This is a genomic window from Mesorhizobium sp. M0816 (genome assembly GCF_040320005.1).
GTDB lineage: Bacteria > Pseudomonadota > Alphaproteobacteria > Rhizobiales > Rhizobiaceae > Mesorhizobium.
This window is the reverse complement of record NZ_JAMYOT010000003.1, coordinates 112,546-218,974: the sequence shown is the minus strand read 5'-3', so window position 1 is coordinate 218,974 and position 106,429 is coordinate 112,546. Positions and strand designations below refer to the sequence as shown.

Annotated in this window: 124 protein-coding genes, 1 tRNA gene and 1 pseudogene (2 of these 126 running past the window's edge); 60 read left to right on the top strand and 66 right to left on the bottom strand. The window is 62.6% G+C overall.

The annotated features are described in order from the left end of the window. A protein-coding gene (locus tag NKI17_RS05460) for an ABC transporter substrate-binding protein (protein WP_352905507.1) crosses the window boundary here: on the bottom strand, positions 1–505 show its start. It extends 806 nt beyond the left edge of the window; only the first 505 of its 1,311 coding nucleotides appear in the window; the start codon lies at positions 503–505; the stop codon falls past the left edge of the window. Positions 506–717: 212 nt separating this feature from the next. After that, on the bottom strand, positions 718–1,629 hold the full coding sequence (gene gcvA / locus NKI17_RS05455) for a transcriptional regulator GcvA (RefSeq protein ID WP_352578172.1): 912 nt from the start codon (positions 1,627–1,629) through the stop codon (positions 718–720). 110 nt (positions 1,630–1,739) lie between these two features. Here gcvA and NKI17_RS05450 point away from each other — a divergent pair, with 110 nt between their 5' ends. Beyond that, complete coding sequence (locus NKI17_RS05450; protein ID WP_254815832.1) at positions 1,740–1,925, top strand: hypothetical protein; 186 nt, start codon at positions 1,740–1,742, stop codon at positions 1,923–1,925. Positions 1,926–2,000: 75 nt separating this feature from the next. On the opposite strand, the gene NKI17_RS05445 is transcribed toward NKI17_RS05450, so the two are convergent. After that, positions 2,001–2,960 carry a sugar-binding transcriptional regulator gene (locus NKI17_RS05445; protein ID WP_352588659.1) on the bottom strand — a complete coding sequence of 320 codons (960 nt, stop codon included), beginning with the start codon at positions 2,958–2,960 and terminating at the stop codon, positions 2,001–2,003. 360 nt (positions 2,961–3,320) lie between these two features. Between NKI17_RS05445 and NKI17_RS05440 the strand changes: the two genes are divergently transcribed. After that, on the top strand, positions 3,321–3,953 hold the full coding sequence (locus tag NKI17_RS05440) for an HAD family hydrolase (protein ID WP_352701862.1): 633 nt from the start codon (positions 3,321–3,323) through the stop codon (positions 3,951–3,953). Positions 3,954–3,975: 22 nt separating this feature from the next. Here the strand turns inward: NKI17_RS05440 and NKI17_RS05435 are convergent, their stop codons facing one another. From NKI17_RS05435 to ureC, 7 genes are all read right to left on the bottom strand, one after another. Continuing rightward, positions 3,976–4,743, bottom strand: a complete 768-nt coding sequence (locus tag NKI17_RS05435; protein ID WP_352905506.1) for a class II aldolase and adducin N-terminal domain-containing protein — start codon at positions 4,741–4,743, stop codon at positions 3,976–3,978. Between the two features lie 80 nt (positions 4,744–4,823). Further along, entirely contained in the window at positions 4,824–5,465 is a 642-nt protein-coding gene (gene ureG / locus NKI17_RS05430; protein WP_352577615.1) for an urease accessory protein UreG, read from the bottom strand. Further along, on the bottom strand, positions 5,462–5,902 hold the full coding sequence (locus NKI17_RS05425; RefSeq protein ID WP_352577616.1) for a DUF3995 domain-containing protein: 441 nt from the start codon (positions 5,900–5,902) through the stop codon (positions 5,462–5,464). The genes ureG and NKI17_RS05425 overlap by 4 nt, the downstream gene beginning before the upstream one ends. Continuing rightward, positions 5,899–6,588, bottom strand: a complete 690-nt coding sequence (locus NKI17_RS05420; RefSeq protein ID WP_352905505.1) for an urease accessory protein UreF — start codon at positions 6,586–6,588, stop codon at positions 5,899–5,901. Before NKI17_RS05420 ends, NKI17_RS05425 begins: the two co-directional genes overlap by 4 nt. Further along, on the bottom strand, positions 6,581–7,189 hold the full coding sequence (locus NKI17_RS05415) for an urease accessory protein UreE (protein ID WP_352905504.1): 609 nt from the start codon (positions 7,187–7,189) through the stop codon (positions 6,581–6,583). Before NKI17_RS05415 ends, NKI17_RS05420 begins: the two co-directional genes overlap by 8 nt. A 57-nt stretch (positions 7,190–7,246) precedes the next feature. Continuing rightward, a complete protein-coding gene (locus NKI17_RS05410; protein WP_023677004.1) occupies positions 7,247–7,840 on the bottom strand; it encodes a hypothetical protein in 594 nt (197 codons plus the stop codon). Positions 7,841–7,887: 47 nt separating this feature from the next. After that, on the bottom strand, positions 7,888–9,600 hold the full coding sequence (gene ureC, locus NKI17_RS05405; protein WP_502894430.1) for an urease subunit alpha: 1,713 nt from the start codon (positions 9,598–9,600) through the stop codon (positions 7,888–7,890). 179 nt (positions 9,601–9,779) lie between these two features. Here ureC and NKI17_RS05400 point away from each other — a divergent pair, with 179 nt between their 5' ends. Both NKI17_RS05400 and NKI17_RS05395 read left to right on the top strand, forming a co-directional pair. Further along, positions 9,780–10,163, top strand: coding sequence for a hypothetical protein (locus tag NKI17_RS05400; RefSeq protein ID WP_023677006.1), 384 nt, complete (start codon positions 9,780–9,782; stop codon positions 10,161–10,163). A gap of 126 nt (positions 10,164–10,289) precedes the next feature. After that, positions 10,290–10,784 (top strand): hypothetical protein, encoded by a 495-nt coding sequence (locus NKI17_RS05395; RefSeq protein ID WP_023677007.1) that lies wholly within the window; start codon positions 10,290–10,292, stop codon positions 10,782–10,784. 26 nt (positions 10,785–10,810) lie between these two features. Here the strand turns inward: NKI17_RS05395 and NKI17_RS05390 are convergent, their stop codons facing one another. Genes NKI17_RS05390 through NKI17_RS05370 form a run of 5 tightly spaced genes read right to left on the bottom strand, consistent with a single transcriptional unit; the run spans position 10,811 to position 13,196 of the window. After that, positions 10,811–11,116, bottom strand: coding sequence for an urease subunit beta (locus NKI17_RS05390; protein WP_023677008.1), 306 nt, complete (start codon positions 11,114–11,116; stop codon positions 10,811–10,813). Between the two features lie 7 nt (positions 11,117–11,123). Beyond that, on the bottom strand, positions 11,124–11,717 hold the full coding sequence (locus NKI17_RS05385; protein ID WP_023677009.1) for a HupE/UreJ family protein: 594 nt from the start codon (positions 11,715–11,717) through the stop codon (positions 11,124–11,126). Between the two features lie 28 nt (positions 11,718–11,745). After that, positions 11,746–12,003 (bottom strand): DUF1272 domain-containing protein, encoded by a 258-nt coding sequence (locus NKI17_RS05380; protein ID WP_023677010.1) that lies wholly within the window; start codon positions 12,001–12,003, stop codon positions 11,746–11,748. Positions 12,004–12,022: 19 nt separating this feature from the next. Continuing rightward, a complete protein-coding gene (locus NKI17_RS05375) occupies positions 12,023–12,325 on the bottom strand; it encodes an urease subunit gamma (protein ID WP_023677011.1) in 303 nt (100 codons plus the stop codon). A gap of 28 nt (positions 12,326–12,353) precedes the next feature. Next, on the bottom strand, positions 12,354–13,196 hold the full coding sequence (locus NKI17_RS05370) for an urease accessory protein UreD (RefSeq protein ID WP_023677012.1): 843 nt from the start codon (positions 13,194–13,196) through the stop codon (positions 12,354–12,356). Between the two features lie 202 nt (positions 13,197–13,398). On the opposite strand from NKI17_RS05370, the gene NKI17_RS05365 reads away from it, so the two are divergent. From NKI17_RS05365 to NKI17_RS05355, 3 genes are all read left to right on the top strand, one after another. Next, on the top strand, positions 13,399–13,653 hold the full coding sequence (locus NKI17_RS05365) for an acyl carrier protein (RefSeq protein ID WP_023677013.1): 255 nt from the start codon (positions 13,399–13,401) through the stop codon (positions 13,651–13,653). 4 nt (positions 13,654–13,657) lie between these two features. After that, positions 13,658–14,866, top strand: a complete 1,209-nt coding sequence (locus tag NKI17_RS05360; RefSeq protein WP_352905503.1) for a beta-ketoacyl-[acyl-carrier-protein] synthase family protein — start codon at positions 13,658–13,660, stop codon at positions 14,864–14,866. Between the two features lie 136 nt (positions 14,867–15,002). Next, positions 15,003–15,707: a glutathione S-transferase family protein gene (locus tag NKI17_RS05355; RefSeq protein ID WP_023677015.1), complete on the top strand. Its 705-nt coding sequence runs from the start codon at positions 15,003–15,005 to the stop codon at positions 15,705–15,707. A gap of 21 nt (positions 15,708–15,728) precedes the next feature. Here the strand turns inward: NKI17_RS05355 and NKI17_RS05350 are convergent, their stop codons facing one another. From NKI17_RS05350 to NKI17_RS05335, 4 genes are all read right to left on the bottom strand, one after another. Further along, positions 15,729–15,857: a hypothetical protein gene (locus tag NKI17_RS05350; protein WP_302893450.1), complete on the bottom strand. Its 129-nt coding sequence runs from the start codon at positions 15,855–15,857 to the stop codon at positions 15,729–15,731. Next, the gene (locus tag NKI17_RS05345) at positions 15,844–16,104 is read right to left on the bottom strand and encodes a hypothetical protein (RefSeq protein WP_352905502.1); all 261 of its coding nucleotides are present in this window, start codon (positions 16,102–16,104) and stop codon (positions 15,844–15,846) included. The genes NKI17_RS05350 and NKI17_RS05345 overlap by 14 nt, the downstream gene beginning before the upstream one ends. Before the next feature lie 70 nt (positions 16,105–16,174). Then, positions 16,175–16,795, bottom strand: a complete 621-nt coding sequence (locus NKI17_RS05340) for a nucleoside triphosphate hydrolase (RefSeq protein ID WP_352905501.1) — start codon at positions 16,793–16,795, stop codon at positions 16,175–16,177. 76 nt (positions 16,796–16,871) lie between these two features. Beyond that, complete coding sequence (locus NKI17_RS05335) at positions 16,872–17,978, bottom strand: hypothetical protein (RefSeq protein WP_352905500.1); 1,107 nt, start codon at positions 17,976–17,978, stop codon at positions 16,872–16,874. Between the two features lie 237 nt (positions 17,979–18,215). Here NKI17_RS05335 and NKI17_RS05330 point away from each other — a divergent pair, with 237 nt between their 5' ends. Then, positions 18,216–19,106, top strand: coding sequence for a D-alanyl-D-alanine carboxypeptidase family protein (locus NKI17_RS05330; RefSeq protein WP_352905498.1), 891 nt, complete (start codon positions 18,216–18,218; stop codon positions 19,104–19,106). A 33-nt stretch (positions 19,107–19,139) separates the two neighbouring features. On the opposite strand, the gene NKI17_RS05325 is transcribed toward NKI17_RS05330, so the two are convergent. Continuing rightward, positions 19,140–19,946 (bottom strand): AraC family transcriptional regulator, encoded by an 807-nt coding sequence (locus tag NKI17_RS05325; protein ID WP_352905497.1) that lies wholly within the window; start codon positions 19,944–19,946, stop codon positions 19,140–19,142. A 202-nt stretch (positions 19,947–20,148) separates the two neighbouring features. On the opposite strand from NKI17_RS05325, the gene NKI17_RS05320 reads away from it, so the two are divergent. Together NKI17_RS05320 and NKI17_RS05315 are read left to right on the top strand one after the other, a co-directional pair. Further along, positions 20,149–21,069: a zinc-binding dehydrogenase gene (locus NKI17_RS05320; RefSeq protein ID WP_352568556.1), complete on the top strand. Its 921-nt coding sequence runs from the start codon at positions 20,149–20,151 to the stop codon at positions 21,067–21,069. Positions 21,070–21,232: 163 nt separating this feature from the next. After that, positions 21,233–21,309, top strand: a tRNA-Arg gene (locus tag NKI17_RS05315). Between the two features lie 200 nt (positions 21,310–21,509). Here the strand turns inward: NKI17_RS05315 and NKI17_RS05310 are convergent. After that, the gene (locus tag NKI17_RS05310) at positions 21,510–21,689 is read right to left on the bottom strand and encodes a hypothetical protein (protein WP_352571819.1); all 180 of its coding nucleotides are present in this window, start codon (positions 21,687–21,689) and stop codon (positions 21,510–21,512) included. Between the two features lie 417 nt (positions 21,690–22,106). Between NKI17_RS05310 and NKI17_RS05305 the strand changes: the two genes are divergently transcribed. From NKI17_RS05305 to NKI17_RS05275, 7 genes are all read left to right on the top strand, one after another. Further along, entirely contained in the window at positions 22,107–22,331 is a 225-nt protein-coding gene (locus NKI17_RS05305; protein WP_236393201.1) for a hypothetical protein, read from the top strand. Between the two features lie 6 nt (positions 22,332–22,337). After that, positions 22,338–22,805: a very short patch repair endonuclease gene (locus NKI17_RS05300; RefSeq protein ID WP_352571820.1), complete on the top strand. Its 468-nt coding sequence runs from the start codon at positions 22,338–22,340 to the stop codon at positions 22,803–22,805. Continuing rightward, complete coding sequence (locus NKI17_RS05295; RefSeq protein WP_352571821.1) at positions 22,771–24,570, top strand: hypothetical protein; 1,800 nt, start codon at positions 22,771–22,773, stop codon at positions 24,568–24,570. Before NKI17_RS05300 ends, NKI17_RS05295 begins: the two co-directional genes overlap by 35 nt. A gap of 1 nt (position 24,571) precedes the next feature. Beyond that, complete coding sequence (locus tag NKI17_RS05290; protein WP_352905495.1) at positions 24,572–25,486, top strand: hypothetical protein; 915 nt, start codon at positions 24,572–24,574, stop codon at positions 25,484–25,486. Between the two features lie 86 nt (positions 25,487–25,572). Continuing rightward, a complete protein-coding gene (locus NKI17_RS05285) occupies positions 25,573–26,214 on the top strand; it encodes a DUF6339 family protein (RefSeq protein ID WP_352571823.1) in 642 nt (213 codons plus the stop codon). Next, the gene (locus tag NKI17_RS05280) at positions 26,184–27,521 is read left to right on the top strand and encodes a DNA cytosine methyltransferase (RefSeq protein WP_352755685.1); all 1,338 of its coding nucleotides are present in this window, start codon (positions 26,184–26,186) and stop codon (positions 27,519–27,521) included. The genes NKI17_RS05285 and NKI17_RS05280 overlap by 31 nt, the downstream gene beginning before the upstream one ends. A gap of 310 nt (positions 27,522–27,831) precedes the next feature. Next, positions 27,832–28,065: a hypothetical protein gene (locus NKI17_RS05275; protein WP_352620554.1), complete on the top strand. Its 234-nt coding sequence runs from the start codon at positions 27,832–27,834 to the stop codon at positions 28,063–28,065. 106 nt (positions 28,066–28,171) lie between these two features. On the opposite strand, the gene NKI17_RS05270 is transcribed toward NKI17_RS05275, so the two are convergent. The 3 genes from NKI17_RS05270 to NKI17_RS05260 all read right to left on the bottom strand — a co-directional run bounded on the left by NKI17_RS05270 (position 28,172) and on the right by NKI17_RS05260 (position 30,433). Beyond that, positions 28,172–28,486 carry a hypothetical protein gene (locus NKI17_RS05270; RefSeq protein ID WP_352905544.1) on the bottom strand — a complete coding sequence of 105 codons (315 nt, stop codon included), beginning with the start codon at positions 28,484–28,486 and terminating at the stop codon, positions 28,172–28,174. A 73-nt stretch (positions 28,487–28,559) separates the two neighbouring features. After that, positions 28,560–29,855 (bottom strand): cytochrome P450, encoded by a 1,296-nt coding sequence (locus tag NKI17_RS05265; RefSeq protein ID WP_352905494.1) that lies wholly within the window; start codon positions 29,853–29,855, stop codon positions 28,560–28,562. Between the two features lie 50 nt (positions 29,856–29,905). After that, a complete protein-coding gene (locus NKI17_RS05260; protein WP_352449516.1) occupies positions 29,906–30,433 on the bottom strand; it encodes a metallophosphoesterase in 528 nt (175 codons plus the stop codon). Between the two features lie 236 nt (positions 30,434–30,669). On the opposite strand from NKI17_RS05260, the gene NKI17_RS05255 reads away from it, so the two are divergent. Further along, positions 30,670–30,999, top strand: a complete 330-nt coding sequence (locus NKI17_RS05255; RefSeq protein WP_023677029.1) for a hypothetical protein — start codon at positions 30,670–30,672, stop codon at positions 30,997–30,999. 103 nt (positions 31,000–31,102) lie between these two features. Continuing rightward, entirely contained in the window at positions 31,103–31,651 is a 549-nt protein-coding gene (locus NKI17_RS05250; protein ID WP_023677030.1) for a DNA-3-methyladenine glycosylase, read from the top strand. 36 nt (positions 31,652–31,687) lie between these two features. Here the strand turns inward: NKI17_RS05250 and NKI17_RS05245 are convergent, their stop codons facing one another. Next, entirely contained in the window at positions 31,688–31,954 is a 267-nt protein-coding gene (locus NKI17_RS05245) for a DUF3606 domain-containing protein (protein ID WP_352468265.1), read from the bottom strand. A 169-nt stretch (positions 31,955–32,123) separates the two neighbouring features. Between NKI17_RS05245 and NKI17_RS05240 the strand changes: the two genes are divergently transcribed. Then, positions 32,124–32,642: an EF-hand domain-containing protein gene (locus NKI17_RS05240; protein WP_352905493.1), complete on the top strand. Its 519-nt coding sequence runs from the start codon at positions 32,124–32,126 to the stop codon at positions 32,640–32,642. Positions 32,643–32,788: 146 nt separating this feature from the next. After that, a complete protein-coding gene (locus NKI17_RS05235) occupies positions 32,789–33,118 on the top strand; it encodes an antibiotic biosynthesis monooxygenase family protein (RefSeq protein WP_352468263.1) in 330 nt (109 codons plus the stop codon). A 26-nt stretch (positions 33,119–33,144) separates the two neighbouring features. Here the strand turns inward: NKI17_RS05235 and NKI17_RS05230 are convergent, their stop codons facing one another. The 11 genes from NKI17_RS05230 to NKI17_RS05180 form a co-directional block, all read right to left on the bottom strand. Then, positions 33,145–33,978, bottom strand: a complete 834-nt coding sequence (locus tag NKI17_RS05230; protein ID WP_352905492.1) for an SMP-30/gluconolactonase/LRE family protein — start codon at positions 33,976–33,978, stop codon at positions 33,145–33,147. A gap of 11 nt (positions 33,979–33,989) precedes the next feature. Next, a complete protein-coding gene (locus tag NKI17_RS05225; RefSeq protein ID WP_352905491.1) occupies positions 33,990–35,765 on the bottom strand; it encodes a CoA-transferase in 1,776 nt (591 codons plus the stop codon). Beyond that, the gene (locus NKI17_RS05220) at positions 35,762–36,547 is read right to left on the bottom strand and encodes an enoyl-CoA hydratase/isomerase family protein (protein WP_352468260.1); all 786 of its coding nucleotides are present in this window, start codon (positions 36,545–36,547) and stop codon (positions 35,762–35,764) included. The genes NKI17_RS05225 and NKI17_RS05220 overlap by 4 nt, the downstream gene beginning before the upstream one ends. A 2-nt stretch (positions 36,548–36,549) precedes the next feature. Then, entirely contained in the window at positions 36,550–37,755 is a 1,206-nt protein-coding gene (locus tag NKI17_RS05215) for a CaiB/BaiF CoA transferase family protein (RefSeq protein WP_352571834.1), read from the bottom strand. A gap of 18 nt (positions 37,756–37,773) precedes the next feature. Then, positions 37,774–38,559 carry an SDR family NAD(P)-dependent oxidoreductase gene (locus NKI17_RS05210; RefSeq protein WP_352620545.1) on the bottom strand — a complete coding sequence of 262 codons (786 nt, stop codon included), beginning with the start codon at positions 38,557–38,559 and terminating at the stop codon, positions 37,774–37,776. 1 nt (position 38,560) lies between these two features. Next, positions 38,561–39,556, bottom strand: coding sequence for an ABC transporter permease (locus NKI17_RS05205; protein ID WP_352571836.1), 996 nt, complete (start codon positions 39,554–39,556; stop codon positions 38,561–38,563). A 30-nt stretch (positions 39,557–39,586) separates the two neighbouring features. After that, positions 39,587–41,119 carry a sugar ABC transporter ATP-binding protein gene (locus tag NKI17_RS05200; protein ID WP_352571837.1) on the bottom strand — a complete coding sequence of 511 codons (1,533 nt, stop codon included), beginning with the start codon at positions 41,117–41,119 and terminating at the stop codon, positions 39,587–39,589. Beyond that, positions 41,109–42,092 carry an ABC transporter permease gene (locus NKI17_RS05195; protein ID WP_352571838.1) on the bottom strand — a complete coding sequence of 328 codons (984 nt, stop codon included), beginning with the start codon at positions 42,090–42,092 and terminating at the stop codon, positions 41,109–41,111. Before NKI17_RS05195 ends, NKI17_RS05200 begins: the two co-directional genes overlap by 11 nt. 139 nt (positions 42,093–42,231) lie before the next feature. Beyond that, positions 42,232–43,263 carry a sugar ABC transporter substrate-binding protein gene (locus NKI17_RS05190; RefSeq protein ID WP_023677042.1) on the bottom strand — a complete coding sequence of 344 codons (1,032 nt, stop codon included), beginning with the start codon at positions 43,261–43,263 and terminating at the stop codon, positions 42,232–42,234. Between the two features lie 23 nt (positions 43,264–43,286). Further along, on the bottom strand, positions 43,287–44,138 hold the full coding sequence (locus NKI17_RS05185) for an IclR family transcriptional regulator (protein ID WP_023677043.1): 852 nt from the start codon (positions 44,136–44,138) through the stop codon (positions 43,287–43,289). Beyond that, complete coding sequence (locus NKI17_RS05180) at positions 44,138–45,280, bottom strand: ABC transporter substrate-binding protein (protein ID WP_352571839.1); 1,143 nt, start codon at positions 45,278–45,280, stop codon at positions 44,138–44,140. The genes NKI17_RS05185 and NKI17_RS05180 overlap by 1 nt, the downstream gene beginning before the upstream one ends. Positions 45,281–45,902: 622 nt before the next feature. On the opposite strand from NKI17_RS05180, the gene cyoA reads away from it, so the two are divergent. The 4 genes from cyoA to cyoD are packed head-to-tail and all read left to right on the top strand — an operon-like array spanning position 45,903 to position 49,898. Continuing rightward, positions 45,903–46,826 carry a ubiquinol oxidase subunit II gene (gene cyoA, locus NKI17_RS05175; protein WP_352620540.1) on the top strand — a complete coding sequence of 308 codons (924 nt, stop codon included), beginning with the start codon at positions 45,903–45,905 and terminating at the stop codon, positions 46,824–46,826. A 2-nt stretch (positions 46,827–46,828) separates the two neighbouring features. Beyond that, positions 46,829–48,835 (top strand): cytochrome o ubiquinol oxidase subunit I, encoded by a 2,007-nt coding sequence (cyoB, locus tag NKI17_RS05170; protein ID WP_352905490.1) that lies wholly within the window; start codon positions 46,829–46,831, stop codon positions 48,833–48,835. Continuing rightward, a complete protein-coding gene (gene cyoC / locus NKI17_RS05165; RefSeq protein WP_352637323.1) occupies positions 48,832–49,482 on the top strand; it encodes a cytochrome o ubiquinol oxidase subunit III in 651 nt (216 codons plus the stop codon). Before cyoB ends, cyoC begins: the two co-directional genes overlap by 4 nt. Continuing rightward, positions 49,479–49,898, top strand: a complete 420-nt coding sequence (gene cyoD, locus NKI17_RS05160; RefSeq protein ID WP_352905489.1) for a cytochrome o ubiquinol oxidase subunit IV — start codon at positions 49,479–49,481, stop codon at positions 49,896–49,898. Before cyoC ends, cyoD begins: the two co-directional genes overlap by 4 nt. A gap of 153 nt (positions 49,899–50,051) precedes the next feature. On the opposite strand, the gene NKI17_RS05155 is transcribed toward cyoD, so the two are convergent. Further along, a complete protein-coding gene (locus NKI17_RS05155; RefSeq protein ID WP_352905488.1) occupies positions 50,052–50,519 on the bottom strand; it encodes a YbhB/YbcL family Raf kinase inhibitor-like protein in 468 nt (155 codons plus the stop codon). 154 nt (positions 50,520–50,673) lie between these two features. On the opposite strand from NKI17_RS05155, the gene NKI17_RS05150 reads away from it, so the two are divergent. The 3 genes from NKI17_RS05150 (at position 50,674) to NKI17_RS05140 (ending at position 52,562) form a co-directional block, all read left to right on the top strand. Next, positions 50,674–51,867, top strand: coding sequence for a DUF3182 family protein (locus tag NKI17_RS05150; RefSeq protein ID WP_352905487.1), 1,194 nt, complete (start codon positions 50,674–50,676; stop codon positions 51,865–51,867). Between the two features lie 90 nt (positions 51,868–51,957). Beyond that, positions 51,958–52,329, top strand: coding sequence for a SpoIIAA family protein (locus NKI17_RS05145; RefSeq protein WP_023677052.1), 372 nt, complete (start codon positions 51,958–51,960; stop codon positions 52,327–52,329). Between the two features lie 17 nt (positions 52,330–52,346). Next, entirely contained in the window at positions 52,347–52,562 is a 216-nt protein-coding gene (locus NKI17_RS05140; protein ID WP_352905486.1) for a hypothetical protein, read from the top strand. Positions 52,563–52,603: 41 nt separating this feature from the next. Here NKI17_RS05140 and NKI17_RS05135 read toward each other — a convergent pair whose 3' ends face one another. Beyond that, entirely contained in the window at positions 52,604–52,927 is a 324-nt protein-coding gene (locus tag NKI17_RS05135) for a hypothetical protein (protein WP_352588770.1), read from the bottom strand. 208 nt (positions 52,928–53,135) lie between these two features. Continuing rightward, the gene (locus NKI17_RS05130) at positions 53,136–53,573 is read right to left on the bottom strand and encodes an Lrp/AsnC family transcriptional regulator (protein ID WP_352588773.1); all 438 of its coding nucleotides are present in this window, start codon (positions 53,571–53,573) and stop codon (positions 53,136–53,138) included. 130 nt (positions 53,574–53,703) lie between these two features. Between NKI17_RS05130 and rocF the strand changes: the two genes are divergently transcribed. Next, positions 53,704–54,624, top strand: coding sequence for an arginase (gene rocF / locus NKI17_RS05125; protein ID WP_352588776.1), 921 nt, complete (start codon positions 53,704–53,706; stop codon positions 54,622–54,624). A gap of 3 nt (positions 54,625–54,627) precedes the next feature. After that, the gene (gene ocd, locus NKI17_RS05120) at positions 54,628–55,695 is read left to right on the top strand and encodes an ornithine cyclodeaminase (protein WP_352571844.1); all 1,068 of its coding nucleotides are present in this window, start codon (positions 54,628–54,630) and stop codon (positions 55,693–55,695) included. 16 nt (positions 55,696–55,711) lie between these two features. Here ocd and NKI17_RS05115 read toward each other — a convergent pair whose 3' ends face one another. Beyond that, the gene (locus NKI17_RS05115) at positions 55,712–55,873 is read right to left on the bottom strand and encodes a hypothetical protein (protein ID WP_023677058.1); all 162 of its coding nucleotides are present in this window, start codon (positions 55,871–55,873) and stop codon (positions 55,712–55,714) included. Between the two features lie 271 nt (positions 55,874–56,144). Between NKI17_RS05115 and NKI17_RS05110 the strand changes: the two genes are divergently transcribed. From NKI17_RS05110 to NKI17_RS05095, 4 genes are all read left to right on the top strand, one after another. Then, positions 56,145–58,094, top strand: coding sequence for a PrkA family serine protein kinase (locus NKI17_RS05110; protein WP_023677059.1), 1,950 nt, complete (start codon positions 56,145–56,147; stop codon positions 58,092–58,094). 19 nt (positions 58,095–58,113) lie between these two features. Further along, positions 58,114–59,436, top strand: coding sequence for a YeaH/YhbH family protein (locus NKI17_RS05105; RefSeq protein ID WP_023677060.1), 1,323 nt, complete (start codon positions 58,114–58,116; stop codon positions 59,434–59,436). Continuing rightward, the gene (locus tag NKI17_RS05100) at positions 59,436–60,974 is read left to right on the top strand and encodes a SpoVR family protein (protein WP_023677061.1); all 1,539 of its coding nucleotides are present in this window, start codon (positions 59,436–59,438) and stop codon (positions 60,972–60,974) included. Before NKI17_RS05105 ends, NKI17_RS05100 begins: the two co-directional genes overlap by 1 nt. Positions 60,975–61,078: 104 nt before the next feature. Beyond that, positions 61,079–61,570: a DUF1772 domain-containing protein gene (locus NKI17_RS05095; protein WP_352905485.1), complete on the top strand. Its 492-nt coding sequence runs from the start codon at positions 61,079–61,081 to the stop codon at positions 61,568–61,570. Between the two features lie 110 nt (positions 61,571–61,680). Here NKI17_RS05095 and NKI17_RS05090 read toward each other — a convergent pair whose 3' ends face one another. Both NKI17_RS05090 and NKI17_RS05085 read right to left on the bottom strand, forming a co-directional pair. Next, entirely contained in the window at positions 61,681–61,926 is a 246-nt protein-coding gene (locus tag NKI17_RS05090) for a hypothetical protein (RefSeq protein WP_352571849.1), read from the bottom strand. 48 nt (positions 61,927–61,974) lie between these two features. Further along, entirely contained in the window at positions 61,975–63,975 is a 2,001-nt protein-coding gene (locus NKI17_RS05085) for a protein-L-isoaspartate(D-aspartate) O-methyltransferase (protein WP_352620756.1), read from the bottom strand. A gap of 302 nt (positions 63,976–64,277) precedes the next feature. On the opposite strand from NKI17_RS05085, the gene NKI17_RS05080 reads away from it, so the two are divergent. Together NKI17_RS05080 and NKI17_RS05075 are read left to right on the top strand one after the other, a co-directional pair. Continuing rightward, the gene (locus NKI17_RS05080) at positions 64,278–66,689 is read left to right on the top strand and encodes a phosphoketolase family protein (RefSeq protein WP_352905484.1); all 2,412 of its coding nucleotides are present in this window, start codon (positions 64,278–64,280) and stop codon (positions 66,687–66,689) included. Next, positions 66,689–67,870: an acetate/propionate family kinase gene (locus NKI17_RS05075; RefSeq protein WP_352905482.1), complete on the top strand. Its 1,182-nt coding sequence runs from the start codon at positions 66,689–66,691 to the stop codon at positions 67,868–67,870. The genes NKI17_RS05080 and NKI17_RS05075 overlap by 1 nt, the downstream gene beginning before the upstream one ends. Before the next feature lie 37 nt (positions 67,871–67,907). Here NKI17_RS05075 and NKI17_RS05070 read toward each other — a convergent pair. Continuing rightward, a pseudogene (locus NKI17_RS05070) lies at positions 67,908–68,063 on the bottom strand (histidine kinase); the annotation flags it as partial. A 161-nt stretch (positions 68,064–68,224) separates the two neighbouring features. Beyond that, the gene (locus tag NKI17_RS05065; RefSeq protein WP_023677068.1) at positions 68,225–68,440 is read right to left on the bottom strand and encodes a KTSC domain-containing protein; all 216 of its coding nucleotides are present in this window, start codon (positions 68,438–68,440) and stop codon (positions 68,225–68,227) included. Positions 68,441–68,569: 129 nt separating this feature from the next. On the opposite strand from NKI17_RS05065, the gene NKI17_RS05060 reads away from it, so the two are divergent. After that, on the top strand, positions 68,570–69,172 hold the full coding sequence (locus tag NKI17_RS05060; protein ID WP_023677069.1) for an alpha-ketoglutarate-dependent dioxygenase AlkB: 603 nt from the start codon (positions 68,570–68,572) through the stop codon (positions 69,170–69,172). A gap of 54 nt (positions 69,173–69,226) precedes the next feature. On the opposite strand, the gene NKI17_RS05055 is transcribed toward NKI17_RS05060, so the two are convergent. Continuing rightward, positions 69,227–69,691, bottom strand: coding sequence for an NUDIX hydrolase (locus tag NKI17_RS05055; protein WP_023677070.1), 465 nt, complete (start codon positions 69,689–69,691; stop codon positions 69,227–69,229). A 110-nt stretch (positions 69,692–69,801) separates the two neighbouring features. On the opposite strand from NKI17_RS05055, the gene ku reads away from it, so the two are divergent. The 4 genes from ku (at position 69,802) to NKI17_RS05035 (ending at position 73,121) form a co-directional block, all read left to right on the top strand. Further along, a complete protein-coding gene (gene ku, locus NKI17_RS05050) occupies positions 69,802–70,635 on the top strand; it encodes a non-homologous end joining protein Ku (protein ID WP_023677071.1) in 834 nt (277 codons plus the stop codon). A gap of 93 nt (positions 70,636–70,728) precedes the next feature. Continuing rightward, positions 70,729–72,129 (top strand): PAS domain-containing HWE histidine kinase family protein, encoded by a 1,401-nt coding sequence (locus tag NKI17_RS05045; RefSeq protein WP_352782486.1) that lies wholly within the window; start codon positions 70,729–70,731, stop codon positions 72,127–72,129. Between the two features lie 75 nt (positions 72,130–72,204). Continuing rightward, positions 72,205–72,576: an avidin/streptavidin family protein gene (locus NKI17_RS05040; RefSeq protein WP_352571855.1), complete on the top strand. Its 372-nt coding sequence runs from the start codon at positions 72,205–72,207 to the stop codon at positions 72,574–72,576. 128 nt (positions 72,577–72,704) lie between these two features. After that, positions 72,705–73,121 (top strand): HD domain-containing protein, encoded by a 417-nt coding sequence (locus NKI17_RS05035; RefSeq protein WP_352571856.1) that lies wholly within the window; start codon positions 72,705–72,707, stop codon positions 73,119–73,121. 32 nt (positions 73,122–73,153) lie between these two features. On the opposite strand, the gene NKI17_RS05030 is transcribed toward NKI17_RS05035, so the two are convergent. Then, positions 73,154–73,564: a DUF427 domain-containing protein gene (locus tag NKI17_RS05030; protein ID WP_502894425.1), complete on the bottom strand. Its 411-nt coding sequence runs from the start codon at positions 73,562–73,564 to the stop codon at positions 73,154–73,156. A gap of 182 nt (positions 73,565–73,746) precedes the next feature. On the opposite strand from NKI17_RS05030, the gene NKI17_RS05025 reads away from it, so the two are divergent. The 3 genes from NKI17_RS05025 to NKI17_RS05015 all read left to right on the top strand — a co-directional run bounded on the left by NKI17_RS05025 (position 73,747) and on the right by NKI17_RS05015 (position 76,792). Next, positions 73,747–74,562: an endonuclease/exonuclease/phosphatase family protein gene (locus NKI17_RS05025; RefSeq protein ID WP_023677076.1), complete on the top strand. Its 816-nt coding sequence runs from the start codon at positions 73,747–73,749 to the stop codon at positions 74,560–74,562. 63 nt (positions 74,563–74,625) lie between these two features. Next, on the top strand, positions 74,626–76,026 hold the full coding sequence (locus tag NKI17_RS05020) for a phospholipase D family protein (protein WP_023677077.1): 1,401 nt from the start codon (positions 74,626–74,628) through the stop codon (positions 76,024–76,026). 478 nt (positions 76,027–76,504) lie between these two features. Then, positions 76,505–76,792: a DUF768 domain-containing protein gene (locus NKI17_RS05015; protein ID WP_023677080.1), complete on the top strand. Its 288-nt coding sequence runs from the start codon at positions 76,505–76,507 to the stop codon at positions 76,790–76,792. 47 nt (positions 76,793–76,839) lie between these two features. Here the strand turns inward: NKI17_RS05015 and NKI17_RS05010 are convergent, their stop codons facing one another. From NKI17_RS05010 to NKI17_RS04950, 13 genes are read right to left on the bottom strand one after another with little or no spacing between them, the layout of a single operon-like run. Beyond that, the gene (locus NKI17_RS05010) at positions 76,840–77,094 is read right to left on the bottom strand and encodes a cytochrome C oxidase subunit IV family protein (RefSeq protein ID WP_023677081.1); all 255 of its coding nucleotides are present in this window, start codon (positions 77,092–77,094) and stop codon (positions 76,840–76,842) included. Further along, on the bottom strand, positions 77,091–77,729 hold the full coding sequence (locus NKI17_RS05005; RefSeq protein ID WP_023677082.1) for a cytochrome c oxidase subunit 3: 639 nt from the start codon (positions 77,727–77,729) through the stop codon (positions 77,091–77,093). Before NKI17_RS05005 ends, NKI17_RS05010 begins: the two co-directional genes overlap by 4 nt. Next, positions 77,726–79,363, bottom strand: a complete 1,638-nt coding sequence (gene ctaD / locus NKI17_RS05000; protein WP_352905481.1) for a cytochrome c oxidase subunit I — start codon at positions 79,361–79,363, stop codon at positions 77,726–77,728. The genes NKI17_RS05005 and ctaD overlap by 4 nt, the downstream gene beginning before the upstream one ends. After that, the gene (coxB, locus tag NKI17_RS04995) at positions 79,360–80,331 is read right to left on the bottom strand and encodes a cytochrome c oxidase subunit II (protein ID WP_352691334.1); all 972 of its coding nucleotides are present in this window, start codon (positions 80,329–80,331) and stop codon (positions 79,360–79,362) included. Before coxB ends, ctaD begins: the two co-directional genes overlap by 4 nt. Further along, positions 80,328–81,077 (bottom strand): SCO family protein, encoded by a 750-nt coding sequence (locus NKI17_RS04990; RefSeq protein ID WP_352905480.1) that lies wholly within the window; start codon positions 81,075–81,077, stop codon positions 80,328–80,330. Before NKI17_RS04990 ends, coxB begins: the two co-directional genes overlap by 4 nt. After that, the gene (locus NKI17_RS04985; protein WP_023677086.1) at positions 81,074–81,526 is read right to left on the bottom strand and encodes a hypothetical protein; all 453 of its coding nucleotides are present in this window, start codon (positions 81,524–81,526) and stop codon (positions 81,074–81,076) included. Before NKI17_RS04985 ends, NKI17_RS04990 begins: the two co-directional genes overlap by 4 nt. Beyond that, positions 81,519–82,667, bottom strand: coding sequence for a hypothetical protein (locus tag NKI17_RS04980; protein WP_352571865.1), 1,149 nt, complete (start codon positions 82,665–82,667; stop codon positions 81,519–81,521). Before NKI17_RS04980 ends, NKI17_RS04985 begins: the two co-directional genes overlap by 8 nt. Beyond that, entirely contained in the window at positions 82,664–83,197 is a 534-nt protein-coding gene (locus tag NKI17_RS04975; protein WP_352457837.1) for a c-type cytochrome, read from the bottom strand. Before NKI17_RS04975 ends, NKI17_RS04980 begins: the two co-directional genes overlap by 4 nt. 2 nt (positions 83,198–83,199) lie before the next feature. Beyond that, entirely contained in the window at positions 83,200–83,727 is a 528-nt protein-coding gene (locus NKI17_RS04970) for a DUF3341 domain-containing protein (protein ID WP_352457813.1), read from the bottom strand. Next, positions 83,724–85,091 carry an NrfD/PsrC family molybdoenzyme membrane anchor subunit gene (gene nrfD / locus NKI17_RS04965; RefSeq protein WP_352571866.1) on the bottom strand — a complete coding sequence of 456 codons (1,368 nt, stop codon included), beginning with the start codon at positions 85,089–85,091 and terminating at the stop codon, positions 83,724–83,726. Before nrfD ends, NKI17_RS04970 begins: the two co-directional genes overlap by 4 nt. Continuing rightward, a complete protein-coding gene (locus NKI17_RS04960; RefSeq protein ID WP_352905479.1) occupies positions 85,084–87,207 on the bottom strand; it encodes a 4Fe-4S dicluster domain-containing protein in 2,124 nt (707 codons plus the stop codon). Before NKI17_RS04960 ends, nrfD begins: the two co-directional genes overlap by 8 nt. A 40-nt stretch (positions 87,208–87,247) precedes the next feature. After that, positions 87,248–88,069, bottom strand: a complete 822-nt coding sequence (locus NKI17_RS04955) for a TAT-variant-translocated molybdopterin oxidoreductase (protein ID WP_352905477.1) — start codon at positions 88,067–88,069, stop codon at positions 87,248–87,250. Then, a complete protein-coding gene (locus NKI17_RS04950) occupies positions 88,053–88,709 on the bottom strand; it encodes a cytochrome c3 family protein (RefSeq protein WP_502894424.1) in 657 nt (218 codons plus the stop codon). Before NKI17_RS04950 ends, NKI17_RS04955 begins: the two co-directional genes overlap by 17 nt. Before the next feature lie 202 nt (positions 88,710–88,911). Between NKI17_RS04950 and NKI17_RS04945 the strand changes: the two genes are divergently transcribed. The 6 genes from NKI17_RS04945 to NKI17_RS04920 all read left to right on the top strand — a co-directional run bounded on the left by NKI17_RS04945 (position 88,912) and on the right by NKI17_RS04920 (position 93,918). Continuing rightward, positions 88,912–89,235 (top strand): hypothetical protein, encoded by a 324-nt coding sequence (locus tag NKI17_RS04945; protein ID WP_352691323.1) that lies wholly within the window; start codon positions 88,912–88,914, stop codon positions 89,233–89,235. 9 nt (positions 89,236–89,244) lie between these two features. Further along, positions 89,245–90,342, top strand: a complete 1,098-nt coding sequence (locus tag NKI17_RS04940; RefSeq protein WP_352905475.1) for an FAD-dependent oxidoreductase — start codon at positions 89,245–89,247, stop codon at positions 90,340–90,342. A gap of 62 nt (positions 90,343–90,404) precedes the next feature. Beyond that, positions 90,405–91,376: an SDR family oxidoreductase gene (locus NKI17_RS04935; protein ID WP_352905474.1), complete on the top strand. Its 972-nt coding sequence runs from the start codon at positions 90,405–90,407 to the stop codon at positions 91,374–91,376. A gap of 4 nt (positions 91,377–91,380) precedes the next feature. After that, on the top strand, positions 91,381–93,096 hold the full coding sequence (locus NKI17_RS04930) for an HAD family hydrolase (RefSeq protein WP_023677097.1): 1,716 nt from the start codon (positions 91,381–91,383) through the stop codon (positions 93,094–93,096). Positions 93,097–93,297: 201 nt separating this feature from the next. Next, positions 93,298–93,450 (top strand): peptide ABC transporter permease, encoded by a 153-nt coding sequence (locus NKI17_RS04925; protein ID WP_352457805.1) that lies wholly within the window; start codon positions 93,298–93,300, stop codon positions 93,448–93,450. 24 nt (positions 93,451–93,474) lie between these two features. Continuing rightward, on the top strand, positions 93,475–93,918 hold the full coding sequence (locus tag NKI17_RS04920; RefSeq protein ID WP_352905472.1) for a PPC domain-containing DNA-binding protein: 444 nt from the start codon (positions 93,475–93,477) through the stop codon (positions 93,916–93,918). 10 nt (positions 93,919–93,928) lie between these two features. On the opposite strand, the gene NKI17_RS04915 is transcribed toward NKI17_RS04920, so the two are convergent. After that, the gene (locus NKI17_RS04915; RefSeq protein ID WP_352449581.1) at positions 93,929–95,191 is read right to left on the bottom strand and encodes a DUF763 domain-containing protein; all 1,263 of its coding nucleotides are present in this window, start codon (positions 95,189–95,191) and stop codon (positions 93,929–93,931) included. A gap of 201 nt (positions 95,192–95,392) precedes the next feature. Then, positions 95,393–96,097, bottom strand: a complete 705-nt coding sequence (locus tag NKI17_RS04910; protein WP_031194456.1) for an MgtC/SapB family protein — start codon at positions 96,095–96,097, stop codon at positions 95,393–95,395. A 226-nt stretch (positions 96,098–96,323) separates the two neighbouring features. Between NKI17_RS04910 and NKI17_RS04905 the strand changes: the two genes are divergently transcribed. Beyond that, a complete protein-coding gene (locus NKI17_RS04905; protein WP_023677102.1) occupies positions 96,324–96,491 on the top strand; it encodes a hypothetical protein in 168 nt (55 codons plus the stop codon). Between the two features lie 30 nt (positions 96,492–96,521). Continuing rightward, positions 96,522–97,520: an ATP-dependent DNA ligase gene (locus tag NKI17_RS04900; RefSeq protein ID WP_352905471.1), complete on the top strand. Its 999-nt coding sequence runs from the start codon at positions 96,522–96,524 to the stop codon at positions 97,518–97,520. 136 nt (positions 97,521–97,656) lie between these two features. On the opposite strand, the gene NKI17_RS04895 is transcribed toward NKI17_RS04900, so the two are convergent. Then, the gene (locus NKI17_RS04895; RefSeq protein WP_292655403.1) at positions 97,657–98,184 is read right to left on the bottom strand and encodes a YciE/YciF ferroxidase family protein; all 528 of its coding nucleotides are present in this window, start codon (positions 98,182–98,184) and stop codon (positions 97,657–97,659) included. Positions 98,185–98,353: 169 nt separating this feature from the next. Beyond that, positions 98,354–99,028 (bottom strand): Crp/Fnr family transcriptional regulator, encoded by a 675-nt coding sequence (locus NKI17_RS04890; protein WP_502894436.1) that lies wholly within the window; start codon positions 99,026–99,028, stop codon positions 98,354–98,356. Positions 99,029–99,586: 558 nt separating this feature from the next. Between NKI17_RS04890 and NKI17_RS04885 the strand changes: the two genes are divergently transcribed. Beyond that, a complete protein-coding gene (locus NKI17_RS04885; RefSeq protein WP_292655400.1) occupies positions 99,587–99,784 on the top strand; it encodes a hypothetical protein in 198 nt (65 codons plus the stop codon). A 266-nt stretch (positions 99,785–100,050) separates the two neighbouring features. On the opposite strand, the gene NKI17_RS04880 is transcribed toward NKI17_RS04885, so the two are convergent. Then, complete coding sequence (locus NKI17_RS04880; RefSeq protein ID WP_023677107.1) at positions 100,051–100,215, bottom strand: DUF3309 family protein; 165 nt, start codon at positions 100,213–100,215, stop codon at positions 100,051–100,053. A 309-nt stretch (positions 100,216–100,524) separates the two neighbouring features. Here NKI17_RS04880 and NKI17_RS04875 point away from each other — a divergent pair, with 309 nt between their 5' ends. Next, entirely contained in the window at positions 100,525–100,836 is a 312-nt protein-coding gene (locus NKI17_RS04875; RefSeq protein ID WP_352905470.1) for a hypothetical protein, read from the top strand. Positions 100,837–100,847: 11 nt separating this feature from the next. Here the strand turns inward: NKI17_RS04875 and NKI17_RS04870 are convergent, their stop codons facing one another. Beyond that, entirely contained in the window at positions 100,848–101,144 is a 297-nt protein-coding gene (locus NKI17_RS04870) for a hypothetical protein (RefSeq protein ID WP_352905469.1), read from the bottom strand. Between the two features lie 245 nt (positions 101,145–101,389). On the opposite strand from NKI17_RS04870, the gene NKI17_RS04865 reads away from it, so the two are divergent. Both NKI17_RS04865 and NKI17_RS04860 read left to right on the top strand, forming a co-directional pair. After that, positions 101,390–101,944: a DUF4142 domain-containing protein gene (locus NKI17_RS04865; protein WP_352575226.1), complete on the top strand. Its 555-nt coding sequence runs from the start codon at positions 101,390–101,392 to the stop codon at positions 101,942–101,944. Between the two features lie 285 nt (positions 101,945–102,229). Then, positions 102,230–102,433 (top strand): polymerase, encoded by a 204-nt coding sequence (locus tag NKI17_RS04860; RefSeq protein WP_352905468.1) that lies wholly within the window; start codon positions 102,230–102,232, stop codon positions 102,431–102,433. Positions 102,434–102,538: 105 nt separating this feature from the next. On the opposite strand, the gene NKI17_RS04855 is transcribed toward NKI17_RS04860, so the two are convergent. Next, the gene (locus NKI17_RS04855) at positions 102,539–103,327 is read right to left on the bottom strand and encodes a DUF1236 domain-containing protein (RefSeq protein ID WP_352683906.1); all 789 of its coding nucleotides are present in this window, start codon (positions 103,325–103,327) and stop codon (positions 102,539–102,541) included. 204 nt (positions 103,328–103,531) lie between these two features. Here NKI17_RS04855 and NKI17_RS04850 point away from each other — a divergent pair, with 204 nt between their 5' ends. The 4 genes from NKI17_RS04850 to NKI17_RS04835 form a co-directional block, all read left to right on the top strand. Next, on the top strand, positions 103,532–103,831 hold the full coding sequence (locus tag NKI17_RS04850) for a DUF1236 domain-containing protein (protein ID WP_023677114.1): 300 nt from the start codon (positions 103,532–103,534) through the stop codon (positions 103,829–103,831). A gap of 345 nt (positions 103,832–104,176) precedes the next feature. After that, positions 104,177–105,025: a MetQ/NlpA family lipoprotein gene (locus NKI17_RS04845; RefSeq protein ID WP_023677115.1), complete on the top strand. Its 849-nt coding sequence runs from the start codon at positions 104,177–104,179 to the stop codon at positions 105,023–105,025. Positions 105,026–105,158: 133 nt separating this feature from the next. Continuing rightward, positions 105,159–106,223: a methionine ABC transporter ATP-binding protein gene (locus NKI17_RS04840; protein ID WP_352905540.1), complete on the top strand. Its 1,065-nt coding sequence runs from the start codon at positions 105,159–105,161 to the stop codon at positions 106,221–106,223. Next, positions 106,204–106,429, top strand: partial view of a methionine ABC transporter permease gene (locus NKI17_RS04835; protein ID WP_352782501.1) — the beginning only. It continues 431 nt past the right edge of the window; 226 of the gene's 657 nt are visible here — the first part of the coding sequence; the start codon lies at positions 106,204–106,206; the stop codon falls past the right edge of the window. Before NKI17_RS04840 ends, NKI17_RS04835 begins: the two co-directional genes overlap by 20 nt.

Sequence of the window (106,429 nt, the reverse complement as noted above, 5' to 3'; positions counted from 1 at the left end):
TCTTGTCGGCGGCCTGCTTGATGAAGTCCCAGGTCGGTGCATCGGGCATCTTGAGCCCGGCCTTTTCCATCAGGTCCTTGCGGTACATGACGAAGGAGCTTTCGCCGTAGAACGGGGCTGCGTAGAGCTTGCCGTCGACCGACAGGCCGCCGGCTATGGCCGGGATGATGTCCTTGACGTCGTAATCGTCGCCGAGTTTGTCGAGCGGCAAAAGCCAGTTCTGCTTGGCCCAGATCGGCACTTCATAGGTGCCGATAGTCATCACGTCGTACTGGCCACCCTTGGTGGCGATGTCGGTGGTGACGCGCTCGCGCAGGACGTTTTCCTCGAGCGTGACCCACTGCAGCTGAATGTCGGGATTTTTGGCGGTGAAGTCGTCGGTCAGCTTCTGCATGCGGACCATGTCGCCATTGTTGACCGTGGCGATGGTGATGGATTCGGCATGCGCGGCGAAAGCGAGGGCGCTGGCCGAGAATAGGCCTAGGGTGAACGTGCGAAGTTTCATCAAAATTCCTCCCATAAACCAAGATGAGCATTTGCCTTGGCTGTGAGCAATTACTCACTTGCGATGAATTATGTCAAGACGGATTCGTTGCTGCAGCGCAGCACGCCGGGTCTCGTGCAGCGGCAAGCCTGGGACGTTTGCGGCATGTCTGACGAAGGATTCGGCCGGGCTGATTGGGCCCGGCGCTTTGCTCGGGCTTGCTGGGATTCAGCCTACTGGCAAGCGATCTCGCTCAGGATCCAATCGCGGAAGGCGCGGATCTTCGGCACGTTGCGTCGTGCCGTCGGATAGACCAGCCAATAGGCGTGGCCGTCGTCACCGACCAGATCAAAGGGCTGGATCAGGCGGCCGTCGGCAAGTTCGGTCTTGAACAGCGCCTTGGTAACGATCGCCACGCCGTGGCCGGCAATCGCGGCATTGGCCTCGTAGGCCTGCGCGCCCATGCTGGTGCCGGGACGCTTGGCCAGCTCCTCGACCGGCAGGCCGGCGGCGGCAAACCAGTCCCGCCACCAGATGTCACCCGGGTCGAGGATCGGCAGTCGCAGCAGGTCGGCCGGCTCCTTGACGCCGCCGATGCTTGCCGCGAGCTTTGGACTAAGGACCGGCGTGAAATCGGCCCTGAAAAGCATATGGGTCTCGACGCCCGGCCAGTTGCCGCCGCCGGAGCGGATGGCGATGTCGATATCCTCTCTGGCAAAGTCGACAACCCTGTTCGAAGTATCGACGCGCACCGCCAGCGACGGATGCGCGACCTGGAACGAACCGAGATGCTGCGCCAGCCAGTTGGAGGCAAATGTCAGCAGCGTCGAAACGCAAAGCAAGCCGTCGGCGCCGGTGCGCGCGGCGGCATAGGCGCCGCTCAACAGCGCGAACGCCTCGCTGACCGCGGGCGCCAGGCGCTGGCCGGGTTCGGTCAGCACGATCTGTTTTGGCTGGCGCAAGAACAGGGGCGCGCCGATGCGCTCCTCCAGAAGCTTGATCTGATAGCTTGCCGCCGCCTGCGTCATGCCAAGCTCCTGGGCGGCCTTGGTGAACGAGAGATGCCGCGCCACCGCCTCGAACACCCGGATCGCCTGAAGCGGAGGAAGCTGCGAAACCAGCTGTCGTGAATTGAGCTCCGGCATAAGCCCTCCTTATGGGCAGTGATCGACGTTTGATTGGCGGCACCGGCCGGTCCTACCGATATTCCGTGTTGAAGATCAATTACGCCTAGAGATAGCGAAGGCTGACGATCATGACCACAATACAGGAAAAGCTGCTTCTTGCTCCAGCCCATGGCTGGTTTTCACGGTTGGCGCGGGGATTGGCAAGGCACGCGGCGCGGAAACGGGCCTATCTCGACGTCCGGGAGCTGCCGCCGCATCTGCAGCGCGACATGGGCTTTCTCGACGGCAACGATCCTTGCGGCCGGCACCAGTAGTGACGCTCGTTCTATCGGGGATTCAGATGCGTTTCGATTTCACATGATCGTTTCCGACCGCCAGCGGCTCGGAGATCATGCGCCCGCCAGCAAGGCGGCGGCGGTCCGCTCATCGGTGATGAGGCCGTTGACCAGCCGCCGGTTGACGGCGGCGAAGATGCCCGGCAGCTTGCGGTCGCCCATGGCAAGCGCGATCACCAGCGACTTTTCGCGCGACGGCAGCGGTGCCGACGACACCCGATCATTGGTGATGCCCTCGATCATGCGGCCGTCACGATCGAATACCCAGCCGACGATCTCGGCGACGCCGCCGGCCTTCTGCAGCGCCTTTAATTCACCCTCCGAAATGAAGCCGTCCTCATAAAGCGGCGCCTTCGGGCCGAGATCGCCGATGCCGACAAAGGTGACGTCGGCCTCGGCCGCAAGCGCCAGCGTCGGCTGGATCATCGGCTGGCTGAGCAGCATCTCGCGCTCCTCGGGCGAGGAAGCGATGACCGGCAAAGGCATCGGAAACGAACGCGCCTTGACCCTGTCGGCCATGGTGAAGATGACGTTGTAGAAGGCCGCCGAGCCGTCCGGCGAGATGTTGCCGGTCAGCGATACCACCTTGTGCTGCGGGCATTCCATCGGCGGCAGTTGCTCGATCGCGGCCTTCAGCGTGCGGCCGGTGCCGCTAGCCATGACGATCGGCACCGGCGACCGCAGCCGCCGTTCGATCTCGGCCGCCGCCGCCTCGGCGACGCCGATGACGGTGGAGGAAGAAGAAGGGTCGCTCGGCACCACCTCGACCAGATCAAGCGCAAAGCGCGATTTCAACCGTGCCGCAAGGTCGAGGCAATTGGCGATCGGATGGTCGACGCGCACCTTGATCAGCCCTTCGGAGACTGCGAGCGACACCAGCCGCTGCGCCGTCTGCCGCGAGATGCCAAGTGTGGCGGCGATCTGGTCCTGGGTGTTGCCTGCGACATAATAGAGCCAGCCGGCACGCGCCGCGTCGTCCAGCCTGTTGCCACCGCTGTCCTGCCGCGAATTCAAGTTCCTGCCTCCCAACCCGCCGAGCATAAGAGGCGGAGCGCAGTAGTTTCGCAGGGAATGAACTTGCGCGCAATTGCCTATTGTAAGAGCAATTGCTTAGTGATGAAACTTGGTGTTTGGAGCGAAGTGACAGGTCGACCCAGTCTCGTTGCAACAGCAAGGCTGTCGAGGTCGCACCAATCCCGGTTCTAAAGCGCGTTGCGTTCGATCGGCCTCATGCGACGCGTTTTAGGTTCCTTTTTTATGCATGTCGTCATCGCAAAACCGCTGCACACTTTGCGCGACATGCATTAGCGGGGACGCGGCGGTTTATCTCGCGCGCTAAACGCTTTAAGGAATTTTTTGAGAATGGAGCCTTGCATGACGCCGAAAGCGGTTTTCTGGGATATGGACGGCACGCTGGTCGACAGCGAGCCGCTGCACGAGGCGGCGCTGATTGCGGCGCTGCACAGCGTCGGCATCGCGCCGCCGGCCGACCTGCATGAGCGCGTGCTCGGCATAGCCGCATGGCCGGTCTACGAAATGCTGCGCGACGAGTTCGGCCTCGACCTGCCTTTCGACGACTGGATCGTGCGCAAATACGATCACTATCTGCCGATGGCCGAAACGCTGATGCCACGCACCGGCGCGATCGAGATTTTCAATGAGCTGCGCGCGCTTGGCGTGCCGCAAGCGGTGGTGTCCAACTCGGACAGGCTGATCGTCGATGCCAATCTGCGCGCCGTAGGCCTCGTATATCCCGGCATGAAGACGGTCAGCCGCAACGACGTGCGTGAAGGCAAGCCGCATGCCGAACCTTTCCTGCGCGCCGCCTGGTTGGCCGACGTCGATCCCGCCGAGGCCGTGGCGGTCGACGACAGCGTGACCGGCGCCACGGCGGGGCTGGCAGCTGGAATGAAGACGATTTTCTGGCCAGAGGTGCCCATGGAGGGGCCGCCGGGGGCGATTGTCATCAACAGCGCCGGCGAATTGCGGGCCGAACTCGGGCTTTAAGCCAGGCCCGGCGGGACCGCGCTCAACTCCGGTAGGCAGGCTCCTGCTCGTCGAGGATCGCCTTCAGTTCGGAAAGGTGGCGCTCGGCCTGGCCGGGATAGTCTTCCTGTTCCCTTGCCGCTTTCTCCGCGATCTCATCCGACAGTACCCGCAGCGGCCGGCCGGTCCACAGCGCCTTGATATAGGTTTCGGCGGCGCGCTCGAAATAGAACATGCGGTTGAAGGTGTCGGCGACGCTGTCGCCGATGACCAGCACGCCATGGTTGCCCATCACCATCACCTTGACCTTCGGGTCGACAAGAAGCTGGGAGCAGCGCTCGCCCTCTTCCTCGAAGGCCAGCCCGCCATAATGAGCGTCGACGACATGGCGGTTGAAGAAGATCGCCGAGTTCTGGTCGATCGGCGGCAACGTCGAGTCGGCGAGCGAGGCAAGCACGGTGGCGTGGATCGAGTGGACATGCATGACGCAGCGTGCATGACGCGCGTTGCGATGGATGGCGCCATGCAGGCCCCACGCCGTTGGATCGGGCGCATTCGGGCCGGCCAGCGTGTCAGGATCGTTGGCGTCGATCAACAGCAGGTCGCTCGCCTTGATGCGCGAGAAATGCACCTGGTTGGGGTTCATCAGGAACTGCGAGCCATCGTCGTTGACCGCCAGCGAGAAATGATTGGCCACCGCCTCGTGCATGTTGAGCCGCGCCGTCCAGCGGAAGGCGCAAGCGAGATCGACGCGCTCCTCATAGAACGGCAGGTTGGTCAGCACTTCCTTTTGCAGGCGGGCGATGCTCATCGTAACCTCCGTGAAAGAGGCGAGAATGCCGCGCGACTGGAACGCGCGCAACCGGTTTCGTTTGGTGCAGGCGAGCGCCGTTATGCCGCCGTGCTGGTGGCCGCGCCGACCCTCAGCCCGCCATGCTCGACGATGAAATCTATCACCTCCTGAAGTCCCTTGCCGCGCGACAGGTCGGTGAAGCCGAACGGCCGTTTGCCGCGCATGCGGGCAGCGTCGCGTTCCATGATGTCGAGATTGACGTTCACATAGGGCGCAAGATCGCTCTTGTTGATGACCAGGAAATCCGACCGCGTGATTGCCGGCCCGCCCTTGCGCGGAATCTCCTCGCCCTGGCAAACCGAGATGACATAGAGCGTCAGGTCGGCAAGGTCCGGCGAGAAAGTGGCGGCGAGGTTGTCGCCGCCCGATTCGATGAAGACGATGTCGAGATCCGGGAATTTTTTGGTCATCTCGGCGATCGCCTGCAGATTGATCGAGGCGTCCTCGCGAATGGCGGTGTGCGGGCAGCCGCCGGTCTCGACGCCGATGATGCGATCCTCGGGCAGCGCCTGGAGGCGCGCCAGCATCATGGCGTCTTCCTTGGTGTAGATGTCGTTGGTGACGACGGCGATCGAGAACTCGTCGCGCAGCGCCTTGCAGAGCTTTTCGGTGAGCGTCGTCTTGCCGGAGCCGACGGGACCGCCAATGCCGATGCGAAGAGGACCATTCGGGGTTATCATGCGGGGAACTCCGTGAAGGCAAGGATGGCGAAGCCGAGGCCGATCAGCAGGCACAGCGGCGAATAATAACGCAGATCGAGCCGCACGAAAGGCTGCTCGGGCGTCAGCTGGCGCCACCAAGGCGTGAAGCCGGCAATGCCGCGCGCCAGGAAGACCAGTGCGATGAGCAGCGCTGTGGCGGCAAGCCCTGCCTTGGGAAAGGGCGTGGCAAACACACCTTCGAGCGCCATGGGCCACAGTGTCGCCAGGCCGAGGCAGGCGGCGACGGCGAAGCTGGCGAAGGGCGCCGGCATTTCGTCGACGCCACGGAAGCCGACCACCGCGCGGGCGCAGGAGGCAGCGTCCCTGCCCGGCCAGATGCCGCCAATGCCCCAATAAACATGCAGCGTGGTGATCAGCAGCAGGACCAGCGAGAGCGCGAAAGCGAGGACGATCATGAGCGGAACAGCCGCGAATACTGGGCCTCGTGCTTCATCGCCGTGACGTCGGAGATGAAAGCGCAGCCGCCGAGATCATCGAGGGTCGAGCCGGCAGCGCGGTCGGCCGTGGCCAGGGCAAGCGGTTCGAAGGCGGCCAGTAGCGTCATCGCGGCACTCTGGCCAACGATGCCAAGCCGGATCGCAGCCTGGACGAGATTGGAGAAGAAGGCCTGCAGAAAGGCCGCCAGGGCGTCCCGCAGCGCAATGCCGTGATCGCCGGCAACGGCGCCGACGGCAACGCAATAGGCGCATTCGGCCGGCAGGCGATCCAGCACTTGGCACGGCCAGGCGAAGGCCGCCTTCAGGAAAGCAGCGCCCTGCAGCATGGTCTCGGCATGGCGCTCGCGCGAGCCTGCCAGAGCTTCGGCAAGGGCGACGACTTCATCGAGATCGCCGGTTTCGCGCGCCCTGCGCCAGCTTTCGGCAAACAGCACCGCATCATTCCAGCCCGAACCCATCTCGACCAGCGTTTCCAGCCACGCGGCGAGCTCTTTGCTGTCGGCAACCAGCCCGGCATGCACGGCTTGCTCGAGACCATGGCTGTAGGAAAAGCCGCCGACCGGGAAGGAAGGCGACAGCCACGCCATCAGCCGCAACAAAGCAATATTGGAAGGCTGGGCAACGTTGGAAGGCTGGTCAGTCATGGTCATGGTCGTGCGAATGGCTGTGGGAATGCGATTCGCTATGGCCATGGGAATGCGATTCGCTATGGCCATCGGAATGCGCTTCGGCGTGGCTGTGCGCATGCGCCTCGGCATGAGCGTGGCCGTGGCCGCCATGCCCGGAATAGGCGCCGCGCACCGGCTTGAACGGCTCGGAGACGTCGCTAACGGTGGCGCCCAATCCCTCCAGCATCGCCTTGATGACATGGTCGCGCAGAATGAGGATGCGCCCAGCTTCGATGGCGGCTGCGAGATGGCGGTTGCCGATGTGCCAGGCAAGCTCTGCCAGATGGACAGGGTCGCTGGCCCGGACGTCGTAGAGCGCCTCCTCGGCCGCGATGATCTCGATGTGGCGGCCATCCTCCAGCACCAGCCGGTCACTATGGTTCAAGGTCACCGGTTCGGGCAGGTCGACCAGCACCTTGTCGCTACGGGCCGTTTCGATGGCGCGACGGCGCAGATGCCGCTCGTCATGGGCAAGCACCGCACTGTCGTATGGCGTGGTGGTTCCGGCTTCGCCCGCGGCCAGGACGGAGACGGCGCGCGGGAATTTGGTGAAGTCGGTGCGAATATCGAGCTTCATGTAAAAACTGCCTCTCCCAAAAAGCCTAGCCTATCGCGTCCGCCGCCCCAATGGGGCTCAGACGATCGTGTCGAAGAGCCGCAGGATGAACGATATCTGATAGACGAGCGCGCCGGCGACAAAGGCGATGTGAAAGCGGCGGTCGCGCAGCAGGATCGCAATGACGCAAAGCGCGACGAAAACCGGCGTGCGGATCAGATATTCGACGCCAAAATGGGCGAAATGCTCCGGCCCTTTCAGCAGCGTATCGATCACGTCGAGCAGATAGGTCGCCGCCAGCAGGCCGAAGAACCAGGCCCGGCGCGAATAAAAGAAATCCTCATAGCTGGTGTAGTCCAGCATCGAATCCGGAAACAGCAGTGCGCAGAGCAGGAACAGCGTGACGGCGTAGAAGATGATGAACAGGTATTTGCCGAAGGTCCAATTCTCGATCTGGAACAGGCCGAACTCCCACCACCAGAAATGCACCAGCATTAAAAGCACCGACGCAACCCAGGCGAGGTGCACGGGATAGAGCCGGTATTGGCCGGGATGCTGGACGATGCGGGCGACCCCCGACAGCAGGCGGGTGACGCCGAGGCCGATCACCATGCCCAGGACGATGCGGATATGCGGGAAAATGTCGTGGGCGTAGGGGAGTTGCGGGTCCATAAGCCTGGCGCGGCATGTTCTACATCGGTCGTTCTAACGCCTATGGTTCAGAACAGGAAGTAGCGTTGCGCCATCGGCAGCACGGTAGCCGGCTCGCAGGTCAGGAGTTCGCCGTCGGCGCGGACCTCATAGGTTTCGGGGTCGACCTCGACATGCGGCGTGGCGTCATTGAGCACCATCGAATGCTTGCCGATGCCGCCGCGGGTGTTTTCGACCGCGACCATCTGCTTGTCGACGCCGAGCCTGCCGCGCAGGCCTGCGTCGAGCGCGGCCTTCGAAACGAAGGTCACCGACGAATTGGTCATCGCCTTGCCGTAGGCCCCGAACATCGGCCGGTAATGCATCGGCTGCGGCGTCGGGATCGAGGCGTTGGGATCGCCCATCGGGGCGGCGGCGATCATGCCGCCGATCAGCACCATGTCCGGCTTGACGCCGAAAAAGGCCGGATTCCACAGCACGAGGTCGGCGCGTTTTCCCACCGCCACCGAGCCGATGTCCTTCGACAGGCCATGCGCGATGGCCGGATTGATGGTGTATTTGGCGATGTAGCGGCGGACGCGGAAATTGTCGTTGTCGCCGGTCTCCTGCGGCAGCGAACCGCGCTGGCGCTTCATCTTGTCGGCGGTCTGCCAGCAGCGGATCGCCACTTCGCCGACACGGCCCATGGCCTGGCTGTCCGACGAGATGATCGAGAAGGCGCCGATGTCGTGCAGAATGTCTTCGGCGGCGATGGTTTCCTTGCGGATGCGGCTTTCGGCAAAGGCGATATCTTCGGGGATCGACGGCGACAGATGGTGACAGACCATCAGCATGTCGAGGTGTTCGGCCAGCGTGTTGATCGTGTAGGGGCGTGTCGGGTTGGTCGAGGACGGAATGACGTTAGGCAGGCCGCAGACCTTGATGATATCAGGCGCGTGGCCGCCGCCGGCGCCTTCGGTGTGGAAGGCATGGATGGTGCGGCCCTTGATCGCCGCGACCGTGTTTTCGACGAAGCCGGACTCGTTCAGCGTGTCGGTGTGGATCATCACCTGCACGTCGTAATCGTCGGCGACCGACAGGCAGCAGTCGATTGCAGCCGGCGTCGTGCCCCAGTCCTCGTGCAGCTTCAGCGAGCAGGCGCCGGCGAGCACCATCTCCTCGAGCGCGGCAGGCAGCGACGCGTTGCCCTTGCCCGACAGGCCGATATTCATCGGGAAGGCGTCGAAAGACTGGATCAGGCGCGCCAGATGCCACGGCCCAGGCGTGCAGGTGGTGGCCAGCGTGCCGTGCGCCGGGCCGGTGCCGCCGCCGAGCATGGTGGTGATGCCCGACATCAGCGCTTCCTCGATCTGCTGCGGGCAGATGAAATGGATATGCGCGTCGAAGCCGCCGGCGGTCAGGATCTTCCCCTCGCCGGCGATGATCTCGGTGCCGGGACCGATGATGATGGTGACGCCGCCTTGGGTATCCGGATTGCCGGCCTTGCCGATCGCGGCGATACGGCCGTCCCTGAGGCCGATATCTGCCTTGACGATACCGGCGGTGGCATCGACGACCAACGCATTGGTGATGACGGTGTCGACCGCGCCTTGCGCGCGCGACACCTGGCTCTGGCCCATGCCGTCGCGGATGACCTTGCCGCCGCCGAACTTCACCTCCTCGCCGTGAAGAGTGAGATCCCTTTCGACCTCGATGAACAGCTCGGTGTCGGCGAGCCGGACCTTGTCGCCGACGGTCGGGCCGTACATCTGCGCGTAGGCGGCGCGGGTGATTTTAGCCATCAGCAATTGCTCCCGAAATACAGCCCGGAAATACCGCTTGTCGAAGCCGGGCCCCACATTGCCGCCATCCTATGGTCACGCAATGACCCGCTGAGCGACACTTTCCGATCCCATTTAGCGTTTGAGGTGGCCGGGCCACCCCAAAACGACCATTTGCCAATCGATGGAAAGGAACATCCATGCGCAAAACGACCCTTCTGGCAGCCGCCGCCACGCTGGTGCTCGCAACCGCCGCCAGCGCCCAGCAACAGCCTGCGCAGCAGCCCAGTCCGGCGCCGGCTGCGCCTGCTCCTGCCGCGCCCGGGGCGCAGCCGCAGGCGCCCACCATCCAGGCGATCAACGTCGTCGATATCAAGGATCTGCCCGCGGACACTCAAGCCAAGGTCAACGAGGTGATCGCCAAGCGCAGCGATGCCGACCTGCAGAAACTGCGCGGCTCGATCGACGCGACACCGCAGGTCAAATCCGCGCTCGAAGCCAAGGGGCTCACCTCGGCGCAGGTGATCGCCGCCAGCATGAGCACCAATGGCGCGCTGACGCTGATCACCAAGAAAGCGAGCTGACGAGGCGAGGCGGCGGGCCGGCGCCCGGCCAGCCCGCCGCATCGCAAAGGGAACCTTCACGGGGGACGTTACGTTTCGGTCCTGTCGCCCTGACACGAGCCTCGAAAAGGACCCTGAGAACGAGCGATGGCGATCACCACCTTCTCCGACACCAGATGGCTGCATGGGATTGCCGCGACCGCGTTTCTGGCAGCCAGCATTCCGCACGCCGCGCTGAACGCGCAGAGCCTCGACAGCGCCGAGACCGTCAACCGGATCGTCGGCTCGGAGGTCGGCCAGGAAGAGACCCAGACAAATGCGGAAGCCGGCAAGGTCAGTTCGGCGATCGACCGCACGCGTGAAAACATCGCCGCCGTGCGCAAGACATCCAAGCTCGACAAGGTCGATATCGTGTTTCTTACCGATGCCGCGCGCACCGAAGGCGGCCCGCCGCCGGCGATCGAAAACAAGGTCAGGCAGCATCGGGACGACATCGCCGAGCTGCGCAAGGAGATCGAGGCGAACGCATTGCTGTTCAACGCCATCGATTCGCGGCGAGTGCAAACCGAGGACGTTCTGGCGGTGGAATTCGACGATCCGGGAAAGGTCGTCATCTATGCGGCGGCCAAGCCGCCCGGCTGAGCCGAAACTGCTCGACGCCTTCGATCTCACAGCGCGCCCATGATCTTCTGCTGAAATCCGTAGACCTCGCGCTTGCCGCCGAACGGCACCAGGGTAACGTCGCGCTCTTGGCCGGGCTCGAAGCGCATGGCGGTGCCGGCAGCGATGTCGAGGCGCATGCCGCGGGCCTTGTCGCGATCGAATCTCAGTCCCTCATTGGTCTCGAAGAAATGATAATGGCTGCCTACCTGGATCGGCCGGTCGCCGCTGTTGGCTACCTTCAAGGTGACCGTCGCCAGACCCTTGTTCAGTTCGATCTCGCCGCTTGCCGTGATGATTTCGCCGGGGATCATCGCGGCCTCACACGACGCCGAAAGCGAGGCCGGCGCCAATCGCGGCACAAGCGGCGCCAGCGGCGCGGGCAAGCCCGCGGAAGCGCCAGCCGAGGCCGAGACCGGCCGCGATGCCGACGGCGTGGAGCAATGCCGTGGCAACGGCAAAGCCCGCCATATAGCCGAGTCCGCCGACATTCTCAGGCACCTCGGCGCCATGGGCATAGCCGTGGAACAGCGCGAACAGGCCGATGACGGCGACGCCGGCCGAGACAGGAAGATCGACGGCGAGCGCAACCAGCAGCCCGAGTGCCACGACGGACGCCAGTATCGCCGGCTCGACGAAAGGCATCGGCACATGCAGCATGCCGAGCACGCCGCCGGCCAGCATGACGCTTACGAAGGCCAGCGGCCATGCCCAGGTCGCTTTGTCGCCCTTGAGCGCGGCCCATAGCCCGACGGCAATCATCGCCGTCATGTGATCGAGGCCGGAGAGCGGGTGGGAGAAGCCGGCGGTGAAGGACCAAACCGTGCCGGCGCCGACATGGGCATAGGCTGGCATTGCTGCCGCCAGCAGCAGGACCGCCGACAGCGTTGAGCGTTTCATCGTAGCGGGGATCATCGGCGTAGCTTCCATCTTCGACTACCTCTCACGCCGCCTTGCGGGCCGGAGCGCAGCTCTCTGCCTTGAGGACGCGCTTGGTGGAGGCCGGATATTTCTTCAGCAGCGCTGCCGGACGGATCGGGCGGGCCGAGAAGTTGCCGCCGCAATTCGGACAGGCGCCGCCGAGCACGTTTTGTGCGCAGTCGGCGCAAAAGGTGCATTCGAAGGTGCAGATCACCGCATCCGTCGCATCGGGCGGCAGATCCTTGTCGCAGCACTCGCAGTTGGGACGCAGCTCAAGCATTTTCCTCTCCTTGGCGGTGTTATCTGATCGGCTCGTGCACGGTCACCAGCTTGGTGCCGTCTGGAAACGTCGCCTCGACCTGCACATCGTGGATCATTTCTGCAATGCCTTCCATCACCTGGGCCCGGGTGACGACATGGGCGCCGGCCTCCATCAGCTCGGCGACCGCGCGGCCGTCGCGGGCACCCTCGACGACGAAATCGGTGATCAGCGCGATCGCTTCCGGATGATTGAGCTTGACGCCGCGTTCGAGCCGCTTGCGGGCCACGATCGCCGCCATGGCGATCAGCAGCTTGTCTTTCTCCCTCGGCGTCAGATTCATGCTTTTTCCTGCGGTGGCACAATCGAAATCAGAGTGACCATAATTTGGGCAGGCCCGCCCGTCCGTTGAGCAATTCGACAAGCGGCACCAGCCGCTTGCGGAGCTGGTAGCCGTCCTCAGCGAACAGCCTCGCAAGAAGCTTGCCAGATTTCCGCACGCTCCAGAAACTGACGCCGCCCTGGCCGCCGACTATGCCCCGGGCCGGCTCGAGCAAAGCCTCTGCCCGTGGCGACACCATCAGCAGCGTCGCCACGGCGACGGCACCGCCGGCCGCTGCGGGACGGTTCAAGGTGGCCGCAATGTCCGGCCCGATGCGGAACTCCTCTGCATGGACCAGCGCCCCGTCCTGGCGGACGCGCCAGCGGTCGTGGAAATGGCCTTGCGAAGCCCGTTCACCCATGGCCAGGCGGCCGAAGACGGTAGCCTCCAGGATCAGCGCCTCGGCTCCGGTGGCAAGCTCCACGTCAAGGCTGCGGGCAAAGGCCGAGCGGTCGAAGACGATGGTTTCCTGTGGCAGCCAGGCAATGTGGCCGTCTTCTCCGACAGTCAGCTGCACCCGCACTTCGGCGCGGTCGGATGCGGCGCGATAGATTTTCTCGCAGGCCTGCGTTGTTATGGTTGCGGAGGCGCCGGCACCGACATCGACCTCCCAGGCGAGACGGTCGCCACCGGTCAGCCCACCGGCGGTGTTGATCAGGACGGCTTCGAGCGGATCGGCCGAGACCGCCGGCATGCGGATCTTGGCCGAACCGTCCTGGTACAGACGCCGAAGACGCGTGCGGCCTCCGTTCCAGTCGCAGCCAAGCCGCGCGACGCCGGCAACACGCTGGGCCGGCGGCACTGAAGTCAAGCTATATGCGATCGTATCCACGACACCAACGTTAAGCACTGCGGCGGCTTTGTCGATATATAGCTTGTTGCTTGACAGCGTTTCGGTTTCTATAGAGGGAGCCACCTTGGTACGGTCACCGGCGCCTGGCGGGGGTAAAAGGCGACGATGACGACGTAATCGAGGACAAAAGGGGCGCTGATCAGTTGGCGTCGGGAAACGACAGAGTTGGGGAAGAAACCGAATGGCTGACCAGCTGGCAAACGATATCATCGCCAAGATCAAGGCTCATGCCGAGCCGGGCGGCGAGGAAATCACCACCAGTACCGAACTGACCGCCCTCGGCATCCATTCGCTGGAACTGACGGAGATCATCTTCGATCTCGAGGAAGAGTATGGCATCGAAATCGAGATGAACACTGTCGATGCCTGGAGCAATCTGAAGAATGTCGGCGACATGGTCGAGGCGGTTCGCGCGCTGATCGCGAAAAAAGCCTGACTGAATGCACAAGCGCGTCGTCATCACGGGCATCGGCGGATTATGCGGGCTCGGCACCAATGCACCGGCAATCTGGAATGAAATGCGCGCCGGCCGTTCGGCAATCGGCGCGATCGACAATCCGCTGCTGCATGATCTGAAGGTCAAGGTCGGCTGCGAAATCAAGGCGCTTCCCGAGCACGGCATCGACCGCAAGCAGGTCGTGTCGATGGACCGCTTCAGCCTTCTGGCGACGATCGCCGCGCGGGAGGCGGCACAGCAGGCGGGATTGAACCCGCACGCGGCCAACACCTACCGGATGGGCACCATCGTCGGCGTCGGCGTCTGCGGCTGGGAGGCAATCGAAGAGAACTATCGCGCCATCCTGCTCGAAGGCAAGAACCGCGCCGGCATCTTCACCGTCCCGAAAGTAATGCCGGGCGCTGCAGCCGGCCATGTCAGCATGAATCTTGGTCTGCGCGGGCCGGTGTTCGGCATCACCTCTGCCTGCTCGTCATCCAACCACGCCATTGCCTCGGCGGTCGATCAGATCAGGCTCGGCCGGGCCGACGTCATGGTCGCCGGCGGCACCGATGCGCCGCTGGTCTGGGGCATCCTCAAGGGCTGGGAGGCCCTGCGGGTACTGTCGCCGGACACCTGCCGGCCGTTTTCGGCCGACCGCCAGGGGCTCGTGCTCGGCGAAGGCGCCGGCATGGTGGTGCTGGAAACATATGAGCATGCCATGGCGCGCGGCGCCGCCATCCTTGCCGAAATCGCCGGCGTCGGCCTTTCCGCCGACGCCTCCGATATCGTCGCGCCAACCATCGAAGGGCCTGAGGCGGCGATGCGCTTCTGCCTCGTCGATGCCGGGCTCAATCCCGAGGACGTCGACTATCTCAACGCGCATGGCACCGGCACCAAGGCCAACGATCAGATCGAGACGGCGGCGATCAAACGCGTGTTCGGCGACCATGCCTACAAGCTTTCGGTGTCCTCGACCAAATCGATGCACGCCCACTGCCTCGGCGCCTCCGGCGCGCTGGAAATGATCGCCTGCGTGATGGCGATCCGCGAAGGCATCGTGCCGCCGACCGCCAATTATCGGGAAGCCGACGCCGACTGCGATCTCGACATCACGCCGAACGTGGCGCGCGAACGCACCGTGCGCACCGCGATCAGCAACAGCTTCGCCTTCGGCGGCACCAATGCGGTGCTGGCGGTCAGGGCCGCGTGACCGCACCCCTTGCGGGTCCTTCACCGGGGCCGGCGAAACTTTCCATGCGCATATTGATCGCGCCAGGCGTCGCTCCTAACTCTCTGCGACCCGCCATGACCGTGCCGCTCGGCGCGGTCCCCCACCAGGAGTTTCGATGACCGATCTGTCCGCGTTTCCGATTGCTAGGCGCTGGCCGGCGAGCCACCCCGACCGCATCCAGCTTTATTCGTTTCCGACGCCGAACGGGGTAAAGATATCGATCGCGCTGGAGGAACTTGGCCTCCCTTACGAGCCGCATGCCGTCGATATCGGCAAGAACGAGAGCTGGACCCCGGAATTCCTGTCTTTGAACCCGAACGGCAAGATACCGGCGATGATCGATCCGGACGGCCCGGGCGGCAAGCCGATCGGCTTGTTCGAATCCGGCGCCATCCTGCTTTACCTCAGCGACAAGACCGGCAAGCTGGTCCCGGCAGACGCGACGCTGCGTTATGAGACGATCCAGTGGGTGTTCTTCCAGATGGCTTCGATCGGGCCGATGTTCGGCCAAGTCGGATTCTTCCACAAATTCGCTGGGCGCGAAATCGCCGACAAGCGCCCGCTGGAACGTTATCGCGACGAGTCGCGACGGCTGATCGGCGTCCTCGAAACGAGGCTCAAGGGCCGCAGCTGGATCATGGGCGACGATTACACCATCGCCGATATTTCGATGCTTGGGTGGGTGCGCAATCTGATCGGCTTCTACGAGGCGCGGGAACTCGTCGGTTTCGACGATTTCCCCAGCGTGGGCGCCTGGCTGGAGCGTGGCCTCGCCCGGCCGGCGGTGCAGAGGGGCCTCACCATTCCGGCCAGAAGCTGATCTTACGTCGATTCCGCTCGGCTATTTTGCCTTGGTCCGGGGTTTTGAGCCGCCCTTGCCGACTACGGAAGCAGCAAGCGACGCCGCACCTTTGGCGGTGGCAAGCACGGCACCGGCGGCGACATTGGCCGTTGCTTTAACAGTGCGCATTGCGCTGCCTGCGATCGATCCTCTGCTGCTTGCCGATCTTTTGGGCTTGGGTGCAGCGGCTTTGGCCGCGGCAGGCATCACCTTTTTCGGCGCCGCCTTGCCAAAGCTGGGCTTTGCCGCATCCTTGGAGCGGGCCGCCGCTGCCGGGCCGGCGCTGGTTTTCACTCGAGTGGCCTTTGATCGTGTTGCCCTGCCCTTGGCGGGCGCAGGCTTTCTTGCCATGGTTTCCATCGAACGGTTCCCTCATGGGCACAATTGCCGTGTCCGGGATAACGGCCTGAAACTGTCAAGGTTCCGGCCGGGCGGTTCCTTGCAAGTCAGGCCAGGTCGCCGACCACCAGGTCGGCGGGCCGCCGACGGGCAAGCACGCGGTCGATGTTCGGCATATCGTTAGAGGCGATCCAGGCGCGCGCGTCCTCGTCGGAGCGGCCGTGCTCGTGCCATCGCGCCAGCAGTCGGCGCTCGAGCTCGGCGCGCGGCACATCGACGAAGATCGAGAAGTCGAACAGCGGCGCCAGCCGCGCCCAGGGTTCCTCGTCGAGCAGGAGATAATTGCCTTCGACCAGAATGAATTTGGTGTCGGCGGCGACAATCGCAGCGGCGGCGCGCGACAGCTCCATGCTGCGGTCGAAGACCGGGATGGCGATATCCGGCTCGCCGGCGCGGATGCGCTTGAGCAGCGCTTCGAAGCCGGCAAAATCAAAGGTTTCCGGGGCACCTTTTCGCGCGCGAAGGCCGCGCCGCTCGAGAACGACATCATCGTAATGGAAGCCATCCATCGGCACGACTTCCGCCGTGCCTTCCGGCAGCAAGTCGTGCAAGCCTGCCGACAATGTCGATTTGCCGGCGCCGGGCGGACCGGCAATGGCAACGATGAAGCGCGGCGCCTTGCCGGCGCGCTTGAAAATGGCAGCAGCGATATGGGCGATTTCTGACATTGGCCCCCTTACGGTGGTTCTGGCGCATTTTGGCGGCAGTTTTCGAAAATTTCAAACGCCGGATTGTGCCAAGCCTTCAATCGGGCCTGGATTGACCGATCCGCAGGAAATCGCTGTCGAAGGCGATGTCGCGCACGGCACCGTCAGCCGCCAGGATGCGCATGTGGCCCGGCGAGGTCGTGACGTCGTGCGGCGGCTCGCCGGATGGCCACGGCAGTGCGCCGATGACATGGCGGAACGAAAAGCGGCGCCCTTCGGAAAGGGCAAAGGCGGTCGCCACGCCTTCGCGCTTCAGCCAATTGTCGCCGAGCGATGCGGCGTGGCCGACGGCCGTGCGGCCGTCCTCGATGCCGAGCACGCCGCGGTGGCGGCCACTCCATGGGGCGTAATCGCGCCCGCCATTGCTGACCCACAGCATGGTGACCGGCAGTTCGGCCGGGTTCTTCAGCACCAGCACGAGATCGGCTTCCGCCTGGCGCGCCAGCGCCGTCCAGCCCGGCCCGCCATGATCGGCCTCGACCAGCGTCACGAAGTCCTCACGCAGCTGGTCCATGCGATAGGCGGTCAGGTCAATCGTGCCGCCGTTGGCGACGGGAAAGCGCGTCAGGTCGGCGGTTCGCGCCGGGTAGGCGAGCAACGAGCGGCCGCGGGCCGGATCGGGCTCCGGCGCCTCACTCGGCGTTGCGGCAAGGCGCTTGGGCGAGAAGGCCAGCCTGCCGCCGGCCGTCATCACCGTCATCGGGTGGTGGGCGACGGGAATGGCGCCGGCGCCGCCGGAAAAGACGTGCTCCTGATAGAGAAAGGGATGATCGTCGCGCAAGGTCAGGATCTTGTCGACGGTTGCGCCCATGACCGGGCGCTGCAAGCGGAAGACGGCGCGCCAGCCGTCGGCCGTTGCCGCGCTGTCGACCACGTCCCAGCGGCTATTTGCCGGCCAGCCATGCAAAGGTGCCGCTTCGACGTCGCTGATCGAGAACGGCGCGCAGAGGAAATCGCCGGACAGGTGGACCGTCCCTTCAGGCAGGTCTTTCGGCAGCATCTCGCGCGGCTCGCCGACCCAGGGTGCGCGATGCAGCGGCTTCAGCCGGCGGCCATCGATATCGACTGTCATGTCGGCGAGATGGCCGACGGCAAGATCGACCGATACCGAAATGCCCTTCGCCGTGATCGTGACCGTATCCATGTGCACCTACCGATTCTGCCAGCCCGATTCTGGCGGCCCGATTCTGCCGGCGCCAGCAAAGCCCACTCGCCGCCGGTTGCGCAAGCGCGGTGGCCGGCAATTCACATCAGGTGGCGCCACGTCGGCCTGTGGACAGGGCACCGTTCGAGGGCCAGAGCGATATTAACCAAATGGACTGTGCCTTTGCGTTAAGATAGCTTCGCCTCGTCTCAGAAACTGCCTGCCTTCGGAACTGACTTGTCCGCCTTCCGGTTCTTTTCGTCCATCCACAAATGCGTCGGTGTGCTGGCGCTGCTGCTGTTTGCTGCCGGCTGCACGACTGTCACGCCGCCCGACAGCGTGCTGGCGGTACCGGCGCCGCCGCAGAAATATGCCGCCATGGTCATCGATGCCGGCACCGGCAATACGCTGTTCGAGGTCAATTCGACGGCGCCGCGTTATCCGGCGTCGTTGACCAAGATGATGACGCTCTACCTCCTGTTCGAGGCGCTGGACCAGGGCCGCATCAGCAAGGAGACGCAAATCCCGGTGTCGGACAACGCCGCCCGGCAGCCGCCGACCAAGCTGCGGTTCAGGCGCGGCGAGACCATCGACGTCGATTCGGCGATCCGCGCCGTCGTCGTCAAATCGGCCAATGACGTGGCGGTCGCCGTTGCCGAATATCTCGGCGGCAGCGAAGAGGCGTTCGCCGGCATGATGACTGCCAAGGCGCGCCAGATCGGCATGAGCAGCACCGTTTTCCGCAATGCCTCGGGCCTGCCGGACGGCGACCAGCACACCAGCGCGCGCGACATGGCGGTGCTCGGCATGGCGCTGCACGCCCGCTTCCCGCAGCATTTCCACTATTTCTCTGAAAGCGACTTCATGTTCCGCGGCAGGCTGGTGCGCGGCCACAATGACATGCTCGGCCGGGTGCGCGGGGTCGACGGCATCAAGACCGGCTACATCAGGGCTTCGGGCTTCAACATCGTCACCTCCTATAATGCGGACGGGCACAGGCTGATCATCGTGGTGATGGGCGCCGACAGCGCGCGCCAGCGCAACGACCACGTCGAGGCGCTGATCCAGCGCAGCCTGTTGCCGACCTCCGAGGCAAAGACGCGGCTGCTGTATGCCGAGGAGCAGTGACAGTTGAAGTCCGAGTGTTGACCGCGTGCGGGTTCAGGCGACAAACGCAGAGCCGCCGTTTTGCGCGACACTGCTGAGATACTTTGCCGGCGGCTTGCCAAGCGCTTTCTTGAACATGGTGATGAAGGCGGTGACCGATTCGTAACCGAGATCGGCCGAAACCTGCTGCACGCTGGCGCCGGAGGCCAGCTCGCGCATTGCGACGATCAGGTGCAGTTGCTGGCGCCAGCGCCCGAAGGTCAGCCCTGTCTCCTTCACCACGAGACGTGCGAGACTGCTCTCGCTGAGCGCGACGCGACTGGCCCATTCCGCCAGGGTGCTGCGATCGGCAGGATCTTGCGCCAACGCCGCCGCGATGCGCCTCAAGCGCGGCTCGGACGAGATCGGCAAATGCAGCTGCTGGACAGGCATGCGCGGCAGTTCGGTGAGCAGAGCCCTGGTCAGGAGCTCGCCCCTGGCGTCATCGTCCTCAACGCGATCCGTCAGCTCTATGATCAGCTCGCGCAGCAACGGCGTGATCGAAAGCGTGCAGCACCGGTCCGGCAGGTCGGTAGCTCCCGGTTCGATATAGACGAAGAAAATCCGGGCATTGGCGGTCGCGATATTGCTGTGCTCCATGTCGCCGGGAATCCACACCGCGCAATGCGGCGGCACCATCCACAGGCCGCTGGGGACGCGACATGTGACGCCGCCGCCCAGCGCGAAGACGAGTTGCCCCTTGCGGTGGTGGTGGTCCGGCACCTCCGCCCTGGTCTCGGGAACGTCGACGCGCACGGCGATTGCCGGGACGAGGACATCATCCGGATCGAAAGGCCAGGGGTAGCGGAGAGGCTGTCTCATCTTGACTGATTTTAGCGATCGACTGCCAAGATATCTAAATTACTCAAACAGGAAAGTCGATAGTTTAGGGATGAGTAACTCAGAAGCCGACAGGCGGGCTTCCATCTAGTCATGCCCTGCTTGCGTTCTGAACGTCGGACCAACAAGCCCGGCGCACGAAAACAGGCTGGCGTCCGCCACGCAGCAAGAAGGGACGATACCAATGCTCGCCTTGGTCACATCTTCCGACAGCGCCACCGGGTTGCGGCTCGCCGAGCTTGGCGAGCCCGAGCCCGCCCCGCATGAGGCGCTGGTCTCGGTCCGGGCAGTCTCGCTGAACCGCGGCGAACTGCGCCTGCTCAACATCCGTCCGAACGGCTGGGTGCCTGGCCAGGACGTCGCCGGAATTGTCGAGCGCGCCGCGGCCGACGGCTCCGGGCCGGCCGTCGGCGCCCGGGTTGCGGCTCTGGTCGACGAGGCCGGGTGGGCCGAACGGGTCGCCGTTCCGACCGACCACCTCGCCGTCCTGCCGGACGACGTCAGCTTCGTCTCCGCCGCCACTGTTCCGGTCGCGGGCACGACCGCGCTGCGGACCCTGCGCCTCGGCGGCGACCTGGCCGGCCAGCGGGTCCTGATTACCGGCGCAAGCGGCGCGGTCGGCCGTTTCCAGATCCAGATCGCCCGCCAGCAGGGCGCGTCGGTGGTGGCGGTCGCCGCTGCCCGTCATGCCGACGATCTCCGCGGCCTCGGAGCCGAGCGGGTCGTCGAAACGATCGAGCTGGCCGAAGGACTGTTCTCGCTGATTACCGAATCGGTGGGCGGCGATAGCCTCGCCCACGCGATCGAACGGATCGCGCCCGGCGGGACCGTCGTCATGTTCGGCTTGAGCAGCGGCGAACTCACGCCCATCGGCTTCCGCCAGTTCGTTCCGGGGCACGAAGGCGCGCGGCTGCAGACCTTCGCCTACTACGCTTCCGGTCCGGAGGTTGGCGCCGACATCGCCTCGCTGCTGGCGCTGATCGCAGCCGGCCGGCTCGAAACGCGCGTAGTCCTCACCCTGCCGTGGCGGGACGTCGCCCAGGCCCTAGACGCGCTGCGGCAGCGCAGCATCAGCGGCAAGGCAGTGCTTACCATGACAGAATGAGCAGGCGCGGCCGCCGGACGGGACGATGTCTGTCTCCCCCGGGCTGCTACGGCAACTTGAGCCCGCTGGCGATTGCCCGTTGAAGCCGGCGCCTGCTTCCGCTAAGAAGCCGTGGCTGGCCGGTTTACCGGCTGGTTCGTTTTTGGGATCACCGATCCTGAAGGCACCCGTAGCTCAGCTGGATAGAGCGCTGCCCTCCGAAGGCAGAGGTCACAGGTTCGAATCCTGTCGGGTGCGCCAAAAAAAAGTCTCAGACGACACAGAAGCCTGGACTACGACAAAAGATCGTTGGACTTCCCGAAGCACTTTTCCGAGGGGCACAGAGAGTCAGTTGAGTAGTCTCCTCAAGAAAATGTCCTTCGGTGACTCGAACCCTTGCCGTCGACCGACTTCCAACCACAGCCCTGATTGTGGGGGAACTTGAGTTGCGTCTCAGGGTCCTAGGTAAGGTCGGTGATCAGGACCCCATGATCCTGATCTGCGAAAGTTAATACTGACCATATCGCCGCTGGGCCGGTGGAACCCGGCCTGCCGTCGACGATCCATCCCCCGCTTCCAACCATTTCGGAAACCAGGAGTGTAACGTTGCCCGTGCCGCAACCGATGTCTAGCGCGCGCATTCCGGGGCTGGGGCCAGCCGATAGCGAAATCTTCGCGTGATCGGGTCAATGATGCCCCTTTATGGTTGAGATCGCCTGATCTCGCGATCGGAATATAAGGGATGTGAACGTCCGCACGCGCCAAACGCGATTCCATGAGCTGCCTCTCCTATACGACCATTATTCAAATGGGCGTCGCTTGGTTGACGACTTTGCGCGGATGGCACGGCCGTCGCTGAGAACCCGCGCTGTCGACGTCAATGCGAATGTCGCGTCTGGAGTCATGTTAGTGAGTCTTCTTTCGAACCGTCCCGCTCTCATACCTTTGCGTGCCGGAGAAAATGTACACAAATCGAAATCACTTTTCTCTTGAACATTTTCATAATGTAGTTCACATCTTGATAATGTTGAGGCCCCGGACTGATACGGATTAGAGTTATGCGCGACAAGCGAGCCAGCTTCGTCAAATTGGCAAACCAGCGCGTGAACAAGGCGCTTGAACAGATACGCCTGGTAGGAAACCTCTCAAATCGAGCAGCCTACGAGTTCAGCGAGGAGGATGCCCGTAAGATCGTAAAGGCCCTTCAGAAAGCTGTAGAAGGGACGCGGGTACGGTTTACCGATACGGCTACGGGCGCTGAGCAAGGCTTCACGCTGGACTAGTTAGCGGTGGACAACCTAACGACGACAAAGCGTAGCGAACTCATGTCGCGCGTCCGAGGCCGCGACACGAAGCCTGAGATGACGATTAGAAGACTGCTTCATGCGAAAGGCTGGAGATATCGAGTCAGCGTTAAAGGCCTTCCAGGAACACCCGACATAGTATTCTCGCGGCTCAAAACTGCGATTTTTGTCAACGGTTGTTTCTGGCACGGTCATACCTGCAGACTTGGTACTCGCCCGAAAACAAGAGAAGCATTTTGGGCGGACAAGATTGAGACAAATAAGTTGCGCGATAGCCGCAAGAACGACGAGCTTGATAGTCGCGGTTGGCGCGTACTCACTGTATGGCAATGCCAACTGAGCGATACGGACGCTGCAATTAGCGAGATCGAAGCTTTCTTGGAGGCTTCAAAGCACATGCCATTGGGGGTGGGGAAGAATGAAGGCACTAAAGAAACCAAACTGGGCATTTGAACCGAACCCGCGCATGGGAGGCGCGGTTGGCGAGGCCTTCACCAACACGCTGGCGTCCTCCGGAATGCACCCTGAAGCTGTAGTAGCTAGAGAGGCCATCCAAAACAGCGTGGATGCTCGCGCTGAAGAAAGCCAAAAGGTGTCGGTCGATTTCGTCACAAAGGCTCTTACTGGTGCCGAAAAAGCCGCCTTTGCAAAGGCAGCACGTCTGCTAATTATTCAAGAGAGGGCAGATCGCCTGGGATTTCGAGATCCGAACTGCATCAGCACGATTCAGGACAAACTTGTTCCCCTTAGGCTCTTGTACGTTAACGACCATGGCACGACCGGCCTAAAAGGAGATCCCTTTAGTCCCGATTCGAATTTCTACAAATTTCTTCTCACGCTGGGTGATGGTGGCAAAGAACAAGATGAGCACGGCACCGGCGGGTCCTATGGTTACGGTAAATCGGTATACAGTGCAAACTCCGGGATACAGACCATTTTCGCCTATAGCCGAACCAAGAATGCGAGCGGCGAGCCGTTATCTCTACTATTCGGATGCGGGTACTACCGCAAGCATACGCATCTGGAGAAGGTCTTTACTGGTCGGGGCTGGTTTGGCTTGGACAACACCCCTGGCACAGCCGGTGCTCAACCAGTTGTTGACCCGCTGCTAAATGATGCGGCAGACGCTATGGCGGGTCTCCTTGGCTTTGACAGTCGTGAAGCAGACGATCTCGGCACGTCCGTACTGATAGTGGACAGCCTCCTGTCTCCGGAGGGGATTTTAGAGGGAGTGGAAGACTGGTGGTGGCCACGCCTTATTTCACACAAGCTTGACGTTCGGGTCGTTCGAGAGGACGGAACCGAGGAACTTCCGAGACCCCGAAAGCGGGACCATCTTCGCCCTTTCCTTGAGGCATACGACATCGCGGCCGGCAAATCGCCGCCCAATGGCAAAACACAATTTCAGAAGCCGATCGGCAAAAATGATGGGCTCTTGGGTCTTTCAGTGCTTAAGCAGGAGGAAGACGGAGAATACGCGGTAGGTGAGGATAGGACGGACTCAGTTGCCCTCATCAGAAGCCCACTGATGGTCGTTGCCTATTATAGAAAATGGAACGTCGGCACCCCGGTCATGGCAGGTGCCTTCCTCGCTTCTCCCGACATTGACCTTGTGCTGCGGTCATCGGAGCCGCCCGCTCATGACCGCTGGGATCCAGAGGCACGACGCCTGCAGGATCAAACCGGGTCTAAACGAATGATCGTTGAGCGCGTGCTCTCTGGCATCAGAAAGACCGTCAAATCGTCGCAGAAAACGGCATCTCCGCCACCGCCTCCCAAGCCAAAGCGGCTGACTTTTCTCGAGCGCACTCTTGCTACCTTACTATCACCGTCAAAGAGCGGAACCGGCAAAAAGCCTGAGGCAACGGCAGCTCCCATACATTTGGAATACGACAAAGTACCTCAGACTTCGGCAGAAGGCGAAGCACTGAAATTGACAGCTGCCTTTAGCGTTCGGTTGAAGGCAGATGAAGCTAGTAGCGCAATGAAAGTTCGCATGAAAGTTACGTGCCCCGTTATAGAAGATGGATCAGTTGGCGAATCGTTGCAATTATCAATTACAACTGATGATGTTCTCGAAGCAGACCCTGATAATCCAGAGTGGATGATATTCGTTTTATCTCCGGACAAACCTTCGCGTTTTGTGTGCGAGACAGAAAAATACGATCCGTTATGGACTGTCCGTTTCGTTCCAGAAGTCGAAGCAGTGGGAGCTTGAGGTGATTGCAACTTGGCATAGGACAGAGCCTCGGGAGGTTCGACCTTTCTTTCAGATCCAAAATGCCGAAGATTCTCTTCGGTCGTGCCGTATTAAACTATTCAAGGATGGTGATATTTCGGACGAAACATCGTTTGACCTTGATGAAATCGACTTTCAGGAGCTAGACCCGGTCATTTTTCCGTCCGTTGTAAACCCGAAGACTTGGCTTCCATCAGGGTTTCGGGCGTCCGATCTAGAACTAGTGTTCATGGCTACACATCCATTTCTCAAGAGATCAGATGTTTTGGCAAGTGTGCCTCTATCGGACACGCTGCCGACTGAATGGACAATCTCATCGGAGACGCTGAGCCGCTTTGCCGGAGGTAGAAACCTCAAGCTAACTATAGCCATCTGTCTTCGTCGTGACCGCGAGCCTTTGCCGGGTTCACCGTTTGTCGTGGGACATTGGCTAGCGCAGAAAACTTTCTTTCTAAAGTCTCGCGCGACCCCTACCCTTTTCGATCTTCGAACGCGAACAGACGAGGAGTGGATCGCAGCTCAGTTTCCGCCGAAAACGTTGTACTTCGTGGAGTATGCGGGTGGGATAGCCGAAGAAGGCGAAGAGGATATGTATGTGGCCAGAGTTTACGTGCATATAGACGCGCACAATCGACTAGTCTCTTCGGCGAATTTGGGAGACGCATTCCAGCCTTTTCTGGCCGCTGAGATAGTTCTGTCGATCCTTACCGAGAGCCTGAGCCAATGGAAAGATCTGGAGGCTCCACCCCCGACTAGCCCGCTTGCAACATTGTTGCAGCAGCTGAGTAAGAACTCACCAATGGCTCTCGATACATTAAGAAACGCGGTGATTACGCCTGGTCGGGCCCGCGCCCTCCTTCAGGACCGTCTCGCCGTAGTACAGGCAATTAAATAGCAGGGATCCCGATGCCATACCCAATTATAAGCAGGTCTGAAGCGCGTGCATATCTACTACCCGGCGATGGGCAAGCCGAGCCAGCTTTGCCCCAGGTACGACACTCCGATGACGGAACCGACGAGGATTGGGACGCCATCGGCGAGGAATTGGCTAAGTTTTTGAATGAATTGTTGGACATCTACAAGCCGTCGAAGGGAGCCATCGGCGGCGGACAGTTTGAGGCTGCTGCCACCGCCCACGTGCATGAGATCCTGCCCTCCCATCCCGCTCTAGCAAACCCAGAGTTCTGGACCTGGCTCGCTGTGGTCCACTGCAGAAGCGTGATTGACCGAAGGTATGGCGAGAAACGAGACCCAAAAAATTTTGGCATCGGTACTGCGATTGAAAACCTCCTGTATCGGCTTTGGCTCAGGGCAGAGTTGTCGGCCGACGATAGCCGCAGTGATAGATACGATCTGGCGCGTAGGGGTGATATCGATTTTTGGCGCAGTCATCTTTTCAGGCAAGGCTACGGAAATTGTAGAACTTTCGCGCGCGCGCTGATCTCATTCCAATTTCCGTCGGACGTGGGCGACAAACCACGCTTGAAGATCGCTCAAATACGCGCACTCGCAAAACAGCTAAAAAGGGCTCGATCTAATCTGATGTTTGAGCTAATGAATGAGGCACGGGCAACGAGCTTCATCGATTCGCAATGGGAGCGGATTGCCTCAGCCACGGCGTGAGGTGCTCAGTGCATGAAACTTATCTGAGGATTGGGACCAAGCTCACGCGGCAGGTGCAGGTAGCACCTGGCAAATCTCGGGAAACATCACTTGTTAATTTAGCCGACGATGGGCTGGAGCCGCGTCACGCTTGGTGGCAGTCGTTGCTTCGTGGTAGCCAAGTCTTGTCAACGGGGAGTGGTGCCCCTCTCCGGATTGTTGATGCTTTTTGTGGGTCAGGCGGCCTTGCATTGGGGTTGTCGCTCGCAGCGCAGGCCATCAACCGAAAAGTTGAGTTCTCAGCAATCATCGACACCGACGCAGCGGCGCTAGATATCCATAGCTACAACATGGGTGCGAAGCGCAAAATCGCCGCTAGCGCAGCCTCGCTGGTTGATTTTCATGTATTGGGCCTCGGTGATAGTGCACGATTTGGGTATGATCCAGAAACGGTCCACGCTGATCTTGATAGGGTTGGGTCGATCGACGTTTTCATCGCCGGCCCTCCGTGTCAGGGTCACTCAAACTTAAACAACCACACCCGTCGTCAAGACCCCAGAAACGATCTCTACGTTACCGCCGTGGCGCTTGGCGTCGCTTTAAATGCCAAGGCGATCATTATTGAGAATGTACCAACCGTCCAAAATTCGCACTCGGATGTGGTCGCAACCGCCGTGGGCCTTCTAAAATCGGCCGGCTACGCTACTTCTATGGGCGTCATTAAGGCCGACAGTCTTGGGGCCGCACAGCGCCGAATCAGGCACTTTTTAATTGCGGCGAAGGAAGCACCGATAGAGCCGGACTACCTTACGGCGTTCGCCGACTCGCTGAAGGCTCAGAGCATGCCATTATCATGGGCGATCGGAGATCTACTTGATTTGCAATCAACCGATCTAATGAATTCGAGCCCCGCCGTAACTCCAGTTAACGCCGAGAGAATCAAATATCTGTTCGATCACGATCTTTACGACTTGCCGGATGCCCAAAGGCCCGACTGCCACAAGAACGGTACATCTTACACGGCTGTATATGGTCGAATGCATTGGGATCGGCCGGCACAAACCATAACAACCGGCTTTGGGACGCCTGGGCAAGGGCGATACGTTCATCCAATTGAGCGGCGGCTCATAACACCAAGGGAAGCGGCTAGGATTCAGGGGTTCCCAGATTGGTTCGATTTCGCGCCCAGCGGATTAGCAGTCAAGCGCAAACACCTTGCCAAGTGGATAGGCGATGCAGTCCACCCTGCTTTGGGTTATGCGGTGGGATTGGCCGCACTGAGCGCTATGCAGATCGAAGATCAATACCGCGTACAGAGCGCAGCCTAAATACCGCCATTTGTCGGCGGCACTGAACGAAGCAGCGCATCCGGCGCCGGCGCCCCACGGCACGCATGGTGTCGATAAATCATGAGGGTTGCAGTCAAAAGAGTGACGCCGAGGTGGACGTGGAAAAGAGCCTTGCAGCTGATTCGATCGGCCGGCTGTTTTGTGATCGAATGGTACGAGTGGAACCATTAGACTTAATGGGATCCACTCCTGCCCGCCCATCACCGTCACGTTCCACCTCACCGATTGCTTGGAACCCTATCGGCCTCGCACGACTTCTTCCTCAGCAAACTTTCGAAAGGAGCGCCCAGTGCCCGCACCACCTGAAATGGATATCGTCCTCGAAAAGCTGCCTTTGAGGATCGGCGCCTATATTCCCGATGATTTGCTGGAGGACTGGTTTGCGCCGGGAACCGGCATGAACCCGGTCAGCAAGGAGGCGCTTGCCACCGCCAAGAACTACGGCTGGCGCTTCGAATGCGAGTTCAAGCACTACCCCGAACGCAAGGAAGGCGTGTTCTGGAAGTGGGTGCCGGCGATCTGACCGGCGCTGGACGGTTCATCGTTCCGCGGAAACGCAGAATCGGTCGATCTTATTGTTTGGCGCAAATACCGGGCGGAAAACCGCTTCACACTTTTCCTGGAATTGCTCAGCCTCCGCCTATCGGCGGCGTCACCTTGCCGGTTCCGCCGCATTCGGGGCAGGTGCGGCCGTCGATCATGCCTGACCCTGCACAGCGGCGGCAAATATTCTCGCCAGCGCCTGGAGTGCCTGCGGGGACTTCGTCCGCGTTGATTTGAGCGACTTGCCGGGGCTTGCCCTGCAGCTTGTTTCTCAGCCGGGCGACCCAGCCTTCGTCGACCTCGAGCGGCCTGCTGCTGTCGTCCGGCAGGCCTTCGCCGGATTGGCCGATGGTTTCATTGCGCGGCCGGTCGTTCGCGCCTGTCGTGATCTTCTGAGCCATTGCGTTTGCCTTTACGCCTTGCAATTTTCGAACGCCTCAGCTCCGCAGAGGTTCCGGTTCGACCGGCAGCCTTTCAGCCGGGTTTTCGCCGCACATTATCTATCCTGAACCCGGATTTCGGCCGCGCCGGCATGCGCGCGAGCGAGACCGTCATATCCTGATCAGGCACCTGGTAGGCCATCGACCGCGTCAGCAGGCGAACCGCTTCCATGATCAGCGCGACGGTGACGGCTTCGCCGGGGCAGCGATGGGTAGTCGCCGGATCTCCGCCGCCATGCGGGATGAAGTCGAAGCCGCGGGTTTTCCAGCTCAAGCCGCGCTCCGGGATAAATCGGTCCGGCTCCACAAACAGGCGGCGATCGTGGTTGGTGCCGTGCAGGTCGAGCAGAACCCAGTCGCCTTTGCCGAAGCGGTAGCCCTTCCATTCGAAGGGGTGGCGGGCGCGGCCGCCGATGAACGGGAAGAACGGATAGAGCCGGCGAACCTCCTCGGCGAAGGCTTCCAGCCCGTCGTCATCGCCGACGGCGAATTTATCGTACCATTGGCGGTGCTGGTGAAGCGCCAGCGCCGCAAACACGATGAAGCGGCCGATGGCGACAACCGGCCGGATGATGTTGATGATCTCGACCGCAGCACTGGCAAGATCGAGCGGCATTCCCTCGGCATCGACATATTCGCTGACCAGGCGGACCGGGCTGTTTGCCGGCAAATCAAGCGCGCCGCTTCGAACGCGCCGTACAAGCTCGCCGATAGTGCGTTCGGTCCGGCGTCGCCGCCACAGCGCCAGCATGGTCGACGGCCCGACGCCGCCGGCGTTCTCGATCATGCCGCCGAGCTCGCGGCAGAGTTCGGCGCGATCCTTGTCGGCGGGGATGCCGGCCCAATCCGCTGCCGCCTGGGTCAGGGCGAGGTTTACGGCGTCGAACAGGACGATCTCATCACGCCGCTGCCAGTCTTCCAGTCGGTCGAGCCAGGCGCGACGGAAGGTTGCGCGGAGCCGCTCGATCTGGTCACCATCCAACAGGATCGACAGGAAAAGCGCCTTGCGGTGGCGGTGAGCGGCGCCGTCGAGCGCCTGGACGCTGCCCTTGTCCTGCAGCAGACGCAGCGTGGTCTGCGGCATCGCACCAATTCGGGTGAAGTGGTCGCCGCCATAAAACATCTCGGCAGCCTCGGCACCGCGGACACAGATTGCCGGCCGCAGCATCAGGCGCGTGGCAAAGATGTCGGTGTTCATGCGCCGGCAGCGGGCCGAAATGAAGTCATAGCCTTCGCGCAGCAGGGCCAAGGTGCTATCGAACGCGGCGCGCGGAATGGGTTTTGCGGCATGATTGCCGCCGTCGGCATCGATCAGTTCACGTCTGTTCATGGCGTGCTCCCTGGCGTTGAAATTCCTCAACGCACGGCCGGCACTTTCGATCACTCGACTTTTTGACGGCTTTGCCGCGCCGCCCTTCGGCCGCGGCTGGCAAGGATGGTGGTCAGCGTGACCGGACGAAAAGCCCAGCTGTCGACGCCGACGTCATACTGGCGCGTGACCGGGGTCAGCCTGCCGTGGGAATGGCCATGCAGGTCGATCGATTTCCTGCCGATCTGGTTCCAGGTGCGAAAAGGGTAGTGGCAAAGGATCAGCAGACTGCCGTCGAGCGCCAGCTCCTTGTAGTGTTGCGTGCTCGCCCAACCTGTGGCCTCGATGGTGGCCGCAGCATCGTTGTTGCCGATGATCAAATGCTTGCTGCCATGAAGAGACGCCAGAAGCGACGATACGAACGCGGCCGATCCCCTGGCAAAATCGCCGAGATGCCAGACCTCGTCGTCCGGCCCGACAGTCTCGTTCCAGAACGCAATGAGCGACCGGTCATGTTCCGCCAGCGAGCCGAACGGGCGGCGGTCGATGCGCAAAATGCGCGGGTCGCTGAAATGCGTGTCGGCGGTGAAGTAGATCATGCGCACTCGCTGGGCCTGTTGTCGAACTGCCGCGCAGGTAGGCGCGTGGCGCACCAAGTCCATGTTGCTCTCCCGATGCTTGCTCAACCCGCTCGATCGCCGGTTGTTCCTGGAAGCAGGCCTAGGCGGTTCCCGCTCGTCGGAACTTCAAAAAGGGGGAACTTTGAAACGGGGGAACTTTGAAATGAGACGCAGGTTAGAATGCTTGAGGCCGATGCTCTGAAAGGACCTCGACGATGACCGACGCAGAACCTCTTGGGCGAAGCCCGGCTCAAGCGCGGGGCGATATCGATGCCGGGCGCGAAGGGGACAAGACCCCGGGCATCGATCCGGCTGCGGCTCCCATGGAAACGGACGCGGAATCCGCCGGCAACGCTCCGCCGAAGAGCCCTGCCGCGCGCCATGAAACGCCGAAGTTTACCAACCAGGCGAGCTATGCCAATGCGATGCGCCCGCTGAAGGATGAGCCCGACGTCCAACCGAGCAGATATGGGCCAGTCCTGGTGATTGCCGCCATCGTCGTGCTGGCCGCGGCGGTTTTCATCGGCGCAGCCATGCTGCGCTGAATACCGCTGCCCCAGGTTCGGTGGCGCGATGGCTGGACATTTTGTTTCCGGTCCGGGACCTTGCTGACGCGCCAAGTTCAGGCGTGATCGAGTCTGCTGCACATTGACCACCAACCATCAATTCTTTGCCCGAGACGCCACCACCGTGGCGCGCGACATGATCGGCGCGATGCTGCTCTTGCACGGCGTCGGCGGCATCATCGTCGAAACCGAAGCCTATCGCCCGGATGATCCGGCTTCGCACGCTTTCGGTGGCAGGACGGTGCGCAACGGCGCAATGTTCGGCGCCCCCGGCAGCGCGTATGTCTATCGCTCCTATGGCCTGCATTGGTGCCTCAATGCCGTGTGCCTGCCCGGCAGTGCCGTGCTTATCCGCGCAATCGAACCGCAATCCGGGCTGGTGGTGATGCGGGCCAATCGCGGCGTTGACGACCCCCGGCTGCTTTGTTCGGGACCGGGTCGCCTTTGCCAGGCGCTGGCAATCGACAAATCCCATGACGGGCTGCCCCTGGACCTGCCGCCATTCGAATTCAGGCCGCCGAGCGAAGCCGGCGCCGTTCTGACAGGCCGCCGGATCGGCATTTCCAAGGCTGTCGATGCCGAGTGGCGGTTCGGACTGCGCGACTCGGATTATCTGAGCCGCAAGTTCTGATGCCCGCGGCAGCGGCAGAGCAGTTGCCCCCCGGCATCACTCGTCGGGTTTACCGAGATGCATGGGTGTCGCCTGCTGGCGGGCTTCCCTGGTCACCTCGTCGGCTCCGGCAGGTGAAATCCCTCGCAATGCCTTCGCAGCTACGGTCAGCCGCCCGCGATCATTGCCGAAGCTCTTGATCAGCTGGCGGACCTGGTCGGCCGTGATGCCGTTCTGTTGGGCAAAATACTCGACCTCACGGTCGTCTTCCGCAGCAACGCGATCGCGGTCGCGGAAGTCTCGCTTGCTCTTATCGTCAGCCATTTTTTCCTCCTGGTGGAGCTTCGCATGAATGGCAACGTGGGCAAGCGGCTTTCGTTGCGGGGACCAGGCGGACTTTTGCGCCGTCGTACCGACTGACCAGGAACCATGAGGCGAGCAGCCGGTTTGGCTTGGATGCAGCAGCCACCAATTCATATCGATGGAGATTACGATGACGCTCTCAAGCAAAACAACGGTAATTGCTGCGGCGCTGGCCATGTTGGCCGCGCCGGCATTCGGCCAGACGAGCCCACCTGCGCCCGCCGCGCCGGCGCCGGATCGTGGCGCCGAACGGTCGCCCGGAATGAGCGGGCAGAGCCAGGATGCCATGCGCGAAATGATGCGCCAGATGATGACTGAGATGCTGGAGGAGAGAATGCAGGAAGATCGCGCGCCCCGGACAGAACGGCGAGGTCGCGACCGCTGGCATCGCGGCTACAGGATGGGCCCGCCTGAGCGAGGTTGGGAGATGGGAGGCCGCGGTGACATTGCACGCGGGATGCATGGCGCGAGGATGCGCATGATGTTCGCCATAGTAGATGCGGACGGCGATGGCGCGGTTTCTCAAAGCGAAGTCCAGGATTTCGTCGGGCGAATATTCAACGCCGTCGATGAGAACGGTGACGGCAGCGTCGACATGCAGGAAATCCGGTCCTTCTTCCACGGAGGAGGCGCCGAGGATCAGGAGTAGGTCTCCTAGCGGTCGGCAATGAGGCCCCTAGCGGAGGTAGCGCTCACGTCAACCGGGGGGCGAAAACCGTCGCTTGCAGATGCATTCCCTGGCTGGCCTTGCCAAGCCGAATGCCGGCGATTCGAGACAGCAGGAATTCAATGGCCATGACAGAGAAAACTCCAACCATCGCCCGTGTCTGGCGCGGCAGAACCTTGCCTGAGAAGGCAGACGCCTATGAGAGCTACAACTATCAAGCCGGCATCAAGCCGCTGATCGAGAAGGCACTGGGCGTGCAGACCTTTCGCGAGGACACGCCGACCCATTCGGAATTCGTGACGATTTCCTATTGGGAAAACGTCGAGGCGATGGCGGCCTTCACCGGCGGCGATCCGACGAAAATCCACCATCTCGAGCGGGACGAAGAGTTCCTGATCGAGCTGCCGTCGCGGGTGCAGGTGTTGCGCATCCGATCGAGTCACGGGCGGCTGGGATAGGGCAGCGCCGCCCGGTTCGGCCCGATCTAAGAAATCGCCGTCAAGTCGATTTCGGTGATGTGCCAGCGGCCGAGATTTGCGGTGTAGAGCTTGTCGCCCTTGAAGGCGATGTTGGTGGGGTGGGCGAGCGTCGTTGCCGCCGGATCCTCGATCACCACCTCGAGCCCGCTATCCTTTCGCCAGCGGTAGATGCGGCTCGGCTCGTAGCAAGAGATGAACAGCGACTCGTCCGGTGCGAAGGCGACGCCATCGGGAACGTTGTTCACGCCCTCCACAACGAGCTGGCGAGACCCTGCCGTGCCGGCGGCAAGGATCGGCACATAGCTGACGCAGGCCGCATGGCTTTCCACTACGCAAAGTCCGTTGCCATCCGGCGCCATCGCCATGCCGTTGGCGAAGGCCATGGCCTCGCGGCACCACAGGCCGCCTTTGCCGGTGTTCAAATCGTAGCGAAAGATGCCGGAGCGGTTGTCTTCACCGAGGCTGTCGGAAACGTAGAGCCAGCCGCGCGCCTCGTCGATCACGGGATAGTTCGGCACGCGGATGCCGGCCGAGGCGAAGCGCGTCATATCAGCCGTCGCGGCATCCCAGCGAAAGATCGCCGCATGTCTGAGATCGCACGCGAAGCAGTTGTCCGCGCTATCGAAGGCGATGCCGAGCAGAAAGCCGTCCGTGCCGCCCATGCGTTCGACCGAGCCGCCATCGGCGGCCAAGCGCAGCAGGTCGCCGGTTTCGGTGCCGCACCAGATCGAGCCGTCGCGATGGATGGCCACGCCTTCCGGATGGGCGACGCGCGGGCTGGTGAAGATGCCATCGAAGAAGACCCTCGCGGCCGACATTTCGAGCAACGGCTTTGCCATGCGCACCCCCTTCAATCCGGTGCAGTATGCGACCGCCGTGCGGCAATACAGCGCTCGACCATCCGCCGGTCGGCGGCGAGGATCTGGGCGATAAGCGCGCGGCGCTCCCTGGCGCTGACGAATTCGAGGCGTCGCAGGCCGAGCGGGTCGATGCGGTTTCGCAGGATGTCGAGCGTCTCGTTCGAGGGTAGCGCAACTTCGCGGCAATCGGCATCGAATGTCAGGGCAAAGCCGGTGGCATCCTGGAGCTGCTGGCGCGTCACGCACGGCATGGTCTCGATGACGGCCAATTGCCGGCTCTCGCCGTCGAGCCGAAACACGCAAAGGTCGGTGAACACCAATGCCGCGCCGGTCCGATAGCCCATCGGCTCGCGTTCGGCCTCAGTCAACAGGCCGCGCGCCGAGCTGGCAATCTCGACCGTCTCGACCAGCGACTGCACGGAATGGCGGGGGACGTAGAGCAGATAATCGCGATGCATGTTGGCGACGTCGGCCATGCCGCCTTGCCCGGGCAGCCGGATAAGGCTGCCGTCACGCTTGCGCAGCGCAATGGTGTTGACGCGCCCACGGCGGTCGACCTGCGCGGCACCGACGATCTCATGCGTCACCGCGCCGGCCTGGTAGTAGGTCGAATAGGTGTCGTCGCCGCCGGCATGCGCCACCGCCGTCTCGCAATCGAGGCTTTCGATCAGCGACAGGATCATCGGGCTCGGTGCTATGTCGAGATGGCCGCAACTCATGGTGGCGATGATCATGTCCGGCGCGTGCGTCGCTTTGGCCAGCCGGTAGGCGACATTGGCGAGCGGCGACACCGCGCCGGCACTGGCAAAGCTCTCATTGTCGAGCTCAGCGGCGATGCGGGCGGCGATGATCTCGTCGATGAACGCCTCCTTGTTGCCGTGCACGAGCCTGGGCATTGCGAGGACTGTTTCAGCGCGGACTTTTGCAGCGTCTTGAACCCGCTCCGGCACGCCTTCCGAAGGCATGCTCAGGCTGTCCGACAAAGGTATTTCCTTGGCCGCGAACGCCCCCGCCAACGCCTGATAATCCGTCACATAGAATGGCAGGCAGGAGGCGGGATAGGCGCCGCCTGGTGCCAGCGCGATCGCCGACACCTGGTTGCGGGTCAAAATGCTCTGCCGACCATCATGCCGCAGCGCTCCGACCGGGACGATCTCCTCGACCGTCACCAGCACCTCGCGCGCCGCGCCGGCCATGGCGAAATCCAGCGCCCGTGGTCCGATGATCTGGACATTGCCGCTCTCGTCGGCACGCTGGGCATGGACGACGAACGTATCGAGCCGCAAGGCCGGGATGATCCCGGTCGTGATTCCCGCGATCGGATCGGGCGCGGCGATCGCACCCGGCACGCGCGCCAGCATGTCCGAACCCTCCGGAAGCTGAAACGGCATCGACGGCAGGTTCTGCTGCCCCGCCCGCAGCGCCTGGATCATGGCCAGCGCCGTCCAGTCGCGGACCGGCACGGCATTGGTCTCGGCAGCCGCGCGGAAGCGCGGCGGCAAGCCAAAAATATCGAGGCTGGAAAAGCAGATATCGACCTCCGCCACGGCATTCGCTTCGAGAAGCAGTTCGAGCGGCAGGCCGCCGGCCCAGCAGACATAGCGAAGATCCTTGACGCCCAAGCGGGCGATGGCCCGCAACAAGGCGATCGGCAGCCGGGCAAAATGATGGCCACCGACACCGAAGACGTCGCCGCCGCCGACCATCGCGGCCAGGCCCTCGACATCGGTGAAGCGCGGCCGGTTTTGCTTGACCAGGGACGTCATTTCGCAGCCTTCGGCCGCGTCGCGCTCTTTTCAGCAAATTCCTTGACGCGCCGCTGGCCGGTCTCGCTGCGGTACAGGCCACCCAGGACATCGCGCTCCATGGCAAGGCCGTCGGCCAGATCGCCCGACACGGCATGCGCGGTCAGCGCTTTCAGCCCTTCGATCGCTGCGGCCGGTTCGGCGGCGAGCATCTCGGCAAGGTCCAGCACCCGCGGCATCAGCCTTTCGGCATTGACGATCTCGTTGACCAGACCGGCGCCGACGAACTCGGAAGCCGGCACGATGGCGCCGGTCATCAGCAGAAAATTGGCGCGGTTGCGGCCGAGCTTCTGGACGCTGCGCTGGGTGCCGCCGCCGCCGGGGACCAGCCCGAGCTTGATCTCGGGCAGGCCGAGCTTCGCGAACTGGTTGGCAATGACGATGTCGCAGCACAGCACCAGCTCCATGCCGCCGCCGAGCGCAAAACCATTGACCGCGGCGATGACCGGCTTGCGGTTCTGCTCGATGGCCGCATACATGCGCGTGCCCGCCGCCTGGAAGGCGTCGAACTCGATAGCTGTCTGGGCGGCGTATTCCTTGATGTCGGCGCCGGCCATGAAGCCGCGCCCCTCGCCGGTCACCACGATCGCGCCGACGCTGTCATCCTGCGACAACGCCTCGAAAACCTCGGTGATCTCGCTCTGCATCAGCCGGTTCATGGCATTGAGCTGATCGGCGCGCCGGAAGGTGACGACCGCGACGCGGCCGGACATTTCCAGAGTGAGTGTCCGGTAAACGCTCATCGTCAGGCAGCGTCCACGGTCATGTCGCCGGACGCCTCCAGCGCGGCGATCTCGTCGCTGTGGAGGCCGAACTCGGCCAGTATCTCGCGGCCATGCTGGCCGACCAGCGGCGCCGGCCGCTCGATGGTTGCCGGCGTCTCGCTCATCTTGACCGCCGGCGCGACCACCCTGACCTTGCCGCCGCGCGGATGATCGTAGCTGGTGATCATGCCCAGGTGCTTGACCTGCGGGTCCTCGGCTGCGCGCCTTATGTCCTTCACCTCGGCACACCAGATGTCGGCTGCCAGCAGCCGCGCCAGCAGGTCCTGCGTGGCAAACTTCCTGGTTTCGGCGTTGACCTTGTCGAACACCTCGTCGCGCCTGTCGAACAGCGTCTTCAGATCGTCGTAGACAGCAAGCTGCGGCGCCTCCAGCACTTCATACAGCGTCTTGAACGGGCTCATGGCGATCGACACATAGCCGCCGTCCTTCGCTTCATAGACACCGAACGGCGCCTGCATGCCGGGGTGGCCGATGCCGGAATTCGGGCGCACGAAATCCTCGCCGAGATTGAGCACGGCGACATATTCCTGATTGAGATGCGCCAGCATGCCGGCGAGCAGATTGACCTCGATCTTCTGGCCCTTGCCGGTCTTCTCGCGATAGTAGAGCGCCGACAGGATGCCGTAGACCATGTTCATGGCGCCGATCTGGTCGGCCAAGCCGGCACCGGCCGGAACAGGAGCCTGATCGCCGCGGCCGGTGTTGGAGATCAGCCCGGACAATCCCTGGATCAGCATGTCCTGACCGGGGCGCTCGACATAGGGGCCTTCCTCGCCATAGCCGGAGCCCGAGCAATAGATGATGGCGGGATTGACCGCCCTGAAATCCTCGTAGCCATAGCCGAGCCTGGCGAGCACGCCGGGGCGGAAATTCTGCACCACCACATCCGCCTTCTTGGCCATGTCCATGATGATGGCATGCACCTTGCGGCTTTTCAGGTTGAGCGCGATGGAGCGCTTGTTGCGGTTCCAGGCGAGGAAATTCGGGCTTTCGGAGCCGCCGACCCATTTGGCGAAAAAGGTCATGCTACGGAACATGTCGCCGGCGCCGGCGCGCTCGATCTTGATGATGTCGGCGCCCATGTCGCCGAGCAGCTGCGTGGCGAACGGCCCTTGCAGCAGATGGCTGAAATCGAGAATGCGGACGCCTTCGAGGGCTTTGTTCATTTCATGTCTCGTTGGTTGTCAAAGCAGGTCGGGTACGTAGCGGGGTGCTGCGGTGAGGCCGCCGTCGACGCGCAGGTCGGTACCGGTGGTGAAGCCGGCGGCGTCGGAGGCCAGATAGACGGCGGCTTCGGCCACCTCGGACGGTTTGCCGATGCGGCCGAGCGGATGCATCTTGACCCAGGCCTTGGCGAGATTGCCGCCGATCTCCTTGACCAATTTGTCGTTCATCGGCGTGTTGATGGTGCCGGGCGAGATCGAGTTGACGCGGATGTTGAGCGGGCCGAACTCGACCGCCATCTGGCGCGTCATCGCCATCACCGCACCCTTGGCGCCGGCATAGGCGGTCCAGCCCTCGAGCCCGATATGACCTTGCGCCGAGGCCATGTTGATGATCGAGCCGGATTTCTGCGCGATCATATGCGGCAGCGCATATTTGCAGCCGCGGAACACGCTGGTCAGGTTGACCGCGATCAGCCGGTGCCACTGCTCGTCGGTCATCTCATGGACCGGCATGCCGCCGATGGCGATGGCGGCATTGTTGACGAGAATGTCGAGATGGCCGGTCTTGCCGACGGCTGCGGCGATAAGAGCGGCGATATCGGCCTCGTCCGCGACGTCGCAATGGATGTAGTCGGCGCGGTGGCCGGCGGCGCGCAGCTCGGCTGCGAATTTTTCACCCTTCTCGTCGGCGATGTCGCCGAGGAAGACGTGCGCGCCTTCCCTTGCCATCGCCTCGCTGATCGCGTGGCCGATGCCGTCGGCGGCGCCGGTGACGATTGCGGTTTTCCCTTTGAGACGATCCATATCAGCCTCCAATGGCGTGCCGGCGCTTTGCTTCGTCGAAGGCGACGGCGGCAATGATGATCATGCCGGTGATGACCAGTTGCCACTCGGTCGGCAGGCCGAGACCGCGCAGCCCGTTGGACAGGAACTGCAGGATCAGCACGCCGAGCGCCATGCCGGTCAGGCTGCCTATGCCGCCGGCAAGGCTCACCCCGCCGAGCACGGTGGCGGCAACGACCTGGAACTCGAAATTCAGCCCGGCCGTATGCTGCGCCGAACCGACGCGGGCTGCCAGGATGATGCCGGCTACCGTCGCCAGCAGCGCGCTGATGATGAAGCAGGTGAACTTGACGCGGCGCACGTCGTAACCCGCCAGCCGTGCCACTTCCGGATTGCCGCCGACGGCATAGATCTGCCGCCCGAACGGCCGGTGCTGCATCACGTAGGCGAAGACGGCGAGCAGGACGATGGCGATGACAGCCGAATAGGGAACGACGTTGAACAGGCGGCCGTCCGACAGCGCGATGAAGCTGTCGAGCGCGGCATCGTCTGGAATAGCACGCTGGCCGGTATAGAGATAAACGCCGCCGCGCATGATGAACATCGTGCCCAGGGTCACGATCAGCGAGTTGATGCCGGCATAGGCCGTCAGATAGCCATTCACGACGCCGATGATCAGCCCGAACAGCAGCGCGCCACTGATGCCGAGCACAAGCGAGTTGGTGTCGTTCATGATGATGATCAGCGGCAGCGCGATCGTCGCCAGCAGCGAGCCGATCGAGATGTCGACCTCGCCTGATATGAAGACGATGGCGCAGCCGATGCCGGCTGTCAGCGCCAGCGAAGCCTGACCGAGCACATTGGTGATGTTGCGCACGGAGAAGAAATTCTCGGCGGTGAAGGAAAAGAACGCGATCACCAGGATGAGGCAGAGGAGCAATGCCAATTCCTGCCGCGCGACGAGCCGCGCCAGCATGGACGGCCCAGCTTTCATGGTGTCGGTGCTTGCCAGGCTCATCGCTTGGTCCCTTTGCGAAGCGTCATCGTCTTAGCCGATCGCCGCATTGAGGATGTTCTCCTGCGTGGCCTCGTCGCGAGGCATGATCGCGGTGAGGCGGCCTTCGCACATCACCGCGATGCGGTCGGCAAGCCCCAGCAGCTCGGGCATTTCGGACGTCATCATGACGACCGCCAGGCCCTCGCCGGCGAGCCGGTCGATGAGCGCAAAAATCTCCGACTTGGCGCCGACGTCGATGCCGCGGGTCGGCTCGTCGACGACGATCACCTTCAGGCCTCGCATCAGCCAGCGCGAGATCAGCACCTTCTGCTGATTGCCGCCGGACAGATTCTTGACCTGCTGGAACAGGCTGGGCGTCCGGATGCGGAAACGGTCGACATAGTCCTGCACCGCCTTGCGTTCGCTGACCTTGTCGACGAAGCCCATTCTGGCGAAGGCGCCGAGTGAGGCGAGGCTGGCATTCTGGTAGACCGGCAACTCGCCCATCAGCCCCTCGCTCTTGCGGTCCTCGGTGAGCAGGCCGATGCCGAGCCGGACGCCGGTGTGCGTTTCGTGCGGCAGCAGCCGGCTGCCATCGACCGAAATGGCGCCGGAAGTGATCGGGTCGAAGCCGACGATGGCCTTGGCGAGCTCGGTCCGGCCGGCCCCCATCAGGCCGAAGAAGCCGAGGACCTCGCCGGCATGCGCCTCGAACGACACATCCTTCAGCTTCTTGGCGGTGCTGAGCCCTTCAACGGAAAGCGCGACCTTGCTGCCCGGCGCGCCGCGCTTGCGAGGGAACAGGTTTTCGATGCGCCGGCCGATCATGTCCTGGATCAGCGTGTCGTTGGTGTGCTCGCCGATCGGCCTGGTCGAGACGTGGCGGCCATCGCGCAGCACGGTCACGGTGTCGGCGATCTCGAAGACCTCGTCGAGCTTGTGGCTGACATAGAGCACCGCGATGCCGAGCGCGGCCAGCCGGCGGATGACGGTGAACAGCAGCGAGACCTCGTTCGGCGTCAGCGAGGAGGTCGGCTCGTCCATCACCACGACGCGGGCCTCATGGGCGAGTGCGCGGGCGATCTCGACCATCTGCTGCTGGCTGACCGGCAGCGATCCCGTGCGCGCCGCCGGGTCGACATTGAAGCCGATACGCTTGAACAGAGCGGCCGCATCGGCACGGATCTTCTTCCAGTCGATCGAGCCGCCTTTGCCGGTCGGATAGCCTTCGAGGAAGATGTTTTCGGCGACGCTGAATTCAGCGATCAGCGCGATCTCCTGGAACACCACCTTGATGCCCTCTTTCAGGCTATCGCGCGGCGACTTGATGTCGGCCTCGCGGCCGCGCAGGCGGATGGTGCCGGCATCCTTGCCGTAGACCCCGGCCATGATCTTGATCAGCGTCGACTTGCCGGCGCCGTTCTCGCCCATCAGGGCATGGATTTTGCCGGGTTCCAAGGTCAGATCGACATTGTCCAGCGCCACCACGCCGGGAAAACGCTTGCCGATGCCGCGCATCTCCAGCGCCGGCACGCTTTTGTCGACGGCCGCGGTTTTGCCGGGGTGAAGGAAATCAACCGACATTGGCTCTGTTCCGGACGATGTCGAGATAGGTCGCCAGGATGATGACGATGCCAGGCACCACCATCTGCAGGTCCTGGTTCCAGCCGAGGATGATGATGCCGTTGTCGATGACCTTCAGCACCAGCACGCCCAGCAACGTGCCGAGCAGCGAACCGCGGCCGCCAAGCAGGCTGGTGCCGCCGAGGATGACGGCGGCAATCACCGTCAGCTCGAAGCCGCGGCCGGCGGTCGGCTGGCCGGCATTCATCAGCGACGACAGGATCATGCCGGCGATGCCGACGCACAGGCCGGTGACGACGAAGGCGAACAGTTTCAGCCGTTGCGAGCGCACGCCGGAGAGACGAACCGCGCGCTCGTTGGCGCCGACAGCGTAGAGATAACGGCCGAGCGTGGTGAAGCGCAGCGTTGCCGCGGCCAGCGCGAAAATCAGCGCGGCAATGACTACGGGCAGCGGGATCGCGCCGAGATAGCCGGCGCCGAGATCGGTGAAGCCGGCAAGCCGGTGGTGGTTCTGCACCGCCTCGCGGGTGAACAGATAAACGCCGCCCTGCAGCATCATCATGGTGCCGATGGTGGCGATCAGCGAGTTCACTTTGAGCCTGGTGACGACCAGCCCGTTGAACAGGCCGACGGCACCGGCAAAGGCGAGCGCCGCCAGCAGCCCGAGCGTCAGGCTGTGCGTTGAATTCAGCACGGCCATGCCGATGCAGCCGACAAAAGCCAGCGATGCACCGACCGACAGGTCGACTTCCGCGGTGATGATCAGCATCGTCATGCCGGAGGCGACGATCAGCACCAGCGCGCATTGGCGCAGGATGGCGATGATGTTGGCCTCGGAATAGAATTGCGGCGCGGCAATCGAAATGGCGATGCAGAGCACGGCCAGGATCACGCCGAGCACCAGCTGGCTGCTGCCCAGCAGCTGGCCGCCGATGAAACGCCTTGGCGCGGAGGATTGCGTAAGCTCGCTCATGTCCATTTCATTTCCGGGCCCGTATCGGTGCCGTCGCCGTCTGGAACTGCCGGCCAAAACAGGACGGTTGCCCTGTTTTGCCGTCGGCATATCCGATCCGCCACCCTTCCCGCCGTGCGGGAAGGGCTACCCGGAATCCTTACTTCTTCAGATCGGCGGAAGTTTTCATGCATTTTTCCGGTGGCTGAAGCGCATTGACGGCATCCCATTTGATTTTGCGTGTGGTGCCATCGTAGTCGTAGAACTTCTTCCAGTCGTCACCGTTCATCGGCGCGGTGGGGCTGACGATGTGTTCCGGCACCTCTTCGCCGTTGAAGAGCTTAACCGCTGCATCGATGGCGGTGTAGCCTTCCTTTTCCGGGAACATCGCGGCTTCGATGCGATAGGACGGCTCGTTCTGCATTGCATTGATGAAGGCGAGGCCTTCGCCGCCGGTGCCGACCGTCAACAGGCCGTCCTGCGACTTGCCGGCCGCTTTCCAGGCCTGAAGGCCGCCGAGCGAGGAGGAATCGTTGATGCCGTAGATGATGTTGATGTCGGCGTTCTTGGCAAGTGCCGCCGAAGAGACCTCGAGCGCGCGATCGGGATTGCCGCCACCGTCGAGGTCGTGGACCATGACCGCGTCGGGGATGATGGTCTTCAGGCCATCCATGAAACCCTGCGACCGCAGCACCGTGGCGGACAGCAGCGGCAAGCCGACATTCATCACCTTGGCTTTGCCTTCGAGCTTTTCCTTGGCGTATTTGCCGGCTTCGACGCCGGCGGTGTAGCCGGTGTCGTAGTCGCAGATCGCGACCATTGTGGTCATGCCCTTGACCGGATTGCCTTCGAGCACGACTGGAACGTTGTTGGATTTCGCCTGGCGCAGCAGCGGCACGACGCCTTCCTCGTTGACGGGCGTGATGATCAGGACGTCGACGCCCTTGGCCATGAAATCTTCGGCGGCGGAGACCTCCTTGGCAACGTCCAGATTGGCGTCCTGCACCTCGAGCTCGATACCAAGTTCCTTGGCGCGGGACTGCATGCCCTTGATGACGTTCTGATACCACTCATGCGTGGCGTAGTTGGTGACGTAGCCGATGCGCTTCGGCATGTTTTCGGCGTGTGCCGCGGCGGCGCTCAGAGCAAGCACCGCCGCCGAGGCAAACAGCATCGATTTGGACCAGTTCATGTTTCTTCTCCCTGTATTTCTTGTCAGTTGCTGAACGGATAGTCCCGCCGTTCCGGGTCGGCACGTGAAGAGGCGGCAGCTTCGCCCGCGCCCAGCGCCGCCGATATCGTCTCGGCCGCCGCCTTCGTCCGCTCGAAGACGGTGCTGCGATCGAAGCGGGCGGCCTTTTGCGGCAGGAAGGGGACGGTGAGCGCGGCAATGACGGCGCCGGTATGGTCGCGCACCGGCATCGAGATGTTGGTGCAGCCCTCGACAGCCAGCGAGGCGCGCATTTCATAGCCGAGCCTTGCGACCTCGTTCAGCCGCGCTTCGATTTCCGTCCGGCTGCCTTGGCCTTCGCCTGCGGCGACGATCCGTTCGACGATGCGGTCGCGCTCGGCGCGGCTCGAATGCGCCAGCAGCACCGCGCCGGAGCTCGTTTCGAGTATCGGGAAATGCGAGCCAAGGGCAACCGAATAACGCATCGGCAAAGGCGAATCGATCTGCAGCACGACCAGTGCGCTCTCGCCTTCGCGCACGACGAGATGGCAGCTCTGGTCGGCATTGGCGGCCAGGCCGCGCATCACCGGCAGCGCACATTCGACCAGGCGGTTTACCGGCGGATGCATATGCGCCAGCTCGAACAGCTTCAGCGACAGGCGGAAGCGGTCCGATTGCGTCCGGAAAATGTAGCCGCGCTTCTCCAGCAACAGCAGGATGCGGTAGATCTCGTGAATGGAGCGCCCCATTCCGGTGGCGATCTCGGTTTGGGTCAGCGGCTCGCCGCTGGCAGCCATGAATTCCAGTATGTCGAGCGCCTTCTCCACCGCCGGCACCCGATAGCCGTTGCGGCCGCTTTCGCCTTCGTCGACGATCTGGGCAATATCGGCGGCCATTACGCGACGCTCCGTTGCGGCTGGCCATGCCTGGTCTCGCGATAGAGCCGGTTCAGCCGATCCGCGAGCTCGGCCGCCTGCAATTCGCCGGCGATCGCCGCCGCGGCATGAGGGGCGCATTGGCGGAAGAAGCTGATGAAGCCCGGATGGGTCGGGCGCAGATAGGAGGCTTCGATCGTCGCCAGAGTCGAGGCGAAGAAGCCGCCCGAGAGCGCGTTGACCTCGGTATCCTGCCACGCCGCCAGCGACCCCGGCTGTCCGCCGGATTTCACATAGTCGCCGCGCTGATAGCCGGGCGAGCACAGAAATAGCGCATAATCGATGGCTGCCTGCTTGTGTTTCGATTGGGCGCTGACGCCGATGCCGGCGCCGCCGAGCAAGGCGCCGGCGGATCGCGGCGTCGGCACGTCGGCGAAGCGCAGATACGGCCTGTCTGCCTTAGAGGCGTAGTTCACATAGCCGAAGGCGAACGGCACGTAGACCACGTCGTCATGCGCGATCATCTGATCGTAGCAACGGATCGGGTTCCATTTCGGCGAGTTCGGGTGCGACAGCGCCGCAAGCTGGCGCAACTGCCCGACGGCCTGCTCGATTTTTTCCCCGGCGATGAACTCGTCGCCGTCTTCCCGGGGCTCACCCAGCGTCAAAAGCAGGCACATGGCGTCAGTCGGCACCAACGGCAGCCCAAGCCATTTGCCGTCCTTCAAGGCGCGCCGGCCGAGCTCCAGCACCTCGTCATGGCTGCGCGGCAGCGGCCCGTAGCGCTCCAGCAGATCGGGGCGATATGAGGCAACCTGACAGGCAGCATCGATCGGCAACGCCCATTGGCGCCCGTCCCTTGCGTAGGATTGCCAGGACGCGCCGACCGAATCCCGTTCGAAGCCGCGGCGCTGCTCGGCCGACAAATCGAACGGCACCATCAGCCCGCCTTCGGCAATATCGCCGATGAACGGATGGTCGAACACGACAAGATCATAGGCGCCGAGCACCGGACCAAGCGCGCCCTCGCCGAACTCGTAGAGGCTGCGGCGGTCCCATTCGATCTCAAGACCGGGATTGGCGGCACAATACGGCCCGATGCTGGCGTCGAGCGGACCCCAGCAGCGTCGGTGATCCCACGCGAGGCCGCGCAGTCTTGTCATGCCGAAATTCCTCCCAGAGGCGGCCATGCGCCGGCCCAGCCGATTAGTAGCAACTATTTTCACCTAGACAAGTAGTTTTTACATACGCAAAGCCAGTCCTCGCTTCTGTTTGGCGAGAAAGCCGCCCAACCATCCTTGGTGCGCATCGCGTTGCCGCCGGCCTGCAACCAAAGGCTGCGATGGATCTGGCTTTTTGGGAACTTTCGCGACGAACATTCGTTCGGTTGGCGCAGCCATCTGGAGCAGCATCACTGGGCAGCGTCACTGGATTCAGCGCCGAGTCGCGGGGAGCGGACTAAATGGACAACGGTGGGCGCGGCCATGAACCGGTTTACCGCCTTGGCATTCGCCACGTTTCTGGCGATAACTTCGATCTGGGTCCTGTCGCTGGTTTCTTAAGATTTGGCTCTGGTTGCTTGGGATTTGCCGCTGGTTTTTAGGATTTGGAGGGGTTCTCGACAGGTCGACCGCTTAACGATGACGTCCGCCGCATGTGGTTCTGCCAGCCGGAGCCGCGTGCGTGAAGAAACTGTCGCCAGGAGCACACCGGCGCGCACATTCGGGGTTGGCAGCCACGCTGCCTGCAACGTTCCAATCGGTTTTCAGGAAACGGCGAGATCTCATGCTGCTGAGGGTGATCGTTCGAAACTGTGCCGCCATCCGTCTTGGCTGCCTCGGCGCGACGATTTTGCTGGTCGGGCTGCTTGCCGGCTGCCAGGGCGGCGTGCTCGATCCGCAAGGGCCGGTGGGGGCGGCGCAGCGGACGATCCTGCTCAATTCGGTCGCCATCATGCTGGCCATCGTCATCCCGACGATCGTGGCGACGCTCGGCTTTGCCTGGTGGTTCCGGGAAACCAACACAAGAGCGCGGTACCTGCCGGAATGGGCCTATTCCGGACGCATCGAACTGGTGGTCTGGTCGATCCCCATCCTCGTCATCCTGTTTCTGAGCGGCATCATCTGGATCGGGTCGCATGACCTCGATCCAATGAAGCCGCTGGATTCGCAGCAAAAGCCGCTTGAGGTGCAGGTCGTCTCGCTCGACTGGAAATGGCTGTTCATCTACCCCGAGCAGAATGTGGCGAGCATCAACCAGCTCGTGGTGCCGGCGGGCAGGCCGGTGCATTTCTCGCTTACCTCGGCAAGCGTCATGAACGCGTTCTTCGTGCCTCAGCTTGGCGGCATGATCTATACGATGAATGGCATGACGACGCAGCTTCACCTGCAGGCGGATCAGCCCGGCGAATTCTATGGGCGGTCGGCCCATTTCAGCGGTGACGGTTTTCCAGGCATGCAATTCGTGCTGCATGCCGTCGCAGCGGATGCCTTCGACGCGTTTGTCAATTCGGCGCGAAGCCAGGGACAGGCACTCGACAAGGCCAGCTACCAGGAACTGGCCAGACAGAGCATCGACGTGCCGCCTTCGACCTATCGCTCGGTCGAGCCGGACCTTTTCCATGAAATCGCGACGCAGGGCGTTCCGCCCGCGCCCGGTCCCCAGGCCGGTCGCCCCGAGCCGAGCGTATCGCCCGCGACAGGAGGCTGACAATGCTCGGAAAATTGAGCTGGGACGTCATTCCGTTCGATCAGCCTCTGCCGATGATCGCCTCGGCGGTCGTCGCCCTGGCAATTCTCGGCGTGCTGGCCTGGGTCTTCCTGGCCGGCCATTTCCCCTATCTGTGGCGCGAATGGATCACCAGCGTCGATCACAAGCGGATCGGCGTGATGTACACGCTGCTGGCGCTGCTGATGCTGCTGCGCGGCTTCAGCGACGCCGTCATGATGCGGTCCCAGCAAGCCCTCGCCTTCCAGGCGCCCGGCTATCTGCCGCCCGATCACTTCAACCAGGTCTTTTCCGCCCACGGCACCATCATGATCTTTTTCGGGGCGATGCCGTTCGTCATCGGACTGATGAACCTGGTCGTGCCGCTGCAGCTCGGCGTCCGCGACGTTGCCTTTCCGACGCTCAACTCGGTGAGCTTCTGGCTCACCGCCACCGGTGCGCTGTTGGTCAACATCTCGCTGGTGATCGGAGAATTCGCCCGTACCGGATGGCTGCCCTACCCGCCGCTCAGCGAGACCGCCTACTCACCGGGCGTCGGCGTCGACTATTATCTGTGGGCGGTGCAGATATCGGGCGTCGGAACGCTGCTCACCGGGATCAATTTCGTCACCACGATCCTGAAGATGCGGGCGCCCGGCATGAGCTACCTGCGCATGTCGATGTTCTGCTGGACCTCACTCGCCGCCAGCCTGCTCATCGTCGCCGCCTTCCCGATTCTCACCGCCACGCTCGCGATGCTGACGCTCGACCGCTATTTCGGCTTTCATTTCTTCACCAATGAAGCCGGCGGCAACATGCTGATGTTCGTGAACCTGATCTGGGCCTGGGGCCATCCCGAGGTCTATATCCTCGTCCTGCCGGCGTTCGGCATCTTCTCGGAGGTCATCTCTACCTTCTCCAGCAAGCCGCTGTTCGGCTACCGCTCGATGGTGGCCGCGACGCTCTTCATCTGCATCGTCTCCTTCATGGTGTGGCTGCACCACTTCTTCACCATGGGCGCCGGGGCCGACGTCAACGCCGCGTTCGGCATCGCCACCAGCATCATTGCTGTCGGTACCGGCGTGAAGATCTACAACTGGATGTTCACCATGTATGGCGGCCGCATCCGCTTCGCGACGCCAATGCTGTGGTCGCTGGGCTTTATGGTGACGTTCGTCATCGGCGGTATGACGGGCGTGTTGCTGGCCGTGCCGCCGGCCGATTTCCTGCTCCACAACAGCCTGTTCCTGGTGGCGCATTTCCACAACGTCATCATCGGCGGTGTGCTGTTCGGCGCCTTCGCGGGATATACCTACTGGTTTCCAAAGGCATTCGGTTTCCGGCTGCACGAGGGCTGGGGCAAGCTGGCCTTCTGGCTGACTCTGATCGGCTTCTACGTCACTTTCGTGCCGCTCTACGCTGTTGGCCTGCTCGGCATGACCCGCCGAATGCAGCATTTCGACGTGTCGGCATGGTATCCCTGGGTGCTGGCTGCCGGCGTCGGCATGTTAATCACTACCGCCGGCGTGGTCGCGCAGATCGTACAGCTCGTCGTCAGCATCCGGCAGCGCGCGGCGCTTCGCGACGCCACCGGAGATCCCTGGGACGGCCGCTCGCTGGAATGGGCCACGCCCTCGCCGCCGCCGGTCTTCAACTTCGCCGCGCTTCCGCATGTCGAGGGTGAAGAGCCCTACTGGAGCATCAAGCAGCGGGCACGCGAGCAAAACCGGCTGCGCGACGAGCCTGACTACGAGCCGATCGAGATGCCGCGCAACAGTCCCACCGGGTTCATCTGCGCCTTCTTTGCGACCGTGATGGGTTTTGCCCTCATCTGGCACATCTGGTGGATGGTGGCGCTCGGCGCGCTCGGTGCTTTGGCCACCTTCGTCGTATTCGCGTGGCGCGACATCCCCGAATACGTGATTCCTGCCGCCGAAGTCGCCCGGATCGACCGCGCCAACCGAAGTGCCCGCCGCGAGGCGCTGGCCACTTACACGGGGCCAAGGCCATGACCGCGATCGACGTTCGAGAGCGTGACCCCTACCGCCTCCATGGCGGGCACGGCCATGCACCCGGCCACGGCGACGGCGGCCCGGCACCGATCCGGATCGTCGTCGGCTACGGCTTCTGGATCTTCCTTCTGAGCGACATCGTGATGTTCTCGGCCTTCTTTGCCGCCTATGCCGTGCTGGCGGGCAAGACGGCGGGCGGGCCGAGCGGGGCCGAGCTATTCGACCTGCGCAACGTTGCGATCGAGACGGCGGCCCTGCTTTTGTCGAGTTTTACCTGCGGTCTCGCCAGCCTCGCCGTGGCAGCGCGGCGAAGCTCCTGGTTCTATGTCGCGATGGCTGTCACCTTCGTGCTCGGCGCCAGCTTCATCCTGCTTGAGTTGCGCGAGTTCGCGCATATGGTTGCCAGCGGTGCCGGACCGACGCGCAGCGCTTTCCTGTCGGCGTTCTTCACGCTGGTTGGATGCCATGGCCTTCACGTCACGGCGGGGCTGCTGTGGCTGCTCACGATGATGGCGCAGATCTTCGCCAAGGGATTCCGCGACGATATTCTTCGGCGTTTCATGTGCTTCAGCCTGTTCTGGCACGCCCTCGACATCATCTGGGTCGCCCTGTTCACGGTGGTCTATCTCCTGGGAGCAAGTCGATGAGCAATGCGGACGATCGCCACGCGCAACGGCGCGACGCCGATGGGCTGGAGCGCTACGACATCGATACGGCGCCGGGTGACGAATACCTCGGCGACACCGAAGTCGGATCCGGGCTACGCGGCTATGTGATCGGCCTCGGGCTGGCAACGCTGTTGACCATCGCCTCGTTCTGGTTGCTCGGAATATGGGCACCCGGCATTCCGGTGGCGCTGGTCGTGCTGGCGATCGCCCAGATGGGCGTGCATCTCGTCTTCTTCCTGCACATCACGACGGGGCCGGACAACACCAACAACGCCCTGGCGCTTGCCTTCGGCGTGCTGATCGTAGTTCTGGTGATTGGCGGCTCGATCTGGATCATGGCCAACCTCGACCACAATTTGATGCCGATGAACGCGATCATGAACATGAACCGCTGATGTATGTCGCGCAAAAGTGTGCAGCGGTTTTGTGATAACGACATGCGTAAAAACAAGAATCTAAAGCGCGTCGCATGAGGCCGATCGAACGCGACGCGCTTTAGCGATTATTCCGGCCGTTCGCCGCAGTTCATGCGACAGCGAGCTCCGGTCTCAAGCCCGTTCGAATGTGCCAACGAGCTCTGCCTCTCCCAGGACGTGCGGCGCGGCCTCCTTCAGCACGTCGTCCACGGCAGCCTTCTCGCCGAGACCCAGCGTCTCGACGTCGACCGCAAGAAGCCGGAAATGGTAATGATGAAGCCCATGCCCAGGCGGCGGCTGGGGACCGTCATAATGAGGATTGCCGAAATCGTTGACGCCGTGTCCGAGGCTCTCGGTCTTGGTGCCGGCGGTCGTTGCTTCGGGAAGAAAATTGCGCTGTGCGTCGATGTCGTAGACCGCCCAGTGGCGGAACGTGCCCGAAGGGGCGTCGGGGTCCTCGACGGCCAGGGCGAAGCTTTTGGTTCCTTGCGGGGCGTCCGTCCACTCCAATGGTGGTGAAACGTTGCCGCCGTCGCGGGAATAGCGCGGCGGTATTTTTTTGCCATCTGCAAAGGCAGGGCTTTTGAGCGTGAAGGTCATGGTCTCGATCTCCCTGGCTGAGGTTCCCGCATAACAACCGCGAGCCGCCGATGTTCCGGGCAGCCACCTGGTCAAACTCGCAGCCGGCCGTTGGCCGGAACATTCGCCGCGTGAACGGGTTTTTCGGTTCGGACGCATCGCCGCGGAACCGGCAATGGGCTCGGCAATGGACGAAGGGCGCGACATGACCGGGCTAAGCGGTAAGCAACCAAGCGGGGCAAAAGGTGTTGTGATCGCGTTCTCCGTGCCGGGCGGCGAGACAATCTATACCCACGAGCGGGAAACCGTCGCTGCCGTTGCGCGCACGATTGCGGCGTTGAAGGGCTTTGCCTTCCGCCAGGGCCTGAGGGACGGCGGCGGTGACAGTGGCCGACTGTATTTCGTGCCGGACGACAGCCTGCTTGCCGTCGATGCGCTCCAACTGGGCATAAACGGGCCGGACGACCTCTTCGGCGGTGTGGTGCCCTGGCGCCTCGCAACCACCAAGGCCATAACCCACGAGCTGGTGGACGGGTCGGCGGCACGGCCAAAAGAATGGCCAGCCGGCTTCGGCAGAGCCGTCGGCGCGGCCGTACTGCCCGGCTATACCGCATTTTCACGCGATGACGCGCTGCGCGCAGCGGAACGTCTGCTGCAGCTCGGGCTGGTCCGGTTCAAGCCACCGCGCGCTTCGAGGGGCCGCGACCAGCACACCGCCGCGACCGTCGCCGATATCGAAAGGCTGCTGGATCGATATCCATCCTCCGACCTGAGGGAATACGGCCTTGTTCTCGAAACGGAGCTTCGCGACATCGTCACGCTGAGCATTGGCAGAACGGCGATCGACGGAACATCGGTCGCCTATTACGGCGTGCAGCGGATGACGGCCGACAATGCCGGACAGCCCGTTTACGGCGGATCCGATCTGGTCGTCGTGCGCGGCGGATGGGAGGCGCTCGACAGGCTGCAGCTTTCTCCGGCGCTAAGTTTGGCTGTGGCGCAGGCGAGGACCTACGACGCGGCGATGGATGGCTATCCCGGATTTTTCGCCTCACGGCGCAACTACGACATCGGCCAAGGTGTCGATTCCTCGGGCATCTGGCGATCGGGAGTGCTGGAAGCCAGTTGGCGGATCGGCGGCAGCAGCACGGCCGAGCTTGCGGCAATGGAGGCCATGACGCGTGACCCCGACGTGCAGATTGTGCATGTCTCCGCGGTCAAGCAGTTCGGCAACACCGCGCAGCTGCCGCTGAATGCAGAAATCCACTTCGACGGAGAGGACCCCGAGGAGGGCCAAATCACGCGTTACACCGTCGTCACCAAGGTGATCCGAGGGCCGGTCGGGGAAGCCGGCCGATCGTCATTTTAGGTCGAAGTGAAACACGCCTTTGGCAGGGAACATCCGCGAATGGCCCGAGTTTGTTTCAGGCAGCCAGCCAGTCAGAAACCGGAGGAAAAAATGATCGAGATGATTTCCGCTCCCCAGAACGTCGCCGCCTTTCGTGTCACCGGCACTGTGACGGCGGATGACTACGACAGAGTCATCCCGGCGATCGAAGCGAAACTGAGCGACCATAAGGACATCGGCGTCCTGACCGATCTTACCGATTTCGAGGACATGACGGCTGGCGCCTTGCGGCGCGACCTGCAGTATGGGCTGAGCAAACTTGGCGAGCTCCACCGCTTCAAACGTGCCGCCGTGATTTCCGACAAGCAGTGGATCAAGGCAGCTACGGAAATGACGGACGCGCTGTTTCCGCAAATCGAGGCGCGGGTGTTCCCGGAGGACGAAAAAGCCCAGGCCCTGAAATGGGTGGCAGGCGTACAATAGCGGTGTTGGGGAGTGCCATGCCGTTCGACAAACGACAGGATTCAGACGGCCTCTGGGAGGTCTATGACAGCGAGAGCGACGAAGCCGTCGTGGTTGATGGATTGCCGCTTTCCGGTCTCGACGAAAGCGAAGCCGATGAAGCGATTGAAAAGCTCAATCGGGGCGATCTGACGTCGGACAACATCCCCGAGACGGTTCGGTCAGGGTGGCCTCCGACCAAGGACGGTTTGTGATGACAGCCTGACGGACGTCACCGAGGCGATCGGTCGCGGATCTACGACGAGGCCTTGACCCCGAGCTTGCGGGCCTTGTCCTCGAAGTCGTCACGAATGTCCTCGATCGTCGGCAGATGCAGTCGGCGCAGCTGGGCGTGCAACTTTTTGGCAGCGTCGGAATTCAGGTCGCGCTTGAAATTGGTCGCGACCTCCTCGGCCGAGCCGTAACGGCGATAGCGCTCAATCTCGGTCTTCGTGGCCTGCTGGACATGTTCGAGCGTCTTGCGCTCGGCATCGGATTTTCCGTCCGGTTTGGCCCGCATGACCGGGTTGAAGGCTTTGCTGATAACGAATTCGACCAGTTCCTGCTGGGCGTGAGCCATGATTGTTCTCCCTCGAAGGAGGCCTGTCCGGGCCTAGAACGGTTCGTCGTTTCCCGGAAACGCTGAACCGCTCTATTTTTTCGTTTTGACGCAATTCCGAACGGAAAACCGTTCCACACTTTTACTGGAATTGCTCTAACCGCGGCGACAATTGAAGGTTCCTTGGCGGATTTCGTTACCGCTGCAGGTCAAGCGCAGTTCCTCGAAGTCACAGCCGAGCCTTGGTGGTGCGTGGCGTTGCCAGGAGCAGGCTTGTTTCGCTGCCGGTAATTCCGGGGATCAGGCGGATACGTCTCAGCACCGCATCGAACTCGCTCAGGGTCTGGGTTCCGAGTTCTATCACCAGATCCCAGCGGCCATTGGTGGTGTGGATGGTCGAGACCTCGGAGAAGCCGCCCAGCGCCCGAATGACGCGATCGGCGGCGTGGCCTTCGATCTCGATCATCATGATGCCACGCACGCGCTGATCGACCGCGTCGGCGCGCAGAATGACGGTGTAGCCGACGATGACGCCGTCCCTTTCAAGTCGCTCGATCCGGGACCTTACCGTTGCCCGGGAGACACCCAGGCTGACGGCAAGATCGGAAATGCTGCGCCGGGCGTCGTGCCGCAAAGAGGTGATGATCTGCTCGTCGAGCTGGTCCATGATTGCTCACAACGGAAGTAGATGATGCCACAATGGTAAGGCACTTCGACAAATTTGCCAATTTGACATGTTCATTCTGCCAGCGATGCCCGCTTCAATAATGGCATCGTAATTCGGTGGGGTATGACAAATGCATTGCACAATCGTTGGGGCACCGATCCAGGCCGGCTCGGGTAGGATGGGCTGCGAGATGGGGCCGAGTGCGCTGCGCACGGCCGGCCTGGCCGGCGCGCTGACCGAGCTTGGCCATACGCTGACCGACCTCGGAACGATTGTCCCTGCCGATATGCGCCCTGTCGTACACGGCAATGCGGCGGTGAAGGCGCTGCCGGAAATCGCCGCCTGGACGGCGGCAATCAGCGAAACCGCCTATGCCGCGAGCGCCGATGCGATGCCGATCTTTCTCGGCGGCGACCACAGCATTTCGGCCGGCACGCTCGCCGGCATTGCCCGCCGGGCGGCGAATGCCGGCCGGCCGCTCTTCGTGCTGTGGCTCGATGCGCACCCCGATTTTCATACGCTCGACACGACGACCAGCGGCAATTTGCATGGTGTGCCGCTGGCTTATGCCAGCGGGCAGCCCGGCTTCGAGGGCTATTTCCCCCGCCTTGCAGCGCAGGTGGAGCCGGCTCGCATATGCGCGCTGGGGATCCGCAGCGTGGACCTGGCGGAAAGGGATGCATTGCGCAGAGCCGGCGTGACGGTCCACGACATGCGTTCGATCGACGAGCACGGCATCGCGCAACTGCTTCGCGCCTTTCTCGAACGGGTGAGCGCCGCCAACGGCATGCTCCACGTCAGCCTCGACGTCGATTTTCTCGACCCGTCGATCGCCCCGGCGGTCGGCACCACCGTCCCAGGCGGCGCCACCTTCCGCGAGGCGCATCTGGCGATGGAAATGCTGCATGACAGCGGCCTCGTCACCAGTCTCGACCTGGTCGAGCTCAACCCTTTTCTTGACGAGCGCGGCCGCACCGCCACGCTTTTGGTCGACCTGACCGCAAGCTTGATGGGCCGGCGGATCATGGATCGCCCGACGAGGGGGTTCTGAGCCATGACGGTCAATTTGAACATCGTTCCTTTCGTCAGCGTCGACCGCATGATGAAGCTGGTGCTTGCCATCGGCATCGAGCGCTTTCTGGTCGAGCTTGCCGCCTATATCGAAGAGGATTTCAGGCGTTGGGAGCTGTTCGACAAGACGCCGCGCGTCGCCTCGCACAGCATTGACGGCGTCATTGAGCTGATGCCGACCAGCGACGGGCAGCTTTACGGCTTCAAATATGTCAACGGGCATCCGAAGAACACGCGTGACGGCCGTCAGACCGTGACCGCTTTCGGCGTGCTTGCCGATGTCGGCAACGGCTATCCGATGCTGCTTTCGGAAATGACCATCCTGACCGCCCTGCGAACGGCGGCCAGCTCGGCGGTTGCCGCGAAATACCTCGCTCCCAAGGCCGCCCGGTGCATGGCGATCATCGGCAATGGCGCGCAATCGGAATTTCAGGCCATTGCGTTCAAGGCGCTGCTTGGCGTCGACAGGCTGCGCCTCTACGATATCGACCCGGCGGCCTCGACCAAATGCATGAAGAACCTTGCCGGCATGGGTTTCGACATCAAGCTCTGCGCGTCGGCGCAGGAGGCCGTCGAAGGTGCAGAGATCATCACCACGGTGACCGCCGACAAGCGGTCGGCAACAATCCTGACCGACAACATGGTCGGGTCCGGCGTGCACATCAACGCGGTCGGCGGCGACTGCCCGGGCAAGACCGAGCTGCATCGCGACATTCTGCTGCGCTCGAATATTTTCGTCGAGTATCCGCCGCAGACGCGCATCGAAGGCGAGAGCCAGCAGCTCGATGCGGACCATCCGATCACCGAATTGTGGCAGGTGATGACAGGAAAGGCAGCAGGCCGGACGGACGCCGGACAGATCACGCTGTTTGATTCCGTCGGCTTTGCGATCGAGGATTTTTCCGCGCTGCGCTACGTCCGCGATCAGCTTCAGCGGACCGGCCTTTACGAGGAACTAGACCTTCTGGCCGATCCCGATGAACCGCGTGACCTGTTCGGCATGCTGCTGCGCGCCGAAAAAGTGGCCGGGCTGGCGGTTGCCGGCAGCTGAGCTGCGATCCTGTCGGTCAGTCCTTCTTTTCCTGGTAGAGGCGCTCGGTGGCGCGGTCGCTTTCCCTGCGCTCCGCCGGGCCGCGACGGCGCTGCGTGAGCAGGGCGTAGGCGATCAGGATTGCCAGCAGCAGTGGACCGCCTGCAACAACGAGCAACCACAAACTAGTCTCAAACATCGAACCGTCTCCTTTCCTTCACAACCGGGAAGGACCAGAACCGTTCCTCCGTCTTATCGGAGGTCGCCCGCACGGCGTGGCGCGATTCAGGATTTAATGCTTCGAGCGGGGCGTTCCACGCCTTGTCTGCACTCAGGATGCCCTTATCTAGAGTCTTATCATTCGGTCACAGGCACTCTCTGCAAAGTGAAGGGAACCACAAGGGCTTTCCGACATTTGGTTGTTCAAGAGACAAACGTGCAGCCACACCGGCTCCGGGGCTAGGAATACCATGCGTGAGAATCAATCCGACGTCTTCGATCTGTTTTCCGAGGTTTACAAGAATGCGGCGCAGGAGGAGATAAGCCTCCAGCAATATCTGCTTGCCTGCCGCGAGGACAAGTCGATGTACGCCTCGGCGCCCGAGCGGATGGTCGAGGCGATTGGCGAGCCGACCTTTGTCGATACCAGCAAGGACGAGCGGCTTGGCCGTATTTTTTCGAACCGGACGATCAAGATCTATCCGACCTTCGCCGACTTTTACGGCATGGAGGATACGATCGAGCGTATCGCCGGTTATTTCCGCTATGCCTCGCAAGGGCTCGAGGAACGCAAGCAGATACTCTATCTCCTCGGCCCGGTCGGCGGCGGCAAGTCCTCGCTTGCGGAGCAGCTGAAAAGGCTGATGGAGCAGCGTCCGATCTATACGCTGAAGGTCGGCGGCCAGGTCAGCCCGGTGTTCGAATCGCCGCTCGGGCTGTTCGACCCCGACCGCATGGGCGACCTTTTGGAGGATAAATACGGCATCGCCCGGCGGCGGCTGAACGGCCTGATCTCGCCCTGGGCGGCCAAGCGCCTCGACGAATTGTCCGGCGACATCTCCAAATTCAGCGTCGTCAAGCTGATGCCGTCCAGGCTTCGCCAGATCGGCATCGCCAAGACCGAGCCGGGCGATGAGAACAACCAGGACGTTTCGGCCCTGGTCGGCAAGGTCGACATCAGGCAGCTGGAAAACTTCAGCCAGTCCGATCCGGATGCCTATTCCTATAGCGGCGGCCTGAACCGGACCACGCAAGGACTGCTCGAATTCGTCGAGATGTTCAAGGCGCCGATCAAGGTGCTGCATCCGCTGCTGACCGCGACCCAGGAAGGCAGCTACAACGGCACCGAGAATTTCGGCGCTTTCCCCTATCAGGGCATCATCGTTGCCCATTCCAACGAATCGGAATGGCTGCAGTTCAAGAACAACAAGAACAACGAGGCGTTCCTCGACCGTATCCTGGTGGTCAAGGTGCCGTATTGCCTGCGGGTCACCGAAGAGCGGCAGATCTACGAGAAGCTGTTGCGCGAAAGCGAATTGGCCTCCAGCCCCTGCGCTCCGGAAGTGCTCGATATCCTCAGCCGGTTCACCGTTTCGACCCGCCTGGCCGAACACGACAATTCGCCGCTCTACACCAAGATGCGCGTCTATGACGGCGAGAACCTCAAGGAAACCGATCCCAAGGCGAAGTCGGTCCAGGAGTACCGAAACGCGGCCGGTGTCGATGAAGGCATGACCGGCGTCAGCACCCGCTTCGCCTTCAAGATCCTGTCGCAGACCTTCAACTACGACACCGAAGAGGTGGCCGCCGATCCGGTGCATCTGATGTACATCCTGGAAGAGGCGATCAAGCGCGAGCAGTTCCCGAAGGAAACAGAGGCGGACTATCTCGATTTCATAAAGTCGGAGCTGGCGACCCGTTATGCCGAGTTCATCGGACACGAGATCCAGAAGGCTTATCTGGAATCCTATAGCGAATACGGCCAGAACCTGTTCGACCGCTACATCGCCTATGCCGATGCCTGGATCGAGGATCAGGACTACAAGGATACCGATACCGGCCAGATCCTCAATCGCGAGGTTCTGGACAACGAACTGTCGCAGGTCGAAAAGCCGGCCGGCATCGCCAATCCCAAGGACTTCCGCAACGAAGTGGTGAAGTTCACGCTGCGCGCGCGGGCCAGAAACCATGGCCGCAACCCATCATGGACAAGCTACGAAAAGCTGCGCGAAGTCATCGAGAAGCGGATGTTCGGGCAGGTCGAAGATCTGCTGCCGGTGATCAGCTTCGGCTCCAAGCAGGACAGCGTGACGGAGAAGCGGCATACCGAATTCGTGCAGCGGATGATCCAGCGCGGCTACACCGAGCGCCAGGTCCGCCGGCTGGTGGACTGGTACATGCGGGTGAACAAGGCGGGTTGAAGCCAGCCCGGGGTAACATATGCCGATCTTCATCGATCGCCGACTGAACCCGAAGGACAAAAGCCTCGGCAACCGGCAGCGTTTCCTGCGGCGGGCGCGCGAAGAGTTGAAGCGCACCATCCGCGATCAGATCCGCACCGGCAAGATCGCCGACGTGGACGCCGAGCATGCCGTTTCGATGCCGGCGCGAGGCACCGGCGAGCCGAGCTTCAAGGATGCCCGGAACAGCGGCAGCCGCCAGCACGTCCTGCCCGGCAACAAGCATTTTGCCCGAGGCGACCGGCTGCCTAAACCCGGCCAGGGCGGCGGCATGGGATCCGCCCCGGGGAGAACCGAATCGGAGGACGATTTCCGTTTCGTGCTGTCGCGCGAGGAGGTGCTCGACCTCTTTTTCGAAGACCTCGAACTGCCTGATATGGTCAAGCTCAACCTCAAGGAGATCCTCGCCTTCAAGCCGCGCCGGGCCGGCTTCGCCGCGACCGGCTCGCCGACCAACATCAATGTCGGGCGCACGATGCGCAACAGCCATGGCCGCCGCATAGCGCTCAGGCGCCCCAAGCAGGAGGCGGTCGACGCTGTCGCGCAGGAGATCGCGACGCTGGAGACGAAGCCGCAAAACGCCGAGATGCGGCAGCGCATCGTGGCGCTGCAGGAAGAGCTTGAGCGGCTGGAGCGCCGCCGCAAGCGGATCGCCTTTGTCGATCCGGTCGATATCCGCTTCAACCGCTTCGACGCCCAGCCGGTGCCGAACGCCAATGCGGTGATGTTCTGCCTGATGGACGTGTCCGGTTCGATGGGCGAACGCGAGAAAGATCTGGCCAAGCGCTTCTTCGTGCTGCTGCACCTGTTCCTGAAACGGCGCTATGACCGCACCGAGGTCGTCTTCATTCGCCACACGCACGAGGCGCAGGAGGTGGACGAGGAAACCTTCTTCTACAACACTCAGAGCGGCGGCACGGTGGTTTCCACGGCGCTCGAGGAGATGCACCGCATCGTCGAGCAACGCTATCCCAGCCGCGAATGGAACATCTATGTCGCCCAGGCCTCGGACGGCGACAATTTCGTCACCGATTCCGAGCGCTGCATCGCCTTGCTCGACGAACAGATCATGCGGCTTTGCCAGTATTTCGCCTATGTCGAGATCCTCGACGAGCGTGAGAGCCACATCTTCGGCGCCACCGACAACGGCACGTCGCTGTGGCGTGCCTACAGTGCGGTCAAGCTGAGGTGGTCGAACTTCCAGATGAGCCGCATCGCCACGGCGGCCGACATCTACCCGGTTTTCCGCCAGCTCTTCGCCAGACAGCCGGGTTATCAAAAGAGCGCTGAAAGAGGGGGCTGATGGCGAGCAAATCCGGGTTGCTGTTTTCCGGTTCCGACTGGGATTTCAGGACGCTGTCGCGTGCCTACGAGACCATCGAGGCGGTCGCCACGGAAGAGCTCCACCTCGACGTCTATCCGGTGCAGATGGAGATCATCTCCTCAGAACAGATGCTCGACGCCTATTCCTCTGTCGGCATGCCGCTGATGTACCGCCACTGGTCGTTCGGCAAGCACTACCTCTACCAGGAATTGCTCTACCGCAAAGGCGGACGGGGGCTCGCCTATGAACTCGTCATCAATTCCAATCCCTGCATCGTCTATCTGATGGAAGAAAACACCATGGCCCTGCAGGCCCTGGTGACGGCGCACGCGGCACTCGGCCATAACCATTTCTTCAAGAATAATTATCTGTTCCAGCAGTGGACTGACGCCAGCGCCATCCTCAGTTATCTGGACTTCGCCAAGGGCTACATTGCCCGCTGTGAGGAGCGGCATGGCGTCGATGCGGTGGAAGAGATCCTCGATGCCGCACATGCGCTGATGGAACAGGGCGTGTTCAGATATCACCGGCCGCCGAAACTGTCGTCGGAAAAGCAGCGCGAGGGCGTTCGCGAGCGCCTGGAATACGAGGAGCGTTCCTACAATGACCTATGGCGCACGCTGCCGCCTTCGAAGGACGGCACCAAGCCCCGCGAGACGGATACAATGGCGGAGCGCAGGAAATCGCTCAAGCTGCCCGAGGAAAACCTGCTTTATTTCCTGGAGAAGAACAGCCTGATCCTGGAACCCTGGCAGCGTGAGGTCATCCGGATTGTCCGCGTCATCGCGCAGTATTTCTATCCGCAGCGCCAAACGCAGGTGATGAACGAGGGCTGCGCCACCTTCGTGCATTACACGCTGATGAACCTTTTGTTCGACCGCGGCCTGATCGGCGAAGGCGCCATGCTGGAAGTGCTGCGCAACCATTCGAACGTGATCTTCCAGCCGGGCTTCGACGATCCGCGCTTTTCCGGCATCAACCCTTACGCGCTGGGCCTCGACATGATGCAGGACATCCAGCGCATCTCGACCGCGCCGACCGCCGAGGACCGCGACTGGTTTCCCGATATCGCCGGCAATGGCGACTGGCGCCAGACCCTGCTGGACGCCTGGGCCAACCATCGCGACGAGTCCTTCATCCGCCAGTATCTGAGCCCTACCCTGATCCGGAAATGGCGGTTCTTTGTGCTTGCCGATGCGGCCAACGATCCGCACTACGAAGTCGCCTCGATACATAATGAGCGCGGCTACGAGAGCATCCGCGCCGCACTCGCCCACAGCTACGACATCGGCGCCAGCCGGCCGGACATCCAGGTGGTGGACGTGGACCTGCTCGGCGATCGGCATCTGCGCCTGCAGCATAAGGTCAAGGACGGCATAGTGCTGGAAGGCGGCAGCCGCGACGCCACGCTGCGCCATATCCGCAAGCTCTGGGGCTACGAGGTCAGCATGGCTGCGGTCGACGCACAGACCGGCGCCACAGTCCACGAACGGTCGACCAGCCAGATCGGGGAATGACCGAACCGGACTTGCCGGCGAAGTCGGGTGTCGTTGCCTTTATAGGATCACCAACCACCCTAAGTACGCGCGCGCCACGAGGGCATCATTCAGGGAGCAGGAAAATGCGCGCATTGATGATCGCCACCCTTCTTCTGGTCGCCGTCTCGATGGCGCTCTCGCTCGCGCACGCACTGGAATTGCCCGGCAAGTTGCGCCTCAAGGAGGCCACCTACAGATCAGTGCAGGCGATCTACTATCCCGGCTTCACGATCGGCGGCTTTGCCGAGATCGGCGGCATCATTGCCCTCGCCATCCTGCTCTACCTGACGCCTTATCCAAGCGCTCGATTCTGGTGGACCTTGGCGGCGCTTGCCTTCTTGCTGGCGGAACATGCGACCTATTGGTTGATCACGCATCCCGTCAATAATTTCTGGGTGCAAGACGTTGCCATGCCGCAATCAGCCGCGACGTTTTTTTCAATGTTCTCTCGAAAGCAGACCGGCGACTGGAGAGACTTGCGCAACGTCTGGGAGGCTTCGCATGTCGCCAAGGCAGGCCTGGCGATGCTGAGCCTCGTCTCAATTGCTATCGCCGCGACATTTTTTGCTGAATAGCGCCAGGGATCAAGACGGCCCTCGTCCGCCAACTTGTCGCCACGAACGCTGCATCCGAGATCAGGGAACGGAACCGGCGTACTATCTTAACGTCAAGCGATCCTGCCGTTTCAGCGGTCGGCGCGATGCTTGTTGTGGGCGCTTTCCTGGTGCTCGCCGCGGATGATGTTGCGGTCGTCGGGATCGGCAATGTCCTTCGGGTCCGATCTGAGCTCGGCACCGCGCCGGAACGCCTCGCGCTCTTGCCTGGTCTTTTTCAAATCCGCTTCCGCGTCGAAATCCTTGCCGGCGTTTTTCGTGTTCTCGCGCTCTTCGATGACGCGCAATTGCTGCTCATGAGTCTTTTTTCCGGCCATCGGTGACCTCCTTCTTTTAATTTTCCACTTTCCCAGGGTCCAAATTCGCTACAGCCCGAAAGGATAGGTCTCGGGAAGGCCTGTCCCCGCATGTTCCGGCCCAAGCGGCGTCACGGCACTGGTTTCATCGAACCAGACGAAAGCATCGAACTGGCGGGCGAGCGAGGCGTCCGCATAATGGCTGTGGAGCTCGGTTTCGGGCCGGTAGATGACGCCGATAAAGCGTTCCAGCCGGCGCTCCAGAAGCCGTTCGCGCAGCGTGTCGTCGCGCTCGAAATCGAGCAGGAAAGGCGAGACGCCGCTGTCATGGCAAAGCCGCTCATAGCTGTCGTCGTGGGAAGGCCGAACCGGTTTCACTTCCATGTCGCCGTCCCAGTCGGTGGCGGCGGCCACCGTCCCGGAATGCGTACTGAGCCCGATCAAGGCAACCTCGTCGCCAAAACGCTGGCGGCAGAGCTGGCCGATGTTCACTTCGTCCCTGACGATCCCCATCTCGGTGTAGCGGGCATCGCCGATATGGGAATTATGTGCCCACACCACTGCCTTAGCGTTCGGGCCGCGGGCCTGCAGCAGGTGCTCCAGCGTTTCGAACATGTGGGTGTCGCGCAGGTTCCAGGATTGCGCGCCGCCATAATACATGGTGCGGTAATAGCGCTCGGCGGAGGCGACCAGGCGGGCGTTCTGGGTGGCGTCGAGGAAATCGATACCGTCCTGCTGCGCATAGTCGAGCTCTCTGGAAAGCAGTTCCCGGCATTGCTCGAGCACGGCCTTCTCGCATTTCTGGTAACCGGAGGTGAGTGCGACACGGCCATAGGTGGCCGGGTCGTTCTGCCACGGCGTCAAGCAGCCGTAGCGTTCGCGCGCGATCCTTGCAGCCTGTGGGTCGACCCGGTCGAGATATTGCAGGACCGCCGCGATCGATCCACCCATATTGTAGATGTCGAGGCCATAGAACCCGGCCCGCCGGGAAGATACCCTGATCCGCTCATTATGCTGTCGCATCCAGTCGACGAACACCGCGACATCGGTGTTGCGCCACATCCAGGTGGGAAAGCGCTGGAACGGCGGATCGGCGCCGGGCCGCGGCGGCCTGTGGCGGACGTAGCGGTCGATCGCCGCGGCATCGGGCCAGTCGGCCTCGACCGCGACGATGGTGAAGCCATGCTTCTCGATCAGCCTGCGAGTGATCGCGGCGCGCGCACGGTAGAACTCCGACGTGCCGTGGCTGGCTTCGCCGAGCAAGACGACGCGGCGGTCGGCAAACCGGTCGAACAGCGCACCGAAGGCAGGATCGTCGAAATCCGGAAGCGGTTCGGCGGCGGCCGCTATCATCTGCGGCAGGCTGCTTCTGCGCTGATGCCGGTGCGGAAGATCGGCCGCTATTTGGCTGTCGCTGCCTGGCTCGCCCCAGCCTTGCTCGCCGATCAGCGGAACAAACCGCACGCCGCCGAAATCCTCCTCGGTGTAGGTTGCGGCGCCGGTACGGGTGACCTTGAGCAGGCGCTGCGAGTCGAATTCATCGCCGACCGGGATGACAAGCCGGCCAGCGACATCGAGCTGTTCTTGCAGAGCGAGCGGTGCGCCGGGCCCAGCGGCCGCAACCAGGATCGCATCGAAGGGTGCCGCCTCGGGCCAGCCCTTGGTGCCGTCGCCGGTGCGGACTTCGATATTGTCGTAGCCAAGCTTTTTGAACCGTTGCCTTGCCGTTTCAGCCAACGCGGCGTGGCGCTCGATCGTGTAGACGCGTTCGACGATCCGGCTCATTACGGCAGCCGCATAGCCCGAGCCGGTGCCAACCTCGAGGACGTGGTCGCCGGCTCCGACCTCGGCCATTTCGATCATGAACGCAACGATGTAGGGCTGCGATATCGTCTGACCTTCGGCGATCGGCAGCGGCCCGTCCTCATAGGCGAATTCTTCAAAGCCAGGATCGACGAAAGCCTCGCGCGGGACCTCGCGCATCGCCTGAAGGACATTGCGGTCGCGAATGCCACGGCGGCTCAAGTGGATGTCGACCATTTGGTTGCGGGCATGGGAGAGATCGAGCATCTTTTTGCTCCTCCTATGGGCCTCCGCTACAATCGCCCAAGCTGCTCAACGCCACCTCGGCCGGCTCGTATCTCAGGGCCTCGGCAGTCCCCTTGGATTCAAGCAATGCGGTGCATCTCCCTAACCGTTAGCAAGCCCCGAGGTTCCCCAAAAGACCGACCCGCTTTTGTGTGGCGAGGCGGGTTGCAGGATCGGCAAGCGGGCGCTAGCCACGCCGCCCAAACTTATTTCGAGGCAAATCCTTTCTCCGACGCGGCGCCACTCCAGATAACGACGGACGAGGGTATTCCGGAGGCATTTCCATGAACGACGAGGCTCGCACCGCTGCGCACACGACCGGCCTTGACCAGGTCGATCTGATGGACCGCTACTGGCGCGCCGCGAACTACATTTCGGTTGGCCAGATCTATCTGCTCGACAATCCGCTCTTGCGCGAGCCCTTGCGGCCCGAGCACATCAAGCCACGGCTGCTCGGCCATTGGGGCACGACGCCCGGCCTCAATTTCATCTATGTGCATCTGAACCGGATCATCCGTGAACGTGGTCTCGATGTCCTGTTCATCTGCGGGCCGGGTCACGGCGGCCCGGCAATGGTCGCGAACACCTGGCTCGAGGGCTCCTACAGCGAAATCTATCCCGAGGTCGGCGGGGACGAAGACGGCCTGCGCAAGCTGTTCCGGCAGTTCTCGTTTCCCGGCGGAGTGCCGAGCCACGCGGCTCCGGAGACGCCCGGCTCGATCCACGAAGGCGGAGAGCTCGGCTATGCGCTGGTCCATGCCTTCGGCGCCGCCTTCGACAATCCGAACCTTGTGGTTGCCTGCGTCGTCGGCGACGGCGAAGCCGAGACCGGCCCGCTCGCCGCGGCCTGGCATTCCAACAAGTTCCTGAACCCGGCATCCGACGGTGCCGTCCTGCCGATCCTGCATCTCAACGGCTACAAGATCGCCAGCCCGACCATCCTCGGCCGCATGGAAGACGAGGCGTTGCGCAGCCTGTTCCTCGGCTATGGCTACGAAACCTTTTTCGTGGAAGGCCATGAGCCTGCCCCGATGCATCGGGAGATGGCCCGCACGCTCGATACCGTGCTCGACCGGATCCACTCCATCCAGGAGCCTGCAAGAGCCGCGGGCTGGAAGGGAGAGCGGCCGCTGTGGCCGATGATCGTGCTGCGCAGCCCAAAGGGCTGGACCGGGCCGAAAGAGGTCGACGGCAGACGAGTCGAGGATTTCTGGCGCTCGCACCAGGTCCCGGTGTCGAACGCACGAGGCGATGCGGCGCACCGGCAGATCCTCGAAGACTGGATGCGCAGCTACGAACCGAAGACGCTGTTCGACGAACGCGGGCATCTCCTGGCGGAGCTCGCGGCGCTGGCACCGACAGGGTCAAGACGCATGGGCGCAATCCCCTACGCCAATGGCGGCCTGCTGAAACAAGACCTCGTGCTTCCCGATTGGAAAGACCTCGCGCTCGACGTACCGCGTCCGGGCGGCACTGTCGGGGAGGCGACGCGGACCGTCGGCAGCTATCTTCGCGATGTGATCCGCTTGAACGCCGAGGCCAGGAATTTCCGGCTGATGGGACCCGACGAGACGTCCTCCAACCGCCTCGACGACGTGTTCGAGGTTACGGATCGGGTCTGGATGGAGCGGATCGAGCCTTACGACGTCCATCTTTCCCGTGACGGCCGCGTCATGGAAGTGCTCAGCGAGCATCTTTGCCAAGGCTGGCTGGAGGGCTATCTGCTGACCGGCCGCCACGGCCTGTTCTCGTGCTACGAGGCGTTCGTCCACATCATCGATTCCATGGTCAACCAGCACGCCAAATGGCTGAAGACCTCCGGCGAACTTGCCTGGCGCAAGCCGATCGCCTCGCTCAACTACCTGCTGACCTCGCATGTCTGGCGACAGGATCACAACGGCTTCAGCCATCAGGACCCAGGCTTTGCCGATTTCGTCGCCAACAAGAAGGCCGACACGGTCAGGCTCTATTTCCCGCCCGACGCCAACACGCTGCTGTGGATCACCGACCATTGCCTGAAAACCTACAACCGCATCAACGTCATCGTCGCCGGCAAGCAGCCGGCGCCGCAATGGCTGTCCGCCGAAGACGCGGAAGCACACTGCAAGGCCGGCGCCGGCATCTGGGAATGGGCCGGGACGGTTGCCAAGGGCGAAGATCCGGATGTGGTCCTGGCCTGCGCCGGCGACGTGCCGACGCTGGAGACGCTGGCTGCAGCCGATATCCTGCGCTCGGGCATTCCGGACCTGAATATCCGCGTCGTCAATGTCGTCGACCTGATGATTTTGCAGTCGAATTCCGAGCATCCGCATGGCTTTGCCGATGACAGGTTCGACGCGCTGTTCACCAGGGCCAAGCCGGTCATCTTCGCCTATCACGGCTATCCCTATCTCATTCACCGTCTGACCTACCGGCGCGCCAACCACGACAACATGCATGTGCACGGCTTTCGCGAGGAAGGCACGACGACGACGCCGTTCGATATGGTGGTGCTCAACCAGCTCGACCGCTACCATCTCGCGCTCGCCGCGATCGCGCGTGTGCCGGGGCTGGCCGAGCGGGCGAAGGATCTTGCCGCGGCGTTGCACGGGAAATTGGCTGAACACACGGCCTATGTCCGCGAACATGGCGAGGACATGCCCGAGATCCAGAAATGGTCTTGGCCGCAGGACGGCGCGACGAGGGCCGGCGATTGATGCGACGATCGATCCTTGCGTTGAATGCCGGCTCGTCGAGCATCAAGTTCGGGCTTTACGATCTTGGAGTGTCCGCTGAGCTGGATCTTGCCTCGCGCGGTTCGCTGGATTTGGGCGATGCGCCAAGGCTGACCGCAAAAGCCGCCGATGGGGCGGTGCAGTGCGATCGGCCACTTGCAGCAGACGCATCGCCCGATTTAGCCATCGGCCAGATGCTGCAATGGATCGAGAACGAACTTGGCGGAAGGAAACTCATCACCGCCGGCCATCGCATCGTCCATGGCGGCCGCGACTTCGTCGAACCTGTCCGCCTGACGCCGACAATTGTCGAGGCTCTCGACAGGCTGACGCCGCTTGCGCCACTGCACCAGCCGCGCAGCCTCGCGCCGATCCGGGCGCTTGCCGCGTTGCGGCCCGACCTGCCGCAGGTCGGATGCTTCGACACCGCCTTCCATCGGACCATCGAGCCTCTGGTCAGCCGTTTCGCGCTGCCGCGCCGCTATGAGGCAGACGGCATCCACCGCTACGGCTTTCACGGGCTTTCCTACGAATATGTCGCCGGCCGGCTCAAGCAGATATCGCCCGATCTGGCGGCGAAAAGAACCATCGTCGCCCATCTCGGCAATGGGGCGAGCCTGTGCGCCATGCGCGCCGGGCGCAGCGTCGATACGACGATGGGCTTTTCGGCGCTTGACGGCCTGGTCATGGGCACGCGCTGCGGCGCCATCGATCCGGGCGTGCTTTTGTACCTGCTGCTGGAAAGAGGCTTTTCGGGAGAGGCGCTGCAGCACATGCTCTATGAGGAATCCGGCCTGCTCGGCGTGTCCGGTATTTCCGGCGACATGCGCTCGCTGGAGGCCAGCGACGACCGCCGGGCGCGCGAAGCGCTGGAGCTTTTCGCCTTCCGCGCCGGCAGGGAAGTTGCCGCCCTCGCCAACACGCTGGGTGGCCTCGAATGCCTGGTGTTCACCGCCGGCATCGGCGAGCACTCGGCCACGGCCCGTAAAGCGATTTGCGACAGGCTTGGCTGGCTTGGCGTGGCGATCGACGAGGCCGCCAACCGCTCTCATGCCGCGCTGATGAGCCAGGCGGAGAGCAAGGTGGAAGTCCGCGTCGTGGCGACCGACGAAGAAGGTGTCATCGCCCGCCACACGCGCAAGGTAATGGAGGGGCCCGGCTGAGGCGGATGGCCTCGAATGGCGGCGCTTGCTCGACCGGCTACGTCGCGAGGGCGGCCGATCTGTTGAACACGATGGTCACCCGCGTTCCTTTGCCGGGGGCAGAATCCACCTCGAACCGGGCTTTGGCATTTTCGGTCAGCGATTGAGCGATCAGTGCTCCGAGCTTGCCGGGTTTCGGCCAGGTCTCGCCTTCGCTCGGTTTTTTCGGCTTCGGCGGACATTCCAAGCTTTCGATGTTTTGGGTGGGACCATGATCAATATCAGGTCGCTCGCCAACTGCGAAGTCCGCTCATTGCCACCACGCGGCCAGGCATGGCGGAGAGCCGAGATCGTGGTTGAGAAGCGGCTGAAGGCTCAGCTCGAATGGCTCTGCTCGACCAGATGGTATTTGTACCGGTCGCGAATATGCTCGTTGAAGAACCGGCCCTTTGACGAGGCTTTGCGGAATGCCGCGTGGACCTGCGGCGGCACGTCCTCGTAATCATAGCGGCTTCCGCTCGGGGCGAACCATACGGAGAGGATCCTCGTCGCCGGTTGGTAATCGATGCTTCTGATCGCAGTTGAAGGCATCCTCGACAGGTCCAATGCTCGGCAGTGCTCCATTCCATATCGTCATGTGAATAACCCTGCACGGAGAGCGAGGTTCCTTGCTACCGAAGCAGCCTTGCCGCTACGGGCCGGCTTCACCAAATACGGTTGATGCCATCGCCCAAGACATCGGCTGCAGCCCGCCAGGGCGATCTCTTTGCCGCCGCCGACGACCTGCCGGAAGGATTCCGCTACCGGCCCGAACTGATCACGCCGGACGAAGAAGCAGCGTTGGCGAGCCAGCTCGCAAGCCTGCCTTTTCAGGCCTTCGACTTTCACGGCCATCTGGCAAACCGGCGGGTGGTCGGTTTTGGGCTGCGTTATGATTACGACCGGCGCGAAGTCGTCGAGGCACCGCCGATACCCGGCTTTCTGCTGCCGCTCAGGGAAAAGGTTGCAGCCTTCGCCCGCCTGCCCGCCGAGACCTTCGTGCAGGTGCTGATCAACGAGTACCGGCCGGGCGCCGGTATCGGCTGGCACCGCGACAAGCCTCATTTCGAGGCCGTCGCCGGTGTTTCCCTGCTGGCCGCCTGCAGCTTTCGCCTGCGGCGGAAAAACGGCACGCGATGGGACCGCAAGACGGTCACCGTCGAGCCAAGATCGGCCTATCTGATGACGGGCGCCGCGCGCAGCGAATGGGAGCACAGCATTCCGCCGGTTGCGGAGCACCGCTATTCGATCACGTTGCGCACGCTGCGGCCGCAACGCGCTTAAAGCAGAGCGGTGAGGAAGCCCGAGCACTGCCCTAAGAACTGGGCTGAAACAAATTCATCCGTCGCCATGCCGGCCGGCAAAGTCCGCCAACATGGCGCGCTGGCCTTTCAGTATCTTGAGGTTGGCTTCAGGCAGGGAGAACCAGCCCGCTTTGTCGACTTCGGCAAATTCCTTCATCGAGCCGGACCTTGGCGGCCATTCCATGACGAAGGTGTTGCTGCTGATGGCGTCGCTGTCGAAATCCGTCTCGACGCACCATGCGATGACGAGCTTGCCGCCCGGCTGCCTGTAGCTGCCAAGGCTTTCGAAATCCCCGTCGATGGCAAGGCCGAGTTCCTCTTCGGCCTCGCGTTTTGCTGCCGCCAGCTCGTCCTCGTTCTCGTCGACCAAGCCCTTCGGGATCGACCATGCGCCGTCGTCCTTCTTCGCCCAGAATGGGCCGCCCGGATGCACCAGCAAGACCTGGAGATGTCCTTCGCTTCGGCGATAAATCAGCAACCCTGCGCTGCGTTGGGCCATTCCGCTATTCCCCTGACGAAAATGCAACGAACGTCCGGGCCGGCATGTGGAGCAGCCGGAACGATTTCCGCGCGCAGCCGTTCCGTCCGTTCGACAAATGAGTGATCGACATGGCGACGCCGCGAGCTGCCTGGAAGGGCTTTATGAAAGTCGGATCGGTTTCCTGTGGCGTCAAGATCATCGGTGCCGTCAGCGAGGCCGAGAAAGTGCATTTCAGGATCCTGAACCGCAAGGACGGTCTCCCGGTCAAGAGCGCCTATCTAGACGAGGAGACCGGCGACACGGTCGAGGCGGCGGAGCAGGTAAAAGGCTATGAGGTCGAAAAGGGTGAGTTCATCCATATAGAGCCGGACGAAATCAAGAAACTGAAGATGGTATCGCAGCATACGCTCGAGATCGGCGAGTTCGTGCCTGCCGCCGAAATCGATGCACGCTACCTCGAAAAACCCTACTATCTCGTTCCGGCCGACGCGCCCTCCACGGAGGCTTTCGCGGTGATCCGGGACGCCATGGCCAGGAAAAAGGTAGCAGCCCGCTCCTGCGTCGTGCTGTACCAGCGAGGCCGAGAGGTGCTGATCCAGCCACTGGGCAAGGGCATGCTGATGACGGAATTACGCAACCACAATGAAGTGGTCGCGGCGGACGCGGTGTTCGAAGGGCTGAAGGCTCGCAAGGTCGATCCCGAGATGCTGGAAATCGCGCAATTGCTGATCGACAAGAAGCCCGCCAAATTCGACCCGTCGAAGTTCGACGATACTTATGAAAAGGCGCTGGTTGCAATGATCGAGGCCAAGCGCAAGGGCAAGAAACCGCCCAAGCCGGCACCTGAGCCCAAGACGAACGTCATCAATCTCGCCGATGTTCTGCGCAAAAGCCTGGCGCAGGAAGGCGGCAAGGCTCCCAGCAAAAAGCCGAGAACGGCCCCGAAACGCAAATCAGCCTGAATGTCCGAAAGCGGATCGAACGGAACCGAAAACGCTCGCGCGCATTTAGATGACGTAGCAATCCGTCGGCAAGCCAAGCGGAGCGGGGGACTGGTGGACGTCGTTGAACTAAGGACTGGCGGGATCCCGCAAGTTTCCTCCGCCGATCTGATGCAGGCGTTGCCTGTGGCCGTCTACACCACCGACAAACAAGGCTACATCACCTTCTTCAACGAAGCCGCTGCCGATCTCTGGGGATATCGTCCGGTTATCGGCCAGGATCGCTGGTGCGGGTCATGGAAGCTTCGCCACCTCGACGGGCGACCGATGACGCATGACGAGTGTCCAATGGCCGTTGCCTTGCTCGAGGAGCGGGACGTTCGTGGGGGCCGAGCCATCGCCGAGCGGCCGGACGGCCAACTCATCCCGTTCAGTGCGCATCCGGTCCTGCTTCGCAATGAAGCCGGCGAGGTTGTCGGTGCCATCAACACCCTGCTCGACCTGCGCATGCAGACGCTGGCCGACGACGCCGGCATAAGGCTCGCCGCCATCGTCGAATCCTCGATGGACGCCATCGTGTCCAAAGACCTGAACGGCATTATCACCAGCTGGAACGACGCGGCACAACGCCTGTTCGGCTATACGCCCGCCGAGGCGATCGGGCGCCCGGTGACGATCCTCATCCCGCCCGACCACCTGGATGAGGAAGCCATGATCATCAGCCGCATTCGCGCCGGCGAACGGATTCCTTCATACGAGACTATCCGGCAGCGCAAGGACGGCACCCTGGTTCCGGTTTCGCTCACCATCTCGCCTATACGCGACGGCATCGGGCGTATCATCGGCGCCTCCAAGATCGCGCGCGACATCAGCCCCCACAAGGAAAGCGAACGGCGCATCCGCACACTCATGCGCGAAGTCAACCATCGCGTTAAAAACCAGTATTCGGTGATCGTCTCGATGATCCGCGAGACCAGCAAGCTGGCGGGTACGCCAGAGGCCTTCCTTTCACGGGTCCGGGAACGCATCATGGCGCTTTCGGAATCGCACGACCTCCTGGTCGATGCGGAATGGCGTGGCGCGACCATCGGCGAATTGATCCATGCCCAGACCAAGGCCTTCGCGACACAGGCCCGGCTGTCGATGAGCGGGCCGATGATCATGCTGCAGCCGAACGCCGTGCAATATCTCGGCATTGCCTTTCACGAGCTGGCCACCAATTCGGTAAAGCACGGAGCGCTGTCGCACCATGACGGACGGGTCGAGGTCGAATGGACCGTGACCCCAGCCGCCGATGGCAGCGATGGCTTCCGCCTTGTCTGGCGGGAGCTGGACGGACCATTGGTGGATGAAAACACGCGACGCGGTTTCGGAACGGTTGTGCTCAAACGCGTCACGCCGCAGGCGCTCAGCGGCACCGGCCGCCTGGAATTCGCCAGGCACGGCATCAGCTGGACGCTGGAAGCGCCGCTGCGCTTCGTTCAGATGTCGACGGCCGGCATCGCGGCTGATTGAAGGCCGCTGCCTCGGCCGCGGCTTGGCGGCCGTGTGTTAGCGCAATCCCTGTGGTAGCAATCAGGAGGAGCAGCGATGAGTTGGCTGGGCACCTGGCGGAATCAGTACGGGTCGGTGGTCGAACTGACCAGCGAAGAGGGCGGACGGATCAGCGGAACCTTCAGGACGGCGCTAGAGGACAGCGCCTTCTTCGGCATGACCGTGCCGCTGTTCGGAGCCTGCCATGGAGATGTCATCGGCTTCACCTGCGCGGCCGAAGGGCGGGTCGGAGCCGCAGCGGTGAGCTATACCGGCATTCTCAGGGATGGGAAGCTGGAGATGCTGTGGCACACCGTTGCGGATGCCGCTCTGTCGGCGGAAAAGGAAGGTGCCCCGGCCCGAGCCAGGAAACTGCCCGCCTGGCGCGCCTTTGGAACCAGCCTCGACAGTTTTGAACGCGTCTCCTGACGTGTCGGGCCCGCCGCCGCGGCATTCAGCTCGCAAGTGAGGCAGCAGGGTTCCCGCGGTGCATCGGAACTCGCGCTGACGATGGCGCGTTAGCCAGGACATGCGCTGTTCGTTACGGGGTCGACCTAATGAGCGTGCTTTATCGCGCAGCGAAAATCGCCGAACAGGCTCATGCCGGGCAGACGGACAGGACAGGGCGGCCTTATATCGAACATTGCCGCCGGGTCGTCGATGCCGTCGAAACGCTCGACCAGAAAGCCATCGCCTATCTTCACGACGTCATCGAAAAAGGCGACGGCTGGAACCGCGACCGGCTTGAGGCGGCCGGGTTCGGGCCGTCCATCGTATCGGCCGTCGACGCCATGACGCGGCTGCCGAACGAGGGCGATGCCGCGTTCGTTCGCAGGGCTGCGGCCAACCCGCTGGCATTGCCGGTCAAGCACGCCGATCTCGCCGACAATCTATGGCAGGCACGGCAGATCGGTGCCTCGACAGCGAAATACGAAGACGGCCTGCGCATTCTCAGGGAAGAGTTCGCGAGCTGACGGACAGCTGGCGGCTGTCGCCGATGTGGGGTCTACTCGGTGACGTGCGGCGTGTGCCGCTTGTCTTCCGCGGGATCGGCGTCGATCCGCGCCCTGCCGGGATCGAACGCACCATGGCGGGCGATCGCCAACGCCGGGGTGTCGGGCGTCTCGTAGGCCCACATGAAGTCTTCTGCCGACGAACCGACCGCATGAACACGCCAATAGCTTGCCGTGCCCTTCAGCGGGCCGTGGCTGGTCGTGTTCGTCTTCTCCAAGAGGTCGAAATAGATGTCCTCGAAGGGTATGTAGAAAACAGGATCATGGCCGTCCTCATAGAGCACCTTTGCCCGCTCGCTCGACGCAATAATGGCATCGGAGAACCGGACGGTCACGGTTCCATCAAACGGGACAACCCTGAGCGGGCCTGGGCGGGGGGCGGAATCTGCGGATAAGGACTGCATTCGACTTCTCCGTTGACTGCGCTGCCTTCCCGAAACGTGTTGTTGCCCGTCAGGGTTCCAGACCGCGGGCGCGCCGAGGCCGGGTGGTGGAACGGTTTTGCAAGGTCGTCGTTGTTTCAGACCTCCGCACGCGCCATAATCGCAATGGCCGCCACTCACCGACTCAACAGCAAATGGATAACATGCTGGATCGATCGCCTACCCTTCCAAGGTCGCTTGGCGCTGCGCTGCGAAGGGAAGTGCCGCGGTTTGCGGCACCCGGCAATGAAATTTCATGCACTACGGTCGCATCCTACAATGTGCATAAATGCGTCGGCACCGACGGCAGGTTCGATCCGGAGCGGGTCGCGGCCGTGGTCAAGGAACTCGACGCCGATATCATTGCTTTGCAGGAGGCCGACGAAAGAACCGGAAGCAGGCAGGGATTGCTGGATCTCGCAGCACTCGAGCGCGACAGCGACCTCGTCCCCACACATATCCCGGAAAACCGCCGAAGCCATGGCTGGCATGGAAATCTGATCCTGGCACGCCGCGGCGTGGTCGAAAGCGTGAACCAGATCCGGCTGCCCGGCCTGGAGCCGCGCGGCGCGGTGATCGCGGACCTGGAGCTGAAGGGCGTCTCGCTCAGGATCATAGCCGCACATTTCGGCTTGCTGCGGCGGTCGCGCTCGCAGCAGGCCAACGCGCTGGTCGAAGCCACGCACCCGGTTCTGCGGCCAACAATCCTGCTTGGCGACCTCAACGAATGGCGCGTCCGCAACAGGTCTTCGCTGCTGGCCCTGCTGCCGCATTTCGGTCCGATCGATGCGGTTCTGCCGAGCTTTCCGTCGCGCTTTCCGCTGTTTGCGCTCGACCGCATCCTGGCCAGGCCGCCGCACCTGATTTCCAGCATCGAGGTGCACAAGACGCCGCTGGCGCAGCGGGCTTCCGATCATCTGCCGATCAAGGCCCGGCTGAACCTGGACGCGATACGGCAGCCGCGACTGCAACCAGAATGAACCTGAAGGGTTGTTAGTCAGATTTCAGACGGTTTGCTTCGCTGATGTTTGTCGGTGCACTTTATGGATACAGCCATTTCGCGGTTTGCCCGGGACAAGATCGCTGCCGGCAATAGCGGGCTGGTGCTGATCGCCGACAATTATGACGCGTTTGCCGCACGAATCCTTGCCGCGCGCAGTGCCACCAGCAGCCTCGACCTGATGTACTATCTCTGGCACGACGACCATAGCGGCCGGCTGCTGATGCAGGAGGTCGTCAAGGCGGCGGAGCGCGGTGTCCGCGTCCGCATGCTGCTGGACGATATAAATCCGCGCAACAGCGACGCCGCTTACCTGGCGCTCAACAGCTACAAGAACATCGAGCTGAGGCTGTTCAACCCCAGCGGCATGAGGAACGGCAGCATCTTTCGCTCGCTGGAGATGGTCGCCCGGCTGTTTGCGATGACCCGCCGCATGCACAACAAGGCCTGGATCGCCGACGGGAGCCTGGCCATCGTCGGAGGAAGAAATATCGGCGATGCCTATTTCGACGCCGCGGAGACAAATTTCCGTGATCTCGACCTGTTGCTTCTCGGTCCTGCCGTAGGGCAGACGATGCAGATCTTCGAGGCGTTCTGGAATTGCGAGGCGGCAAAGCCGATCCAGCTGCTCAACCCGGCTGCGGTGGGCTCGCGCGCCGATTTCCTCGACAATCTCGATGCGACCGCGGACGGCCAGCTTTTGAACAGCCTCAGTGCCTGGCGCACGATCACGGAGTTCATTGCAGCGCACAGCGAGGTCTGCTGGACGAAAGGCGTTCGCGTCATTTCCGATCCGCCGGAAAAGGTGCGCGGCAAGCGGCGCAGGAACTGGCTGACCAAGGAGCTGCTTCCCGCTATCGCGGCGACGAGGCAGCGGCTCGAAATCGTCTCGCCCTATTTCATCCCCGGCGGCACCGGGTTGGCCATCCTGTCGAAGCTGGTGGATCGTGGCGCCGAGGTTGCAATCCTCACCAACTCGCTCGCCGCGACGGACGTCGCCGCAGTGCACGGCGCTTATGCCAAATACCGCCGCAAGCTGCTTAAAAAAGGTATCCAGCTTTTCGAATTGCAACCCTTCAACCGCCAGGCCAACATCTCCGTTTTCGGCTCAAAGGGAGCCAGCCTCCATACCAAGGCCTTCACGGTCGACGATACGCTCGGGTTTGTCGGTTCCTTCAATTTCGATCCGCGTTCGGTGTCGTTGAATGCGGAAATGGGCGTGCTTTTCCACGATGCCAATCTGGTGATGGAGTTGCGCCGGCTGTTCGAGCACGAAAAGTCACCGCAGACGAGCTACCAGCTGGTCCTGGACAAAGGCGCCTTGCGGTGGCTCGGCATCGCGGATGGCGAGATGCGGCAATGTTCGCGTGAACCGGAGGCCAGTCTCTATCGGCGCATCGTTGCAGCGCTGGTTGGCTGCCTGCCGATCGAATCGCAATTATAGAAGCGACGGATTTGTCGGAACGCAACTCTTTGTCGGAACGAAAATGCGGGACCACGAGTTGTAACCGTTGTCCGGAGCATGCCGATGAAGACCACGATATACAGTTTTCTTGCCGAGCTCTTGCCGTTCTGGATGGCGCATAAACGCAAAATGCGCGCCGACCGCGCCGCTGAGCGGCCGACACGACCGGCTGCTGCCGATGACGATGGTCGGCCGACAAACGATCCGAATCGAGCAACACCGGCGCGTCGGCGCAACACGTCTTAGGGCGGGATGCTTTCAAATTAGATCCCGCTCCAACTGTCTGGTTAGACGCAATTCCGCGACGCCAAGTGATTCCATTTGGCTGCAGAAGCTCCAGTTCCTAGCGATCACGCTATCGTCAAGTATCGCTACCCGAAATCCGGCGTTGCCAAGCATCCATTTTGCAGCACGTACGTTAATGTGCACTACAGGGTTGCCGCTATGGGTGAGCGCCATGAGTGACAGTGCGATAGAATTCTTGCAGGACTGGATCCACGAAAACGTTCATGTGCCGCCGCCTCCGATCAAGCTTGAAAGGGAGGCGGAAATCCTCGCCAGGGAATGCAAGGAAGAGGCGGCCGATGCCGGCGTACCCATCGAAGACATCGAGGAAGAGGTTGGCGACCTCAAGGATCTGCTCGTCGCCAAGCTCGAAGACGCAGCCGAGAACGAGGCCAGGCAACTCAACGGCCACGGCCAAAAGATTTCTAAGTCGGCGGCCGAGCAAAAGCCGGCCCTGTAAGGCCGGTCCGAGCGCAGGCAAGGCATCACGAGGTGCGCCGCTTCGGCCTATTGTCCGATCAGCGTCAGCCCGAACAGGATCATCAGCCAAAACCCGGCAGCAGCGACCGCAAGACGCGGCAGGACGCCGTCGCTGGCCAGATGCATGAACAGGATGGCGATGACGGCGGTCTTGGCCGCGGCGATCACCAGATTGAGTGCCGAATTGAAGCCGCCGAGCGCGAGGAAGGACGAGCCGACGGTCAGGGCTAGCAAGGCTAAAAGCCCGATATAAGCAAGCGTGAGTTTGCGGAACTCGCTCATCTGTTGATCAGATAGAGGACGGGGAACAGGAAGACCCAGACGATATCGACGAAATGCCAATAGAGGCCGATTGCCTGCACGCGCCGGAACCGGCTGGCCTCGATCGTGCGTGGCCACAGCGCGAGGATGCCGCCGATGACGATTACGCCGCAAATCAGATGCAAGGCGTGCAGTGACGTCATCGCGAAATAGAGGCCGAAGAAGAATTCGGCATGAACAGGATCCGGGCCCTTATAGATGAAAGGTGCGCCGAGCACCGGCGCCAGCCCTTCGCTGAATTCCCTGGCGTACTCCGTCGCCTTGATCGCCAGGAAGACGACGCCGAGCAGCGCCGTCGCAGCCAATGCCCAGCCAGCGGCGCGCCATCGCCGCGCGGCCGTGTACATATGGGCGAGCGCCATAGCGAAACTGCTGGTGATCAGGACGACGGTGTTGGCCGTGCCCAACGGCAGCGACAGATGCTTCGCAGCGCCGGCGAAGGCGTCGCCATAACTCAACCGGGCAAACATGAAGACGAGCAGGATGGCGCCGAACAGCATCACCTCGGAGCCGATTAACACCCACATGGCAAAGCTGTCGGCTGCCGTTTCGCGAGCCGGCCGGTCGAAGGCGATACTTGTCGTTGGTGACTTCAAACCAGATCCTCCACCGGGTCCGACCGTTTCTCGGTCAGGCCCTTCATCGGATAGTCGTAGGCTGGTCTGGTGACGGTCGGCATGCGATCGAAATTATGCGCGGGCGGCGGCGAGCTTGTTTGCCATTCCAACCCGGTCGCTCGCCACGGATTGGCCGGCGCCTGCGCGCCTCGAAACAGCGACCATGCCAAGTAGAGGAGCGGCATCAGATAGCCAATCGCCAGCACCACGGCGCCAGCCGACGACAGGATGTGCCAGAAAGCGAATTCCGGCGGATAGGTATGGTAGCGCCGCGGCATGCCCAGAAAGCCGAGCACATATTGCGGAAAAAAGGTCAGGTTGAAGCCGATGAAGGTGACAGCCGCGGCTATACGGCCCCAAACCTCCGAATACATTCGGCCGGTGAGTTTCGGCCACCAGAAATGCAGCCCTGCCATGTAGGCGGTCACCATGCCGCCTACCATGATGTAGTGGAAATGGGCGACGACGAAATAGGTGTCGTGAACGTGGACGTCGATGGCGAGCGCGGCAAGGAAAAGGCCGGCCAGCCCGCCGAAGGTGAACAATGCCAGGAAGAACAGCGCATAAAGCATCGGCGTCTCGAAGCTGATTTCGCCCTTGCGCAGCGTCAGGCTCCAGTTGAAGACCTTTATCGCCGATGGGATCGCGACGCAGAAGGACAGGAACGAAAACACCACGCCGGCATAGGCCGACTGCCCGCTGACGAACATGTGGTGGCCCCAGACGAGAAAGCCGAAGACGGCGATCGCCATCGAAGCCAGGGCGACGGCCTTGTAGCCGAACAGCGGCCGGCGGCTAAAGCAAGGCAGCACTTCCGAGACCACTCCCATGCCTGGCAGGATCATGATGTAGACGGCGGGGTGCGAGTAGAACCAGAACAGATGCTGGAACAGCAGCGGATCGCCGCCGAGGTCGGGATTGAAGATGCCGATGCCGAAGACGCGCTCCAGCACGATGAGGATCAGCGATGCTGCAAGCACCGGCGTCGCCAGCACCATCACCAGGCTGGTGGCGTACAGCGTCCAGACGAAGATCGGCAGCCGGAACCAGGTGAGGCCAGGCGCTCGCAAGGTGTGGACGGTGACGATGAAATTGATACCGGTCATGATCGTCGAAAAGCCGACGATGAAAACGCCGAATGCCGCGGTCGAGACAAATCCGTTGGCATAGAGCGTCGACAGCGGCGTGTAGAAGGTCCAGCCGGTGTCGACGCCGCCCAAAACCACCGAGGCGAGCGCGAACAGGCTGCCGAACATGAAGACGTACCAGCTTGCCAGGTTGAGCCGGGGAAAGGCGAGGTCGCGCGCGCCGATCATCAGCGGCAGCAGGAAATTGCCGAGCGTTGCCGGGATCGACGGCACCAGGAAGAACCACACCATGATGATGCCGTGCAGCGAAAACAGCCGGTTGTAGACATCGTCGGAGACCAGGTCACCGGCCGGACTCGCAAGCTCGATGCGCATCAGCACGGCAAAGGTTCCGCCGAGGAAGAAGAAGGTCGTCAGCGAGACGAAATAGAGCCACGCCACCCGTTTGTGGTCGGTTGTCAGCAGCCAGGAGCGCGGCCCGGCACCTTCTGCGAGATAGTTTGCCGACGCCAAATCGCTGCTCATTGCGGCGCCTCGTTTTTTGCCGCCGGGAACGAGGGAGATTGGAGCGAAAGGGATTTGAGATAGGCCATCAGCATCTGCAGTTCGGCTTCGTCAACGAGACCGTCGAAGCTCGGCATCACCGGCTGGTAGCCGGCGGCGATTTCCTTGTTCGGGACAAGGATCGAATCGCGCAGATAGCGTTCGTCGGCGATGACCGTCTGCCGGTTGGCCAACGCCACCGGCTGGCCGAAAACCCCATCGAGGCCGGGCGCCCGCACCTTGCTGGAATTGCCGTGACAGCCGGAGCAGCCGAGCGCGCGGAACAGTTTCCCGCCGCTCGTGGCAAGGCTTTCGCCTTCACCTTGACTGCCGAGCCATGATGCATATTGCTCCGGCGCCAGCACCGTCACCCAGCCGCCCATCTCGGAATGCTGCGTGCCGCAATATTCGGCGCAGAACAGGTGATAACGCCCCGGCTGCGTGGCGATGAACCAGACATTGGCCGTGCGTCCGGGAACGGCATCCTGCTTGACCCGAAAGGCTGGCACGTAGAAGGAGTGGATGACGTCCTGTGATGCCAGCGACACCACCACCGCCTTGCCGACCGGCACGTGCAGCTCGTTGATCTCGCGCTGGCCGCCGGGATGGCGGAATTCCCACATCCATTGCTTGCCGAGGCCGGCGATCTCGACGGCGTCCGGTGGCGGACGGTCGCGCCGGACAAAAAGGACTGCGCCCCAGCCGAAGAAGATGAAGGCCATCACCAGGCTGGCAATGGTCCACGTCATCTCCAGCGGCAGGCTGCGGGCACGCGCCCCTGTACGGTCGGCTGCGGAGCCGATACGATATTTGACGGCGTAGCCGACAACGAGAACGGTCAGGAACAGGCCGAGCGCGAGTGCGAAAGCCAGCAATGTGTAGAACAAGGCATCGACGCTGCCTGCGATGGACGAGGCTTCCTGCGGGAAAAACCGGATGCCGAAGCTCACGCCCGCCTCCCGCGCGCCAGCAGTATGGCCGTCGCCAACCCCACCACCATGACGATGCTGGCGAGCTTCAACGCAGCCCAGATCGCCGGCGTATATCGCCCCTTGGACGCATCGAAGCCGGCGCAGAGCAGGAAGACATGATCGGCGATCGAGCCGAGCGTGCCGGAAGATGCCTCGACAAGGGCAAGCTCAAGATCGCGCGGCGTGAAGCTCAGCGCCGGCAGCACCTGCGCTATCCGGCCTTTTGGCGTCAGCGCGATGACCGCGATCGGATGGGCGAATTGGTCGATCCTGGCGCGGGTGTCGAAACTGATGCCGGCTTCCGCGGCAAGGGCGCCGCCGGCGCCGTCGGCACTGGTCAGGAACCGCCACGCCGACAGGTTCCTCGCGTCGGCCGCCGCGGCGACCGTGGCTTGCGCATCGCCCGCATCTTCGGGCGTGTCGGCGGCATCGATCGAGACGAACAAAGCGCGATAGGTGTCGGGGTCGAGCGAGGTCTTTTTCAAATCCGAGGCGACCGCCTGTTGGGTCACACCACAAAGGTTCGGGCATTTGTCGTAGCCGAAAATCAGCAGCGCCGGCCGGCCGGCAAGCATTTGGCCGATCGTGCGCTGCTCGCCGGACGCATCGCGAAACACCCGGTCGAGGCTGAGCTGCGCGCCGATCTCGGGATCGAAGGCCGGGCGTGCGAAAGCCATGGCCGGCAGTGCCGCGAGAAGGGAAAAAGCGGTTAGCCAGGCCTTCACGGCCGGCCTCCCTGGCCTGGCGCGGTCCGGCAGCGCGCGGCCTGTGGCGCGCGTGGTATCTCGGCCTCGACCAATCGGCAGTCGGCGCCGGCGGCCGGCGCCGGCTGCCCCCAGTTCGGCAAACCATGGCTGACGATCGCCCACATGGCGTCCTCGATCGGAATGCGGGCAATGCCGGCGGTGCGGTCGACCCAGCCGACCTTGTTCAGCTCCTGCTCCTCCGCCTTGCGGAAGGCAGCGAGGTCGTCTTCTGGAAAGCGCTGCAAGGCTGGACTGGCCCGGTTGCCGACCGATGATGGCCCCGGCAGCGGCCCGAACGGCCTGGTGTCGAAGACGAGCCCGAGGACGATGACTGTTGCGGCCAGGAGCAGCAGCAGGCCGGCCGCGAAGGCAAGCAGCGCGCCCGGCCAGACGTCGCGCGTTTCGGGATGGCGGGCTGCCCTAGCCATGGACCGGCCTCCGGCACCAGAGGGCGATCCGGTCCGGCCGGCCAAGCGCGAAAAGCAGCAGCGCAAGCCAGAGGCCGCCAGCTCCTGCCAGCGCGGCAAGATCGTACCAGAATGCGATCACATTACCGTCCGCCAACGGCGGTCTGATCCGCCAGAGGACATCGACGTAGTGGCCGGCCAGCACGATGCCGCAGATCGACAGCAGGCCGGCATGGCTGCGCTTCAGATCCCGGCTGAGCAGCCCGGCAAAGGGGACCGCGAATTGCAGCGCAATCAGCAGCCAGAGCAGATACTGCCAGCCATTGCTGCTGCGGATGAGGTACCAACGGATCTCGTTCGGCAGGTCGCCGCCCCAGGTCACCAGCCATTGCATGAACGACAGGTAAGTCCAGAGCAACACGAAGCCGAACAGCATGTTGGCCAAATCCTCGCCGAGCGCGACATCCTCCTCGCCGCCCGGCATGACCTCGATCGAGCGGTTCACGCACAGTACCGTCATCGCCAGGGCGTAAGCGCCAACGACTTCGGCGGACGCTTCCAGCAGCGCATAGATGGTCGAGGAGAACTCCGGCTCAAGCGAGAGCATCCAATCGATGGCAAAGATCGTGACCGCCAGCCCATGCGCAATCAATCCAGCGGCATAGGCCTTGCCGCGGCCGGCGCTGCCACGGCCGCTATCGGTCGTTGTCCAGTCAAGCACGCGCCACGCCACCACCAGCCAGATCGCGGCGCAGGCGGCAAAGCGCAGCAAAAAGAACGGAACGTTCAGATAAGAGAATTTCTGGCGCACCGTCTCGGGCAATGCAGCCGCGTCGGCACTCGCCCAGGGAAAGACCAGGTCGAGCCTGAGCAGAACCGGCAGCAGCAGAAGCAGCGCCAGCGGCAGCGTCGCGACGAGAGCGCGCAGCGGCTGGCGGATTGCCTCGCCCCAGCGGCCGCCGGTCAGCCCATGCACGATCAGGATGGTCAGCGCCCCGAGCGGCAGGCCGAGCAGGAAGAGCGCCGCAGGCAGCCAGCCGGCCAATGTGGCTCTGAAGTCGAAGGCCAATCCCGTGGCGCAAAGCACAAGTCCGACGGCGGCCACAGCAAGCGCCGGCAGAATCAAACGTTCGGCGGCAAGCCGCATCATCGCCCGCATCATCGATCCGGCTCCGCATTGAGCTCGGCGCGGAGGCTTTCCGGCAGCTCGGCAATTGGTGCATCGCGCGAATATTGCAGGGCGCGGATATAGGCGACGATCGCCCAGCGGTCGGCAGGCGGGACACGCGCCGCGTAGGAATACATGGCGCCATAGCCGTTGCTGATGACGTCGTAGAAATGCCTATCGCTCGCCTTGCGCAACGCGTCCTGGTGATAGGTCGGCGGCGCCGGAAAGCCCCGCTCGACGATCATGCCGTGGCCGTCGCCGGCGCGGCCGTGGCAAGGCGAACAGAAGATGTCGAAGCGTTGCTGGCCTCGCCGCAGCAGCGTCATCGTGACCGGATAGGGAAAAGTGTCGGGTACCGGCGAAAGATCGGCATCGCGTGCGACTGTGTCCTCGACCGGCGCCCGCGCCGACATGCCGTCGGCGAATTGGTTGCTGCTTTCGAGCGGATCGTAGCGCGGCTGGTCCTCCATGTCCTGCCGGCAGCCGGCGACCAGCAAGGCTGCCGACAGCAGGATCGTGCGCATGTTCACGCCTCCACCTCCTCGACGGTTTCGGCGCCGAGCCGTGTCAGCTGGCCCTTGGTCACGCCCTTGCGGAACTTCGGATCGGCGGCCTCGACGAGCAGATAGAACTTGCCGCCGCGCGCATAGGTGAAGCTCGTGGCGTTGAAGACCGGGTGGTAATATTCGGGCAGGCGATTGGCGGCCAGCATGCCGAAGAATGCGGCCAGCGCAGCGCCAAGTATCGCGGCCTCGAAGGCGATGACGAGAAAGGCCGGCCAGGAATGCAGCGGCCGGCCGCCGACATTGAGCGGAAAATCGATCTCGACCGAATAGAGGATCAGGCCATAGACAAACACCGCGCCGGCGACGGCGCCGCCAAGGATGGCCCATGGCAAGCGCGTCTTGCGCATGCCGAGCATGTCGGCCAGCCCATGCACATGGAACGGCGAGAACGCGTCCATGCGCCGGTAGCCGCGCGCCCGCATGGTGCGGACCGCCTCGGTCAGCGCTTCGGGATCGGCGAAAGCCGCAATGACGCCGTAAAGGCTCATCTTGCGCCGCCCCTCTCCCCGGCCAGCTCCTCGACCTCGAAAATGGTGATGGCCGGCAGGACGCGGATGAACAGGAAGACCAATGCGAAGAAGGTGCCGATCGAGCCGAACAGGATGCCGAAGTCGAGCCATCTCAGTGATTGTTCGCCCCAGGACGACGGCAGGTAATCGCGGCTTGGCCCGGTGACGACGATGACGTAGCGCTCGACCCACATGCCGACATTGATGATCAGGGCAATGGCGAACAGCACCGCCATGTTGAGGCGCACCCGGCGGAACCAGAGCAATTGCAAAACAGCGCCGTTGCAGGCGAGCATGGTCCAGAACAGCGGCGCATAAGGTCCGAAGGCGCGCTGCCACATCATCGTGCGCTCATAGGTTTCGCCCGAATACCAGGCGAAGAAAGCCTCGGAGGCATAGCCGTAGATGACGATCATGCCGGCGGCGATCATCAGCTTGGCGGCATTGTCCATGTGCCGCGGCGTGATCAGATCCTGGACCGAAAACGCCCAGCGCAGCGGGATGGCGATGGTAAGCACCATGGCGAAGCCGGACAGCAGCGCGCCGGCAACGAAATAGGGAGGAAAGATAGTCGAATGGAAGCCCGGCGTGATGGCGAAGGTGAAGTCGAGCGAGACGATCGAATGCACCGAGACGACCAGCGGCGTGGCCAGTGCCGCCATCAGGAAATAGACCGTCTGGTAGCGCGCCCAATGAAAGGCCGAACCGCGCCAGCCGAGCGCCAGTATCCCGTAGAACAGCTGCGCCGGGCGCGATTTCGCCCGGTCGCGCAGGACGGCGAGATCGGGCAGCAGGCCCATATACCAGAACATCAGCGAAACGCTGGCATAGGTGGCGATCGCCGCGAAATCCCAGACCAGTGGGCTGCGCCATTGCGGCCAATGCATATGCGTGTTGGGTAGCGGCAGCAGCCAGTAGAAGAACCACGGGCGGCCGAGATGCAGGATCGGGAAAAGCCCCGCCATCGCCACGGCAAACAGCGTCATCGCCTCGGCAAAGCGGTTGATCGAGGCGCGCCATGGTTGGCGCAGAAGCAGAAGCACCGCCGAGATCAGCGTGCCGGCATGGCCGATGCCAATCCACCAGACGAAATTGCCAATCATCGTGCCCCAGACAACCGGAATGTTGACGCCATAGGCGCCAACGCCGACCGAGATCAGATAGGTAATCGAATAGAGAAAGATGAGGACGAAGACGAAGCAGGCGAAAAACGCGGTCCAGAAATAGCGCGGCAGCCTGCCGTCGAGGACGATCGCACTGATACGGCCGCTGATCTCCGGAAGGTCGTGCCGGCCGCGCAGAACGGGCAGTGCGCCCGGTTTTCCAGCAATAGCCTCAGCCATCGGCTTTCCCGCCTGGCGAGAGACGGCCGTTGATATTCCTGATCTTGCCGAGATAGGTGGTGCGGGGTCGCGTGTTGAGGTCCTCGAGCAAGGCGTAGTGTTGCGGCGCTGCTTTTTCCTGCACGACAGCGGCGCCCTTGCTGTTGAGGTCCCCGAAAACGATCGCCTGTGTCGGGCAGGCCTGCTGACAGGCGGTCACCACTTCGCCGTCGGCGATGTGGCGGTTTTCGATCTGCGCCTTGATGCGTTTTTCGGAAATGCGCTGGACGCAGTAGGTGCATTTTTCCATCACACCGCGCGAACGGACGCTGACGTCTGGATTGTGCGCGGCCTGTTCCGGTCCGGCCGCATCCTTGTCGAATTCCTGGAAGTCCAGGAAGTTGAAGCGCCGCACCTTGTAGGGGCAGTTCTGCGAGCAGTAGCGCGTGCCGATGCAGCGGTTGTAGACCTGCGCGTTCAGCCCGTCATGGGTGTGGGTGGTGGCGTTGACCGGACAGACGACCTCGCACGGCGCCTTCTCACAATGCATGCAAGGCACCGGCTGGAAAAAGACGTCGGGATCGTCGAGCGGGCCGGAGTAGTAGCGGTCGATCCGCAGCCAATGCATCTCACGGCCGAGTGCCGACTCGTCCGGCCCGACGGTGGCGATGTTGTTTTCCGCCTGGCAGGCAGAAACGCAAGCCATGCAGCCGATGCATGCCGACTGGTCGATCGACATGCCCCAGGCTTCCTGGCTGTATTGCCAGTCGGGATAGAGCGATCCGGTTGGCGCGGGCGGGGCGCCGTCGCGCACGAAGTGTGGATTTTTGCGGAAGGCCTCGAGCGAGGCATGGCGAACGATCGCCCTGCCCTCCATCGCCTGATGGTGTTGCGTGGTGATGACCCGCGCACTGCCGTCCCGCGGCGCGACCGTGGCGCCATAGACGATCCAGGGAGCCTCGAGGCTTCGCAGCCTGTACGCGTCGTGGCCGTCGGCGAGTGCTGCCACCGAACCGAGCTTCCGGCCGAAGCCCAGAGCAAGTGTCACGGTCTCGTCGGGATGGCCAGGCATGATCCAGACCGGCGCATCGATGTCCGTGCCGTTCGAGGCGATATTGACGACCCGGGCGTTTTCCACCTGAAGCCGCCCCGCCGTCGCTGGCGACATCAGCGCTGCATTGCCCCAGACGATCTTGCTCAGTGGCCGCGGCAATTCCTGCAGCCAGGACGAGTTGGCATTGCGTCCGTCGCGCAGCCAGGGATCGGCGACGAAACGGATTTCGACGCCTTTGGCCGCTTCGACGCGCGGGTTCAGGCCGCGCAAATCCGCCGGCATCGCAACATCGACTGGAGTGCTGGCACTGCCGGATACAAAGCCGTCGCGAAGCGCCTTTCGCCACGCGGGATCGTCCAGTGCTTGCGCCCAAGTCGTTTGTGCCCATGTCCGGCGGACGAGCGGCAGCGCAGAAACAGCTAATTCACCGCCAAGCACGGCCAGGATTTCATGCACCGCCCGCCCCTGGTAAAGCGGCCTGATCAGCGGCTGCACGATCGACGCGGTTCCGTCATGGGCGCGCAGGTCACTCCAACTCTCGAGATCATGCGCAGCAGGGACATGCCAGTGTGCGACGAAGGCGGTTTCGTCGCGGTAGAGACCCCAGTGGACAAGAAGCTTCAGCTGCGAAAACACGTCGCGGACATCGAGCCCCGCAGGTGCGGTGTGGAGAGGATTGGCGCCGAGTATGACAACGGTGTCGATATCTCGCGCGGCGATCGCCTGGCAAAGTGCAGCGAGGTCGCCCTCGATGGGCATCGCGTCGGGCGGCTCGATCAGTTCCACGGTGTTGCCAAGCGCACCAAGCCGCGCATTCATGGCAAGAGCCGCGGCATGGACGAACGGTGTTTGATGGGCGCCCGGCACGATCAGCGCCGAGCGGCCGGCCGCCTTCAGGTCGTCCGCAGTGGCAGCCAACCAGGCCGGGTCCAGTGCCAAGGCGCTTGGCGCCGCTTCGCCGCCAAGCACCGCGCTCAGCGCCGCGGCGACGGCTTCGACCTCGCTCGGCCGCACCGGCCTGCGGTGATCGGCGGCAGCGCCGGTGATCGTCGGCGTCGATTCCACCGCATAGACCCGGCTCATCGTATCGTCCGCCCGGCGCACGCGACGCCGCGCGGCAAAGTCACGGGCGTAAGCGAGACGGCCGGGGCCCTCGCCCAGGAAATCCGCGTCGAGACTGACAATCGCGTCGGCGCGATCGAACCGGTAGACCGGTGCAAGCGCCCTGCCGAAAAGAGTCTGCGTGGCTTCGGCGCCGGATGGCGTTGCCAGGGGATCGTGCTGGAACAGCCTCAGCCTGGGGTAGCGCGCGCAGCGCCTCGAGCTGCGCCTTCATGGTGGGCGAGGTCGTCGCCTCGATCAGCAGCGCCGCGCCGGCACCGCCTGAGCCGGCCAGCTGCGAGGTGAGCTCGGCCATGTCGGCAAGGAAGTCGCCATAGGCCGCCGGTTCGCCGTGTTTCAGCGGCATGCGCGAGCGATCGGGGTCGAAAAGCGACAGCACCGCCGCCTGCATGATGGCGTCCGTCGCACCGCGCGAGGCCGGATGGCCGGGATTGCCTTCCACCTTGGTCGGCCGGCCCTCATGGCTTTCGACCACCGCACCGATACCGTAGCCATCGCTCGAAAGCGTGGTCGCGTAATAAAGCGGCTTGCCGGGAACGATGTTTTCCGGCTGGCGGATATAAGGCAGGATGTCTTCGGCCCGGCTGCAGGCGGCAAGCCCGGCCAGCGTCAGCGATGCACCCATCAGCTTCAGCAGCGTGCGCCGGTCGAGCCGCGGGATGCGCTCGGCGATCGAGGGAAATTCGGCATCGACGAAGCGGCGGAATTCCGGCGTATCGGCGAGCTCGTCGAGGCTTCGCCACAGCTCCGGGCCGGGCGAAAGCCGTTCGCGCAGGCCGGCCATGTCTGGAGCCGCGATCGGTTTGTCAGCGGTGGCAGACATAACAGTCGGTCATGGTCTCGGGGTGGATATCGAGAAGGCTGATGAGTGACCGGCGGATTTCGGCGATGCCGGCCGGTGGCTTCCAGTGCATCAGGAACACGTCCTGCGGCGGACGCAAATTAGGCTCGGGATCGCGATGGCATGCCAGGGACCATTCCATCGATAGTGCGTGCGCCCGCCGCATCAGCGGCATGTCGTCGACCTCGCCATGGCACGTCTCGCAGGCGACGCCTTTAGCGATATGGATCGAATGATTGAAATAGACGAAGTCGGGGACACTGTTCACCTGCTGCCACTGCAATGGCTGCCCGGAAGCAAGGCTTGCCCGTATCGGCGCCAGCATGTCCGCGTTGGTGAACAGCTGCGAATGGCAGGTCATGCACACCTCGGTCGCCGGCAGACCCGCCGATGACGCAGTCTCGACGCCGCTATGGCAATAACGGCAATCGAGGCCGAGCTCGCCGACATGGTGCCTGTGGCTGAACGGCACTGGTTGCGCCAACGGCCGGCCAACGCCGGTGACGAAGTCCGAACGCAAGACGGCGGTACCGCCGAGAGCCGCAAAGATCGCCATGAAACACGCGCCCCACAGAGCGAAGCGTGAAATGCCGTTGGCACTCCTTGAAAAGACCTGCGGCATCCCCTCGCCGATTTCGCATCCAGCAAACCGTATTCACCCCCCAAAGTGCCTAACTGCGGCTGCGTGGGTAAGTTCCGGCTGGAGCAGCGGAGATCACAGAATGGTTACCCCGCCCTGGCCCATCAGGTCGGGCTGACCGGAAACCATCGAACCCTCCATACGTTCGGATGAGGTCACGTTCTGTTTCACCCGGATAAGCATCATGACCATCCCCCACCCCCATCCCATTCGCCGCCGGTCCGGCGTTGCCTTCTGGTGGACGATGTTCGTCGGCGCGCTGCTGACGATCCTCGGCCTGCTGATCGGAGGGGGCGGTGCCTGGCTGATCGCGCTGGGCGGATCCTGGTACAATCTGCCCGCCGGGATCGCCCTGCTGGCCGCCGGCAGCCTGCTGCTTGCCGGCAATGCCGCCGGTGTATGGCTTTACGTCCTGACCTGGCTGGCGACCCTTGCACCCGGCGGCCACCATTTCATGGAGACCAGGATCGGCGACGACATCATTGCCTACGCACTGCCAAAAAGCTGACGCCCGACGATGACGGCTTCGCGGGACGCTTCCATCCTGATCGTCGGCGCCGGCCCGACCGGGCTGACGGCGGCAGTCGAACTGGCAAGGCGCGGCATTGCACCTCGCATCATCGACCGCAAGGAAGGCCCGACGCCGCTCGCCAAGGCGGTCGGCATCAGTTCGCACAGCCTCGACATCCTTGAACCGTCCAAAGTCGCTGCCCGATTGCTCGCCGAAGGATTGAAAATTCGCCGAGCCCGTTTCTACTTCGAAGGACGAGCGCTCGGCGAGATCGATTTCTCGATCCTGCCGCACCGCCATAATTTCCTGCTGTCGCTGCCGCAGCGCGACACCGAATCGCTGATGACCGATACGCTCAAGGGATTTGGCATCGACGTCGAATGGCGAAGCACATTTGTCGGCATGGCCGAGCACAAAGGCCGCGCCGAGGTGCGGATCGAGGCGCCAGACGGCCGTGACGAGGCAAGTTTCGACCTTGTCTTCGGAGCCGACGGTGCGCAAAGCACCGTGCGTGATGCCATGGGCATCGGCTTCGATGGCTACACGCATCGGCGGCAATGGAGCATTGCCGACGCCGACATCGACGATTGGCCCTATGAGCCGATGGCCGCCCACGCATTTCTTCACAGGAACGGCGACGTCGGTTTCGTCATCCCGATCGGCGAGAAGCGCTATCGCGCGGTTTCAAACAGCGAGGATGCGTTGGCGCGCATCCCCGGCAATTACCGGATCACGCGGTTGTTGCGGGCCGACCGCTTCCATATTCCGGTACGACAGGCGCCGCGCTATCAAACCGCATGCGTCTTCCTGGGAGGCGATGCCGCGCATGTGCATTCGCCGTTGGGCGCGCGCGGCATGAATCTCGGCATCGAGGACGCCGCGTCCTTCGCCAGGCGTTTCGTCGACGGCACGCTTGCCGGCTACACAAGCGAACGCCACCCGGTGGGGCAACGGTGGATCACGCTCAGCGAGCGCATCCTCTCGCTGGCCCAGTCGGACAACGGCATCATGCAAGGCGTCAGGAACGCGGCCTTCAGCGTCGTCGGCCATCTGCCGCTGCTGCAACGGCCGCTGCTGGAGCGTGTCGCCGGGCTCAAGGAATGACGTGGTCGCATAAACCTTTTCGCCGGACATGCGTTGTTGGGTTTCAAGCCAGGGAGATGACCATGCAGATGAAATCGGAAATCGCCGGCGAGGCCGCCAAGCAGCGGCATATCCAGCGCCGTATCGACGAGAAGGACAAGTCCAAATCCAATGGCAAGCAAAAAGGCGCCATGCAGGCCGGCGCCCGCAAATATCCCGAGCCGCCCTTCCCCGAGCAGCACCAGCCGAAGCCGGGCCATGAATGGGCGATCGAGCCGGCGCCGCTCTACGATGCGCCATTTTATATCGGATCGAAAAAGCTCGACGGCAAAGTGGCCGTCATTACCGGCGGCGATTCAGGCATCGGCCGTGCGGTGGCCGTGCTCTATGCGCGTGAAGGCGCCGATGTGGCGATCGTCTATCTCTCGGAGGATAGGGACGCCAAAGATACCAAACGGGCCGTCGAAGCGGAAGGCCGGCGCTGCATCCTGATCAAGGCCGACGTCAGCGAACGCAACCACTGCCACAACGCGGTGGCTGAGATCGTGCAGGAGTTTGGGCGGATCGACGTGCTGGTCAACAACGCCGCTTTCCAGATCCACTCCAGCGATTTCAGCGAGCTGACCGAGGAGCATTTCGACACGACGCTGAAGACCAACCTCTACGGCTATTTCCACATGGCGCAGGAGGCCGTGCCGCACATGAAACCCGGTTCGGCGATCATCAATACCGGTTCAGTGACCGGCATCGAGGGCTCGAAGCAACTGGTCGATTACTCCATGACCAAGGGCGGCATTCATGCCTTCACCCGCGCGCTCTCGGGCAACCTTGTCGAGAAGGGCATAAGGGTCAACGCCGTGGCGCCAGGCCCGGTTTGGACGCCGCTCAACCCCTCGGACAAGGAAGCCGGCGATGTTTCGAAATTTGGCGCTGACACTCCGATGAAACGGCCGGCCCAGCCGGAGGAGATCGCGCCGGCCTACGTGTTCCTCGCCTCGCCACACTGCTCGAGCTACATCACCGGCGAGATATTGCCGATCGTGGGCGGCTACTGACGGCATGTATTTCATTGCCCTGGCCACTGACTATGACGGCACGCTGGCGCATGAAGGGGTCGTTGCCGAGAAGACGCTTGCGGCGCTTGAACGCTTCAAGAAGAGCGGCCGCAAACTCATTCTCGTCACCGGGCGCGAGCTGCCCGACCTGAAACGCGTCTTTCCCGAAGTCGCGATCTTCGACAAGGTGGTCGCGGAAAACGGGGCGCTGATCTACACGCCGGCCAGCGAGGAGGAGCGGACGATATCCCCGCCGCCCGCCCCCGAGTTCATCGCCAAACTCAGGAAACGCGGTGTCAAACCGCTTTCGGTCGGACGCTCGATCGTCGCAACCTGGGAACCGCATCAGGCTACCGCGCTCGAGGTCATCAAGAAATTGGGGCTGGAGCTGGAAATCATCTTCAACAAGGGCGCGGTGATGATCCTGCCCAGCGGCATCAACAAGGCGACCGGGCTGACAGCCGCGCTTCAGGACCTCAGATTGTCGCCGCACAACGTCGTCGGTGTCGGCGACGCCGAAAACGACCACGCCTTCCTGCGCGCCTGCGGCTTCAGCGTCGCCGTCGACAACGCACTGCCGGCAGTCAAGGATACGGCGGATCTCGTGACACGCGGCGCGCGCGGAAAAGGCGTCGAGGAACTGATCGCCAAGGTGGTCGAGCGCGATCGCGAGCTTGTGCCGAACCGCGACGGCATTCTGCTTGGCTCGGAGGATGGCAAGGAGGTGTATCTGTCGCCAACCGATACGGTGCTGATCGCCGGCAGCTCCGGCATCGGCAAATCGACCCTGGCGACTGCACTGACGGAGCGCTTCGTCGAGAGAAAGTTCCAGTTCTGCATCTTCGATCCGGAAGGCGACTATGACGGTCTCGAAGGCGCCGTCCGGCTGGGCGACGGCTCGAACGCGCCGACGAAGACGCAGTTGCTCGATCTCCTGGAGAAGCCGGACAACAATCTGGTCGTCAATGGCCTGGCGCTGCGCGTTAACGAGCGGCCGGACTTCTTTGCCGACCTGCTGCCGGGCCTTGGCGGTGTTCGCTTCCGCACGGCACGACCACACTGGCTGATCATCGACGAGGCGCATCACCTCTTGCCGAAGCGGCGCGACGACACGCCAATGGTGCTGGCCATGGAATTGCCGGGCACGATCCTGATCACGGTTCATCCGGACGCGATCTCAACCGAGGCATTGCGGCTGGTCACCGCCGTCATCGCACTCGGCCCCAAGGCGAAAAAGGTCATCAAGACGTTCTGTCACGAGACCGGCACCGAACCGCCAAAGGACAAGGACCTGAACTCTCCAAAAGACGAGCGCGTGCTGTTCTGGCGGCCGCAGGCGCGCAAGAAACCTGCCATGGTCGAGCCGATCGAACCGCGACAGTCGCTCAAGCGGCACAGCCGCAAATATGCCGAGGGCCAGCTGGACGAGAAGGGCAGCTTCTATTTCCGCGGCCCCGACAATGCGATGAACCTCCGCGCCCATAATCTGATGATTTTCGCCCAGATCGCCGAGGGCATCGACGACAGGACCTGGGAACATCATTTGCGCGCCGGCGACTATTCCGAATGGTTTCGCCACCAGATCAGGGACAAGGAACTGGCGCGCGAAACCGCCGAAGCGGAGAAAGACGGCACACTTTCGGCGCAGGAGAGCCGCAAGCACGTCCTGGACGCGGTGCGCCGCCGCTATACCGCGCCCGCGACCGCGCCGAAGGAATAGATGCAAACGGCGCCCAGCCGGTCCCAAGCCGGCTGGGTTCACCTCGTGGTCGATCTCCGTCCCACCTCGGCAGACGGCCGAGTCCCAGTCAGTTCCAACCGTCGATGGTCCATCGTGGAACCTCATCCGCCAAACGAGATTGTGTTCTATCGGGCGCCAGATCTATTCAATGCTGAATAATTGCTCGAAAGGAGACGATGGATGAGCAACGACCGGGACAAGGATGGTCCTGTCTTTTCAGCGGAACAGGCGCGGCAGGGCGAGATCATCCTGCGGACGCGGGCGCGCCGGATCATTTTCATCGCCGGCCTAGTGGGTCTCGTCTTGCTGGCATTGCTGGTGTGGTGGATTTGAATTCCTGACGGCTGGAGCGAAATCATGAAATCACAGCTTGTTGCCGAAAGCGCCGGACAGAGAACGTTCGTCGTTGTGCTTGATCCCGGCGAAGAGGCGTTTGCGCAGCTGACGTCATTTGCAGTCGACCGTGGCGTCGGCGGCGCGTCGCTGACCGCGCTCGGCGCTTTCGAAAGCGCAACCGTCGGCTGGTTCGACCCTGGAGAAAGGACCTACCGGAAAATCCCCGTCCGGGAACAGTGCGAAGTGCTGAGCGCGATCGGCGATGTTGCTATCGGCGACGACGGCAAGCCCAGCCTGCACGTCCACGCAGTCCTTGGATTGAGTGACGGCACCACGAGGGGCGGTCATCTGCTGGACGGCATCGTGCGGCCGACGCTCGAGGTCACATTGGTGGAGACGCCTGGCCATCTGCGCCGCAGGCACCATCCCGAACTCGGCGTCGCCCTGATCGACTTGGAGGCTTGATCCGAGCCGATCACTTCGTTGATTTGACTGCGGCCGTTTCGGGTACGACCTCCCAACCGAAGACGCTGCGGCCGCCGAGCAGATGCGATTGCTCGAACTCCCCGGCGACGATTTCCTTCAGGCTTGGGCCGGTGACATAGCGCTCGACCTGCCTCGACTGGTCGTCCAGCCGCCGCAACGCGCCGATCTCTTCGTCACGGCCGAGCCTGGCCTTCTGGACAGCCGACTTCAGCACGCCGATCGTCTCGTCATAGACCTTCAGCGGCACGGGGAACGGGTGCCTGTCCTTACCGCCATGCGCCAGCGAGAAACGGCCTGGATCGGAAAAACGGCACGGCGCGCCATGCACGACTTCGGCGACCAGCGCCAGCGCCCGCACCGTGCGCGCGCCGACATTGGGCACCAGGAGAAGCCCGGCGAAATCTGTCGGGCCGCGCTCGGCCGCCGCCGCGATGTTGCCGTGCAGGCGGCGCATGACGACGTCGCTTTCGCGCACATCGTGGTGCGCCGGCATCACCAGATGCGGCAGCAGCTTTTGTGCCGGCTCAGGCGCTGGCGCCGAACCCCGCTCCAAAGCGGCAAGCTCCCTCACGATGCGATCCGGTCCAAGGTCGTGCAGAAGGTCCAGTTGTCCCTGGCGCGACGCTTCAGCGCGCCGGTCGGTCAGGTTGACGATCTCGCCCTGGTTGGCGCCCTCGATGGCAGCATGCGGCTGGTCGACAAAGCTCTTCAGGCCTTCGGACAGCCAGTGATAGCGGCGCGCCACCTTGCTGTCGCCGTTCATGCCCTGCTGCACCACCACCCACTTGCCGTCGTCGGTGACGATAAAGCCGTGCAGATAGAGATCGAAACCGTCCTGGACCGCGGCGCTGTCCACCTTGGCGACAAGCCGGCTGGCAGTCGCGAGGCCTTGCCCGTCGAGGCCGACACGCTCGCCGATCAGGGCAAGCTCGTGCGGGGTCTTGCGCGAATGCGCGCCGCGGCCGCCACAAACGTGGATGCCGAGTTCGCCGGAAAGCGGCGACAGACCGCGCTTCAAGGCACCGACGACGCTGGTGGTGATGCCGGAAGAGTGCCAGTCCATCCCCATTACGGCGCCAAAGGACTGGAACCAGAACGGATGCGCCAGCCGGCGCAGCAACTCATCGCGGCCGTAATGGTGGATGATCGCCTCGCACATGACCGCGCCAAGCCGCGTCATGCGGTCGCCGAGCCATTTCGGCACGCGTCCGCCGTGAAGTGGAAGATCAGCACTTCCCGATCGCTGTGCCACGCTCTTTTGCTTGCTCCTTGAGTCCTGCCTCGACAGATAGGTATCGAAAGGGGTGTGGAGAAGCTATGGCCTGATTCAGACCGCGATCGTTGCAAGCCGCTAGAGCAATTCCAGGAAAAGTGTGAAACGGTTTTCCGTCCGGGATTGCGCAGAAACAAAGAGATAGAGCGTTTCGGCGTTTCCGTGAAACGATGAACCGCTCTAGCGGGCAGGTTCGCTGAGGAGATCAAACTTCTGGATCTCGCAATGCTCGCCAACCGATGCCAGCAGATCCATTGGCGGTGCGCCCGTGTCGGGCCGCCTCCAACTGATCTCGAACGAGAACACAGGGTCCTTGAGATCTGGGCGCCTCTCTATTGCGACGAGGCGTGCCTGGTAGCCAAGCGGCCCAATGAGCGCATCGAGCTCCTGTCGAGCCGCGGCCTTCCACGTCAGTGCCAACTGGGCATGGTGTTCGCGCGACATTCGAAGGTCCACCCATTTCAGGACCAGCAAGGTGGCCAGCGTCAGCGCCGTGCCGGCCGCGCCCAAGCCGTATTGGCCACCACCGAAAGCCAAGCCGATCGCCGTCATCACCCACAACGTGGCCGCCGTGGTGACGCCGCTGACAAGATTGCCGCGGCGAAGAATGGCGCCACCGCCGATAAAGCCGACGCCGGTCAACACGCCCAGCGGAAAGCGCAAGACGTCCATCGATGCAAACGAATCCGGGTGCTTGCCAACGGTCTCGAGCAGAATACTGGCCTGGATCATTGTGATGGCGGCGGCCAATCCGACCAGCACGGTGGTGCGTAGCCCCGCCGCGTGCCCGCGCGCCTCGCGGTTGAGGCCTATCAACAGGCCGGCGAGCGCGGTCAGAAGCAGTCGTGCCGCGATGTCCTGCCAGACCGGAACAACGAGGAGCATCGCGGTCACCCGTCAGGCCAAGCGCTGCTGGCCAGGAATAGCGCCAGGGTCAAAGCGAACAAGGGCAAGAGCGTCTTCATCGCAAATTCTTTTCGTCGATAAGCAACAAACGATGCGCTTGGATTTTGGTTGCGCCGCCGACGATTCACCCCGGCGATGGGCAGCGGCGGAACAAAACCTTCGGCCTGCGGGTTGGTGGGTTCACGCCAACGAAGGATTTGCAGTCATGGTCCGCTTGCTGCTTGCCGGAGCCGTCGCTTATCTGGCCTATCGCATCACCAAGGAGATCGGTGGGTCCGACGAGGTCGATCCGCGGTCGCCTTCACCCGACCAAACCGGCCGCAAGGTGCCGAGGCGGGAAAGCGGGGCGCAGGGGAATGGCCGACGGCGGTAGCGAATGCCTCAGCGGCGGCGCGGACCAGCCATGACCGCATTTCCGTTGCCGCTCGACCTTCGTCCGATGGAAGCCAAAGCCGCCGACGCAATTCCTGGCGGCGACGGGCTTTGGCAGTACGAACCGAAATGGGACGGGTTTCGCTGCCTCGTGTTCAAGGGCGACGATGCCGTCGATCTGCGTGCAAAATCGGGCAAGCCGCTTGGCCGCTATTTTCCCGAACTGGTCGCGGTGCTGCGCGATGTGAGGTCGCGACGGTTTGTGGTCGACGGCGAGATCGTCATCGAGGTCGACGGATCGTCCTCGTTCGAGGCCCTGCAAATGCGCCTCCATCCCGCCGAAAGCAGGATCCGCAAATTGAGCCTCGAGACGCCCGCCATGCTTGTCCTGTTCGATGTGCTGGCCGAACCCGGCGGCAAGGTCATCATCGAACAACCGCTCAGCGCCAGGAGACGGGCGATCGAGGCCTTTGTCGCGTCGGCGGGACGGCCCGAACTGCGCCTGTCCAAATGCACGCACGACGCCGCTGCCGCCGAGCGCTGGCTGCAAGGCGCCGGCCATGGCTCGACCGACGGTGTCGTTGCAAAACTGATCGCCGAGCCATACCGGCCCGGCGAGCGCGCCATGGTCAAGGTCAAGCGGCTGCGAACTGCGGATTGCGTGGTCGGCGGCTTTCGCTATCTCGCCGGCAGCAACGAAGTCGGATCCCTGCTGCTCGGCCTCTACAACAACGAAGGCAGGCTGGACCATGTCGGGTTCACCTCGACCATCGGCAAGGACGACCGGGCGGCGCTGACCAGGCGGCTGGAAAAACTGCGGGCCAAACCGGGTTTCACCGGCAAGGCGCCGGGCGGGCCAAGCCGCTGGAGCACGGAGCGCAGCGGACAATGGGAGCCGATAAAGCCTGAACTGGTGGTCGAGGTTCGTTTCGACCATGTGACAGGCGACCGGTTCCGGCACGGAACCAAGCTGTTGCGCTGGCGGCCGGACAAGGAGCCCCGGCAATGCACGTTCGATCAGATCGAGTAAGCCCGCAGCGATGCACCGCTTCAAGGCTCTAGCTGCCCGCTCTACCGTTCATGACAGACCAATGCAGAATTCACCGGTTCACCGCGGCCAACCGAGCCTTGGCAGCCATTTCCGAGGCTCGGTTGCGGTTTTGAAATCAAGCGGCTTCTTGCATTGCGCGTTCGTTGACACCGCTTTCGCCGAGCTTGGAAAGCGCTTCGTCGGTCGCGACCTCTTCCTTGAGAGTTGCCCTGAGCAGCTCGACAACGTCGCTCTTGCCGAGTTCTTCCGCCCACGCGATCAAAGTGCCGTAGCGAGCGATCTCGTAATGCTCGACGGCTTGCGCCGCACCGACAAGCCCGGCGTCGAGCGCGGGAGCACCGTTATACTCCTCGAGCACTTCCGAGCCCTCTTCGATGATGCCGTCGATCGCCGGGCAGGTCTTGCCGCGGGCCGGCTTGCCGAATTTCTCGAACACCTCCTCGAGGCGGTCGACATGTCCTTCGGTTTCCATGCGGTGTTTCTCGAAGGCGGCGGTCACTTCTTCCGACTCCGCGCCCTTGGCCATTTTGGGCAGTGTTTTCAGTATCTTCTTCTCGGCGTAGTAGAGGTCTTTGAGCCCGTCGAGGAACAGATCCTCAAGGCCCTTGCTTGCCGCCTTCGCGGCCTTTTTCGTGGTCGCCATGATCCTCTCCCGAATGGTTGGTGCCGCCTCGCAAAGTAGAGGCGTCCCATAACCCTCCGACGGGAAACAAGTTCCCTGACGGTCCGGGAGCCTTGAAAATTTTTCCGACCCGCCGTGTAGTGTCGCAAGGGGCCTCGACCTGCGGCAGCAATCGGCCAGGAAAGCGCCGTCAGCGCTCGCCGATATGCTCGACCAGGCGGGTATATTCGGCCTCGGCCAGGCCGTAGCCGCCATCCGCCAGTGCGACGAGACCATCGCGATCGCGAATGATAATTTCGCCGCGGCGGGACCGGATGAGCCCTCGCCCCTCGAGCAGCTGCAGCGCGACCGTGACACCCGGACGTCTTACGCCAAGCATGATCGACAGGAATTCGTGAGTGATCGTCAGCCGGCCGCCGTCCACCCGATCGTCACACATGAGCAGCCAGCGCGCCAGCCGGTCTTCAAGTTTCGATCGCGCGTTGACCAGCGCCGTATAGCCGGTCTGGACATGCAGATATTGCACGTAGCGCAGCAAGAACAGCCGCAGCGTCGGGCTTTGCGTCAGCGCCACCTTGAACGGCTCGGCGTCGATCCTGGCGGCTTCTCCCGCCAGCTGCACATAGCAATCATGGATCGTACGGTCGTCGCCCATTATCAGGGCCGAGCCGGTCATACCTTCCAAGCCGACAAGGCCAACTTCCGCATCGCTGCCGTTCGGCATTTTCGCAACCACCGAACCGATGCCGTCCTCGAGGAAATAAATGGCCTCGATCGGCGATCCGGACACTTCGAGCGATTGCCGTAACTCCAGTGAACAGCGCTCGATGTGCGGCTCGAGAGATGCGAAATCGCCGGCGCTCATCCGGCGCAACAGCTTGTTTCTGTATAGATTTCTATTGGAAATTGCTGGATCAGACATAGCTGGCCCCAAAACAGGGCAAGAGCTTTTTTATCTCCCAGCCGTCCGCGCCCGGTATAACCTGCGGACGATAACGCTCATATAAGCACTGAAAGGTATGGAGCCTACTAAATAAAAAAATGAATCGATGCACGACAGTTTCTCCTGCCGCTTGCCTACGAAAACATCCGACTGAAAGTTAGAGTTGGAAACGTACCAAAGACGGTTTGGTACGAAAACGACAATTGAGGTCACCGGACGCGAAAGAGCCCGTCGCGAGGGATGCAACGGGCTCCATTCGGGCGTCGTGGGCTACGCCCAATGATCCAAATGAGGGGTGGGTTGGATCGCAGCAACAATGCAGGTGCAAGGCAGTCGTTCCCAAACTGTCTGTTTGGTAATTTCCGTACATTGAGTTTGGACGAGAGCGGCGCTAATTGAATTGGAGTCGTCCACACAGACATGGCGAGTGGACGCTTGAAAGACGCTTCGCGCTTTCGCCCTTTTTCAAGGGAGGATGGCATGTCGATGCAAGGTGCAGCAACTCCAGCCGAACTGAGCGTGCTGAAAAAAGCGCTCGACGACTGCTGCCGTGAGTTGGGTGTTGCGGACGACAGTCCTGTCCGCGAGCGGTTGGCCGCCCGTATCATGTCACTGTTCAACGAGGGTGTGCTCAGCGCCGATCTGAAAGAAGCGCTGGCCGCCGATCGCCAACACTAAGCTGCTGCTATGGTGGTGTCCTCGGTGCCGAAAGGTTCGGAACCGGGTCGCCGTTTTTAGCCAAGGATCCTGGTTGGCCAAGGATCTTGGAAATCTTGTCTCTTCACGACAAAACGCCCGGCGCTTGTTGCCAAGCGGCAGGCGTTTTTGTCGTGAACGGACACTAAGGCGCGTCGCGTTCGACCGGCCTCATGCGATGCGCTTTAGGTTCCTGTTTTATGCATGTCGCTATCACAAAACCGCTGCACACTTTTGCGCGACATGCATTAAATGCGCCCAAGCAGGACCAGGATAATGACGATAAGCAGCACCAGGCCGAGGCCGCCACCACCGTAATAGCCGGTGCCATAGAACGGTCCGCCGCCCAAGCCGCTGAAGCCGCCAAGCAAGGCAAGGACCAAGATTATGATGAGAATGGTTCCAAGGCCCATGATGTCTGCTCTCCTTGTTTGCGCTGCCGCCATTCGCATCAGCGCGTCGCATTGTACAAAGGTATGAACTCGCAAGAAGCATTCCTGTTCCGGCGGAACGGTAAGGCGTACGCTCATGCGGCGAGCAAAATGCCGGGCCGTGCCGTCAGAAAAGTCCACAGATGCATGCCCGCGGAGAATGGCATGGCGGTCGCCTTGAACACCTGAGAACATGCTGAATTTCATGGGGAATTTGTCGGAACCTTCGCCCGCCCGAACGGTTGTTTTCGTAGTCGCAACGCGACGACCCTCGTAAAAAGGAGAAGCATCATGCTCACGAAAATTCTCGCCGCTTCGGCGCTTACGATCGGTCTGGCCACGTCAGCGATGGCCCAGAACGTCGGCGACCCGTCCGGAGCCGCTGCCGACGGTAGCGGGCGGGCGGTCGTAGTCCCGGATAATGGCGGCCCTGACACCGGCACGGATTCGACCATCACGAATAGCATTCGCGATTTCTCAACGACGAATTCGAATGCCGACCGGAATTGCCCGCCTGGCCCGCAGGGGGCTCTGCCCGATGCGACCGGCAAGGCTCCGGGCACGATGGCGCCGACGGTGAACGACAACCACTGCGGCAAGTAAGCGCCCGGTCATCACAGCCTGACGAGGCCGCGGAGCATAAGCTCCGCGGCCGGCTGGTTTTGCCGTAAAATCAGCCTAGCGGCCGCGCGGTGGTCGAAGCTGACCGCGATATCCCGACCGTCCAGCGCCCGAACGATGAAGCCAACCAGCTCCTCGTCGGTTTGCCGGAACCAGGGAAAGCGTTTGCGCAAATCGGCTATGACGACGGTGGTCGAGAGAATGTCGCCGGAATGATAGTCGGCCATGATGGTATGAACGGCAGCGTCGGTGTCAATACCGATTCCTAGCGGCGACTTGATCTGCCCCACGGAAGCCTCCACCCATCTCTCCCAGCCAACGATAGCAAGACTGCCGCAAAGCGAAAGAGCTTGTACGATTCCGTACGATCTCGTGGCTTGCGTTGCACTTTGCAGGACGCAGCCGGCGTCTTTTGTTTTGCGTTTCCAAACCATTGTTTGGCCTGGCGGCGGCTGTGGCCGCCACGACCAGGCAACCTCGCCGCAGCTTGCGCGTTGAGCCATCGGAGGGATGACATCAGCCTCGGAGAACCCCCATGAAAACCCTTCTATCCATCACTGCGGCAGCGATGATGGCTGGCGCACCTTTGGCTGCTTTTGCCCAATCGGCGACGCTGACGCCTCTAACGACCGACACCATGAGCAAGGTTGACACCGCGACGTTCGTCAAGACCGTGCCCATCGCCAATACATTCGAAATCGAATCGAGCCGACTTGCGCAGACGCAGGCGACTGCCGACGACGTGAAGGCATTCGCGGCGCAAATGGTCACGGACCACACCAAGGCCGGCGAGGACTTCAAGGCGGCGCTCAGCAAGGGTCAGACGACTTCGGCCACCGCGCCAGCCGGCCCGTCGCTGGACACCAAGCACCAGGCGCTGCTCGACCAACTCAAGGAGGCCAGCGGGGACAGCTTCCAATCGAAATATATCGACATGCAGACCCAGGCGCATAAGGAAGCGGTGGCGCTGTTTTCCGCTTACGCGAATTCCGGCGACGATCCGGCGATGAAGGAGTTTGCCAAGAAGACGCTGCCGGTGCTGCAAATGCACGAACGTCATCTCAAGGACCTCGCTGCCGCGCATCAATGAGAGCGAAGAGTGCCTTTTGCAAACGAAAGGCCGCCCCACACACGGCCTGTGTGACGCAGCTGTCGTCCGGCCACACGGCCGGGAACAAAGCACCGAGAGTGCCGTTATTTATCCGGCTTGTTCGGGGGAGGATCCAATGGAAGGCGGCATTCGCGGGGCCTCAAGGATAGTAGCGCCGGCTTTCGGCGCCGTCCTGGTCGCCGCTGTCACAGGCTGAAATCGCTTTCCGAACGGGACAGGCTGCCTTCATGCGCTACGGCGAGATATTTGCAAATTACGGCACTCATGTTGCTGGCCTTGATGATTGGCGGCGTCTTCGTCCTGTTTGGAGAGCCGCTGTGGTCGCGGCACTACGCGAGAATGGTGCTGGTTACGGATATCGATGCCATGACCACCGCGTCAGTCCGAACAAGCTGCGTGCCCAGTCCCTGCCTGCCCGACACCATCGATCACACCGTGCTCGCTCCTCGCCCCGAGGACGGACCTTGATTTGCGATTTGCAGACGCTGGAGCCGGGTACGGAAAAGCCCGCCGCCCGAGCTGCGCGGCGGGCTTTTTTGGTGCATCAACTCACGGTAGACCGTCTGGCCACGACTAGGTCAGGATAATCACGATCTTGTAGGTATTCGGGTCGACGATGACGATCCGGCCGTCGGCGAGCACGAAATACTCATAGCCTTCGTAAGCCGGAACGATCTTGACGATGCGCGCCGGCAGGCGATGCAGCCGGACCTTCTTTCGCGGAACCTCGACACCGACAGAGATGTCGAAATCGACGCTGGAAACCGGTTGGACGTTCGTCTCCTTGATGACCTGCGTGATCTCCGTCTTCTGTTCAACGGTTACATTGTTGATGGACGCGGTCGAACTCTGGTCTTGCGTCTGCGTCGAGGCATTGCCCTGAGTCTGCTCGGTGGTCGTGGTCCCAGTCTTGCCCTGAGCCTGCTCCTCGGTCTTCATTTTCGTGTTGCCTTGGGTCTGCTCGGTGGTGGTGGGTCCGGCCTTGCCTTGGGCTTGCTGATCGGTCTTCATCTTTGTGTTGCCCTGGGCCTGCTGGTCAGTCGTGGCGCCAGCCTTGCCCTGAGCCTGCTCGTTGGTCTTCAGTTTCGGTTTGCCCTGGGCTTGCTGGTCAGTCGTTGCGCCGGCCTTGCCCTGGGCTTGCTCATCGGTCTTCAGCTTCTTGTTGCCTTGCGCCTGTTGATCAGTCGTAGCGCCGGCCTTGCCCTGGGCCTGCTCGCCCATTTTGGCGCCGTTCTGGCAATTGGCAGTGCCGGCTGCACAATTGGCGCCGGACTGGTCGTCGGTCGACTGCTGCGTCTGGGCAAGTGCAGCCCCGCAGCTGACGCTGATTGCTAGCATGCTGGTGATCAGAACGCCTTTCATGAGAGATCTCCTTGGAAAACGCGTCCCTTCACCGCGTAAAACCGCGGCTAAAAAACTTTGTTCCAAACTAATGGAGCGAAACGGCAAGCGATCCGAGTGGCGGAACAAGCTCCACCTGATGACGTTACCGGCCTATAGCGACCCCGCTGCGAACAGCATGACGCGGCGCAGCGCAGAGGTGGCTCACGACGAAAGGAGACGATCATGAGAATGCATCTTTCGGCAGCCGCGGCTGGGTTCTTGCTGCTTGCGGGTATTGGCGCCGCTGCCGCTCAGGACGTGGTCATCGAACCGCAGCAGGAGACGATCGTACGCGAGTATGTGAAAAAGCAGCCTCTGGCGTCCGTGCAGCTTCCCGGCGTGGAGCTCAATGTCGGCTCGACCCTGCCCGATACCGTCGAGCTTCATGAGGTTCCCGACGTCAAATACCGCTATGTCGTCGTCGACAATCGGACCGTCCTGGTCGATCCTGGCACGCGCAGGATTGTAAAGGTCATCGAGTGAGCAAGCGCGTCGCTTTGAAGGGACATGCGGCGCGTCCAGCATTGTCGACATCCCACACTGCTGCCCGTGTTGGGCATTCGGACGCAGAAAGGCCCGCCGCTTCGAAGCACGGCGGGCCTCATATCGGAGACGACGTCCGGACAATTTCTGAACCAGCATTGGCTTAGAACGCATGATCCCAGCACGCCCTGTGCTCGCCAGGCCCGAAACTTTGAGAGAATATTCCTGGCTTCGCATTTCGCGGGAAATACGGTGCTTTGATCCGACGGTCAGCATTCCCGATGATGCCAGCAAGGCTTGGCACTCCGCCTGGCCGCAACGACTTCAGAACCGACGGGATAGATCATGTCTGGGAATACCAACACTTTGCTCTCATTTCTCTCCGCAAGTATAAACCGGCGCGCCGGTCTGGCTGTACTTTTCGCGTCGGCGGTTGGGATTGTCGGCCTTGCTGCGCCGTCGTTCGCCGAAGACAAGACGGCGGTCAAGGTCGGCATCATGAGCGGCGAGGACGAGGATGTGTGGCGCGTCGTCACCGCCCAGGCGGCGGAGAGGGGGCTGACGATCGAGACCGTGGTGTTCAACGACTACACCCAGCCGAATGAAGCACTCGAGCGTGGCGAAATCGACGCCAACGCCTTCCAGCACAAGCCCTATCTCGACAACCAGATCAAGACGCAGGGCTATCACATCGTCCCGGTCGGCTATACCGGGGTCTGGCCGATCGGCCTCTATTCCAAGAAGTACACGAAGATTGCCGACCTGCCCGAAGGCGCCGTCATTGGCGTGCCGAACGACCCGTCCAACGAGGGCCGCGCACTGCGCGTTCTGCAGAGCGAAGGTCTGATCAAGCTCAGGGAAGGCACCGGCATTCTGGCTACGACGACCGACATTGCCGAAAACCCGAAGAAATTGGTCGTCAAGGAGCTTGACGCCGGGATTGTCGGGCGCTCGGTGGAAGACCTCGACGGGGCCGTGGTCAACACGGATTGGGCGCTTAAAAGCGGCCTCACACCGGAGAACCGCATCGCCCAGGAGGCGGTGGCCGACAATCCCTACCGCAACTTCATCGCGGTCAAGGCCGGCAATGAAAACCAGCCCTGGGTAAAGACATTGGTCGCCTCCTACCAGAACGAAAAGGTGAAGGCCGAATTCGACCGAGTCTACAAGGGAACCGGCATCAGCGCCTATTGATACCGAGCTCGACTTGGCGCTGAAGCCCGGCATGATAAAGCGGTCCGCGCTCCAACGCGGACCGCGATCGCGTTTTGCGGGCACGAATACAGGAACTTTCATGAACCAGCATTTCGCCTCGGTCACCGAAGTCATGCATCCCGTCGGCGGCCGCTCCGCGGGACCGAACAATGTCGTGCGCCTCATCGAGCTGAAGCGCTGCTTCGGCGCGACAGCGGCGCTGGACGGCGTATCGCTCAGCGTGCGCCAGGGCGAGATCCTCGGCATCATCGGCCGGAGCGGCGCCGGCAAGTCGACGCTGATACGCTGCCTGAACGGCCTGGAGCGGCCGGATACAGGACAGGTCTTCATCGAAGGCCGCGACATCAGCCGGCTCGGCGAGCGCGAATTGCAACCGCTGCGCCGGCGTATCGGCATGATCTTCCAGCATTTCAACCTGCTGTCTGCCAAGACGGTCGAAGACAATGTAGCGCTGCCGCTCAAGATCGAAGGCCGGCCCAGGGCCGAACGCCTGGCGCGCGCTGCCGAGCTGCTCGAGCTCGTCGGCCTGTCGGAGAAGGCGAAAGCCTATCCGGCGTCGCTGTCGGGCGGGCAGAAGCAGCGCGTCGGCATTGCCCGGGCGCTTGCGGCGCGCCCGGCGCTGCTGCTGTCCGACGAAGCGACCTCGGCATTGGACCCGGAGACGACGCGCTCCATCCTCGCCTTGCTCAGAGATATCAACCGGCAGCTCGGCCTGACCATCCTGCTCATCACCCATGAGATGGAGGTGATCCGTTCGATCGCCGATCGTGTCGCGGTGATCGACGCTGGGCGGATCGTCGAGCAAGGGCCGGTGTGGTCGGTGTTTGCCGATCCGAAGTCGGCGATCACACAAAGCCTGCTCGGCGGCATCCGGCCGCAATTGCCGGCGGAGATCGCAAGCCGGCTAACGCAGAACGCCGGCGTGGAGGCGATCCTCAGGATCGACGTGGCGGGTGAGGCCGCCCGAAGCCCGCTTTTGTCCGATCTTGCCTCGGCAGTTCCCGGCTCGTTCCGCCTCGTGCATGGCGGCATCGATCACGTCCAGCTGCAGCCTGTCGGGACACTGTTCGTGGCGGTCGCCGGCAGCAATGAAGCTCACCTGGCAGAGGTGATCGCGTTCTTGAAAGCCCGCCAAGCGCGGGTGGAGGTGCTTGGCCATGTCGCCGGTTCTGTTTGAGCTTCTCGTCCGTTCGATCTGGGAAACGATCCTGATGACGGCCGCCTCCGGCCTCATCTCGCTGGTTTTCGGGCTGCCGCTCGGCCTGGCGCTGGTCGCCACCGACCGCGGCGGTATCGCCGAAAACCTGTGGGTGAACCGCGCGCTCGCAGCGGTCATCAACGGCTTCCGCTCGGTGCCTTTCATCATCCTGCTGGTTGCGCTGA

What these genes read in the sequence shown, in the direction of transcription:
- gcvA (WP_352578172.1), bottom strand. Translation starts at nt 1,629, where the DNA reads ATGCCGGAGCTCAATTCACGACAGCTGGTTTCGCAGCTTCCTCCGCTT.
- NKI17_RS05450 (WP_254815832.1), top strand. Translation starts at nt 1,740, where the DNA reads ATGACCACAATACAGGAAAAGCTGCTTCTTGCTCCAGCCCATGGCTGG.
- NKI17_RS05440 (WP_352701862.1), top strand. Translation starts at nt 3,321, where the DNA reads ATGACGCCGAAAGCGGTTTTCTGGGATATGGACGGCACGCTGGTCGAC.
- NKI17_RS05435 (WP_352905506.1), bottom strand. Translation starts at nt 4,743, where the DNA reads ATGAGCATCGCCCGCCTGCAAAAGGAAGTGCTGACCAACCTGCCGTTC.
- ureG (WP_352577615.1), bottom strand. Translation starts at nt 5,465, where the DNA reads ATGATAACCCCGAATGGTCCTCTTCGCATCGGCATTGGCGGTCCCGTC.
- NKI17_RS05425 (WP_352577616.1), bottom strand. Translation starts at nt 5,902, where the DNA reads ATGATCGTCCTCGCTTTCGCGCTCTCGCTGGTCCTGCTGCTGATCACC.
- NKI17_RS05420 (WP_352905505.1), bottom strand. Translation starts at nt 6,588, where the DNA reads ATGACTGACCAGCCTTCCAACGTTGCCCAGCCTTCCAATATTGCTTTG.
- NKI17_RS05415 (WP_352905504.1), bottom strand. Translation starts at nt 7,189, where the DNA reads ATGAAGCTCGATATTCGCACCGACTTCACCAAATTCCCGCGCGCCGTC.
- NKI17_RS05410 (WP_023677004.1), bottom strand. Translation starts at nt 7,840, where the DNA reads ATGGACCCGCAACTCCCCTACGCCCACGACATTTTCCCGCATATCCGC.
- ureC (WP_502894430.1), bottom strand. Translation starts at nt 9,600, where the DNA reads ATGGCTAAAATCACCCGCGCCGCCTACGCGCAGATGTACGGCCCGACC.
- NKI17_RS05400 (WP_023677006.1), top strand. Translation starts at nt 9,780, where the DNA reads ATGCGCAAAACGACCCTTCTGGCAGCCGCCGCCACGCTGGTGCTCGCA.
- NKI17_RS05395 (WP_023677007.1), top strand. Translation starts at nt 10,290, where the DNA reads ATGGCGATCACCACCTTCTCCGACACCAGATGGCTGCATGGGATTGCC.
- NKI17_RS05390 (WP_023677008.1), bottom strand. Translation starts at nt 11,116, where the DNA reads ATGATCCCCGGCGAAATCATCACGGCAAGCGGCGAGATCGAACTGAAC.
- NKI17_RS05385 (WP_023677009.1), bottom strand. Translation starts at nt 11,717, where the DNA reads ATGATCCCCGCTACGATGAAACGCTCAACGCTGTCGGCGGTCCTGCTG.
- NKI17_RS05380 (WP_023677010.1), bottom strand. Translation starts at nt 12,003, where the DNA reads ATGCTTGAGCTGCGTCCCAACTGCGAGTGCTGCGACAAGGATCTGCCG.
- NKI17_RS05375 (WP_023677011.1), bottom strand. Translation starts at nt 12,325, where the DNA reads ATGAATCTGACGCCGAGGGAGAAAGACAAGCTGCTGATCGCCATGGCG.
- NKI17_RS05365 (WP_023677013.1), top strand. Translation starts at nt 13,399, where the DNA reads ATGGCTGACCAGCTGGCAAACGATATCATCGCCAAGATCAAGGCTCAT.
- NKI17_RS05360 (WP_352905503.1), top strand. Translation starts at nt 13,658, where the DNA reads ATGCACAAGCGCGTCGTCATCACGGGCATCGGCGGATTATGCGGGCTC.
- NKI17_RS05355 (WP_023677015.1), top strand. Translation starts at nt 15,003, where the DNA reads ATGACCGATCTGTCCGCGTTTCCGATTGCTAGGCGCTGGCCGGCGAGC.
- NKI17_RS05350 (WP_302893450.1), bottom strand. Translation starts at nt 15,857, where the DNA reads ATGCGCACTGTTAAAGCAACGGCCAATGTCGCCGCCGGTGCCGTGCTT.
- NKI17_RS05345 (WP_352905502.1), bottom strand. Translation starts at nt 16,104, where the DNA reads ATGAGGGAACCGTTCGATGGAAACCATGGCAAGAAAGCCTGCGCCCGC.
- NKI17_RS05340 (WP_352905501.1), bottom strand. Translation starts at nt 16,795, where the DNA reads ATGTCAGAAATCGCCCATATCGCTGCTGCCATTTTCAAGCGCGCCGGC.
- NKI17_RS05335 (WP_352905500.1), bottom strand. Translation starts at nt 17,978, where the DNA reads ATGGATACGGTCACGATCACGGCGAAGGGCATTTCGGTATCGGTCGAT.
- NKI17_RS05325 (WP_352905497.1), bottom strand. Translation starts at nt 19,946, where the DNA reads ATGAGACAGCCTCTCCGCTACCCCTGGCCTTTCGATCCGGATGATGTC.
- NKI17_RS05320 (WP_352568556.1), top strand. Translation starts at nt 20,149, where the DNA reads ATGCTCGCCTTGGTCACATCTTCCGACAGCGCCACCGGGTTGCGGCTC.
- NKI17_RS05310 (WP_352571819.1), bottom strand. Translation starts at nt 21,689, where the DNA reads ATGCGCGCGCTAGACATCGGTTGCGGCACGGGCAACGTTACACTCCTG.
- NKI17_RS05305 (WP_236393201.1), top strand. Translation starts at nt 22,107, where the DNA reads ATGCGCGACAAGCGAGCCAGCTTCGTCAAATTGGCAAACCAGCGCGTG.
- NKI17_RS05295 (WP_352571821.1), top strand. Translation starts at nt 22,771, where the DNA reads ATGAAGGCACTAAAGAAACCAAACTGGGCATTTGAACCGAACCCGCGC.
- NKI17_RS05280 (WP_352755685.1), top strand. Translation starts at nt 26,184, where the DNA reads ATGGGAGCGGATTGCCTCAGCCACGGCGTGAGGTGCTCAGTGCATGAA.
- NKI17_RS05270 (WP_352905544.1), bottom strand. Translation starts at nt 28,486, where the DNA reads ATGGCTCAGAAGATCACGACAGGCGCGAACGACCGGCCGCGCAATGAA.
- NKI17_RS05265 (WP_352905494.1), bottom strand. Translation starts at nt 29,855, where the DNA reads ATGAACAGACGTGAACTGATCGATGCCGACGGCGGCAATCATGCCGCA.
- NKI17_RS05260 (WP_352449516.1), bottom strand. Translation starts at nt 30,433, where the DNA reads ATGATCTACTTCACCGCCGACACGCATTTCAGCGACCCGCGCATTTTG.
- NKI17_RS05255 (WP_023677029.1), top strand. Translation starts at nt 30,670, where the DNA reads ATGACCGACGCAGAACCTCTTGGGCGAAGCCCGGCTCAAGCGCGGGGC.
- NKI17_RS05245 (WP_352468265.1), bottom strand. Translation starts at nt 31,954, where the DNA reads ATGGCTGACGATAAGAGCAAGCGAGACTTCCGCGACCGCGATCGCGTT.
- NKI17_RS05240 (WP_352905493.1), top strand. Translation starts at nt 32,124, where the DNA reads ATGACGCTCTCAAGCAAAACAACGGTAATTGCTGCGGCGCTGGCCATG.
- NKI17_RS05235 (WP_352468263.1), top strand. Translation starts at nt 32,789, where the DNA reads ATGACAGAGAAAACTCCAACCATCGCCCGTGTCTGGCGCGGCAGAACC.
- NKI17_RS05230 (WP_352905492.1), bottom strand. Translation starts at nt 33,978, where the DNA reads ATGGCAAAGCCGTTGCTCGAAATGTCGGCCGCGAGGGTCTTCTTCGAT.
- NKI17_RS05225 (WP_352905491.1), bottom strand. Translation starts at nt 35,765, where the DNA reads ATGACGTCCCTGGTCAAGCAAAACCGGCCGCGCTTCACCGATGTCGAG.
- NKI17_RS05220 (WP_352468260.1), bottom strand. Translation starts at nt 36,547, where the DNA reads ATGAGCGTTTACCGGACACTCACTCTGGAAATGTCCGGCCGCGTCGCG.
- NKI17_RS05215 (WP_352571834.1), bottom strand. Translation starts at nt 37,755, where the DNA reads ATGAACAAAGCCCTCGAAGGCGTCCGCATTCTCGATTTCAGCCATCTG.
- NKI17_RS05210 (WP_352620545.1), bottom strand. Translation starts at nt 38,559, where the DNA reads ATGGATCGTCTCAAAGGGAAAACCGCAATCGTCACCGGCGCCGCCGAC.
- NKI17_RS05205 (WP_352571836.1), bottom strand. Translation starts at nt 39,556, where the DNA reads ATGAGCCTGGCAAGCACCGACACCATGAAAGCTGGGCCGTCCATGCTG.
- NKI17_RS05200 (WP_352571837.1), bottom strand. Translation starts at nt 41,119, where the DNA reads ATGTCGGTTGATTTCCTTCACCCCGGCAAAACCGCGGCCGTCGACAAA.
- NKI17_RS05195 (WP_352571838.1), bottom strand. Translation starts at nt 42,092, where the DNA reads ATGAGCGAGCTTACGCAATCCTCCGCGCCAAGGCGTTTCATCGGCGGC.
- NKI17_RS05190 (WP_023677042.1), bottom strand. Translation starts at nt 43,263, where the DNA reads ATGAACTGGTCCAAATCGATGCTGTTTGCCTCGGCGGCGGTGCTTGCT.
- NKI17_RS05185 (WP_023677043.1), bottom strand. Translation starts at nt 44,138, where the DNA reads ATGGCCGCCGATATTGCCCAGATCGTCGACGAAGGCGAAAGCGGCCGC.
- NKI17_RS05180 (WP_352571839.1), bottom strand. Translation starts at nt 45,280, where the DNA reads ATGACAAGACTGCGCGGCCTCGCGTGGGATCACCGACGCTGCTGGGGT.
- cyoA (WP_352620540.1), top strand. Translation starts at nt 45,903, where the DNA reads ATGCTGCTGAGGGTGATCGTTCGAAACTGTGCCGCCATCCGTCTTGGC.
- cyoB (WP_352905490.1), top strand. Translation starts at nt 46,829, where the DNA reads ATGCTCGGAAAATTGAGCTGGGACGTCATTCCGTTCGATCAGCCTCTG.
- cyoC (WP_352637323.1), top strand. Translation starts at nt 48,832, where the DNA reads ATGACCGCGATCGACGTTCGAGAGCGTGACCCCTACCGCCTCCATGGC.
- cyoD (WP_352905489.1), top strand. Translation starts at nt 49,479, where the DNA reads ATGAGCAATGCGGACGATCGCCACGCGCAACGGCGCGACGCCGATGGG.
- NKI17_RS05155 (WP_352905488.1), bottom strand. Translation starts at nt 50,519, where the DNA reads ATGACCTTCACGCTCAAAAGCCCTGCCTTTGCAGATGGCAAAAAAATA.
- NKI17_RS05150 (WP_352905487.1), top strand. Translation starts at nt 50,674, where the DNA reads ATGGGCTCGGCAATGGACGAAGGGCGCGACATGACCGGGCTAAGCGGT.
- NKI17_RS05145 (WP_023677052.1), top strand. Translation starts at nt 51,958, where the DNA reads ATGATCGAGATGATTTCCGCTCCCCAGAACGTCGCCGCCTTTCGTGTC.
- NKI17_RS05140 (WP_352905486.1), top strand. Translation starts at nt 52,347, where the DNA reads ATGCCGTTCGACAAACGACAGGATTCAGACGGCCTCTGGGAGGTCTAT.
- NKI17_RS05135 (WP_352588770.1), bottom strand. Translation starts at nt 52,927, where the DNA reads ATGGCTCACGCCCAGCAGGAACTGGTCGAATTCGTTATCAGCAAAGCC.
- NKI17_RS05130 (WP_352588773.1), bottom strand. Translation starts at nt 53,573, where the DNA reads ATGGACCAGCTCGACGAGCAGATCATCACCTCTTTGCGGCACGACGCC.
- rocF (WP_352588776.1), top strand. Translation starts at nt 53,704, where the DNA reads ATGCATTGCACAATCGTTGGGGCACCGATCCAGGCCGGCTCGGGTAGG.
- ocd (WP_352571844.1), top strand. Translation starts at nt 54,628, where the DNA reads ATGACGGTCAATTTGAACATCGTTCCTTTCGTCAGCGTCGACCGCATG.
- NKI17_RS05115 (WP_023677058.1), bottom strand. Translation starts at nt 55,873, where the DNA reads ATGTTTGAGACTAGTTTGTGGTTGCTCGTTGTTGCAGGCGGTCCACTG.
- NKI17_RS05110 (WP_023677059.1), top strand. Translation starts at nt 56,145, where the DNA reads ATGCGTGAGAATCAATCCGACGTCTTCGATCTGTTTTCCGAGGTTTAC.
- NKI17_RS05105 (WP_023677060.1), top strand. Translation starts at nt 58,114, where the DNA reads ATGCCGATCTTCATCGATCGCCGACTGAACCCGAAGGACAAAAGCCTC.
- NKI17_RS05100 (WP_023677061.1), top strand. Translation starts at nt 59,436, where the DNA reads ATGGCGAGCAAATCCGGGTTGCTGTTTTCCGGTTCCGACTGGGATTTC.
- NKI17_RS05095 (WP_352905485.1), top strand. Translation starts at nt 61,079, where the DNA reads ATGCGCGCATTGATGATCGCCACCCTTCTTCTGGTCGCCGTCTCGATG.
- NKI17_RS05090 (WP_352571849.1), bottom strand. Translation starts at nt 61,926, where the DNA reads ATGGCCGGAAAAAAGACTCATGAGCAGCAATTGCGCGTCATCGAAGAG.
- NKI17_RS05085 (WP_352620756.1), bottom strand. Translation starts at nt 63,975, where the DNA reads ATGCTCGATCTCTCCCATGCCCGCAACCAAATGGTCGACATCCACTTG.
- NKI17_RS05080 (WP_352905484.1), top strand. Translation starts at nt 64,278, where the DNA reads ATGAACGACGAGGCTCGCACCGCTGCGCACACGACCGGCCTTGACCAG.
- NKI17_RS05075 (WP_352905482.1), top strand. Translation starts at nt 66,689, where the DNA reads ATGCGACGATCGATCCTTGCGTTGAATGCCGGCTCGTCGAGCATCAAG.
- NKI17_RS05065 (WP_023677068.1), bottom strand. Translation starts at nt 68,440, where the DNA reads ATGCCTTCAACTGCGATCAGAAGCATCGATTACCAACCGGCGACGAGG.
- NKI17_RS05060 (WP_023677069.1), top strand. Translation starts at nt 68,570, where the DNA reads ATGCCATCGCCCAAGACATCGGCTGCAGCCCGCCAGGGCGATCTCTTT.
- NKI17_RS05055 (WP_023677070.1), bottom strand. Translation starts at nt 69,691, where the DNA reads ATGGCCCAACGCAGCGCAGGGTTGCTGATTTATCGCCGAAGCGAAGGA.
- ku (WP_023677071.1), top strand. Translation starts at nt 69,802, where the DNA reads ATGGCGACGCCGCGAGCTGCCTGGAAGGGCTTTATGAAAGTCGGATCG.
- NKI17_RS05040 (WP_352571855.1), top strand. Translation starts at nt 72,205, where the DNA reads ATGAGTTGGCTGGGCACCTGGCGGAATCAGTACGGGTCGGTGGTCGAA.
- NKI17_RS05035 (WP_352571856.1), top strand. Translation starts at nt 72,705, where the DNA reads ATGAGCGTGCTTTATCGCGCAGCGAAAATCGCCGAACAGGCTCATGCC.
- NKI17_RS05030 (WP_502894425.1), bottom strand. Translation starts at nt 73,564, where the DNA reads ATGCAGTCCTTATCCGCAGATTCCGCCCCCCGCCCAGGCCCGCTCAGG.
- NKI17_RS05025 (WP_023677076.1), top strand. Translation starts at nt 73,747, where the DNA reads ATGCTGGATCGATCGCCTACCCTTCCAAGGTCGCTTGGCGCTGCGCTG.
- NKI17_RS05020 (WP_023677077.1), top strand. Translation starts at nt 74,626, where the DNA reads ATGGATACAGCCATTTCGCGGTTTGCCCGGGACAAGATCGCTGCCGGC.
- NKI17_RS05015 (WP_023677080.1), top strand. Translation starts at nt 76,505, where the DNA reads ATGAGTGACAGTGCGATAGAATTCTTGCAGGACTGGATCCACGAAAAC.
- NKI17_RS05010 (WP_023677081.1), bottom strand. Translation starts at nt 77,094, where the DNA reads ATGAGCGAGTTCCGCAAACTCACGCTTGCTTATATCGGGCTTTTAGCC.
- ctaD (WP_352905481.1), bottom strand. Translation starts at nt 79,363, where the DNA reads ATGAGCAGCGATTTGGCGTCGGCAAACTATCTCGCAGAAGGTGCCGGG.
- NKI17_RS04985 (WP_023677086.1), bottom strand. Translation starts at nt 81,526, where the DNA reads ATGGCTAGGGCAGCCCGCCATCCCGAAACGCGCGACGTCTGGCCGGGC.
- NKI17_RS04980 (WP_352571865.1), bottom strand. Translation starts at nt 82,667, where the DNA reads ATGATGCGGGCGATGATGCGGCTTGCCGCCGAACGTTTGATTCTGCCG.
- NKI17_RS04975 (WP_352457837.1), bottom strand. Translation starts at nt 83,197, where the DNA reads ATGCGCACGATCCTGCTGTCGGCAGCCTTGCTGGTCGCCGGCTGCCGG.
- NKI17_RS04970 (WP_352457813.1), bottom strand. Translation starts at nt 83,727, where the DNA reads ATGAGCCTTTACGGCGTCATTGCGGCTTTCGCCGATCCCGAAGCGCTG.
- nrfD (WP_352571866.1), bottom strand. Translation starts at nt 85,091, where the DNA reads ATGGCTGAGGCTATTGCTGGAAAACCGGGCGCACTGCCCGTTCTGCGC.
- NKI17_RS04960 (WP_352905479.1), bottom strand. Translation starts at nt 87,207, where the DNA reads ATGAGCCGGGTCTATGCGGTGGAATCGACGCCGACGATCACCGGCGCT.
- NKI17_RS04955 (WP_352905477.1), bottom strand. Translation starts at nt 88,069, where the DNA reads ATGTCTGCCACCGCTGACAAACCGATCGCGGCTCCAGACATGGCCGGC.
- NKI17_RS04950 (WP_502894424.1), bottom strand. Translation starts at nt 88,709, where the DNA reads ATGCCGCAGGTCTTTTCAAGGAGTGCCAACGGCATTTCACGCTTCGCT.
- NKI17_RS04945 (WP_352691323.1), top strand. Translation starts at nt 88,912, where the DNA reads ATGACCATCCCCCACCCCCATCCCATTCGCCGCCGGTCCGGCGTTGCC.
- NKI17_RS04940 (WP_352905475.1), top strand. Translation starts at nt 89,245, where the DNA reads ATGACGGCTTCGCGGGACGCTTCCATCCTGATCGTCGGCGCCGGCCCG.
- NKI17_RS04935 (WP_352905474.1), top strand. Translation starts at nt 90,405, where the DNA reads ATGCAGATGAAATCGGAAATCGCCGGCGAGGCCGCCAAGCAGCGGCAT.
- NKI17_RS04930 (WP_023677097.1), top strand. Translation starts at nt 91,381, where the DNA reads ATGTATTTCATTGCCCTGGCCACTGACTATGACGGCACGCTGGCGCAT.
- NKI17_RS04925 (WP_352457805.1), top strand. Translation starts at nt 93,298, where the DNA reads ATGAGCAACGACCGGGACAAGGATGGTCCTGTCTTTTCAGCGGAACAG.
- NKI17_RS04920 (WP_352905472.1), top strand. Translation starts at nt 93,475, where the DNA reads ATGAAATCACAGCTTGTTGCCGAAAGCGCCGGACAGAGAACGTTCGTC.
- NKI17_RS04910 (WP_031194456.1), bottom strand. Translation starts at nt 96,097, where the DNA reads ATGCTCCTCGTTGTTCCGGTCTGGCAGGACATCGCGGCACGACTGCTT.
- NKI17_RS04905 (WP_023677102.1), top strand. Translation starts at nt 96,324, where the DNA reads ATGGTCCGCTTGCTGCTTGCCGGAGCCGTCGCTTATCTGGCCTATCGC.
- NKI17_RS04900 (WP_352905471.1), top strand. Translation starts at nt 96,522, where the DNA reads ATGACCGCATTTCCGTTGCCGCTCGACCTTCGTCCGATGGAAGCCAAA.
- NKI17_RS04895 (WP_292655403.1), bottom strand. Translation starts at nt 98,184, where the DNA reads ATGGCGACCACGAAAAAGGCCGCGAAGGCGGCAAGCAAGGGCCTTGAG.
- NKI17_RS04890 (WP_502894436.1), bottom strand. Translation starts at nt 99,028, where the DNA reads ATGAGCGCCGGCGATTTCGCATCTCTCGAGCCGCACATCGAGCGCTGT.
- NKI17_RS04885 (WP_292655400.1), top strand. Translation starts at nt 99,587, where the DNA reads ATGTCGATGCAAGGTGCAGCAACTCCAGCCGAACTGAGCGTGCTGAAA.
- NKI17_RS04880 (WP_023677107.1), bottom strand. Translation starts at nt 100,215, where the DNA reads ATGGGCCTTGGAACCATTCTCATCATAATCTTGGTCCTTGCCTTGCTT.
- NKI17_RS04875 (WP_352905470.1), top strand. Translation starts at nt 100,525, where the DNA reads ATGCTCACGAAAATTCTCGCCGCTTCGGCGCTTACGATCGGTCTGGCC.
- NKI17_RS04865 (WP_352575226.1), top strand. Translation starts at nt 101,390, where the DNA reads ATGAAAACCCTTCTATCCATCACTGCGGCAGCGATGATGGCTGGCGCA.
- NKI17_RS04860 (WP_352905468.1), top strand. Translation starts at nt 102,230, where the DNA reads ATGTTGCTGGCCTTGATGATTGGCGGCGTCTTCGTCCTGTTTGGAGAG.
- NKI17_RS04855 (WP_352683906.1), bottom strand. Translation starts at nt 103,327, where the DNA reads ATGAAAGGCGTTCTGATCACCAGCATGCTAGCAATCAGCGTCAGCTGC.
- NKI17_RS04850 (WP_023677114.1), top strand. Translation starts at nt 103,532, where the DNA reads ATGAGAATGCATCTTTCGGCAGCCGCGGCTGGGTTCTTGCTGCTTGCG.
- NKI17_RS04845 (WP_023677115.1), top strand. Translation starts at nt 104,177, where the DNA reads ATGTCTGGGAATACCAACACTTTGCTCTCATTTCTCTCCGCAAGTATA.
- NKI17_RS04840 (WP_352905540.1), top strand. Translation starts at nt 105,159, where the DNA reads ATGCATCCCGTCGGCGGCCGCTCCGCGGGACCGAACAATGTCGTGCGC.